General features: G+C 69.9%; 106 protein-coding genes and 2 pseudogenes. 66 read left to right on the forward strand and 42 right to left on the reverse strand.

Features of this window, described 5'->3' with window-relative positions:
* Positions 1-302: 302 nt before the first annotated feature.
* From J5V96_RS07740 to J5V96_RS07750, 3 genes and pseudogenes are all read right to left on the reverse strand, one after another.
* Positions 303-1,406: pseudogene (locus J5V96_RS07740) on the reverse strand (ATP-dependent DNA ligase); the annotation flags it as partial.
* A 64-nt stretch (positions 1,407-1,470) separates the two neighbouring features.
* On the reverse strand, positions 1,471-3,090 hold the full coding sequence (locus tag J5V96_RS07745) for an L-lactate permease (RefSeq protein ID WP_208502484.1): 1,620 nt from the start codon (positions 3,088-3,090) through the stop codon (positions 1,471-1,473).
* Positions 3,091-3,132: 42 nt separating this feature from the next.
* Complete coding sequence (locus J5V96_RS07750) at positions 3,133-4,536, reverse strand: aldehyde dehydrogenase family protein (RefSeq protein ID WP_208502487.1); 1,404 nt, start codon at positions 4,534-4,536, stop codon at positions 3,133-3,135.
* Positions 4,537-4,969: 433 nt separating this feature from the next.
* On the opposite strand from J5V96_RS07750, the gene J5V96_RS07755 reads away from it, so the two are divergent.
* Entirely contained in the window at positions 4,970-6,571 is a 1,602-nt protein-coding gene (locus J5V96_RS07755; RefSeq protein WP_208502489.1) for an SLC13 family permease, read from the forward strand.
* 366 nt (positions 6,572-6,937) lie between these two features.
* Here J5V96_RS07755 and J5V96_RS07760 read toward each other — a convergent pair whose 3' ends face one another.
* Both J5V96_RS07760 and J5V96_RS07765 read right to left on the reverse strand, forming a co-directional pair.
* Positions 6,938-7,144 (reverse strand): hypothetical protein, encoded by a 207-nt coding sequence (locus J5V96_RS07760; RefSeq protein ID WP_208502491.1) that lies wholly within the window; start codon positions 7,142-7,144, stop codon positions 6,938-6,940.
* Between the two features lie 56 nt (positions 7,145-7,200).
* Positions 7,201-8,700: a SulP family inorganic anion transporter gene (locus tag J5V96_RS07765; protein WP_208502493.1), complete on the reverse strand. Its 1,500-nt coding sequence runs from the start codon at positions 8,698-8,700 to the stop codon at positions 7,201-7,203.
* Positions 8,701-8,805: 105 nt separating this feature from the next.
* Here J5V96_RS07765 and J5V96_RS07770 point away from each other — a divergent pair, with 105 nt between their 5' ends.
* Together J5V96_RS07770 and J5V96_RS07775 are read left to right on the forward strand one after the other, a co-directional pair.
* The gene (locus J5V96_RS07770) at positions 8,806-9,012 is read left to right on the forward strand and encodes a hypothetical protein (RefSeq protein ID WP_208502494.1); all 207 of its coding nucleotides are present in this window, start codon (positions 8,806-8,808) and stop codon (positions 9,010-9,012) included.
* Positions 8,996-9,427, forward strand: a complete 432-nt coding sequence (locus tag J5V96_RS07775; RefSeq protein ID WP_208502498.1) for a DUF6098 family protein — start codon at positions 8,996-8,998, stop codon at positions 9,425-9,427. Before J5V96_RS07770 ends, J5V96_RS07775 begins: the two co-directional genes overlap by 17 nt.
* Here J5V96_RS07775 and J5V96_RS07780 read toward each other — a convergent pair.
* The 3 genes from J5V96_RS07780 to J5V96_RS07790 are packed head-to-tail and all read right to left on the reverse strand — an operon-like array spanning position 9,424 to position 12,520.
* The gene (locus tag J5V96_RS07780) at positions 9,424-10,251 is read right to left on the reverse strand and encodes a carbohydrate ABC transporter permease (protein ID WP_208502499.1); all 828 of its coding nucleotides are present in this window, start codon (positions 10,249-10,251) and stop codon (positions 9,424-9,426) included. The two genes, J5V96_RS07775 and J5V96_RS07780, sit on opposite strands and share 4 nt — an antisense overlap.
* Complete coding sequence (locus J5V96_RS07785) at positions 10,248-11,144, reverse strand: carbohydrate ABC transporter permease (protein WP_307793558.1); 897 nt, start codon at positions 11,142-11,144, stop codon at positions 10,248-10,250. The genes J5V96_RS07780 and J5V96_RS07785 overlap by 4 nt, the downstream gene beginning before the upstream one ends.
* Positions 11,141-12,520 carry an extracellular solute-binding protein gene (locus J5V96_RS07790; protein WP_208502501.1) on the reverse strand — a complete coding sequence of 460 codons (1,380 nt, stop codon included), beginning with the start codon at positions 12,518-12,520 and terminating at the stop codon, positions 11,141-11,143. The genes J5V96_RS07785 and J5V96_RS07790 overlap by 4 nt, the downstream gene beginning before the upstream one ends.
* 218 nt (positions 12,521-12,738) lie before the next feature.
* On the opposite strand from J5V96_RS07790, the gene J5V96_RS07795 reads away from it, so the two are divergent.
* Positions 12,739-13,227 (forward strand): YciE/YciF ferroxidase family protein, encoded by a 489-nt coding sequence (locus J5V96_RS07795; RefSeq protein ID WP_208502504.1) that lies wholly within the window; start codon positions 12,739-12,741, stop codon positions 13,225-13,227.
* 68 nt (positions 13,228-13,295) lie between these two features.
* On the opposite strand, the gene J5V96_RS07800 is transcribed toward J5V96_RS07795, so the two are convergent.
* Both J5V96_RS07800 and J5V96_RS17245 read right to left on the reverse strand, forming a co-directional pair.
* On the reverse strand, positions 13,296-13,970 hold the full coding sequence (locus tag J5V96_RS07800) for a DUF6766 family protein (RefSeq protein ID WP_208502505.1): 675 nt from the start codon (positions 13,968-13,970) through the stop codon (positions 13,296-13,298).
* Positions 13,970-14,092 (reverse strand): hypothetical protein, encoded by a 123-nt coding sequence (locus J5V96_RS17245; RefSeq protein ID WP_268927543.1) that lies wholly within the window; start codon positions 14,090-14,092, stop codon positions 13,970-13,972. Before J5V96_RS17245 ends, J5V96_RS07800 begins: the two co-directional genes overlap by 1 nt.
* 143 nt (positions 14,093-14,235) lie before the next feature.
* Between J5V96_RS17245 and J5V96_RS07805 the strand changes: the two genes are divergently transcribed.
* Positions 14,236-14,727 (forward strand): SRPBCC family protein, encoded by a 492-nt coding sequence (locus J5V96_RS07805; RefSeq protein WP_208502507.1) that lies wholly within the window; start codon positions 14,236-14,238, stop codon positions 14,725-14,727.
* A gap of 121 nt (positions 14,728-14,848) precedes the next feature.
* Positions 14,849-15,172 carry a DUF7882 family protein gene (locus J5V96_RS07810; protein WP_208502508.1) on the forward strand — a complete coding sequence of 108 codons (324 nt, stop codon included), beginning with the start codon at positions 14,849-14,851 and terminating at the stop codon, positions 15,170-15,172.
* Between the two features lie 88 nt (positions 15,173-15,260).
* Here J5V96_RS07810 and J5V96_RS07815 read toward each other — a convergent pair whose 3' ends face one another.
* Positions 15,261-15,578: a DUF7882 family protein gene (locus J5V96_RS07815; RefSeq protein WP_208502510.1), complete on the reverse strand. Its 318-nt coding sequence runs from the start codon at positions 15,576-15,578 to the stop codon at positions 15,261-15,263.
* A 167-nt stretch (positions 15,579-15,745) separates the two neighbouring features.
* On the opposite strand from J5V96_RS07815, the gene thrC reads away from it, so the two are divergent.
* Together thrC and J5V96_RS07825 are read left to right on the forward strand one after the other, a co-directional pair.
* Positions 15,746-17,158 carry a threonine synthase gene (thrC, locus tag J5V96_RS07820; protein ID WP_208502512.1) on the forward strand — a complete coding sequence of 471 codons (1,413 nt, stop codon included), beginning with the start codon at positions 15,746-15,748 and terminating at the stop codon, positions 17,156-17,158.
* Between the two features lie 50 nt (positions 17,159-17,208).
* Positions 17,209-18,315: a 5-methyltetrahydropteroyltriglutamate--homocysteine S-methyltransferase gene (locus J5V96_RS07825; RefSeq protein ID WP_208502514.1), complete on the forward strand. Its 1,107-nt coding sequence runs from the start codon at positions 17,209-17,211 to the stop codon at positions 18,313-18,315.
* Positions 18,316-18,435: 120 nt separating this feature from the next.
* Here J5V96_RS07825 and J5V96_RS07830 read toward each other — a convergent pair whose 3' ends face one another.
* Genes J5V96_RS07830 through J5V96_RS07845 form a run of 4 tightly spaced genes read right to left on the reverse strand, consistent with a single transcriptional unit; the run spans position 18,436 to position 20,694 of the window.
* On the reverse strand, positions 18,436-19,197 hold the full coding sequence (locus tag J5V96_RS07830) for an ABC transporter permease (RefSeq protein WP_208502516.1): 762 nt from the start codon (positions 19,195-19,197) through the stop codon (positions 18,436-18,438).
* The gene (locus tag J5V96_RS07835) at positions 19,194-19,985 is read right to left on the reverse strand and encodes an ABC transporter ATP-binding protein (protein ID WP_307793585.1); all 792 of its coding nucleotides are present in this window, start codon (positions 19,983-19,985) and stop codon (positions 19,194-19,196) included. The genes J5V96_RS07830 and J5V96_RS07835 overlap by 4 nt, the downstream gene beginning before the upstream one ends.
* Positions 19,979-20,347 (reverse strand): DUF1048 domain-containing protein, encoded by a 369-nt coding sequence (locus J5V96_RS07840; RefSeq protein ID WP_208502520.1) that lies wholly within the window; start codon positions 20,345-20,347, stop codon positions 19,979-19,981. Before J5V96_RS07840 ends, J5V96_RS07835 begins: the two co-directional genes overlap by 7 nt.
* 2 nt (positions 20,348-20,349) lie before the next feature.
* Complete coding sequence (locus tag J5V96_RS07845; protein WP_208502522.1) at positions 20,350-20,694, reverse strand: PadR family transcriptional regulator; 345 nt, start codon at positions 20,692-20,694, stop codon at positions 20,350-20,352.
* Positions 20,695-20,819: 125 nt separating this feature from the next.
* Here J5V96_RS07845 and J5V96_RS07850 point away from each other — a divergent pair, with 125 nt between their 5' ends.
* Positions 20,820-21,314, forward strand: a complete 495-nt coding sequence (locus J5V96_RS07850) for a glutaminase (RefSeq protein ID WP_307793560.1) — start codon at positions 20,820-20,822, stop codon at positions 21,312-21,314.
* Between the two features lie 520 nt (positions 21,315-21,834).
* Here J5V96_RS07850 and J5V96_RS07855 read toward each other — a convergent pair.
* Positions 21,835-22,572, reverse strand: a complete 738-nt coding sequence (locus J5V96_RS07855) for a LysR family substrate-binding domain-containing protein (protein ID WP_208502527.1) — start codon at positions 22,570-22,572, stop codon at positions 21,835-21,837.
* Positions 22,573-22,759: 187 nt separating this feature from the next.
* On the opposite strand from J5V96_RS07855, the gene J5V96_RS17395 reads away from it, so the two are divergent.
* On the forward strand, positions 22,760-24,460 hold the full coding sequence (locus J5V96_RS17395) for a MinD/ParA family ATP-binding protein (RefSeq protein ID WP_307793561.1): 1,701 nt from the start codon (positions 22,760-22,762) through the stop codon (positions 24,458-24,460).
* A 91-nt stretch (positions 24,461-24,551) separates the two neighbouring features.
* Here J5V96_RS17395 and J5V96_RS07870 read toward each other — a convergent pair whose 3' ends face one another.
* The gene (locus tag J5V96_RS07870; protein ID WP_208502532.1) at positions 24,552-24,959 is read right to left on the reverse strand and encodes a transferase; all 408 of its coding nucleotides are present in this window, start codon (positions 24,957-24,959) and stop codon (positions 24,552-24,554) included.
* 90 nt (positions 24,960-25,049) lie between these two features.
* On the opposite strand from J5V96_RS07870, the gene J5V96_RS07875 reads away from it, so the two are divergent.
* Positions 25,050-25,358 (forward strand): antibiotic biosynthesis monooxygenase family protein, encoded by a 309-nt coding sequence (locus J5V96_RS07875; protein ID WP_208502535.1) that lies wholly within the window; start codon positions 25,050-25,052, stop codon positions 25,356-25,358.
* Entirely contained in the window at positions 25,355-25,993 is a 639-nt protein-coding gene (locus J5V96_RS07880; RefSeq protein WP_307793562.1) for a YitT family protein, read from the forward strand. Before J5V96_RS07875 ends, J5V96_RS07880 begins: the two co-directional genes overlap by 4 nt.
* Positions 25,994-26,022: 29 nt before the next feature.
* On the opposite strand, the gene J5V96_RS07885 is transcribed toward J5V96_RS07880, so the two are convergent.
* The 3 genes from J5V96_RS07885 to J5V96_RS07895 form a co-directional block, all read right to left on the reverse strand.
* The gene (locus tag J5V96_RS07885) at positions 26,023-26,808 is read right to left on the reverse strand and encodes a DNA-formamidopyrimidine glycosylase family protein (RefSeq protein ID WP_208502539.1); all 786 of its coding nucleotides are present in this window, start codon (positions 26,806-26,808) and stop codon (positions 26,023-26,025) included.
* A 1-nt stretch (position 26,809) separates the two neighbouring features.
* The gene (locus J5V96_RS07890) at positions 26,810-31,426 is read right to left on the reverse strand and encodes an ATP-dependent helicase (protein ID WP_208502541.1); all 4,617 of its coding nucleotides are present in this window, start codon (positions 31,424-31,426) and stop codon (positions 26,810-26,812) included.
* 71 nt (positions 31,427-31,497) lie between these two features.
* A complete protein-coding gene (locus tag J5V96_RS07895) occupies positions 31,498-32,136 on the reverse strand; it encodes an alpha/beta hydrolase (RefSeq protein ID WP_208502544.1) in 639 nt (212 codons plus the stop codon).
* A 997-nt stretch (positions 32,137-33,133) separates the two neighbouring features.
* On the opposite strand from J5V96_RS07895, the gene J5V96_RS07900 reads away from it, so the two are divergent.
* A complete protein-coding gene (locus tag J5V96_RS07900) occupies positions 33,134-33,760 on the forward strand; it encodes an NUDIX hydrolase family protein (RefSeq protein WP_208502546.1) in 627 nt (208 codons plus the stop codon).
* Between the two features lie 48 nt (positions 33,761-33,808).
* Here J5V96_RS07900 and J5V96_RS07905 read toward each other — a convergent pair whose 3' ends face one another.
* The gene (locus J5V96_RS07905; protein WP_208502549.1) at positions 33,809-34,369 is read right to left on the reverse strand and encodes a TetR/AcrR family transcriptional regulator; all 561 of its coding nucleotides are present in this window, start codon (positions 34,367-34,369) and stop codon (positions 33,809-33,811) included.
* 73 nt (positions 34,370-34,442) lie between these two features.
* Complete coding sequence (locus J5V96_RS07910) at positions 34,443-35,285, reverse strand: alpha/beta fold hydrolase (RefSeq protein ID WP_208502551.1); 843 nt, start codon at positions 35,283-35,285, stop codon at positions 34,443-34,445.
* Between the two features lie 274 nt (positions 35,286-35,559).
* On the opposite strand from J5V96_RS07910, the gene J5V96_RS07915 reads away from it, so the two are divergent.
* From J5V96_RS07915 to J5V96_RS07925, 3 genes are read left to right on the forward strand one after another with little or no spacing between them, the layout of a single operon-like run.
* A complete protein-coding gene (locus J5V96_RS07915; RefSeq protein ID WP_208502553.1) occupies positions 35,560-36,627 on the forward strand; it encodes a threonine aldolase family protein in 1,068 nt (355 codons plus the stop codon).
* 59 nt (positions 36,628-36,686) lie between these two features.
* The gene (locus tag J5V96_RS07920) at positions 36,687-37,910 is read left to right on the forward strand and encodes a sensor histidine kinase (protein ID WP_208502555.1); all 1,224 of its coding nucleotides are present in this window, start codon (positions 36,687-36,689) and stop codon (positions 37,908-37,910) included.
* Complete coding sequence (locus J5V96_RS07925; RefSeq protein ID WP_208502557.1) at positions 37,907-38,542, forward strand: response regulator; 636 nt, start codon at positions 37,907-37,909, stop codon at positions 38,540-38,542. Before J5V96_RS07920 ends, J5V96_RS07925 begins: the two co-directional genes overlap by 4 nt.
* 333 nt (positions 38,543-38,875) lie before the next feature.
* Here the strand turns inward: J5V96_RS07925 and J5V96_RS07930 are convergent, their stop codons facing one another.
* Positions 38,876-39,769 (reverse strand): LysR substrate-binding domain-containing protein, encoded by an 894-nt coding sequence (locus tag J5V96_RS07930; protein WP_208502559.1) that lies wholly within the window; start codon positions 39,767-39,769, stop codon positions 38,876-38,878.
* Between the two features lie 72 nt (positions 39,770-39,841).
* On the opposite strand from J5V96_RS07930, the gene J5V96_RS07935 reads away from it, so the two are divergent.
* Positions 39,842-40,801, forward strand: coding sequence for an EamA family transporter (locus J5V96_RS07935; protein ID WP_208502562.1), 960 nt, complete (start codon positions 39,842-39,844; stop codon positions 40,799-40,801).
* A 46-nt stretch (positions 40,802-40,847) separates the two neighbouring features.
* Here the strand turns inward: J5V96_RS07935 and katG are convergent, their stop codons facing one another.
* Both katG and J5V96_RS07945 read right to left on the reverse strand, forming a co-directional pair.
* Positions 40,848-43,082: a catalase/peroxidase HPI gene (gene katG / locus J5V96_RS07940; RefSeq protein WP_208502564.1), complete on the reverse strand. Its 2,235-nt coding sequence runs from the start codon at positions 43,080-43,082 to the stop codon at positions 40,848-40,850.
* Between the two features lie 81 nt (positions 43,083-43,163).
* On the reverse strand, positions 43,164-43,610 hold the full coding sequence (locus J5V96_RS07945) for a Fur family transcriptional regulator (RefSeq protein ID WP_307793563.1): 447 nt from the start codon (positions 43,608-43,610) through the stop codon (positions 43,164-43,166).
* Positions 43,611-43,760: 150 nt separating this feature from the next.
* Between J5V96_RS07945 and J5V96_RS07950 the strand changes: the two genes are divergently transcribed.
* Together J5V96_RS07950 and J5V96_RS07955 are read left to right on the forward strand one after the other, a co-directional pair.
* Complete coding sequence (locus tag J5V96_RS07950; protein ID WP_208502566.1) at positions 43,761-44,534, forward strand: ABC transporter ATP-binding protein; 774 nt, start codon at positions 43,761-43,763, stop codon at positions 44,532-44,534.
* On the forward strand, positions 44,531-46,045 hold the full coding sequence (locus J5V96_RS07955; protein WP_236014666.1) for an FtsX-like permease family protein: 1,515 nt from the start codon (positions 44,531-44,533) through the stop codon (positions 46,043-46,045). Before J5V96_RS07950 ends, J5V96_RS07955 begins: the two co-directional genes overlap by 4 nt.
* An 81-nt stretch (positions 46,046-46,126) precedes the next feature.
* Here the strand turns inward: J5V96_RS07955 and J5V96_RS07960 are convergent, their stop codons facing one another.
* Together J5V96_RS07960 and J5V96_RS07965 are read right to left on the reverse strand one after the other, a co-directional pair.
* Entirely contained in the window at positions 46,127-46,621 is a 495-nt protein-coding gene (locus J5V96_RS07960; protein WP_208502568.1) for a GNAT family N-acetyltransferase, read from the reverse strand.
* Positions 46,621-47,133 (reverse strand): hypothetical protein, encoded by a 513-nt coding sequence (locus J5V96_RS07965; RefSeq protein ID WP_208502570.1) that lies wholly within the window; start codon positions 47,131-47,133, stop codon positions 46,621-46,623. Before J5V96_RS07965 ends, J5V96_RS07960 begins: the two co-directional genes overlap by 1 nt.
* 246 nt (positions 47,134-47,379) lie before the next feature.
* Here J5V96_RS07965 and J5V96_RS07970 point away from each other — a divergent pair, with 246 nt between their 5' ends.
* The gene (locus J5V96_RS07970) at positions 47,380-48,009 is read left to right on the forward strand and encodes a 2-phosphosulfolactate phosphatase (protein ID WP_208502572.1); all 630 of its coding nucleotides are present in this window, start codon (positions 47,380-47,382) and stop codon (positions 48,007-48,009) included.
* 20 nt (positions 48,010-48,029) lie between these two features.
* Here the strand turns inward: J5V96_RS07970 and J5V96_RS07975 are convergent, their stop codons facing one another.
* Together J5V96_RS07975 and J5V96_RS07980 are read right to left on the reverse strand one after the other, a co-directional pair.
* Entirely contained in the window at positions 48,030-48,674 is a 645-nt protein-coding gene (locus J5V96_RS07975; RefSeq protein WP_208502574.1) for a dihydrofolate reductase family protein, read from the reverse strand.
* A gap of 60 nt (positions 48,675-48,734) precedes the next feature.
* Complete coding sequence (locus J5V96_RS07980; protein WP_208502576.1) at positions 48,735-50,150, reverse strand: cation:dicarboxylate symporter family transporter; 1,416 nt, start codon at positions 50,148-50,150, stop codon at positions 48,735-48,737.
* A 126-nt stretch (positions 50,151-50,276) separates the two neighbouring features.
* Here J5V96_RS07980 and J5V96_RS07985 point away from each other — a divergent pair, with 126 nt between their 5' ends.
* Both J5V96_RS07985 and J5V96_RS07990 read left to right on the forward strand, forming a co-directional pair.
* Positions 50,277-51,962, forward strand: a complete 1,686-nt coding sequence (locus J5V96_RS07985; RefSeq protein WP_208502578.1) for a sensor histidine kinase — start codon at positions 50,277-50,279, stop codon at positions 51,960-51,962.
* The gene (locus J5V96_RS07990; protein WP_208502581.1) at positions 51,959-52,651 is read left to right on the forward strand and encodes a response regulator; all 693 of its coding nucleotides are present in this window, start codon (positions 51,959-51,961) and stop codon (positions 52,649-52,651) included. The genes J5V96_RS07985 and J5V96_RS07990 overlap by 4 nt, the downstream gene beginning before the upstream one ends.
* A gap of 48 nt (positions 52,652-52,699) precedes the next feature.
* Here the strand turns inward: J5V96_RS07990 and J5V96_RS07995 are convergent, their stop codons facing one another.
* From J5V96_RS07995 to J5V96_RS08020, 6 genes are all read right to left on the reverse strand, one after another.
* Positions 52,700-53,896, reverse strand: a complete 1,197-nt coding sequence (locus J5V96_RS07995) for an acyl-CoA dehydrogenase family protein (protein WP_208502583.1) — start codon at positions 53,894-53,896, stop codon at positions 52,700-52,702.
* Position 53,897: 1 nt separating this feature from the next.
* Positions 53,898-54,569 (reverse strand): methionine ABC transporter permease, encoded by a 672-nt coding sequence (locus J5V96_RS08000; protein ID WP_236014667.1) that lies wholly within the window; start codon positions 54,567-54,569, stop codon positions 53,898-53,900.
* Entirely contained in the window at positions 54,556-55,659 is a 1,104-nt protein-coding gene (locus J5V96_RS08005) for a methionine ABC transporter ATP-binding protein (RefSeq protein WP_208502585.1), read from the reverse strand. Before J5V96_RS08005 ends, J5V96_RS08000 begins: the two co-directional genes overlap by 14 nt.
* 84 nt (positions 55,660-55,743) lie before the next feature.
* Complete coding sequence (locus tag J5V96_RS08010) at positions 55,744-56,736, reverse strand: MetQ/NlpA family ABC transporter substrate-binding protein (protein WP_208502587.1); 993 nt, start codon at positions 56,734-56,736, stop codon at positions 55,744-55,746.
* 165 nt (positions 56,737-56,901) lie between these two features.
* On the reverse strand, positions 56,902-57,390 hold the full coding sequence (locus J5V96_RS08015; RefSeq protein WP_208502589.1) for a SprT-like domain-containing protein: 489 nt from the start codon (positions 57,388-57,390) through the stop codon (positions 56,902-56,904).
* Positions 57,391-57,642: 252 nt separating this feature from the next.
* Positions 57,643-58,209 carry a TetR/AcrR family transcriptional regulator gene (locus tag J5V96_RS08020; RefSeq protein ID WP_208502591.1) on the reverse strand — a complete coding sequence of 189 codons (567 nt, stop codon included), beginning with the start codon at positions 58,207-58,209 and terminating at the stop codon, positions 57,643-57,645.
* Between the two features lie 77 nt (positions 58,210-58,286).
* Between J5V96_RS08020 and J5V96_RS08025 the strand changes: the two genes are divergently transcribed.
* Positions 58,287-58,859, forward strand: coding sequence for a dihydrofolate reductase family protein (locus J5V96_RS08025; RefSeq protein WP_208502593.1), 573 nt, complete (start codon positions 58,287-58,289; stop codon positions 58,857-58,859).
* Positions 58,860-59,448: 589 nt separating this feature from the next.
* On the opposite strand, the gene J5V96_RS08030 is transcribed toward J5V96_RS08025, so the two are convergent.
* The 5 genes from J5V96_RS08030 to J5V96_RS08050 form a co-directional block, all read right to left on the reverse strand.
* Entirely contained in the window at positions 59,449-60,669 is a 1,221-nt protein-coding gene (locus J5V96_RS08030) for an MFS transporter (protein ID WP_208502595.1), read from the reverse strand.
* On the reverse strand, positions 60,666-61,250 hold the full coding sequence (locus J5V96_RS08035) for an ArsR/SmtB family transcription factor (protein WP_208502597.1): 585 nt from the start codon (positions 61,248-61,250) through the stop codon (positions 60,666-60,668). Before J5V96_RS08035 ends, J5V96_RS08030 begins: the two co-directional genes overlap by 4 nt.
* Positions 61,251-61,356: 106 nt before the next feature.
* Positions 61,357-61,887: a hypothetical protein gene (locus J5V96_RS08040; RefSeq protein WP_208502600.1), complete on the reverse strand. Its 531-nt coding sequence runs from the start codon at positions 61,885-61,887 to the stop codon at positions 61,357-61,359.
* An 87-nt stretch (positions 61,888-61,974) separates the two neighbouring features.
* On the reverse strand, positions 61,975-62,835 hold the full coding sequence (locus J5V96_RS08045) for a spermidine synthase (protein ID WP_208502602.1): 861 nt from the start codon (positions 62,833-62,835) through the stop codon (positions 61,975-61,977).
* 66 nt (positions 62,836-62,901) lie between these two features.
* Complete coding sequence (locus J5V96_RS08050; protein ID WP_208502604.1) at positions 62,902-63,372, reverse strand: YbaK/EbsC family protein; 471 nt, start codon at positions 63,370-63,372, stop codon at positions 62,902-62,904.
* Positions 63,373-63,470: 98 nt separating this feature from the next.
* Between J5V96_RS08050 and J5V96_RS08055 the strand changes: the two genes are divergently transcribed.
* Positions 63,471-64,619, forward strand: a complete 1,149-nt coding sequence (locus J5V96_RS08055) for a benzoate/H(+) symporter BenE family transporter (protein ID WP_208502607.1) — start codon at positions 63,471-63,473, stop codon at positions 64,617-64,619.
* Positions 64,620-64,625: 6 nt separating this feature from the next.
* Here the strand turns inward: J5V96_RS08055 and J5V96_RS08060 are convergent, their stop codons facing one another.
* The gene (locus tag J5V96_RS08060; protein ID WP_208502609.1) at positions 64,626-65,072 is read right to left on the reverse strand and encodes a GNAT family N-acetyltransferase; all 447 of its coding nucleotides are present in this window, start codon (positions 65,070-65,072) and stop codon (positions 64,626-64,628) included.
* Complete coding sequence (locus J5V96_RS08065) at positions 65,069-65,557, reverse strand: hypothetical protein (protein ID WP_208502611.1); 489 nt, start codon at positions 65,555-65,557, stop codon at positions 65,069-65,071. Before J5V96_RS08065 ends, J5V96_RS08060 begins: the two co-directional genes overlap by 4 nt.
* A gap of 307 nt (positions 65,558-65,864) precedes the next feature.
* Between J5V96_RS08065 and rpoB the strand changes: the two genes are divergently transcribed.
* From rpoB to rplQ, 42 genes and pseudogenes are all read left to right on the forward strand, one after another.
* A complete protein-coding gene (rpoB, locus tag J5V96_RS08070; protein WP_372439934.1) occupies positions 65,865-69,371 on the forward strand; it encodes a DNA-directed RNA polymerase subunit beta in 3,507 nt (1,168 codons plus the stop codon).
* 37 nt (positions 69,372-69,408) lie between these two features.
* Positions 69,409-73,284 (forward strand): DNA-directed RNA polymerase subunit beta', encoded by a 3,876-nt coding sequence (rpoC, locus tag J5V96_RS08075; RefSeq protein ID WP_208502614.1) that lies wholly within the window; start codon positions 69,409-69,411, stop codon positions 73,282-73,284.
* A 188-nt stretch (positions 73,285-73,472) separates the two neighbouring features.
* On the forward strand, positions 73,473-74,498 hold the full coding sequence (locus J5V96_RS08080) for a CvpA family protein (protein ID WP_208502616.1): 1,026 nt from the start codon (positions 73,473-73,475) through the stop codon (positions 74,496-74,498).
* A 36-nt stretch (positions 74,499-74,534) separates the two neighbouring features.
* Positions 74,535-74,990 carry a DUF6121 family protein gene (locus J5V96_RS08085; protein ID WP_208503387.1) on the forward strand — a complete coding sequence of 152 codons (456 nt, stop codon included), beginning with the start codon at positions 74,535-74,537 and terminating at the stop codon, positions 74,988-74,990.
* Between the two features lie 91 nt (positions 74,991-75,081).
* Entirely contained in the window at positions 75,082-75,729 is a 648-nt protein-coding gene (locus tag J5V96_RS08090; RefSeq protein ID WP_208502618.1) for a spermidine/putrescine ABC transporter substrate-binding protein, read from the forward strand.
* 314 nt (positions 75,730-76,043) lie between these two features.
* Positions 76,044-76,412, forward strand: a complete 369-nt coding sequence (rpsL, locus tag J5V96_RS08095) for a 30S ribosomal protein S12 (RefSeq protein ID WP_018171438.1) — start codon at positions 76,044-76,046, stop codon at positions 76,410-76,412.
* 5 nt (positions 76,413-76,417) lie between these two features.
* Positions 76,418-76,888, forward strand: a complete 471-nt coding sequence (gene rpsG, locus J5V96_RS08100; RefSeq protein WP_135115264.1) for a 30S ribosomal protein S7 — start codon at positions 76,418-76,420, stop codon at positions 76,886-76,888.
* An 85-nt stretch (positions 76,889-76,973) separates the two neighbouring features.
* Positions 76,974-79,088: an elongation factor G gene (gene fusA, locus J5V96_RS08105; RefSeq protein WP_208502621.1), complete on the forward strand. Its 2,115-nt coding sequence runs from the start codon at positions 76,974-76,976 to the stop codon at positions 79,086-79,088.
* Between the two features lie 159 nt (positions 79,089-79,247).
* On the forward strand, positions 79,248-80,441 hold the full coding sequence (tuf, locus tag J5V96_RS08110; protein WP_208502623.1) for an elongation factor Tu: 1,194 nt from the start codon (positions 79,248-79,250) through the stop codon (positions 80,439-80,441).
* A 215-nt stretch (positions 80,442-80,656) separates the two neighbouring features.
* A pseudogene (locus J5V96_RS08115) lies at positions 80,657-81,247 on the forward strand (sugar transferase); the annotation flags it as partial.
* Between the two features lie 109 nt (positions 81,248-81,356).
* The gene (locus J5V96_RS08120; protein WP_208502625.1) at positions 81,357-81,572 is read left to right on the forward strand and encodes an Rv0909 family putative TA system antitoxin; all 216 of its coding nucleotides are present in this window, start codon (positions 81,357-81,359) and stop codon (positions 81,570-81,572) included.
* 278 nt (positions 81,573-81,850) lie between these two features.
* Positions 81,851-82,684 (forward strand): aggregation-promoting factor C-terminal-like domain-containing protein, encoded by an 834-nt coding sequence (locus J5V96_RS08125; RefSeq protein ID WP_236014670.1) that lies wholly within the window; start codon positions 81,851-81,853, stop codon positions 82,682-82,684.
* A gap of 402 nt (positions 82,685-83,086) precedes the next feature.
* Entirely contained in the window at positions 83,087-83,395 is a 309-nt protein-coding gene (gene rpsJ / locus J5V96_RS08130; RefSeq protein ID WP_208502627.1) for a 30S ribosomal protein S10, read from the forward strand.
* Between the two features lie 13 nt (positions 83,396-83,408).
* A complete protein-coding gene (gene rplC, locus J5V96_RS08135; RefSeq protein WP_208502629.1) occupies positions 83,409-84,068 on the forward strand; it encodes a 50S ribosomal protein L3 in 660 nt (219 codons plus the stop codon).
* Positions 84,069-84,073: 5 nt separating this feature from the next.
* A complete protein-coding gene (gene rplD / locus J5V96_RS08140) occupies positions 84,074-84,733 on the forward strand; it encodes a 50S ribosomal protein L4 (protein WP_208502631.1) in 660 nt (219 codons plus the stop codon).
* Positions 84,730-85,029: a 50S ribosomal protein L23 gene (gene rplW, locus J5V96_RS08145; protein ID WP_208502633.1), complete on the forward strand. Its 300-nt coding sequence runs from the start codon at positions 84,730-84,732 to the stop codon at positions 85,027-85,029. The genes rplD and rplW overlap by 4 nt, the downstream gene beginning before the upstream one ends.
* 22 nt (positions 85,030-85,051) lie before the next feature.
* Entirely contained in the window at positions 85,052-85,891 is an 840-nt protein-coding gene (gene rplB, locus J5V96_RS08150; protein ID WP_208502635.1) for a 50S ribosomal protein L2, read from the forward strand.
* A gap of 11 nt (positions 85,892-85,902) precedes the next feature.
* Positions 85,903-86,184: a 30S ribosomal protein S19 gene (gene rpsS, locus J5V96_RS08155; protein WP_208502637.1), complete on the forward strand. Its 282-nt coding sequence runs from the start codon at positions 85,903-85,905 to the stop codon at positions 86,182-86,184.
* Between the two features lie 22 nt (positions 86,185-86,206).
* The gene (rplV, locus tag J5V96_RS08160) at positions 86,207-86,602 is read left to right on the forward strand and encodes a 50S ribosomal protein L22 (protein ID WP_208502639.1); all 396 of its coding nucleotides are present in this window, start codon (positions 86,207-86,209) and stop codon (positions 86,600-86,602) included.
* Positions 86,602-87,360 carry a 30S ribosomal protein S3 gene (gene rpsC / locus J5V96_RS08165; protein ID WP_208502641.1) on the forward strand — a complete coding sequence of 253 codons (759 nt, stop codon included), beginning with the start codon at positions 86,602-86,604 and terminating at the stop codon, positions 87,358-87,360. The genes rplV and rpsC overlap by 1 nt, the downstream gene beginning before the upstream one ends.
* On the forward strand, positions 87,360-87,779 hold the full coding sequence (gene rplP / locus J5V96_RS08170) for a 50S ribosomal protein L16 (protein ID WP_055992161.1): 420 nt from the start codon (positions 87,360-87,362) through the stop codon (positions 87,777-87,779). Before rpsC ends, rplP begins: the two co-directional genes overlap by 1 nt.
* Positions 87,779-88,087, forward strand: coding sequence for a 50S ribosomal protein L29 (gene rpmC, locus J5V96_RS17015; protein WP_208502643.1), 309 nt, complete (start codon positions 87,779-87,781; stop codon positions 88,085-88,087). The genes rplP and rpmC overlap by 1 nt, the downstream gene beginning before the upstream one ends.
* On the forward strand, positions 88,087-88,395 hold the full coding sequence (rpsQ, locus tag J5V96_RS08180; protein WP_208502645.1) for a 30S ribosomal protein S17: 309 nt from the start codon (positions 88,087-88,089) through the stop codon (positions 88,393-88,395). The genes rpmC and rpsQ overlap by 1 nt, the downstream gene beginning before the upstream one ends.
* Entirely contained in the window at positions 88,392-88,760 is a 369-nt protein-coding gene (rplN, locus tag J5V96_RS08185; protein WP_208502647.1) for a 50S ribosomal protein L14, read from the forward strand. The genes rpsQ and rplN overlap by 4 nt, the downstream gene beginning before the upstream one ends.
* A gap of 3 nt (positions 88,761-88,763) precedes the next feature.
* Entirely contained in the window at positions 88,764-89,123 is a 360-nt protein-coding gene (gene rplX / locus J5V96_RS08190; RefSeq protein WP_208502649.1) for a 50S ribosomal protein L24, read from the forward strand.
* A 2-nt stretch (positions 89,124-89,125) separates the two neighbouring features.
* Entirely contained in the window at positions 89,126-89,713 is a 588-nt protein-coding gene (rplE, locus tag J5V96_RS08195; RefSeq protein ID WP_208502651.1) for a 50S ribosomal protein L5, read from the forward strand.
* A 206-nt stretch (positions 89,714-89,919) separates the two neighbouring features.
* A complete protein-coding gene (gene rpsH, locus J5V96_RS08200) occupies positions 89,920-90,318 on the forward strand; it encodes a 30S ribosomal protein S8 (protein WP_208502653.1) in 399 nt (132 codons plus the stop codon).
* Positions 90,319-90,324: 6 nt separating this feature from the next.
* Entirely contained in the window at positions 90,325-90,861 is a 537-nt protein-coding gene (rplF, locus tag J5V96_RS08205) for a 50S ribosomal protein L6 (protein WP_208502655.1), read from the forward strand.
* Between the two features lie 2 nt (positions 90,862-90,863).
* The gene (gene rplR / locus J5V96_RS08210) at positions 90,864-91,223 is read left to right on the forward strand and encodes a 50S ribosomal protein L18 (RefSeq protein ID WP_208502657.1); all 360 of its coding nucleotides are present in this window, start codon (positions 90,864-90,866) and stop codon (positions 91,221-91,223) included.
* A gap of 20 nt (positions 91,224-91,243) precedes the next feature.
* On the forward strand, positions 91,244-91,909 hold the full coding sequence (gene rpsE / locus J5V96_RS17250; protein ID WP_307793564.1) for a 30S ribosomal protein S5: 666 nt from the start codon (positions 91,244-91,246) through the stop codon (positions 91,907-91,909).
* Positions 91,909-92,094, forward strand: coding sequence for a 50S ribosomal protein L30 (gene rpmD / locus J5V96_RS08220; protein ID WP_203136327.1), 186 nt, complete (start codon positions 91,909-91,911; stop codon positions 92,092-92,094). Before rpsE ends, rpmD begins: the two co-directional genes overlap by 1 nt.
* On the forward strand, positions 92,094-92,591 hold the full coding sequence (gene rplO, locus J5V96_RS08225) for a 50S ribosomal protein L15 (RefSeq protein ID WP_208502662.1): 498 nt from the start codon (positions 92,094-92,096) through the stop codon (positions 92,589-92,591). Before rpmD ends, rplO begins: the two co-directional genes overlap by 1 nt.
* 108 nt (positions 92,592-92,699) lie before the next feature.
* Positions 92,700-94,019: a preprotein translocase subunit SecY gene (gene secY / locus J5V96_RS08230; RefSeq protein WP_208502664.1), complete on the forward strand. Its 1,320-nt coding sequence runs from the start codon at positions 92,700-92,702 to the stop codon at positions 94,017-94,019.
* Positions 94,016-94,609 carry an adenylate kinase gene (locus J5V96_RS08235; protein WP_208502666.1) on the forward strand — a complete coding sequence of 198 codons (594 nt, stop codon included), beginning with the start codon at positions 94,016-94,018 and terminating at the stop codon, positions 94,607-94,609. Before secY ends, J5V96_RS08235 begins: the two co-directional genes overlap by 4 nt.
* A 16-nt stretch (positions 94,610-94,625) precedes the next feature.
* Positions 94,626-95,480 (forward strand): type I methionyl aminopeptidase, encoded by an 855-nt coding sequence (gene map / locus J5V96_RS08240; protein WP_208502668.1) that lies wholly within the window; start codon positions 94,626-94,628, stop codon positions 95,478-95,480.
* Positions 95,481-95,509: 29 nt separating this feature from the next.
* The gene (locus J5V96_RS08245; protein ID WP_208502670.1) at positions 95,510-96,193 is read left to right on the forward strand and encodes a DsbA family protein; all 684 of its coding nucleotides are present in this window, start codon (positions 95,510-95,512) and stop codon (positions 96,191-96,193) included.
* A gap of 184 nt (positions 96,194-96,377) precedes the next feature.
* The gene (infA, locus tag J5V96_RS08250; protein WP_055992200.1) at positions 96,378-96,599 is read left to right on the forward strand and encodes a translation initiation factor IF-1; all 222 of its coding nucleotides are present in this window, start codon (positions 96,378-96,380) and stop codon (positions 96,597-96,599) included.
* Between the two features lie 76 nt (positions 96,600-96,675).
* Positions 96,676-96,792, forward strand: coding sequence for a 50S ribosomal protein L36 (gene rpmJ, locus J5V96_RS08255; RefSeq protein WP_005050492.1), 117 nt, complete (start codon positions 96,676-96,678; stop codon positions 96,790-96,792).
* A gap of 170 nt (positions 96,793-96,962) precedes the next feature.
* Entirely contained in the window at positions 96,963-97,337 is a 375-nt protein-coding gene (gene rpsM / locus J5V96_RS08260) for a 30S ribosomal protein S13 (RefSeq protein ID WP_208502672.1), read from the forward strand.
* 22 nt (positions 97,338-97,359) lie between these two features.
* Positions 97,360-97,758 (forward strand): 30S ribosomal protein S11, encoded by a 399-nt coding sequence (rpsK, locus tag J5V96_RS08265; protein WP_208502674.1) that lies wholly within the window; start codon positions 97,360-97,362, stop codon positions 97,756-97,758.
* Positions 97,759-97,904: 146 nt separating this feature from the next.
* Positions 97,905-98,894 carry a DNA-directed RNA polymerase subunit alpha gene (locus J5V96_RS08270; protein WP_208502676.1) on the forward strand — a complete coding sequence of 330 codons (990 nt, stop codon included), beginning with the start codon at positions 97,905-97,907 and terminating at the stop codon, positions 98,892-98,894.
* Positions 98,895-98,928: 34 nt separating this feature from the next.
* Positions 98,929-99,471: a 50S ribosomal protein L17 gene (rplQ, locus tag J5V96_RS08275; protein WP_208502678.1), complete on the forward strand. Its 543-nt coding sequence runs from the start codon at positions 98,929-98,931 to the stop codon at positions 99,469-99,471.
* Positions 99,472-99,630 lie beyond the last annotated feature (159 nt).

A 99,630-nucleotide genomic window follows, 5' to 3' on the forward strand; every position in this document is an offset into this window, starting at 1 on the left:
GCCCCCCGGCGGCGGGGGGGGCGTGCCCCCCCCCCACCCCACCCCCCCCCCCCCCCCCCCCCCCCCACGACGGGGGGCGGCCACCCGCTCGTCGAGCGAGCGAGGGTGTGACCCGCGGGAGATATAGCCACCCGCTCGTCGAGCGAGCGAGGAACGAGCGAGTCGAGACGCCGCAGTGTGCGTGCGAGGTTTGGGGCGTCTCGACTCGCTTCGCTCGCTCGACGAACGAGGGGGGAGGGCGACCCGCGGGAGGTGGCCTCTCGCTCGACGAACGAGGGGGAGGGCGAAGGGCGGGCGGGTCAGCCGCGGCGGCCCGCCGCGTAGGGCGCGTCGAGAGCCTTCACCATGATGCCCTCGTGGCCGGCCGCGAGCGCCTCCCGCCCGAACTCCTCGGCGCGCTCGGGATCGGCCGTCACGACACCGGGCATCCGGAGATCGCCGACCACCTGGTCGAGGATCTCGAGGCGTGTGCTCAGCGGCTCGTCGATGAGATCGCGCCCATCGACGTGCAGCACGTCGAAGAACCAGGGGCGCAGGGCGACGGTCGCGGCGGCCTCCGAGCCGAAGCGCGACATGGTGTCCTGGAAGGCGCGAGGAGCGCCGTCGTCGTCGAGTGAGAGCGTCTCGCCGTCGAGGATCAGCCGCTGCGCCGGCAGCGCGCGCACGGCCTCGACGAGCTCGGGCACGCGGTGGGTGACCTCGGCCAGGCTGCGGGTGTAGACGTGCACGTCGTCACCGTCGCGGTGCACCTGGATGCGCGCGCCGTCGAGCTTGTACTCGACCGACGCGTCGCGCCCGAGCGCTGTGATCGCCTCCGCGGCTGAGGCTGCCGTCGAGGCGAGCATGGGCATGACCGCGCGCCCCACCCGCAGCCCCACCTCCTCGAGCTCGGCGGGCGATGCGGTCAGGGCGATCCGGGCGGTCTCACCGAGGTCACCCGACAGCATCGCGGCGCGGCGCACCAGCGCCGCCGGTCGGTCGCCGGCGGACGCGATCGCGTCGAGCAGCACCCCCTCGAGAGCGCCCGTGCGCAGCTCGCCGAGGATCACCCGCGTGATGAAATGCCATTCCGCCGCGGTCGCGGAGGCGGCGAGGGTCTCGAGCTCGCGGCGGCGCGCATCCACCGACCCCGGACCTCCGGCCGCCGCGACGCGGTCGAGCGCCGCGTCGAGGCCGCCGACCGTCAGCTGCGCGACATCGGTGTGCGCGACGTCGAGGATCGCGAGTCCGCGCCAGCCCACGCCCAGACGACCCTGCCGCGGGCTCGCGATGAGGAATCCGATGGCCGGGGCGATCTCGTCGACGTCGAGGCGACGCAGCACGTCGGCGAGCGCGGCGACCTTCTGCAGGCGCGACGAGGTGGCCGCAACGGTCTCGGTCGCCTCGGAGAGGTCACTCAGCAGCATCCAGCCATTGTGCGCCGGGCCACCGACATCCGGCAGGGGCTGGACAGGCCGAGGTGGGATCAGGTCAGGCGGGCGCCGGCACGACGAGCGAGAGCAGCATCACCCAGACGCATACCACGCCGAGCATCCCGAGGCTCCAGCCGATGACCGCTCGCAGGATCTCCCCCTCGCGTCCGGTCAGCCCCACGGCACCCGCGGCGATCGCGATCGACTGCGGAGAGACGAGCTTCGCCACCGCGCCGCCCGACGTGTTGGCGGCCACGAGCAGCGTCGGATCCACCCCGATGCCCTGCGCGGTGACCGTCTGCAGCCCCGCGAAAAGCGTGTTGTTGTTCACGACGGATCCGGTGATGAAGACCCCGAACCAGCCGATCACCGGGGCGAGCAGCGGGAAGACGAAGCCGATCTCCGAGATGGCCGTGCCGATCCCGGTCGACCCGCCGGAGTAATTCGCGACATTCGCGACGATCAGCACCAGCGCGATGAGCACGATCGGCTGCCACAGCATCTTCACCGTCTCGCGCAGCTCGCGCCACAGGTCAGCCGAGCGCAGCTGCGGCGTGGTGAAGAACGTGATGATCACCGCGACCAGGATGGCCGTGCCTGTCGCGTTCACGGGAGTCCATTCCCAGACGTTTGCGGCCGGCTCGTCCTTGCCATAGGGCACCACCACGCCCGTGATGCCGGGGATCGGCACGCGGGCCACCAGCCCCGACAGCGGGCCGTTGACCGCGAACAGCGACTTGAACCACGGCAGACTCCACACGAACACCGCGCCGGTCAGGATGTAGAACGGGCTCCAGGCGACGACCACGTCGCCGAAGCTCTGGCTCGTGCTCGTCGGCTCCGGGGCGCCCGGCTCTCGGTGGATGCGCTTGGGCGTCCACGCGCGGCTGACCGCGAACACCACGACCATGGTGAGCAGGCCCGGGATGATGTCGGCGAGGTCGGGGCCGAGGAAGATCAGGATCGCCGCCTGACTGATCGAGAAGGCGAGCGACACGCACAGCGTCATGAGGAAGGTCTCGCGGATGCCGCGGACACCGTCGAGGATCAGCACCAGCAGGAACGGGGTCGCCAGCGCCAGGATCTGGAGCACGATCACCATCTGCACCGACAGTCCGGCAAGATCCACGCCCCCGACCTGTGCGCCCACGATGACGGGGATGCCGATCGCGCCGTAGGCGCCCGCCGCGACGTTCGCAACGAGCGACAGCATGGCCGCCTTCACGGGCCCGAAGCCGAGCTGCACCAGCAGGGCCGCGCAGATCGCGATCGGCACGCCGAAGCCGGCGGCGCCCTCAAGGAAGGCGCCGAACGCGAAGCTGATGAGGAGCACCTGCACACGCTGATCCGGAGAGATGCCCGCGATCGACGCGCGGATGATGTCGAAGCGTCCGCTCGCCACCGTGAGCCGGTACAGCCACACGGCCATGACGATGATGTACGCGATCGGCCAGATCGCCGTCTCGACGCCCGCGAGCGCGGCGCCCGCGATGGATCCGGCCGGCATTCCGAACGGCCACGCCGCGATCGCGATCTGCAGCACCGCCGCGATGATTCCCGCCGTGATGCCCTTCAGCTTGAAGACGACGAGACACAGCAGGAACACCAGGATCGGAACAGCGGCGACCAGCGCCGACAGCGCGATGTTCCCGAGCGGATCGATCTGCTGGTTCCACATGGCCGTCACGGTAGCGGGGCGGCCCGGCCCCTGAACAGAGCGTCAGCGGGACTTCGCGAGCAATCGCCCGAACCACTGCTTCAGGCCCGTGAACGGCGGGCGCACGAGGAAGAGGGTGTCGAGGGCATGGATGCGGCGCACGACCGGCTTCAGATGGCTGAAGAGCTCGAACGAGGCGCGGCCGTGGTATCCGCCCATGCCGCTCGCGCCGACGCCGCCGAAGGGGATGCGCGGCGCGCTGATCTGCAGCAGCGGAGCGTCGAACCCGAGCGCCCCCGAGGAGGTGCGCTGGGCGAACGCGCGGCGCGTGGCCTTCGAGCGGGTGAACACGTAGAGGGCGAGCGGCTTGTCGTGCGCGGTGATGTGGGCGATCGCCTGCTCGACGCCGGGCATCGCCACGAGCGGCAGGATCGGACCGAAGATCTCGTCCTGCATCGCGCTCGCCGCGGTGTCGGCGCGCGTGACCGTGGGCTCGAAGTAACGGGTCGCCCGGTCGTGGCGCCCCCCGAAGACGACATCGGCCCCCTCGAGCATCGCCACGAGGCGCTGATGCTGCGCGTCGTTCACGATGCGTCCGTAGTCGGGGGAGACGGACGGATCCGCGCCCAGCATGTCGTGCACGGCGCGCTCGAGCGCCTTCGCCAGCGGATCGATGAGGTGCGGCGGCGCCATCACATAGTCGGGGCGGATGCACGTCTGGCCGGCGTTGACGAACGCTGCCCACGCGATGCGGCGCGCGGCCTGATCGAGGTGCGCGGCGTCATCGAACCAGACGGGCGACTTCCCGCCCAGCTCGAGCGTGACGGGCGTGAGGTGCTCTGCGGCGGCGCGCAGGACGATCCGGCCCACCCGTCCGCTGCCCGTGTACAGGATGTGGTCGACGCGCTCGGCGAGCAGCGCCGTGGTCTCCTCGGCCGCGCCCTCGACCACGTGAACCGCATCGAGGTACCTCGGCAGCAGCTCGGCCAGGGCCGCGCTGACCTGGGGCGCGTGCTCGCTGGGCTTGACCACCACGGCGTTGCCCGCCGCGATCGCGCCGACCAGCGGGGCGAGCGTCAGCTGCAGCGGGTAGTTCCACGGCGCGATGATCAGGATCACGCCCAGCGGCTCGGGCAGCAGGGCCGCGGTCGCCGGCAGCAGGAACCACGGCACGGTGCGCCGGCGCGGACGCATCCACGCACGCAGGCGCCGGCGGGCCTCGTCGAGCTCCGCGCGCACGATCGCGGTCTCGGTCAGTCGCGTCTCGGTCGGGCTCTTGCGCAGGTCGGCCCACAGCGCCTCCTCGAGACGCGCACCCTGCTCGTCGAGCAGGCGGGCCAGCGCGTCGAGCTGCGCGCGGCGCCACGCGACGGACCGCGTCGCGCCCGCCTCGAAACGTGCGCGCGCGGCGGCGACGGCATCGGCGGGCGTGGTGGCGGGCGAGGTCTCCACGACGTCGGGGATCATCCGGCCAGCGTAGGCCTCCCGCGGGGCGCGGTGGCCACGGGCCGTGGGGGTTTGGGGCGTTTCGACTCGCTCGTTCCTCGCTCGCTCAACGAGCGGGAGGGGGACGGAACCCACGTCGCTCGTTGAGCGACGGAGCGAGCTCTGCGAGCGGAGGAGTCGAAACGCCTCGGGCCTCCCGCGGGGGTTTGGGCGTTTCGACTCGCTCGTTCCTCGCTCGCTCAACGAGCGGGAGGGGGACGGAACCCACGTCGCTCGTTGAGCGACGGAGCGAGCTCTGCGAGCGCAGGAGTCGAAACGCCTCGGGCCTTCCGTGGGGGTTTGGGCGTTTCGACTCGCTTCGCTCGCTCAACGAGCGGGAGGGGCGGGAGCAGGAGGGGGGCGGGGCGCGGAACCCACCCCGCCTCGCTCCGGGGTGCGCGGCTAGGGTGGCGGCATGCAAGCCCAGATCGCGGTGTTCGTGATTCTCGGTGTCGCGCTGATCGCCTTCGCGAGCAACCGCGTGCCGCTGGCGATCGTGGCCTGCGGCGTCTCGCTGGCGCTGTTTCTCAGCGGCGTGCTGACCCTGCCGGAGGCGCTGGCCGGGTTCTCCGACTCCACGCCGATCCTGATCGCGTCGCTGTTCATCGTCGGCGACGCGCTCGATGCCACCGGCGTGACGGCCTGGGCCGCCCGTCAGGTCACAAACCTCGCGGGCACCCGGCGTGGCCGCATCACCGTGGTGATCTCGCTGGTGGTGGCCGTGATCACCGCGTTCATCAGCATCAACGGGGCGGTGGCCGCACTGCTCCCCCTCGTCGTCGTTGTGGCCGTCAAGTCGCGGATCGCACCATCGCGGCTGCTCATCCCGCTCGCCTTCGCGGCGCACGCCGGGTCGCTGCTGACCCTCACGGGCACGCCCGTGAACATCCTGGTCTCGGAGGCCGCGGCCGGGGCGGGAGCGCGACCGTTCCACTTCTTCGAGTTCGCGCTGGTGGGGCTTCCCCTGCTCGCGCTCACGATGGCGACCACCGCGTCGCTCGGCGGTCGGCTGCTGCCGGATCGGTCGGGCGGATCGGCCGACGTGCCATCCGACCACTCGGCCGAGACGGCGCGGTTGAAGGAGAACTACGGGCTCGCGACGGGTCCGCTGTTCACGGCCGACGAGGGCACGCTCGAGGTGATGCTGCCGCCGCGCTCGCGCTATCTCGGCCGCCACGTGCACCCGGGGATGAGCATCTTCCAGGGCGAGCTCGTTGTGCTCTCGGTGCACTCCTCGGACGGCCACGAGGGATCCGGGGCCGAGGAGTCGGAATCGCGCGACACCCGCGGCGACCGCGCCTGGAACCTCTGCGCGGGCGACTCGATGCTCGTGCAGGGGCCCTGGGACGCCCTCGAGCGGTTCGCCGCCGGGTCCGAGGTGGTCGCGGTCACCGAGCCGCAGTCGTTGCGACGCGGGGTGCCGCTCGGCCGCGGCGCCAAGCGGGCCATCGCGATCCTGGTCGGGATGATTCTGCTGCTGGTGACCGGAGTGGTGCCGGCGGTGGCGGCCGGCATGCTGGGGGCTGGTGCCGTGGTGCTGTCGCAGACGCTGTCGATGCGCGATGCCTTCCGCGCGGTGCACTGGTCGACGGTCGTGCTGATCGCCGGCATGATCCCGCTCTCGACCGCGTTCCTGCAGACGGGCGCGGCACAGCTCGTGGCCGACGGGGTGCTGTCGGTCGTCGGCACGACGAGCCCGCACCTGGTGCTGCTGGGTCTCGGCCTGATCACCCTCGCCCTCGGACAGGTGATCGCCAACGTGCCCACCGTGCTGCTGATGATCCCGATCTCGCTGTCGGCCGCCGCGACGCTCGACGCCTCGCCGCTGCCCTTCATGATGTCGCTCACCGTGATGGGCGCCGCGGCGTTCTTCACCCCGATCGCGACCCCCGCGAACACGATGATCCTCGAGCCCGGCGGGTACCGCTTCGGAGACTACTGGCGCCTGGGCCTGCCGCTCGCCGTCGTCTGGACCGCCGTCGCCGTCCTCTACGTCCCGCTCATCTGGCCGTTCTGAGCCGGGACGGATGGGGTGACGACGACGGCCGGCACCGGTGGGAGACCTGGGTGCCGACCGTCATCGCGTCGCGCGCGAGGGATCAGAAGTCCTCGCCCTCGGCCTGCGACGGGTGGCGCTCGAACCAGACCGGGACGGTGAGGAAGAGCTGCGAGTCGCTGTCGATGATGGTCATGGTGATGTCCTCCTTTGGACGTCGCTTCCCGGCGTGGATCAGGCCGGGATGAGTCCATGCTGGAGGAACTTCGCGAGGGTCTTCTCGTGTGGGCAGAGGAAAGATCCGCAGAATTTGCGATCTTGTTCAGTGTGCGGGGCGCACGTTAGCGGGCGCGCGGAATCCCGCGCGCCCGCTGTGCGCCATACGCGTCAGGCCGCGTCGGGGTCTTCGCCCTCCGCCTGCGACGGATGGCCCTCCGGGGCCTGCGTGTGCGCGTCGGCCGGGTCCTGCGGGTCCTCGCCCTCGGCCTGCGAGGGGTGTCCCGCTTCGGTGCTCATGTCGGGGTCCGTGTCGACGAGCTGGTCCTCCGGAGCCTGGCCCTGCTGATCCTGTCCCTGCTGATCCTGTTCGCTCATGACACGAGCGTCGCGCGATCCGGATCCGCGGGGCAGGGGATTGACAGGCGGGCGAACTAGTCGCCGAGGTTGCCGCTCAGACGACCGTGGAAGGCCGAGGCGGTCTCGTTGAGACCCACGATCTCGACCGTCGCACCGTGGCGCTCGTACTTCGTGACGATCGCGTCGAGCGCGGCGACGGACGAGGCGTCCCAGACGTGCGAGCGGGACATGTCGATGACCACGCGCTCGGGATCATCCGCGTACTCGAACTGGGTGGTGAGGTCGTTGGACGACGCGAAGAACAGCTCGCCGTCCACCGCGTAGCGCACCTCGGATCCGTCCTCCGAGAGCGTGCGGGTGACCGTCGTGAAATGCGCGACACGGCGAGCGAACAGCACCGCGGCGCACACCACGCCCGACAGCACGCCGATCGCGAGATTGTGGGTGACGATCGTGGCGAGGGTCGAGACGAGCATCACGGCCGTCTCGCTCGCGGGCATGCGCTTGAGCGTGGACGGGCGGAAGCTGTGCCAGTCGAACGTCAGCACCGAGACCATCAGCATGATGGCCACGAGCGATGCCATCGGGATCATCGCGACCACGTCGCCCAGGGCCACCGCGAGCACCAGCACGAAGACGCCCGCCATGAAGGTGGAGATCCGCGTGCGCGCTCCCGAGACCTTCACGTTGATCATCGTCTGGCCGATCATGGCGCAGCCGCCCATGCCGCCGAAGAAGCCCGACAGGATGTTCGCGACGCCCTGCCCCCACGACTCCCGGGTCTTCGACGAGCGGGTGTCGGTGATGTCGTCGACGAGCTTCGCCGTCATCAGCGACTCGAGCAGGCCCACCGCGGCCATGCCCAGCGAGTAGGGCGCGATGATGCCGAGCGTCTCGAGGGTCAGGGGCACCTGCGGCAGGACGAGGAACGGAAGGCTGTCGGGGAGGGCGCCGCGATCGCCCACCGTCGGCACGTCGATGCCGAACAGCGCGACGACGACCGTGAGCAGCACGACCGTCACCAGGGGCGCCGGGACGGCGCGGGTGAGCTTCGGGAACAGCCAGAGGATCACCATGCCCACCGCGGCGAGCGCGTAGGCCATCCACGGCGAGGCGAGGAGCTCATCCAGCTGCGAGATCGCGACGAGCACGGCGAGCGCGTTGACGAAGCCGATCATCACGCTGCGGGGGATGAAGCGCATGAGCTTCGCGACGCCGAGCAGGCCGACGACCACCTGGATGAGGCCGCCCAGGATCACCGTGGCGAAGAGGTAGTCGAGGCCGTGGTCCCGCATCACGGGCGCGATCACCAGCGCCACGGCGCCGGTCGCGGCCGAGATCATCGCGGGGCGGCCGCCGAGGAAGGCGATCGACACCGCCATGACGAAGGCCGAGAAGAGGCCGACCCGCGGATCCACGCCCGCGATCACGGAGAACGCGATGGCCTCGGGGATGAGAGCGAGCCCGACGACCAGGCCGGCGAGCACCTCGCGGGTGAGCAGCCGAGGCGACGTCACGGCGTCGCGCAGCGACCGTGCGTAGCGGGTGCCGGACTCGGCGAGGGCAGCGGGCACGGGGCTCCTCCGTTCGGGGCCCGACGCGCAGGGCCCTCTCAACCCTATGCGCGCTCGCTGTCAAGCCCGTTGGGTGGGAGGACCGCGGGCCGTACCGTCGGTGCCATGAACGCCGAACTGCCTGCCATCCACGAGTGGTATCCCAAGCTGTCGATGGACGCCAAGCACGCGCTCCAGGAGGAGACCGCGGCCATCCCGGACGAGGTGCGCGCCGAGATCGGCGACATCGTCGGCTTCGCCGTCCCGGAGGGCGCGACGCTGAGCGAGGAGGACCGTGACTTCATCCGGACGCAGGGTGAGCAGGTCGACTGACCAGCCGCAGATCGCCACGCTCGAGGACCTCGCCGAGCTGGTGAGGTCCCGGCCGTGCGCGTACGTGCGCTACTCGCAGGGGCCCGAGCACGATGCCTCCGAGCAGAGCCGCGACACCGAGAGCGATCTCGACCTCCCGGGGCTGTCGGTCAACCCCCTGCATCCGGAGGTGTGGTGGACACGCCCGCTCGAGGACTGGCTCGCCCGACAGGTGTGCCAGTACGCGGAGCTGGCGGAGAAGAATCCGGATCGCTTCGCCTGGGTGCTCGACGGGCGGGTCGTCGCGCGCGGGCCCGACTGCGAGCCGCTGCTCGCCGACATCGAGCCGCTGGCGACGCTGACGCCCGCGCTGCTCGATGAGGCGGCGCGGCGCTACGAGGAGGCGTTCGAGGCCGGCCGCGGCCCGGAGGACTAACCCTTCAGGCCGCCCGCGGCGACGCCCTCGATGATGTGCCGCTGGCCGACGAAGAAGAGCACGATCATCGGGATCGTCGTGATGACGCTCGCGGTGATGAGGATCTCCCAGTGCCATTCGCCGCCGAAGCCGAAGTTGTCGACGAGCGCCTTCAGGCCGCGCGGCACGGTGAACGTCGCCGAGTCGCGCAGGTAGATCAGGGCGCGCATCAGGTCGGTCCACACCGCCTGCACCTCGAACACCGCGGTCACGGCGAGCGCCGGGCGCGAGAGCGGCAGGGCGATCCGCCAGAACACCTGCCACGGGTTGGCGCCGTCGACGCGGGCGGCGTCGAACAGGTCTCGTGGCAGCGACAGCATGAACTGCCGCAGCAGGAAGATGTAGAACGCGCTGCCGAAGAGGTTGTGCGCCCACATCGGCGTGAGCGTGTTGACCGCGCCGAGCGCGTTCCAGATGAGGAACGTCGGGATCATGGTGACCGCTCCCGGCAGCATCATCGATCCGAGGACCAGGGCGAACAGCGCTCCGCGCCCGCGGAAGCGGTAGAACGCGAAGGCCCAGGCCACCATCGCGCTCGAGAGCGTGACCGCGGTGGCCGCGAGCGCCGTGACGAGCACCGTGTTGCCCAGCCAGAGCGCGAGGGGAGCCTCCTGCCAGACCTGCACGTAGTTCTCGAACGTGAAGGTCTGCGGGATCAGCCGGTTGTCGAACACCTCGCCGCGCGGCTTGAACGACGCGCTGACGAGCCAGACGAACGGGTAGACGAAGACGATCGCGAGCAGCGTCAGCGCCCCGATCGCCAGGATGCGGCCGGTGCGGCTCATCGCGATGCCCCGCCCTCGTAGTGCACGAGCCGTCGCGAGACGATCGCCTGGATCGCCGTGATGATCATGATCACCACGAACAGCACCCAGGCCATCGCCGAGGCGTAGCCCATGTTCAGGAACTGGAAGGCCTGCTGGAACAGATAGATGACGTAGAACAGCGCCGCGTCGTTGCCGTAGGTGGTGTTGCCGGCCCCGAAGAACGCCGTGTACGCCTCGTCGAACGTCTGCAGGCCGGCGATGGTGTTGACGATGACGATGAAGAACACCGCGGGGCTGATCATCGGCAGCGTGACGCTGAGGAACTGGCGCCAGTGCCCGGCGCCGTCCAGACGCGCCGCCTCATAGAGCTCCTCGGGCACACCGCGCAGCGCGGCCAGCAGGATCAGCACCGATGATCCCACCGTCCACAGGCTCATGATGATCAGTCCCGGCTTCACCCATGCCGGATCCGTCGTCCAGGAGGGGCCGTCGACGCCCACCCAGCCGAGCCCCGTGTTGATGAGGCCGCTCTGGCCGTTGAACAGCAGCAGGAACAGGATGCCGACCGCGACGGGCGGGGTCATCTTGGGCAGGAAGAACACCGTGCGGAAGAACCCGGACGCCCGCCCCGCTCGCGCCAGCAGCAGTGCCAGCGCGAGCGAGACGACGATGTAGAGCGGCACCTGCACCGCCGTGAACAAGAGCGTGTTGGTCAGGGCCAGCGCGATCTTCGGGTCGGAGAACAGCTCGACGTAGTTGTCGAAGCCGACGAACGAGGCGCTGTTGATCACGTCGTAGTCGGTCAGCGACAGGTAGCCGCTGTAGATCAGGGGCCACGCGGTGAAGACCGCGAAGCCGATGAGCCAGGGGCTGAGAAACAGGAACGCCGCGCGGTTCTCGCGACGGCTCACCTCTCCTCCATCTCGGCCCAGGCGTCATCGAGCGCCTTCTGCGCGGTCTCCTGCGCCTGCGCGAGGGCGTCGGCCGGCTCGGCCTCGCCGGAGAGCACGTCGTTGACCGCATCCTGCATCGCGTTCTCGAACTCGGCGTCGGCGGGGCTCGCCGGCAGTGCGAAGGTGTGCTCGTTGGCCTCGTACATCGCCGCGACGCCGGTGTCCCAGGGCTCGCCACTCGAGGTGACCATGCCCTTGATCAGCTCGTCCGCCTCGGTGTTGCCGGTGAGCAGGCCCGTGAACGCCTTGCCCTCCTCGGTGCGCAGGTCGAGGCGGGCCTGGGCGGCGGCCTCCCAGCTGTCGACGGCCGTCATCACGCGCGCCCAGCGGCAGGCCGCCTCGGGGTTCGCCGCGCCGGCCGGGATCGCCCACGCCTGACCCGATGCGTACGCGATCGGCTCGCCCTGCAGATCCTTGACCGTGTCGAAGATCACCGGCGCATCCGGCGACACGTCGTTGAGCACGTTGAGGTACCACTGCTCCATCGGCATGGCACCGAGCACGTCCGTGGCGAACTGGTTGCCCTCGCCGAAGAAGTCGGCCGAGTCGCGATAGGCCTTCACGTCGGCGAAGCCGCCCTGAGCGTCGTAGATCGACACGGCCCACTCGAGGGCCTCGACCGCGGCCGGATCGTCGAGCTGGGCGGTGCGCCCGTCCTCGCTGATCAGGTCGACGCCGTTCGCCTTCGCCCAAAGGGGGAAGAACTCGGGGAGCTTGCTGTCGAATCCGATCACGCGGAGCTTGCCGCCGTCGGAGGCCGTCAGCGCCTCGTTCGCGGCGCTGACCCTCTGCCAGTCGGATCCGTCGACGTCCTCGAGCGTGAGACCGGCGGCATCGAGCAGCTTCGCGTTGGCCATCGTCACCTGGACGACGTTGAACTCCGGGATGCCGTAGACGTGGTCGTCGAGCGTCACCTGTGCGAGCGCCGACTCGACGAACATCGAGGTGTCGATGCCCTCGCCCTCGATGCAGCGGTCGAGGGGCAGGATCGCTCCGCGCGCCGCGAGGGATCCGACCTGGTCGCGGTTGGCGTAGATGAGGTCGGGCGGATCTCCCGTCGCGGCGGCCGACAGGAACTGCTGCAGATCGAGCTCGCCCTCGGCCACCTTCGCATCGACGCCGTCGCCGAGCGCCTCCTTCGCGAGATCCATACGGGTGGTGGCCACCTCGTCCACGCCCCCGAAACCCATCACGCTCAACTCGCCTTCGAGCTGCGCGTCGGCGTCGTACTGCGCGTCGGCGTCGTCCGCGCCACCCGTGCCCACGGCGCAGGCGGTCAGCAGCATCGCCCCGCCTGCCAGCGTCGCCGCAGCGCCGATCCGGAACCTTCTCATCGACTCGCTCCTCATCCGCTCTCGTCCGCCCCTGGTGGCGAAAGTAGGTCCGGGGAAGCGAGGCGGTAAGCGGCTTGACAGAAGCGCTTCTCGGAGAATCCGGGTTCGTGTTAGCGACGGATCCGGTCGTGCGCAATCCCCTCCTGGCGGCCGCATCCGCGAATTACCGTCGAGAAGACCGACGGACCGTCGGGGACGACCGATGCAAGGAGCAGGACATGAGCCAGAACCATCTCGAGACCCCCCAGGATCTGCTGCGCTTCCAGCTGCGCACGGCGATGACCATGGAGCAGGACTCCCTCGCCGCCGTCACCGAGCTCGCCGAGGTGGCGCGCTCCGCCGACGTGAAGAAGCTGTTCACCCACCACGCCGATGAGACGCGCGAGCAGATCGAGAACCTGAAGAAGGTGTTCCAGCTGCTCGAGGTGCCCGAGTCGACGGCCGCGTCGCCCAGCACGAAGGGCATCAGCCGCCAGGCCGAGGGACTCATCGAGCGCAGCGACGACTCGCTGCACGACCAGATCGCCCTCTCGGCCGCGATCGGCAACGAGCACTACGAGATGGCCGCATACCAGGGCCTGATCCTCCCGGTGACGGCGCTCGGCGCGACCGACGCCCTCGCGCTGCTGCAGGCCAACTGCGACCAGGAGGTGCACACCTCCGAGGAGCTCGCCACGAAGCTCAAGGAGCTGCTCGGCGTCGCCTGACAGACGGCTCTGACCGGCGTCTGCCGGCCAGGAGCCCTCCCCTCTTCAGCGGCACGTCCCGGTGCGGATCACTCCGATTCCACCGAGGACGTGCCGTTGGGCGTTCCGACGGGCTTCGACTCCGCGGAACCACGCTGGCGGAGGTAGATCGAGAAGGCGACCATGCAGCCCACCGCGAGGAACTCGGACTGCCAGTTCTGCAGGGTGCGGTTCCAGAACTCGGGGCTCACGACGTACTGCGCCCAGGTCATCGCGAGCTCCCCGTGCTGGGCGGCCTCTTCGTTCGCGACCTGCACACCGGCGAGCGACTGGGCAAGCCAGGACAGCAGGAACACCAGGCCCATCACGATGAGCAGCGAGTTCGAGTAGAGCCAGAGGCGCAGGCCCCGCACCTTCGCCCAGGCGGGCGAGTCGGCGCGTGCGAACTCGCCGACCAGCTGCTCCTCATCCGATCCGGCGCCCTCGTCGCCCGGCTTCTTCGACTCGGGGGAGCCCCTCTGGATCAGCCAGATCGTCGCGAGGATGAAGACGAAGAACTGGAGGAACTCCGACTGCCAGTTCTCGGAGAGATCGACGAGGAACGACGACGAGGTCACGAACTCGCCGATGCCGATCGGCGCCATGCGGTGGCGCAGCAGCTCCTCGTTCTCGTTCGCGAGCCCGACGAACGCCTGGCCGATCACCGTCGCGAGGAACAGCCCCAGGAACAGCAGGGTGAGGGCGTTGTCCTTGAGCGCGCGCATCAGCGACCTGCCAGGGGGAGGACGATCATCACGGCGAGTCCGACTCCCACGATCGCGGCCCAGGCCCAGAACGCGAAGCGCATTCCGGCGGTCTCTTCGATGGGGGGATCCTGTTCGCTCATGCCGCTGAACCTATGCGTCGCCACCAGAGCCTCGCCAGCCGCTTGACACATCCGAATAACCCCGGCAGACGGCGGTGTCAACCCGGTTCACCGAAGCTTTCGGCACGCCTAACGTCGCTGGGGACACGAGGAGGAAGAACCTGATGACCACGACACTGACCGCCGAGATCGACGTCAATGCGCCTGTGAGCACGGTGTACAACCAGTGGACCCAGTTCGAGTCGTTCCCTCACTACCTCGGGGCGGTGAAATCCGTGACGCAGGTCGACGATGTGCGCACCCACTGGAAGGTCAGCATCGGAGGACGCGAAGAGGAGTTCTTCGCGGACATCGTGGACCAGGTGCCGGATGACCACATCTCCTGGCAGAGCACCGACGGCGCCTTCCACGCCGGCCGTGTGGAGTTCGTCCCGCGAGCCCACGAGGACGGGCACGCCGAGACCCTCGTCAAGCTGCGGATGGAGTGGGAGCCCCAGGGCATCCTCGAAACCATCGGCGGCGCGCTGAACATCGACAGCGCGCAGGCGAAGAAGGACCTGGAGCGCTTCAAGAAGTTCATCGAGGAGCGCGGCGCGGAGACGGGCGGCTGGCGCGGCGAGGTTCACGGTCGCGAGGAGACCTCTCCGGATCTGTGAGGCGGGTGCATCCCTGATATAGGGACATACTGGGATGCGTTTGCCGAATGGGCACCGCTCACCGGTCGCGACGCGCGACTCGCGGAGGCGGAGCGCGCCGTAACCGCGTATCGTCCGGAATATGGGCCGATTCATCTATGGCGCCGCGGCCGATTCCGTGGAGATCGACGACAGGACGCTTGCGCATCTTCGTATCGTCGTCATGAACAAGCTGCGCCGGGGCGAACCGTTTATGTTCGACACCCGTCTGGGGGAGGGAATCGGGCGGCGGAGCTTCTGGCTGAGCCCCTCCATCCCGATTCAGTTCCACTTCTCGGGAGGGCGCGCGCCGCGAATCAATCGCGCGTGGCTCGACGAGCTGATGAAGGCGGCATCCGGGCCCAACGGTCTCACCGTGATGCCCGAGCCGCCGGACCCGAGCGAGATGCCGGCCGCCGACGCCTGATCGCCCAGGCGGAAGCTGGCAGTCTCGGCCGAAAAAAGGAGAGCCCCCGGTCACCCGGGGGCTTTCCTTGTTGGCGGGCCGAGGCGGATCAGGCCTCCGCGTCGGCGCCGACGTGCTCGGAGATGAGCTGGATGCCGCCGAGGGCATTCGCCGACTGGGCGAGCTCCTCGATCCACTCTCGGTTGAGCTCGGGAGCGTTCGGCTCGTCGAACTCGAAGCGGACCGGGATCGAGGGGTGCAGCCAGATCGTGCTGCGGCCGGTACCGTCCTCTTCGGGGTGCTGCCACGACACGGTGAAGCTCTCCTGGCGTCGGAGCTTGGCGACGACGACGACCTTGAGGTGCGCCAGAGCGCGATCGGCGATATGGATCGGCTTGGAGTCGGTGCCGTAGTGAAGGATGCCCATGCTCCGCACAGTAGCTTGCGTTTCCTGTGTGCCCTAATGATCGCCAACAACGGTCCCGCCCTTCGGGACCGGACCGGCGTGTCTCGCCGCGTCATCCGGGGTCTCTCGGGCAGGATGTGCCGCCCGCCCCTGGCAGAATGGGATCACCCCACCGAAAGAGGTCTGACGTGCAGTACATCTCCACCCGTGGCGGCATGTCGCCGGTGTCTTTCAGCGAGGTCCTGCTGGAGGGCCTGGCGCCCGACGGCGGGCTCGCGGTGCCCGAGGCCCTGCCGCGGGTCAGCGGCGAGACCCTGGAGACGTGGCGCGCGCTGACCTACCCCCAGCTGGCCGCCGAGGTGATCGGTCTGTTCGCGACCGACATCCCGCGCGAGGATCTCGCCCGGATGACCGAGGCCGCGTATGTCGAGTTCCCGGATGCCGTGGTGCCGCTGCGTCCGATCGGCGACGGTGTGACGCTCGTGGGTCTCTCGGAGGGCCCGACGCTCGCGTTCAAGGACATGGCGATGCAGTTCCTCGGCCAGGTCGTCGAGTACGTGCTCGAGAAGAAGGGCACAACGCTCAACATCCTCGGCGCCACGTCGGGCGACACCGGGTCTGCGGCCGAGTATGCATTCCGGGGCAAGCACGGCGTCTCGGTCATCATGCTCTCGCCGCAGGGCCGGATGAGCGACTTCCAGCGCGCGCAGATGTACGCGCTGCAGGACGACAACATCCACAACGTCTCGGTGGAGGGTGTCTTCGACGACTGCCAGAACCTCGTCAAGGAGCTCGCCGGCGACGTGGAGTTCAAGCGCGCCCATCGCCTCGGCGCGGTGAACTCGATCAACCTCGCCCGCATCGCGGCGCAGAGCGTCTACTACTTCTGGGCCTGGCTGCGCGCCACCGACGCCGTGGCCGAGAGGGTCGGCTTCGAGGTGTCGTTCACGGTGCCCTCCGGCAACTTCGGCAACATCCTCTCGGGCTACTTCGCGAAGCAGATGGGCGTGCCGATCCGCCGCCTGGTGCTCGCCGCCAACGAGAACAACGTGCTCGACGAGTTCTTCCGCACCGGCATCTACCGACCGCGCTCGAGCGCGCAGACGCTCGCCACCTCGAGCCCCTCGATGGACATCTCGAAGGCCTCCAACCTGGAGCGCTTCATCTTCGACCTCGTCGGGCGCGACCCGCAGAAGGTGGTCGCCGCCTGGGGCGAGCTCGACGCGCAGGGCTTCTTCGACATGAGTGCGGATCAGCCGCGCTTCGAAAGCGAGTTCGGCATCGTCTCGGGCACCTCGACCCACGCCGACCGCCTCGCCACGATCCGCTCGGTGCACGAGGCGGGCTTCGGCATCATCGACCCGCACACGGCCGACGGTGTGAAGGTCGCGCGCGAGAACATCGAGGACGGCGTGCCGATGCTCGTGCTGGAGACCGCCAAGCCCGAGAAGTTCGCCGAGACCATCGATGAGGCCATCGGTGTGAAGCTCGAGTACTCCGAGGAGCTGCAGCAGCTGCTCGCCGCCCCTCAGCGCGTCACCACGCAGTCGGGCGACGCCGCCGAGCTCCGGGCGTTCATCGCGGCGAACGCCTTGCTCTGACCCGTCGCATCCGCACCTCCTGACGTCGAACCCGAAAGCAAGGTCGCTTCATGTCTGTGAACCCTCCCTACCGCGCCGACATCGTCGGATCCTTCCTGCGCCCCGAGTCCATCCACGCCGCCCGCGCCGAGTTCGCCGAGGGGTCGCTCGACGCCGAGAGCCTGCGCCAGGTCGAGGACGTCGAGATCGCCGCCCTCGTGAAGAAGCAGGTCGAGAACGGCCTGAAGCTCGTGACCGACGGCGAGTTCCGTCGCTCGTGGTGGCACTTCGACTTCTTCGACGGCCTCGATGGCATCTCGATCGTCGACACCGACCACGGCCTGCCGTTCCAGGGTGTGCAGACGCGCCACAAGGCCGTGCAGGTCAACGGCACGATCGGCTTCTCGAACCACCCGCACCTCGAGCACTACCGGGCGCTCGCCGCCCTGGCCGAGGCGGAGGGTGTGCAGCCCAAGGCGACGATCCCCTCGCCCACGGTGCTCGACTTCCGCGTCGAGCCGCAGAACATCGTGGGCGGCTACGCCAGCCGCGACGAGTACGTCGACGACCTGGTCGAGGCCTACCGCGACGCCGTGAAGGCGTACTACGCCGCCGGCTGCCGCTACCTGCAGTTCGACGACACGGCCTGGGCGTACCTGTGCAGCCCCGAAGAGCTCGAGCGCGCCCAGACCGAGCGCGGCATCGAGACCGACGGTCTCGGCGACCGCTATGCGGACATCCTGAACCGCGTGCTCGAGGTGAAGCCGGACGACATGGTCATCACCACGCACATCTGCCGCGGCAACTTCCGCTCGACGTGGATCTCGTCGGGAGGCTACGAGCCCATCGGCGAGCAGCTGTTCTCGGTGAAGTACGACGGGTTCTTCCTCGAGTTCGACGACGACCGCTCCGGCGGGTTCGAGCCCCTGCGCTTCCTGCCGAAGGGCGACCAGGTCGTTGTGCTCGGCCTCATCACCACGAAGTCGGGACTGCTCGAGGACATCGAGACGGTCAAGGCGCGCATCCGCGAGGCCGCGCAGTACGCGCCGCTCGAGCAGCTCGCGCTGAGCCCCCAGTGCGGCTTCGCCTCGACGGAGGAGGGCAACGTGCTCTCCGAGGACGAGCAGTGGGCGAAGATCCGCGAGGTCGTGGCCATCGCGGACGACGTCTGGAGCTGAGCCCGCGCCGGAACGACCACGTCGAGATGCCCCAGGTCTGCGCAAGGCCTGGGGCATCTCGACTCGCTCCGCTCGCTCGATGAGCGGGTGGGTGGGGGTGTGGGTGCCGGTGGTTGTGGGTCACCGGATCTTCGTGCGGTAGATCGCGATCGACGCGACGTAGGCCACGACAAGGATGCCGAGCATCCAGGCGAGTGCGATCCAGATGGCGGAGCCGACCGGCTCGCCCGCGAACAGCGCGCGGATCGTGTCGACGATCGACGTGACCGGCTGATTCTGCGCGAACCAGGCCACGGGGCCCGGCATCGAGTCGGTCGGTGCGAACGCCGAGCTGATGAACGGCAGGAAGATCAGCGGGTAGCTGAACGCGCTCGCGCCGTCGACGGTCTTCGCCGAGAGGCCCGCGATCACCGCGACCCAGGTCAGGGCCAGGGTGAACAGCACGATCATGCCGAGCACGCCCAGCCAGGCCACGACGCTCGCGCCGGTGCGGAAGCCCATCAGCAGGCCGACGCCGATGACGAGGGCGACCGAGATGAGGTTCGACACGAGCGAGGTGAGCACGTGGGCCCACAGCACGCTCGAGCGGGCGATCGGCATCGACTGGAACCGCTCGAACAGGCCGCCCTGCATGTCGAGGAACAGCCGGTACGCGGTGTAGGCGATGCCCGAGGCCACCGTGATCAGCAGGATGCCCGGCAGCATGAACGACACGTAGGGCTTGTCGGTGCCCGTGTCGATCGATCCGCCGAACACCCACGTGAACAGCAGCATGATCGCGATCGGGGTGACCGCGGTCGTGATGATCGTGTCGGGACTGCGCAGGATGTGCCGCAGCGAGCGTCCGGTCAGGACGGTCGTGTCGGCCAGGACGTTGCTCATGACTCCGCCTTTCCGGAGGTCGCTTCTGTGGGGGTGGGGTCGCCCACCAGGGCGAGGAAGACGTCCTCGAGGGACGGCTCCTTGGGGACCAGGATCGGCTCGCCTCCGCTGGGGAGGAGGGCCTTCAGCTCGGCGAGGGTGCCGTTCTGGATGATCCGGCCCTGGTGCAGGATCGCGATGCGGTCGGCGAGCTGCTCGGCCTCGTCGAGGTACTGCGTGGTGAGCAGCACCGTGGTGCCGCCCTCGGCGAGCTGCTTCACGGTCTGCCAGACCTCGATCCGGGCCTGGGGGTCGAGGCCCGTGGTGGGCTCGTCCAGGAAGATGATCGAGGGCTCGCCGATCAGGCTCATCGCGATGTCGAGCCGGCGGCGCATCCCGCCCGAGTAGGTGCCGGCCCGGCGGCCGCCCGCGTCGGTCAGCGAGAACCGCGCGAGCAGGTCGTCGGCGATGGCGCCCGGGTTCTTCAGGTGCCGCAGCTGTGCGATCAGGATGAGGTTCTCGCGTCCGGTGAGGATCTCATCGACCGCCGCGAACTGGCCCGTGAGGCTGATCGCCTCGCGCACCGCGTTCGCCTGCGACGCGACGTCGGCGCCCGCGACGGTCGCGGATCCGGCGTCGGCCTTCAGGAGGGTCGACAGGATGCGCACCAGCGTGGTCTTGCCGGCGCCGTTCGACCCCAGGAGGGCGAAGATGCTGCCCGGCGCGACGTCGAAGTCGACGCCGCGCAGCACCGTGAGGTCTGCGAACGACTTCTCGATGCCGCGGACGGAGATGGCGGCGGTCATGATCCTTGCTCCTTCGCTGCGTCGTCGATCGCCTTCGTGAGGCGGGCGCGCTCCTTGTCGATCCATCGCTGCCCGCCGTAGGCGAGCGTGAACTGCTCGGCGAACTCCACCGCGTCGTCGCCGACGATCTCGCGCACCGGGGTGCCGTCGATGGCGGCGCGCTCCCAGAGGTCGACGAGGTCGGTGAACATCTGCGTGAGGGTGTCGCCGTCGGTGACGCCGCCCTGGTACATGAAGTACCGGTGCATCGACTTCGCGGCGGTCTTGTACGGCTCCGGCAGCGCGTCCATGCGGGCGACGGTCTGCTTGTACTGCTTCTTCTGCTCGAGCGATCCGGTCAGGATCTCGATCCACTTCATGGCCATGATCAGTTCCGTTCTTCGTGCTGGTCGGTGTGGGGAAGGTCTTCGATGCGCTGGGCCAGGAAGGTCCAGGTGGTCCAGAACTCGGCGAGCTGATCGCGACCGGCCTGGTTGAGGGTGAACAGCTTGCGGGGCGGGCCCTTCTCGGAGGGCACCTTCTCGACCTCGACGAGGCCCTTCTGCTCGATCCGGACGAGGAGGGCGTAGATCGTGCCCTCCGTGATGTCGGCGAAGCCGCGCTCTCTCAGGTCGGCCGTGATCTCGGGCCCGAACGCGCTGCGCTCGGCCAGGATCGCCAGGACGATGCCCTCGAGCGTGCCCTTGAGCATCTCGGTCATCTGGCTTCCCATGGGGATCGCCTCCTCTCTTCTCGGTAGTCGGTGTTGCTGAGTACGGGTATTAAGTTACGCCGAGTACCGGTACTCCGCAACACTGAATACTGAGAGTTCCCTGGCGGCGTGCCTACGGTGGTCCCGTGACGGATGACCTGCACTCCCTGTTCGCGGATGCCCGCGCCCGCTTGGCGGGCGCGCCGCAGGAAGCGATCGGCGTTGTGCGCGAGCCCGGGCGCCTGCGAGCGCTGGTGGGAGGCGGGGCGCGCATCGTGCGTGTGGGTTCGGCCTGGCGCCTGGGCGTGCTGCTCGTCGCGCCCGACGAGGTGCTCTCGGTCGGAGAGGTGCTGCGCGCCGGCGATCCGGGGCGCCGTGGCTACGCGGCCGAGTCGGCGCGGCATCGCGCCGAGCTGCGCGCCATGGCGCTGCAGGGCGGCTTCGCCCCCGGCGAGACCGTGCATCTGGATGCCGCGCCCCTGGACCTCGCGGCCGTCGCCGCGGGCGGATCATCCGGTCCGCTGTCGATGGACGGCGGCCGCGCGCTCATCCGCTGGGCCCCGGGCGCCGCCCCCATGCCCCTCGACGCCTATCTCGCCGAGCGCATCGCCCTGCTGCGCGAGCCCCCCGCCGGCGCCTGACGTCACCCGCCCGGCGCAGGCGCAGGCGCAGACGCAGGCGCAGGCACACACGCAGGCGCAGGCGCAGCGGTGCCGATCTCGAAAAGAAGGGGGAGCGAAGCGACCCGGGCCCCTTCTTTTCGAGGTCGTGTGCCGCGGAGCCGGAGCCGGGGGTCGCTCCGGTGGCCGGACCGGCGCCTGAGGTGGCTAGGCGCGGACGCAGGCGCAGGTGCAGCGGTGCCGATCTCGAAAAGGAGGGGGGAGCGAAGCGACCCGGGCCCCTTCTTTTCGAGGTCGTGTGCCGCGGAGCCGAAGCCGGGGGTCGCTCCGGGGGTCGGAGCAGTCGGGCGGGGGTCAGCGCGGAGGCAGGCGCAGGTGCAGGCGCAGGCGCAGACGCAGGCGCAGGCGCAGCGGTGCCGATCTCGAAAAGGAGGGGGGAGCGAAGCGACCCGGGCCCCTTCTTTTCGAGGTCGTGTGCCGCGGAGCCGGAGCCGGAGCCGGAGCCGGGGGTCGCTCCGGGGGTCGGAGCAGGCAGGCGGGGTCAGCGCGAGGAGTGCGCCGTGCGACCGCGCACGATGCCGACGAAGGTGTCGACGTCGGCGGTTGTGCGATCCGCGTGCCAGGCGAGCGCGACGGTGGAGGTGGGCGCGCCGCGCAGGGGGATCGACTCGAGGTCCTTGCGGTGGTGCAGTCGGGCCAGCGACAGCGGAACGACGAGGAAGCCGACGCCCGCCGCGACGGTCGCGATCGCGTCGGCCGTGGTCTCGGGTGGAACGAAGCGGGGCGGCTGGGTGCCCGGGAGATCCAGCGGGTCGAGCACATGGTCGCGGGGCACGATGAGCACCTCGCCCGCCAGATCCGACGGATCCAGCTCCTCGGCGGCGGTCAGCGACGAGTCGGCGGAGGTGACGACCACGGACTCCTCGTCGTAGAGGCGGATCACGTGCAGGTCGGTCTTGTCGATCGGGAGGCGAATCAGTGCCGCATCGACCGTGCCGGACAGGATCGCCTCGCGCTGGGAGGCCACGTCGAGCGGCACGTAGACGAGCTCGACGTGGGGCAGGCGCTCGCGCCAGCGATCGATCCACTTGCCCGGTGTCGCACCGGGGATGGCGCCGAGCCGGAACGTGCGGGGCGCTTCGGGTGCCGGGGCGGGCGCGGGCGTCGGGCGTGGCCGGTGCGGCTGTCCGCTCTTCCCGGGCGCGGGCCGCTTCGCCCCGCCCTTGGCGGATCCGGGAGGGGTCCTGCGCCTGCCGCCGCCGCGTCCGGTCTGAGCCATGAGCCCAGATTATTACGCGGCTCGGGTCGGGTGATCCGGCCTCGTGGGGCGACCTCTCGCGCGTGGGCGGGCGGGGGCAGGCCCGCCCGATGCACGGAATTCCCGGTCAGCCGCGGGATAGGTTTGTCTTTATGCGCATCGGTGGCCTTTCCGCCCCCGGCGCCCCTCAGTCTCACAAGGAGTGCTCGTGATCGAAATCCCCGACCGCCCCCGCATCTCGGTGGTCACGGACGACGACGGCAGTGGCATCGTCACCGTCGACGGCGTGACCCGCTCCATCAAGGCCTCCGACGCCGCAGGTGCGCGCAAGGCCGTGCTCGCCCTGGTCGTGGAGGTCGCGCAGGAGCACCGCCGCCCCGTCCGCGTGGCGGCCAGCGGCAGCGACGGCGTGCGCATGCTCGTGGTCTCTCCGGATGGATCCGTCGAGGAGGGTCTCGAGACGCCGGCGGAGGAAGCCCCCGTCGCGGCGCCCTCCGAGCCCTCGATCGTCACCAGCGTGCCGAAGTCGACGCCCGTGGCGCCGGCGGCCGGTCGCACCCCCATCTCGTACGAGGTGATGTCGCAGGACGACCCCGAGGCCGTGTTCAAGGCTCCGGCGGCACCCGCGGCGGCACCGGCTGCGGCCTCCGCGCCCAAGGCTCCTGCTGCCGCGCCCAAGGCTCCTGCTGCCGCGCCCAAGGCGCCCGCTGCCGCCTCCGCGCCCGCGGCTTCGGCGCCCGTGGCGCCCGTGGCGCCGGTGGCGCCGGCGGCGACCACGTCGAAGCTGGCCGGTCTGGCGAACAGCAGGCTCGCCGACCCGGCGGGCGCGGTCAAGCGCGAGCCGATCGAGCCCGCTCCCACAACGCCCGCCGCCTCGGCCGCGGCTCCCGCATCCGCCCCCGCGCGTGCGTCGCGGGCGCTCGAGGAGGACGCCCCGAGCGTCCTGCCCGGCGCCGAGCCTCTCAGCCGCCGCGACGCGCGTCTGCTGACCGCGCGCGACTTCGCCGAGTCGGCCAAGCCCGCCAAGCCCGTGCCCGCGCAGGAGGGGTTCCGCGGCGGTATGAACAAGCTCGGCTTCCGGCTGAAGCCGGGCAAGGCCGAGCAGCTCACGCGTGATCGACGCGAGGCGGTGCAGCGCGCCTTCTCGGGCCGCAAGACCATCGCCGTCATCGGGGAGAAGGGCGGCGTCGGCAAGACGACCACGACCTATCTGCTCGGAGCGACGCTCGGACGCGTGCGCGGCGGCAGCGTGCTCGCCTGGGACAACAACGAGTTCAAGGGCACCCTGGGCATCCGCTCGCTGCCCGCGGCCGACCACGACCACACGGCCATCGACCTGCTCGAGCACGTGCACCTGCACGGCGCCGGCGAGCTCTCGTCGAGCGACCTCATCGACTTCGTCCGTCCTCAGGGCGAGAACAAGTTCGACGTGCTCGCCTCGCAGAGCCTCGACGGCGACAGCGACGTGATCGACGAGGAGGCCTTCGGCCTCCTGCACGACACGCTCAGCCGCTCCTACCGCGTCATCATCATCGACACCGGCAACAACTCGAAGGCCGGAACGTGGCAGTCGGCCGTCGCCGAGGCCGACGTGCTCGTGCTGACGACGATCGTCAAGGAGGACAGCGCACGCACGCTGGCCTCCATGGCCGACACGCTCGTCTCGCACGGCTTCGAGGAGAAGCTGCGCAACGCGGTCACGGTCATGAGCCACCCGTCGCCGACCAGCTACCCCGACCTCGAGAAGCGCCTGACGAACCACATGGGTCAGCTCACGCGCCAGGTCGTCTCGGTGCCGTTCGACCCTGCGCTCGACCGCGGTGACGTCATCGACTACGACGCCCTGTCCGAAGAGTCGCGGGAGGCCTGGCTCGAGGTCACCGCCTGCGTGGCGGCCGGCCTGCGCTGACCGGATGCCGCGCGGCGGCACTCACTCGTGCGCCGAGCGAGTGCTCGCCGAGCGGCTGACCGCCGGCCGAGCGGCCGTCAGGCGGGAGGGATCAGGCGGCGAGGTGAAGGCCGCGGGCGTCGGTGATGACGGTGCCGCCGGCCGGGATCGCCTCGTCGTCGCCGATCTTCGCGTTCTTCGCCACGCGCGCGCCCTCGCCGACGCGGGTGCGGACCCCCACATGCGCGCGAGCCCCGACCTGAGCCTTGGGCCCGATGTGCGCGTTGGCGTCCACATAGGCCTCGGGGCCGATGACGGCCTCCGACTCGACCCACGCGCCGCGCGCGATCGTCGCGCCGGCGGCGACCTGCGCCCTCGGCTCGACGTATGCTCCGAGTTCGACGCGCGCATCCGGGTGCACCTTGGCTCCGTGCGCGACGAGGCCGCGCCCGTTCACGTGCTTGCGGTAACGCAGCGTCTCGCCGTGATCGTTCTCGATATCGACGTAGTTCTTGCCCACGATGACGACAACGATGAGGGCGCGAAAGGTATTCCCTCTCAGCAGAGGTGCGGCGTGTCGGATCCGGGGATTCGCCGGGAAGATGGAGACATGATCATCGAACACGCGATTCTGCCGGTGCGCCCGGGCCACGAGGCGGAGTTCGAGGCCGCGATCCGCCGGGCCCGCAGGCTGATCGCCGTGCAACCGGGGTTCCGACGCATGATGGTGTCGCGATCCGCCGAGACGCCCAACGAGTATCTGCTGCTCGTGGAATGGGCCACCATCGACGCGCACACCAAGGGTTTCCGCCTGTCGCCGGAGTACAACGAATGGAAGGCCCTGCTGCACCACTTCTACGAGCCGTTCCCCGTCGTGGAGCATTTCGTTCCGATCGAGCTCGAGGAGAGCGGACAGTGACGAACCAGACCGCGAGCCGTTCGCTCGTCTTCGACTGGGAGCAGACCCGGCACACCGTCGCCGAGGACGTGCTCGGCATCATCACCGGCACGTTCGTGGCGGCTCTGGGCCTCTCGCTGCTCAAGGCCGTGAACGCCGTGACCGGTGGCACGGCCGGGCTCGCGCTGCTTCTCGTGCAGGCCACGGGCTGGCCGCTCTGGCTGCTCTTCCTGGTGGTGAACCTGCCGTTCGCGGTGCTCGCGCTGTGGAAGAAGGGTGTGCGCTTCACGGTGCTGACCATCGTGTGCATCTGCGCCGTGTCGGGCTTGTCGGTCGTCAATGCGCAGCTGCTGCCGCTCGAGGGTGCCGATCCGATCTACGCCGTTGTGGGAGGCAACCTGCTCGCGGGAGTGGGGCTGCTGATCCTGTTCCGTCACGGCGCGAGCGTCGGCGGCGTGAACATCGTCGCGCTGCTGCTGCAGGAGCGCACGCGCTTCCCGGCCGGATGGACGCAGCTGTCGGTCGACGTGATCGTGATCCTGGCGTCGCTGGTCGTGCTGCCGTGGCCCATCGTGCTGCTGAGCGCCGCGGGCGCCGTGGTGATGGGCTTCGTGCTCGCGCTGCACCATCGTGAGGGCCGCTACATCGGGCACTGACCGGGATCGATCCGGATGTCGCGGATCGATCAGGCCGGCTGGCAGTGCGGGCACCAGTAGACGACGCGTTCGGTGGTGACGCTCGACCCGAGGGCGGAGCGCCGGATGGGCGTGCCGCAGCGCCGGCACGGGCGGCGCTCGCGGCCGTACACCCAGCGCTCGAACCCACGACGGCTGTCGCCCGTGAACACCCGCACGGGCAGCTCGACGTTGCGGCGGATCGTGCGCACACCGAGGTCGAGGAGGGCGACGGCATCCACCTCGGTGCCGGGCCGCTCGGGGTGCACTCCCCGCAGGAAGAGCAGCTCGCTCGCGTACTCGTTGCCGAATCCCGCCACATTCCGCTGATCCTGCAGGGCGACATGGATCGGCCGCGGGTCGGAGGCGATGGCGGCAGCCGCCCGGGCGGCGGCCTCGGGAGTCCAATCGTCGGCGAGCGGATCGGGGCCGAGATGGCCGACCACACGCTGCTCGTCGCGAGTGGGCAGCACCTCGACCATCGCGAGCTCGAAGCCGACGGTTTCGTGGGCCGTGGTGCTGACGATGGCCCGGGCTTTGAACGCGGGTTTGCGCCACTTCTCGCCCGCTCGGTACACGTGCCACTCGCCCTCCATCTTGAGGTGCGAGTGCAGGGTGCTCTCCCCGATCCGGTGCAGCAGGTGCTTGCCGTGCGCTGCGACCTCGTGCACGATCTGCCCCCGCAGGTCGGCGTTCGCGCTGCCGGGCACGCGGATGTCGAAGCGCGCGACCTCACGGCCCGCCAGCACGGCGTTCAGCCGCCGCGCGGTGCGGTGCACGGTGTCGCCCTCGGGCATCTCAGCCTCGCGATCCAGGGGTGGGCTTGCGCAGGGTGAGACCCTTGGTCGACTCGACGAAGCCCGCCTCGCGCAGGGCCCGGCCGACCGCCGTGCCGTAGACGAACTCGCCGTTGACCTGCTCGATCGTCAGCGTCTCGAGGCGCCGGTCGCGCGCGGTGCGGGCGAGGTCGGTCGCGGCGGCCGACAGCACGGCCTCGTCGTCGGTGAAGGCGAGCGCCGTGCGCCCGCCGCGCTCGAGGTAGAGCACCAGCGATCCGTCGACGAGCACCACGAGGCCGCCGGCCTTGCGCCCCGGGCGGTGCTTGACCGCGTCGAGCGCGGGCCACGCGAGGGCGGCGCCGTACGGGTTGGCCGGGTCGGTGGCCGCGAGCGTGACCGCTCGCGGCGCGGCGCCATCGGGCGTGGTGGCGAACTGGCGCAGCCGATCGATCGTGGGCGAGGTGGCGAACTGCGCGGCGCCGAGCTTCTCGATCAGGTAGCCGCGGCGGCAGTGTCCGGCCTGCTCGAGCCCCGCGAGCACGCGGTACGCCTGCGCGAAGCCGCCGGGCAGGCCCTCGTTCTGCACGGCGCCGCGTGTCACCACGCCGTAGCGGTCGAGCAGCAGCGACGCCGTCGCCGTCGCGCGCACCGTGGGCTCCGGCTCGAGCAGCGGCAGCAGCGACCAACGCCCTCCCGAGGCCTGCGGACGCGGAGCGTTGGGGCTCGTCGTCGTGCCGAAGGTGGGGCGAGCGCCCCGGTAGAGGCGGGCGCGCGGGGTGCGGCGGGCTGCGCGGTGCGCCTGCGATCCGGCACCGATGAGCGACCGGATCGGCGCGAACGTGTCGTTCGTCACGCGGCCGGCCCACACGAGGTTCCACAGCGCCTCCACCGTGGCGATCTCGGTCTCGCCCTGCGCCAGCTCCTTCAGCTGGGGTGCGAAATAGGCGCCCCCGCCGGCGAGGGCGTGCAGCAGCCGCTGCTCGAGCGATTCGGGGTCGATCTCGATGTCGGAGGGCGGGATCGTGACGGGGGCGGCGTCGGCCGGGTGCAGGGCGATCCAGCCGTCCCGGCCCGGCAGCGATCCATGACCCGACCAGAGCACTTCACCCGTGGCCGTCAGCTCGTCGAGCATGGCGGGGGTGTAGTCCTTGACCCTCGAGGGCAGCACGAGCGACTCCCACGCGCTCGCCGGGATCGGCACGCCGGCGAGCTGGTCGATCGCGGCCAGCACGCCGTCGATGCCCTCGAGGGGGCGTGTGACGTGCTGCCAGTCGGGCAGGAACCGGGCGAACGCCTCAGGCGAGACGGGCTCGACACTGCCGCGCAAGGCGGCGAGCGAACGCATCCGGATGCGACGCAGCGCTTCGGCATCGCACCACTCCGGCTCGTCGGAGACGCCCGAGTCGGCGAGGTAGAAACCGGAGACCAGGCGGCCCTGACCCTCGAGCCGCTGCAGCGCGTGGCGCGCGACCGCGGGGCCGATGCCCAGGCGCTCGGCCACGGCGGCGGTCGTGAAGGGGCCGTGCGTGCGTGCGTAGCGGCTCACCACATCGCCGAGCGGGTCGGGCAGCGGTTCGAGGAACGCCACGGGGATGCCGACGGGAAGGGCGACGCCGAGCGCATCGCGCAGGCGGCCCGCGTCCTCGATCACGGCGTAGCGCTCGTGGCCCGCGATGGCGATGCGGATCGCGCGGCGCGCCTCGACGAGGGAGTCGAGGTGGGCGAGCGCCTCGGTGGGCTCCTCAAGGCGGGCGGCCACCTCGTCGACCGAGAGCGGACCGAGCACGCGCAGCAGATCGGCGGCGCCCTCGATGCCGCGGGCCTTGCGGTCGGGTGCCAGGCGCTGGGCCTCGGCCTCGAACTGCGCGATGACGTCGGGATCGAGCAGCTCGCGCATCTCGATCTTGCCGAGCAGCTCGGACAGCAGCGAGGGATCGACCGAGAGCGCGGCGGCGCGGCGCTCCGCGAGGGGGGAGTCGCCTTCGTACATAAACGCGCCGACGTACCCGAACAGCAGGTCGCGGGCGTAGGGGGAGGGCTGCGAGGGCTCGGTCTCGACCAGCCGGATGCGCCGCTCTCCGATCGAGCGGGTGATCCGCAGGAGGGCGGGCAGGTCGTAGACGTCCTGCAGCACCTCTCGCAGGGTCTCGAGGATGATCGGGAACGTCGGATGCCGGCGCGCCACCTCGAGCAGCTGCGCGGAGCGCTGCCGCTGCTGCCACAGGGGACTGCGCTTGCCGGGGTTCTGGCGCGGCATCAGGAGGGCGCGCGCAGCGCACTCGCGGAAGCGCGACGCGAACAGCGCCGATCCGCCGACCTCATCGGTGACGATGCGCTCGAGCTCGTCGGGGTCGAAGACGAACAGCTCGGCGCCGGGCGGCTCGGACTCGGCATCCGGGACGCGCGCGATGATGCCGTCGTCGCTCGCCACGGCAGACCCCTCGACGCCGAGGCGCTCGCGGATGCGGGCGTTGACCGCCAGCGCCCACGGCGCGTGCACGTGCATGCCGTAGGGGGAATGGAGGATGATGCGCCAGTCGCCGACCTCGTCTCGGCCGCGCTCGACCGTGAGTGTGCGGTCGGTCGGGAGGGATCCGGTGGCCTCCTTCTGCTCCGCCAGATAGCCGAGGAGGTTCTGCCGGGCGAACTCGTCGAGCCCCGCGTCGATGAGGCGCTGCTCGGCCTTGGCGGCGGTCGTCGAGGTGAGCTCGCGCGCGAAGGCACCCAGCGCCTCTCCGAGTTCGGCGGGCCGGCCGAGGCCGTCGCCGTGCCAGAAGGGCACCTTGCCCGGCTGGCCGAAAGCGGGCAGCACGTTGACGCGGTCGTGGGTGATCTCGACGATCTTCCAGCTGGTGGTGCCGAGGGTGAACACGTCGTTGACCCGCGACTCGTAGACCATCTCCTCGTCGAGCTCGCCGACGCGCGCGTTGCGCGTCTCGCCCGCGATGAAGACGCCGAACAGCCCGCGATCGGGGATCGTGCCGCCGCTCGTGACGGCCAGTCGTTGCGCCCCGGGGCGGCCCTCGATGGTGCCGGCGTCGCGATCCCACACCAGGCGAGGCCGCAGCTCGGCGAACTCGTCGGAGGGATAGCGGCCCGCCAGCAGGTCGAGCGTCGCCTCGAAGGCGCTGCGCGGCAGCGAGCGGAAGGGCGCGCTACGGCGCACCGTCTCGAACCAGCGCTCGACCTCGATCGATCCGAGCGCCGTGGCGGCCACGGTCTGCTGGGCGAGGATGTCGAGCGGATTCTGCGGCACCGCGATGGCCTCGATCTGCCCCGCCAGCATGCGCTCGGTGACGATCGCCGTGTGCAGCACGTCGCTGCGGTGCTTGGGGAACAGAGCCGCGCGCGAGATCTCGCCGACCTGGTGGCCCGCGCGACCCACGCGCTGCAGGCCGCTCGCCGCGCTCGGCGGCGCCTCGACCTGGATCACCAGATCGACCGCGCCCATGTCGATGCCGAGCTCGAGGCTGCTCGTGGCGACCACGCACCGCAGCTCGCCGGACTTCAGCTGCTCCTCGACGATCGCCCGCTGCTCCTTCGAGACGGATCCGTGGTGCGCCTTCGCGAGCACCGGATCCGCGCCTGGCGCCGGCTCGTCGGTCGTGCGGTCGCCGGTCGTGCGGTCGTTGCGCCCACCTGGCGAGCCGAGCCCCACGGGGCCGCCCTCGAGACGCTCGCCGTAGATCTCGTTCAGCCGCGCGGTCAGGCGCTCGGCCAGGCGACGCGAGTTCGCGAACACGATCGTCGACTTCGCGGCCAGGATGCGGTCGACGATCGCCTCCTCGACATGGGGCCAGATCGATCCGGTGATCTCAGTGGTCTCGGGGAGGAACCACTCCCCGTCGTCGCCCTTCTCGGCAGCGGGTGCCGCTCCCGCCGCAGGCGGCGGGTTCTGCATGTCGGCGATCGGCACCGTCACGCGCAGTTCGAAGGTCTTCGAGGCCTTCGGCGCGACGATGTCGACCGGCGCCGAGCCGCCGAGGAACCGCGCCACCTCGTCGATGGGGCGCACCGTGGCCGAGAGCCCGATGCGCTGCGCCGGCGTGTCGAGCAGCTCGTCGAGACGCTCGAGGCTCACCGCGAGGTGCGCACCGCGCTTGGTGGCCGCGACCGCGTGCACCTCATCGACGATGACCGTGTGCACCTCGCGCAGCGTCTCTCGCGCCTGGCTCGTGAGCATCAGGTACAGCGACTCGGGGGTCGTGATCAGGATGTCCGGAGGCTGACGCACCATGCGCTGGCGTTCGTTGGACGGGGTGTCTCCGGATCGCACGCCCACGCTCACCGTCGGCGCCTCGATCCCGAGGCGCCTCGCAGCGTGCGAGATGCCGACGAGCGGCGAGCGCAGGTTGCGCTCGACATCGACGCCCAGCGCCTTCAGCGGCGAGACGTACAGCACCTTCGTGCGCGGGGTGGACCCGTTCTCGGGCGCCTGCTTCTCGCGGATCGCCCTGTCGATCCCCCAGAGGAACGCCGAGAGCGTCTTGCCCGATCCGGTCGGCGCCACCACGAGCGCGTGCCGCCCCTGCGAGATGGCATCCCAAGCGCCGGCTTGCGCGGCGGTCGGCTCGGCGAACGCACCACGGAACCAGTCCCGCGTCGCGGGGGCGAATCGGTCCAGCACATCCACCACACCATCCTTGCGCGGGCCACCGACATTCGCGGGGGGCTTGCGCGCCGGCGACGGATTCGGGAGCGGCGGGATCAGCCCAGCTGCTCGCGCTGCTTCTCGAGGAAGACGCGCACGTCCTGCAGCTCGAGCTCGGAGACGGCGTGGCCCAGTGCGGGGTAGATACGGCCGACCAGGTCGGCGTGTGCGGGAAGCCACTCGGTGGTGTGCAGCACGAGAGCCGCCGGGATCACCTCGTCGAGCGTGCCTCGGCCCCAGAAGACCGGCGGCCGGTTCTCGGCGAGCTCGGCGTCGCGCGGCAGCTCGCCCGGTGTCGCGTACCCCGAGAGATTGACCACGAACGAGATGCGCTCCGGGGCGAGGCGCAGCGTCTGCAGCGCCACGGCTCCTCCCTGCGAGAACCCGAGCAGACCGACGGGGGCGTCGCCCGCGACCTCGCTGATCCACGCGACCACCGCCTCGGCGGCAAGGGTGGTGGGTCCGGCGTCGCGGGCATCGAGGCCCTCGATCGGGTACCACGACCGCCCCGGGGTGGGGAAAGGCGGGGCCAGCGGCGCGCGGAGCGCCGCGATCGCGAACCCGTCGGGCAGAAGGCTGCGCAGGGCGAAGAGGTCACGCTCGTCGGCGCCGTAGCCGTGCAGCAGCACCAGCAGGGGGCGCCCGTCGCGCTCGCCGGACCAGAGCACCGCATCGGAGTCGAGGGAGAGAGTCACCCGGCCAGTCTCCCCCGACCCGCCGACATCCGCACTCGAACGGAGGGGATCTCGGGTGCGGAGGGTGGGGTGGGCGGATCTGGTCCTCCCGCTGTGGGATGCCCTCCGGTCGCGTGCTCCCGCCGGGGTGGCACACGGGGAGGGGATCCCGCGTTCGGAGGGTGGTGTGAGCGGATCCGGTCTTCCCGTTGCGGGATCTCCTCCGGTCGCGTGCTCCCGCCGGGGTGCGCGTGGGGAGGGGGACTCGGATCTGGAGGGTGGTGTGGGCGGATCCGGTCCTCCCGTTGTGGGATGCCCTCTGGTCGCGGTGCGGGGCGGGGTGCGTGCGGGGAGGGGATCTCGGGGGGCGGGGTGGGGTGCGCGCGGAGAGGGGATCGCGGGCGGGGATCCCGGGTGCGGAGGGTTGAGCGGGCGGATCCGGTCCTCCCGTTGCGGGATCCCCTCCGGTCGCGTTGCCGGCCGGGGTTGCGCGCGGGGAGGGGACTCGGATCTGGAGGGTGGTGTGGGCGGATCTGGTCATCTCGTTGCGGGATCCCCTTCGGTCGCGGTGCGGCCCGGGGCGCGCGCGGGGAGGGGATCTCCGGTGCGGAGGCTCGTGCGGGCGGATCTGGTCCTCCCGTCGCGGGATGTCCTCCGGTCGCGGGGCGCACGGGGAGGGGATCTCGGGTGCGGAGGGTGGTGTGGGCGGATCCGGTCCTCCCGTCGCGGGATCCCCTCCGGTCGCGGTGCGGCCCGGGATGCCCTCCCGTCGCGGTGCGGCCCGGGGTGCACACGGGGAGGGGATCTCGGGTGCGGAGGGTGATGCGGGCGGATCTAGTCCTCCCGCTGTGGGATGCCCTCCCGTCGCGGGGCGGGCGGGGCGCGCGCGGGGAGGGGATCTCGGGTGCGGAGGGTGGGGTGGGCGGATCCGGTCCTCCCAGTGCGGGATGTCCTCCCGCCGCGCGGGCGCGGGCGAGCTCGGCGGGCGGATGTCCTGCCCAGCGGGTATACAAGACCTATGGCCGTGCGCACTCCCGATCCGGATCCCCAGGACCAGCCTGACGACTCCGACGCCGATTTCTCGGCTGTCGGTGCGGCGGGGTTCGGCGGCGTGCCGGGAGGCGGTGCCAACCCCGCCTGGTTGACCGACATCGAGCTCGCCGAGGTGCGACGGCGTATGCCGATCCTGTACGTCGAGGCCGTTCCGGTGCGCACCGACGGCACCGGCGCGGTGACGCAGGTCGGCATCCTGCTGCGCGCGACGCCGCTGGGCGAGATCACCCGCACTATCGTGTCGGGTCGGGTGCGATACGGCGAGACGGTGCGCGACGCGCTGTTCCGTCACCTCGAGAACGACCTCGGGCCCATGGCGTTCCCGCTGCTTCCGCCGTCTCCCGTGCCGTTCACGGTGGCGGAGTACTTCCCGATCCCCGGCGTCAGCGCCTATCACGACGACCGGCAGCACGCGGTGTCTCTCGCGTTCGTGGTGCCGGTGACGGGCACGATCGATCCGCGTCAGGACGCACTGGAGGTCACCTGGCTGACGCCCGCGGAGGCGTCGTCTCCGGCGCTCGCCGCAGAGATGGAGGGCGGTCGGTCGACGCTCATCCGCACGGCCCTGGCGAGCGTGGGCGCGCTGCGCTGAGCCGGATCCGCCGACGCGGGAGACGGATCCGCCCCCTCGCGGGACGGATCAGGCGAACGCGGCGTCGATGAGCGTCTCGGCGGCGCGGCGGGCGACGTGGGCCATCTTCGCGTCGCCCAGGATCGCAGCCGTGGTCTGCGCGCCCTCCGCGAGGATGGCGAGCTGCGGGCCGAGCTCCGCGGGTCCGCCGGCCTCGGCGACGAGCGCGTCCACCGTCGCGAGGAAGGACAGCTTGTGCTCGCGCACGGCGGTGGCCACGGCGGGGCTGCCGGCGCCGAGCTCGCCGAACGCGTTGATGAAGCCGCAGCCGCGGAAGTCGGATCGGTCGAACCACGCGGCGAGGTAGTCGTAGACCGCGAGCAGACGATCGCGCGGGCTCGGCACCTCGGCGAGGGCGCCGTCGATGCCGGTGTTCCAGCTCTGGTGCAGATTCTCGAGCACGCCGAGGATGAGGTCCTCCTTCGACGGGAACTGCTTGTAGATCGCCTTCAGCGAGACGCCGGCCGCGTCGCGCACGGCGTCCATCCCCACACGCCCGATGCCCTGCGTGTAGAAGAGGCGGCTCGCGGCCCGGATGATCTGCGTGCGGGCGTCTGCGTCGGTGGTCATGGTGTTCCTTTCTGGAGACAAGCGTAACCGGATCCGAGAACTATCGTTCTCGGATCCGGTTGCGAATCGGGGTTCAGGCCTGCACGAAGGAGATCAGCGCGGCGTTGACCTCCTCGGCGTGCGTCCAGAGCAGGCCGTGCGGGGCGTCCTCGATCTCGACGTAGGTGGCGGCCGGCACGGCCTCGTGGAAACGGCGGGCCGTGGCGTCGATCGGCAGCGTGCGGTCCTTCGTGCCGTGCAGGATCAGCGTGGGAACGGCCGCCTCGCGCACCGCCACGACGTCCTCGCGGAAGTCCTCGATCCACGAGTCGACCACGGCGTAGGCGGCGACCGGGGCGCTGCCGATCGCGGTGATCCAGCTGGCGCGCACGGTCTCCTCGCTGATGCGGGTGCCGAGGTTCTCGTCGAGGTTGTAGAAGTCGCTGTAGAAGTTGGTGAACCAGGCGAAGCGATCCGCCTTGGCTGCGGCCTTGATGCCCTCGAACACGCTGGCCGGCACGCCCTCCGGGTTGTCGTCGGTCTCGACGAGGAACGGCTCGAGCGAGGCGAGGAAGGCGAGCTTGGCGATGCGGTCGGATCCGAAGTTCTTCACGTAGCGGGCGAGTTCGCCGGTGCCCATCGAGAAGCCCACCAGGATCACGTCGCGCAGGTCGAGCGTCTCGAGCACCGTGTTGAGGTCGGCGGCGAAGGTGTCGTAGTCGTAGCCGGCCGCGACCTTCGAGGATCCGCCGAACCCGCGGCGGTCATAGGTGATCACGCGGTAACCCGCGTCGAGCAGCGCGACGGTCTGCTTCTCCCAGCTGTTCCCGTCGAGCGGGTAGCCGTGGATCAGCACAACCGGCTGGCCCTCGCCCTGATCGGTGTAGTGGAGCTCGATGGCGGTGGAGTTCTGCTGTCCGACGGTGATGTTGCCCATGATGTCCTTCTTTCGGCCTGGTGGAGAACGTTCGTTCTCGCTTGCTTGAAACCATATGAGAACGTACGTTCTCTGCGCAACCGTCCGTGCATCCCGGGCGTGTCGCGCGACTGGAGGGGGCGTCCGCGGAGGCGGAGCGGTGCCGATTCCGAAAAGTAGGGGGGAGCGAAGCGACCCGGGCCCCTGCTTTTCGGAATCGTGTGCCGCGCAGCCGCAGCGAACGCCCCCGCCTGTGGCCGCGCCCGGCCGGGGCGGCGGTGCGTAGGCTCGATCCGTGGAACCCCTGCACGACGTCGCCGTTCGCCATTTCGCCTCCGACAACTACGCCGGCGCTCATCCGGAGGTGATCGCGGCGATCGCCGCGGCGAACGGCGGGCACGCGGTGTCGTACGGCGAGGACCCCTACACCGCGCGGCTGCAGGAGCAGTTCGCCGCCCTGCTCGGCGAGGGCGTCGAGGCGTTCCCCGTGTTCAACGGCACGGGCGCGAACGTCACCGCGCTGCAGTCGATGGTGACGCGCTGGGGCGCCGTGATCACGCCGACGCTCGCGCACATCAACACCGACGAGGGGGCGGCGCCCGAGAAGATCGGCGGGTTCAAGCTGATCCCCGTATCGACGCCCGATGCCAAGCTCACCCCGGATCTGATCGCCGCCGTCGCCGGGTCGCGGGGGGTGCATCAGGCCGTGCCGCAGGTGGTGTCGATCACGCAGTCGACCGAGCTCGGCACGCTGTACTCGGTCTCCGAGATCGCCGCGATCGCCGACCGCGCCCACGAGTTGGGGCTCGCGCTGCACGTCGACGGTGCGCGCATCGCCAACGCGGCCGCCGCGCTCGGGGTGCCGCTGCGCGCGTTCACGCGCGACATCGGCGTCGACGTGCTGAGCTTCGGCGGCACGAAGAACGGCGCGATCGGGGCCGAGGCGGTCGTGGTGCTCAACCCCGACGCCGTGACGGGCATCGAGTTCCTGCGCAAGAGCGCCATGCAGCTCGCCTCGAAGATGCGATTCGTCTCGGCGCAGCTCGTGGCCCTGCTCACCGACGACCTCTGGCTCCGCAGCGGCGCGCACGCCAACGCGATGGCCGCGCGCCTGCGATCCGGGATCGAGGCGGGCCTGGCCGACGGATCCATCCGGGGCGTCTCGTTCACGCAGCCCACGCAGGTCAACGGCGTGTTCGCGGCGCTGCCCGCGGGCGCCGCGGACCGGATCCGTGACCGAGGGTTCCGCTTCTACGACTGGAACGAGGCGACGGGCGAGGTGCGGTGGCTGACGAGCTTCGACACCACGGAGGCTGACGTCGACGCGTTCGTCGCGGCGGTGGCCGACGCGACCCGCGGCTGACGCCGGATACATCGTGCGGCGGATGCGTGGTGTCGGAGGCGGCGCATACGGTGAGACGGATGGATGAGAGCACGCCCCGCCGCTGGATCGACCAGCTCCAGCCCCTGATCCGGCCCGTCAGCCAGACGCAGTGGGCGATCGACAGCGTGGCCGGGCTGCTGTTCCTGGCCGGATCGGGCCTGTTCCTCTTCCGCACGCTCGACGGCCCGGCAGACGTCATCCTCACGGGCATCACGATCCTGCTGATGGCGGCGGCGCTGATGACGAGCCGCGTGAGCCCGCCCATCGCCTTGACGACGGCCTGGGTCGGCGCGCTGTTCCAGATGGCCACGGGCCAGTCGCCCATGTTCGCGAACACGGCGATCTTCGTGGTGCTGTTCGCGACGGCGGCCTATGGCTCGCGTCTCGTGTACTGGGCGGGCTTCGTCTCGACGGCGCTGGGCGCCGTCGCGATCACGCTGTATCTCGCGGCGCCGTATTACGGCGTCACGCTGCGCGACGGCGTGCTCAACGCGCTGCTGTCGTTCTTCGCGGCGCTGTTCGCTCTCGCGCTGTCGTGGACGGCCGGCGCGCTGTTCCGCTCGGTCGTGCGGGGGCGGCAGGTGCGCATCGCGCAGCGCGCCGCCGAGGCACGCGCCGCCACCGAGGAGGAGCGCGGCCGCATCGCGCGCGACATGCACGACGTGGTGGCGCACTCGCTCGCGGTGGTGATCGCGCAGGCGGATGGCGCCCGCTACGCCGCCGCGGCCGATCCGGAGGCCGCGACGCGAGCCCTCACCACCATCAGTCAGACCTCGCGCGCGGCCCTGTCCGACGTGCGCCTGCTGCTGACGCAGCTGCGCCACAGCCAGTTCGGTGAGAGCCAGCAGGTCGGTCCCCAGCCGAGCCTCGCCGACCTCGAGCAGCTGTACGCGCAGGTGCGCGCGGCGGGAGTCGACCTGCGCGTCGACGTCGACCCCGCGCCCGTGGGCACGCCGCCGACGACCGTGCAGCTTGCGGTCTACCGCATCCTGCAGGAGGGCCTCACCAACACGCTGCGCCACGGAGACGGCGGCCCCGTCGATGTCGGCCTGTCCTGGCTGCCGGATCGGGTGGGCCTCGAGATCCGCAACGGCATCCGCGCCGACGGGCGCCCCTCGGACGGGGGCGGGCACGGGCTCATCGGCATGCGCGAGCGCGCGCAGCTGGTGGGCGGTCAGCTGCTCGCGGCCCCCGAGGGCGGCACGTTCGTGGTGCGGGCGACCCTGCCCATCCAGGCTGGGGATGACAGGATCGACGGATGATCCGCGTCGCGCTGGTGGACGACCAGGCCCTCTTCCGAGCGGGCATCCGCATGCTGGTGGCATCCCAGCCCGACCTCGAGGTCGTGGGGGAGGCGGGCGACGGGCGGGAGGCTCTCGCGCTCGTTGCACAGGCCCGACCGGACGTGGTGCTGATGGACATCCGGATGCCCGTGATGGACGGCCTCGCGGCGACCGCCGAGATCCTGCAGCAGCCGGATCCGCCGAAGATCGTGATGCTCACCACCTTCGACCTCGACGAGGCGGCCGCGCGGGCGATCCGGCAGGGCGCATCCGGGTTCCTGCTGAAGGACGCGGATCCGGAGTTCCTGCTCGCCGCGATCCGCACCGTGCACGCGGGCTCGTCGGTCATCGCGGCGGCGGCGACGCGCGACCTGTTCGCGCACTTCGCCGAGGCCCCGCAGCCCGTGCCGGCGTCGTACGGCGACCTCACCGAGCGCGAGCGCGAGATCTTCGCCCTCGCCGCTCGCGGCCTCAGCAATGCCGAGATCGCCGCGCGGGAGTTCCTCTCCGAGGCGACGGTGAAGACCCACATCAGCCGGATCCTGACGAAGCTCGCGCTGCGCGACCGCGTGCAGCTGGTCGTCTTCGCCTTCGAGCACGGACTGGCCTAGGCCTCACGCGCGCTCGGGGCGTCTCGACTCGCTTCGCTCGCTCGACGAACGGGGGGTGAGGGCACATGGCGCGCGCTGGGGGCGTCTGGACGCGCTTCGCTCGCTCGACGAGCGAGGGGTGAGGGCAGCATCGCGCGCGGCGGGGGCACATGGCGCGCGCGGGGGCGTCTCGACTCGCTTCGCTCGCTCGACGAACGAGGGGCGGGGGCACATCGCGCGCCGCGGGGGCACATCGCGCGCGCCGGGGCACATCCTGTGGGGTACGCCCCCGCGGCGAGGATGTGCCCTCGCGGCCCCGCGGCCTCCGCCCGCCGCCTCAACCCGCGCGGCGGCTCAGGATGCCGCGCGCAGGGCCTCCACCAGGGCCGCCACCGCGGGTGACGCCGCCATCGTGCGGCGGTGCAGCGCGAGCACCTCGCGGGTGGGCTCGGGGTCGTGGGTGGGCACGGCGATCAGGTCGTCGCCCAGCGGCGCTCGCCCGAGGCGGGGCACGAGCGCGATGCCGAGGCCCGCGCGCACGAGCGCGAGGTGGCTGTCGAACTCGGTCGAGACGTGCGCGATGCGCGGACGACGCCCGGTTCCGTCGTGCATTCGGCCGAGCCACTGGCGGCAGATGGTGCCCTCGGGCGTGGCGATCCAGCCCTCGTCGAGCAGGTCGCGAGGTGTCACGGCCTCCCGGCCGGCCAGGGGGTGCGAGCGGTGCACGATCACGTCGGCGACGTCGCGCGCGATCGGCACGGCCACCACGTGATCCGGGATCTCCAGGGGCACGTCGCCCCAGGAGTGCGCGATGCCCACGTCGATGTGCCCCGCGGCGACGAGGTCGATCGAGTCCCAGGGCTCCTTCTCCGTCAGCACGATCTCCAGGTGGGGGTGCGCATCGTGGAGCGCCCGGATCACGGGTGCCACGAGTCCGCGCGTGGCCGTCGAGAACGCCGAGAGCCGGATGCGCCCCGCCACTGCATCGGCCTGCCGCCGCACGCTCGCCTCGATCTGCTCGAGGTCGGCGAGCAGGCGCGCGCCCTCGTCGACGAGGTGGCGGCCGTGGCCGGTGAGCATCACACCGCGCCCGATGCGCTCGAGCAGCGGCACACCCGTCTGTCGCTCGAGGCGCTTGATCTGCTGCGACACCGCGCTCGGGGTGAAGCCGAGCTCGGCGGCTGCGGCCCCGACGCCGCCGTGCGCGTCGATCGCCCGCAGAGCGACGAGGGCATCAAGATCGATCATGCAGCGATGCTACGCGGTCATGTAAACGAACGTTCGCTAGTGCTTCACGAACGGGCCGCGCAGGCTGGAGCCATGAACCGCCGTGACGCCCTCCTCGCCGCCCTGGTTGCCCTCCTCTGGGGGGTGAACTTCGTCGCGATCGACCTCGGGATGGGCGACATGCCGCCGCTGCTCTTCCTGGCCGTGCGATTCGCGGCGGTGGTGCTGATCGCGATCTGGTTCGTCCCGCGCCCGCGGGTGTCGTGGACGAAGCTCGTGGGCGTCGGCGCGTTTATGTCGCTCGGCCAGTTCGGCTTCCTCTACGCCTCGATGGCGCTGGGCATGCCGCCCGGTCTCGCGTCGCTCGTCCTGCAGGCGCAGGTCGTGCTGACGATCCTCATCGCCGCGGGGGTGCTGCGCGAGCGTCCGACCCCGGCGCAGATCGCGGGGGTGGTGCTCGGCTCGGTCGGCCTGGCGGTCGTCGGCGTCGGACGCGGCGGGCACGTGCCCCTCATCGCGCTGCTGCTGTGCCTCGCGGGCGCCCTGTCGTGGGCGATCGGAAACGTCATCGCGCGCGCCGCCAAGGCGCCCGGCGGCCTCGGCATGACCGTGTGGTCGGGGCTGGTGGTGCCCGTGCCGGCGCTCGCTCTCGCGCTGCTCATCGATGGTCCGGATCGGGTGTGGCTCGGCATCGCGCACTTCGGCTGGGCAGCCGCCCTGTCGACCGTGTACACCGTGATCGGTGCGACGCTCGTCGGCTACGGCATCTACAACGGGCTGCTCGCCCGCAACCCGGCCTCGGCGGTCGCACCGTGGATCCTGCTGGTTCCCGTGGTGGGGATCGCGAGCGCGTGGCTCGTGCGCGGTGAGGTGCCCACCCCGGGCGAGCTCGCCGGCGGCGCGCTGCTGGTGGCGGGGGTGATCGTGGCGACCGGGGTCATCCGCGTGCGCAGGCCCGGCACGTTCCGGATCGCGCGCGCCCGCTCGGCGAGCGAGGGCGGTGAACCCGGCGTGACGCCCGACGAGCCCGTGCGCCGAGACGCCCGCGCATAGCGAAGGGGCCGGGCTCCGTACGGAACCCGGCCCCTTCAGATGAGGCTTACTTCTTGATGTCGAAGCGGTCGTTGTCCATGACCTGAGCCCACGCGGCGGCGAAGTCCTTCACGAACTTCTCCTTGGCGTCGTCCGAGGCGTAGACCTCGGCCAGCGCGCGCAGCTCGGAGTTGGCGCCGAACACCAGGTCGACACGCGAGCCGGTGAAGCCCGTGTTCGAGGTGTAGAGCGTCTCATCCTCGTTCGGCGTCCACTCGGTGCCGAGCTCGAGCAGGTTCACGAAGAAGTCGTTGGTGAGCACGCCCGGGGTGGCCGTGAAGACACCCGTGTCGGAGCCGTCCCAGTTGGCGCCGAGCACTCGCAGGCCGCCGACGAGCGCGGTCGCCTGCGGAGCCGAGACGCCGAGGTGGTTCGCGCGGTCGAGGAACAGGTACTCGCTGGGGAGCTTCAGGAAGCCGCTGTCGTAGTTGCGGAATCCGTCGGCCACGGGCTCGAGCCAGGCGAACTGCTCGAGGTCGGTCTGCTCCTGCGTCGCGTCGACGCGGCCCGGGGTGAACGGCACCTGGATCTCGTAGCCGGCCGCGGCAGCGGCCTGCTCGACGCCCACGCCACCGGCGAGCACGACGACGTCGGCGAACGACAGGCCCGACTCGGCCGCGACCTCCTCGAGCTTCGCGATGACGGGCTTGAGGGCCTCGGGGCGGTTCACCTTCCACGACACCTGGGGCTCGAGGCGGATGCGTCCGCCGTTGGCACCGCCGCGCTTGTCCGACGAGCGGAACGTGGCGGCCGCCTTCCAGGCGGTCGAGACGAGCTCCGAGATCGACAGGCCGGCGGCGGCGATGAGCTCCTTGGCGCGGGCGATCGAGGCCTCATCCGTCGCGCCGCCCTCGGCGGGCAGCGGGTCCTGCCAGAGGAGGTCCTCGGCGGGCACCTCCGGGCCGAGGTAGCGGGCCTTGGGGCCCATGTCGCGGTGGGTCAGCTTGAACCAGGCGCGGGCGAAGGCGTCCGTGAACGCCTGCTGGTCGTCCTTGAAGCGACGCGAGATCTTGTCGTACTCAGGGTCGAAGCGCAGCGCGAGGTCGGAGGTGAGCATGCGCGGCTCGCGCTTGCCGTCGGAGTGCGACATCGGCACGAGGTCGGCGCCGCCGTTGTCCTTCGGCTTCCACTGGTTGGCGCCGGCGGGCGACTGGAACAGCTCCCACTCGTACGCGTACAGGATGTGGAAGAACTCGTTGTCCCAGCGCGTCGGGTGGTAGGTCCAGGTGACCTCCAGGCCCGACGTGACGGTGTCCTCGCCGTGGCCGGTGCCGTAGCCGTTCTTCCAGCCGAGGCCCTGATTCTCGAGGGGAGCCGCCTCGGGGTCGGCGCCGAGCTTGTCGTCCTTGTGGGCGCCGTGCGTCTTGCCGAAGGTGTGGCCGCCGGCGATGAGGGCGACGGTCTCCTCGTCGTTCATGCCCATCCGGCGGAAGGTCTCGCGGATGTCGCGGGCCGACTGCACCGGGTCGGGGTTGCCGTTCGGGCCCTCCGGGTTGACGTAGATGAGGCCCATCTGCACGGCCGCGAGGGGTGCCTCGAGGTCGCGCTCGCCCGTGTAGCGCTCGTCGTCGAGCCAGACCTGCTCGGGACCCCAGTAGATGTCGTCGTCGGCCTCCCAGACGTCGGGACGGCCGCCGGCGAATCCGAAGGTCGGGAAGCCCATCGTCTCGAGCGCGACGTTGCCGGCGAGGATGAACAGGTCGGCCCACGAGATGGACTGGCCGTACTTCTTCTTGACCGGCCACAGCAGGCGGCGAGCCTTGTCGAGGTTGACGTTGTCGGGCCACGAGTTGAGCGGGGCGAAGCGCTGCATGCCCGCGCCGCCGCCGCCGCGACCGTCGTGCGAGCGGTAGGTGCCGGCCGAGTGCCAGGCCATGCGGATCATGAAGGGGCCGTAGTGACCGAAGTCGGCGGGCCACCAGTCCTTGGACTCGGTCATGGCGGCGGCGAGGTCGGCCTTCACGGCCGCCAGGTCGAGCGCCTGGAACGCCTCGGTGTAGTCGAAGTCCTCGCCCAGGGGGTTCGCGACCGCGGGGTTCTTGGCAAGGATCTTGAGGTTGAGCTTGTTCGGCCACCACTCGGTGTTGGCCGAACCCATGGTCGGGTGGACGCGCTTCGCGGGCGAGGCGCCGACGTGGGCCTCGGTGCCGGGCAGAGCGGGCTCGCTGTCGACGGACGCGGGCTGGACGGAGCCGGCCGGGGCGTCGTATCCGAGCGGGCAGGAACCGGTGTTCTCGGTCATGGTCGCCTTTCTAGGGGAACGGGATGGGAGCGGGGGGAGCGGAAGGGCCGGATCGGCGCTGCGGGACGGCAGGCGCGGCGATCAGGCGGCGGCGGGCTGGCAGTCGGCGCACAGCCCCCAGTAGACGACCTCGGCCTCGTCGATCGTGAAGCCGTGGCCGTCGGTCGGCGTCATGCAGGGCGGCGGTGCGCCGTGCTCGCAGGCCACGTCGACGACGCGGCCGCACGAGCGGCAGACGAGGTGGTGATGGTTGTCGCCCACGCGGGACTCGTAGAGGGCGACGGATCCGCTCGGCTGGATGCGGCGGATGATGCCCGCCTGCGTGAGCGCCGAGAGCGAGTCGTAGACGGCCTGGTGCGACACCGACGGCAGCGTCTCGCGCACGGCGCGGATCACCGTCTCGGTGTCGGCATGGGCGTTGCCGCGCACGGCCGCGAGGGTGGCGATCCGGGGGCCCGTGACACGCAGGTCAGCGGAGCGCAGCACCTGCTCGGCACCGGCGCGGTGCTCGTCGTGTTCGTGGCTCACAGGGGGATCCGATCCGAGAAGAACTGAATGATTCAAAACTAGCCGAGACGCCTGACAACCGCCAGTGGACGCGCGGATCATTCTTGCGATGTACACGGATGAGCCGTCCGGGCGATCCGGTGGACGGGTGCCGATCCGTACGTTCGAAGCATGGAGATCACGACCACCGACATGGGGCTCGCCGCCCGCGTGCAGAGCCTGACCAAGACCTACGGATCGGGCGACGGATCCGTCCGGGCGCTCGACGACGTCACCGTCGGCATCCGACGTGGCCAGTTCACCGCGATCATGGGCCCGAGCGGATCGGGCAAGTCGACGCTGATGCACATCATGGCGGGCCTCGACGCCCCCACCAGCGGTCGCGCCTGGATCGGCGACACCGACATCACGGGCCTCGGCGACACCGAGCTGACCCTGCTGCGCCGCCGCCGCGTGGGCTTCGTCTTCCAGGCGTTCAACCTGGTGCCCACACTCGACGTGCGCGGCAACATCCTGCTGCCGTTCGACCTCGACGGTCGCACCCCCAACGCGCAGGAGCGCGCCCGCATCGACGGGCTCATCGACTCGCTGGGCCTCGGCCCGCGCCTCGGCCACCGCCCGCACCAGCTGTCGGGCGGACAGCAGCAGCGCGTCGCGATCGCCCGCGCGCTCGCCACGGCCCCCGACCTCGTCTTCGCCGATGAGCCCACCGGCAACCTCGACTCCCGCACGGGCCGCGAGGTGCTCGCGCTGCTCGCGACCGCGAGCCAGGAGCACGGGCAGTCGATCGCCATGGTCACCCACGACCCCATCGCCGCCAGCCACGCCGACCGTGTGCTGTTCCTCGCCGACGGCCGCATCGCGGCCGACAAGCCGCGTCAGACCGCCGAGCAGATCTCGGCGCACATGCTGGCCGGCGAGCAGGCCGAGGCGGTGTCGGCATGATGAGTCGCGAAGCCACCGACGTGAGCGAGGAGGCACCGGCGACCCCGTCGGCATCCGCGCTCGCCGCCGTGGTGCCCGAGACCTCCGGCACCGCTCCCTGGATCCACCGCCTCGCCTTCCTGCGTGAGCGCGGCATGGGCGCCTCGATCCTCGTCGCCGCGCTCTCGAGCGCGTTCGGCGTGCTGCTGCTCAGCGCGACCGGCTTCATCGGCGCGATGATCGCGGCCGATCCGTACATCGGCGACTCGGGACTCGCGCTCGCAGTCATCGCGATCCTCGGTGTGATCCTGCTCGCCCTCGCCCTGTACGTGGCCGCGATCGTGACGGCGAACACGTTCTCCACGATCGTCGCCGGCCGCACCCGCCGCATCGCCCTCATGCGCCTCATCGGCGCGACTGCGCGCTCGCAGCGCAGCGAGGTGGCGTCGCAGGGACTGGTGGTCGGCACGATCGGCGCCGTGCTGGGCCTCGGCTTCGGCATGCTGGTCGCGGCGATCGGCATCGCGGTCGCGGCGCGTTTCGTCGGCGACGTGCCCTACGACGTCGCGCAGGCGCAGCTGCTCATCCCGGCGGCGGTCGTTGTGCTCACCACGTGGGGCGCGGCCTGGGCGGGATCCCGCCGGGTGCTGTCGGTCACGCCCCTCCAGGCTCTGGGCGGATCCGTCGAGCGCGCGCACGACGAGTTCGCGCGCCCCCGTCGCAGCGTCACCGCGCTCGTCCTCATCGGCATCGGAGCGGCCCTGCTGGGTCTCGGCGCGTTCGTCGGCATGCTCTCGCCGATGGGTGTGGCCCCCGCGTTCCTCGGCGGCCTCGTCTCGTTCACGGGTCTGGTGCTCGGGGCGACCGCGATCATGCCGCCGCTGCTGCGGCTGACGGGCCGGATGTTCGGGCGCAGCGCGGTCGCGCGGCTCGCCGCCGAGAACGCCCTGCGCTATCCCGAGCGGTCGAGCCGTATGGCGATCGGCGTCGTCATCGGCGTCACCCTCGTGACGATGTTCGCGGTCGCCGCCGAGACGGCTCAGGTCGTGATGATCCGCAGCGCCGAGCTGTCCGGATACCCGCAGGACCGCCTGGAGGTGCTCGACCAGTTCGCCGCCGTGATGATGGTGCTCGTCGGCGTCTCCGCGGTGATCGCCGCCGTCGGCCTCATCAACCTGCTCACGATCGGTGTGGTGCAGCGTCGCCGCGAGCTCGGCCTGCTGCGCTCGCTGGGGCTGTCGAACCAGCAGATCCGCCGCATGGTGCTGCTCGAGGCGGTGCACATCACGCTGACCGCGCTGGTGTTCGGACTGATCCTGGGCGTCGCCTACGGCTGGGCCGGCGCGCAGTCGGTGCTCGGCTCGGTGCCGACGAACCTCGGCATCTCGTCGTTCATCGTGGTGCCGGCGGTGCCGTGGCTCACCGTCGCGGGCATCGTCGTGGCCGCCACGGTGCTCACCCTCGCGGCCGCGGTCACGCCCACGCGTCTGGCGACGCGCGTGGCGCCCGTCGAGGCGCTCGCCGGGGAGTGACACCGACCCTGGTGGTCAGGAAGCGCCGTGCGGCTGTCGGGGCCCACGGCGTTTCCTGACCACCAGGGTCTTTCGCTGGGCCTAGCCCCGCACCATCCGGCGCTCGTGAAGGTAGACGCCGCCGTGACGCTCCTCCTTGATGGTTCCGTCGAAGGCGAAGCCGATCTTCTCGTAGAAGCGGATCGCGCGGGCGTTTCCGTCGAGCACCCACAGGAAGGCCGGCTCGTCGCTCAGCGCGGCGTCCGCGAGAAGCGCGCCCGCGCCGGATCCGTGGCGGTTCGGATGCACGTACAGCGCCCAGAGCTCGAGCGGATGCGGCGCGTCGTCGCCGCGAGCGGGGCCGGAGGAGGCGAAGCCGATGAGCTTCTTCCCCTCGAGCGCGACCCAGGTGCGTCCGGGATTGCGGGGATCCTCCAGCGTTGTGCGCCAGCGCGCCGCGCGGGCCACGATGTCGAGCGAGTCGAGCACGGCCTGAGGGATCAGCTTCTCGTACGCGATCTGCCACGTTCGCACGTGCACCTCGCCCAGCCCGGGAGCGTCATCCGGCTCCGCTCGCCGGATCAGGATGCCCGCCATCAGGCGCCCACCGCGTCGGCGTGCAGCGGCTGCGGGTCGAACGCCCAGGTGGGCGCGAGGCTCTTGAGGCGGGCGGCGCGCCACTGCCACATGGCCCACAGCGGCGCCCACAGCGCCGGCGCCCAGCCGCCGCCGATCACCAGCCGCTCGCGCCACAGCGTGCGCGACGGATCGCCGGGCAGCGGGCAGACGGCCATCTGGTGGTCCCAGACGTCGAGGCTCGCGAGCGGGCCCGTGAGGGGGATGCCCGAGTCGCGCAGGATCCGCACATCGCCGTTGGTGTCGGTCTTGCGTCGGTCGTGCACGGAGATCAGATGCGAGCCCACCCCCACGCCGAGCGTGCTGTAGCGCACGGGCACGTCGTCTCCGTCGGCCACCGTGGGCACGGGCGCCGCCAGCGCCTCGACGCGCAGCAGCGGCCCGTACAGCTCGGCGAGCGCGGCCTGCGAGTGCAGGGCGCGCCACGCGGCGTCGGCGTCGATGTCGAGCACGAGCTTCAGCAGGATGCGCATGGCTCCGACTCTGCCAGCGCCCGCCCGCGATGTCAGCCCCGGGTGGCCACCTGCCTGGCCGTTGACTAGTCCCGCGCGGGACTACTAGTCCAGGCGGGACTAGTAATGCCGCGGAGGACTAGTCAACGCCCGGCGGCGACCCCGCGCGACCTGGCACCGCCCTCGGCGGCGACCCCGCGTGGCCTTGCGTGACGCCGAACGTCTCGCGGGGCCGGGCGCCGCGCCGTGCCGAATTACGCTGAGCACATGAGCACGCCGTTCTCGCAGAGCACATATCAGGTCCGCCTCGAGTGGGGTGTCGAGGGGCTGCGGCGGCTCGAGCCGGCCGACGTGTACGTGATCGCGGATCCGATCCGGTACTCCTCGGGCGTGCTGAAGGTGCTCGCGAAGGGCCACGACTTCGACATCGCGCGCTCGACGTGCCCCAACGGCGGCGCGATCGCCAAGGAGCTCGCGGCCCGCACCGACGTGCCGGTGGTGTTCGCCGGCACGCTGGGCAACGCCACCGCCGTCGCCCGCGCCGTCAAGGCCGAGCAGGAGCGTCGCCAGGCCCGCACCTCGGTGGCCGTGATCGCGGGAGGCGAGCGCACGCCGGAGGGCGACATCCGCTTCGCCGTCGAGGACCTGCTCGCGGCCGGCGCGATCATCGACGCCCTCGTGCCGCTCGGCATCGATCACTCGTCGCCGGAGGCCGTCGCGGCCGCCGAGGCCTTCGTCGCCCTGCGCCGCGGCATCACCCACCTCGTGACCGGGTCCGGATCGGGTCGCGAGCTCGAGGACGACCCGGACGGTCGCGACGACGTGCGCGCGGCGGCGAAGCTCGACACCACCGATGTGGTTCCGGTGCTGCGCGAGGGCTTCTTCGTCGCGCGCTGAGACGGGCGCGCCGCGGCGCGTCAGCCGCGGCGGAAGGTGAGGTGCGTGACGCCCGACTCCGCGCCCTCCGACTCGACGTCGTAGCCGGCCTCCAGGCCGCGCAGGTCTTCCCAGAGCGAGACGCCGCGCCCGAGCAGGATCGGCGCGATCGCCACGTGCAGGCGGTCGACCAGTCCCGCACGCAGGAATGAGCGCACCGTCTCGACACCGCCGCCGACGCGCACGTCGGCGCCACCGGCATCCGCCGTCGCCCGGGCGAGGGCCTGCTCGGGCGTCGCGGCGAGGAAGTGGAAGACCGTGCCGTTCGCGAACTCGATCGACGGTCGCTCGCGGTGCGTCAGCACGTGCACCGGATAGTGGAACGGAGGCTCCTCGCCCCACCAGCCCCGCCAGTCGGGGTCATCCGGGAAGTTGTGCAGGCCGAACATGCCGGCGCCCATGACCTCGGCGCCGATGTTGTCGAAGTACTCGGAGGCGTACTTCTCATCGACCCCCGTGGTGCCGGCGCCGCTGGTGTCGCCCAGCACCCGCTGCTGGAACGTGCGGGTCGCCACGTACGCCGCGGTGAGACGCCCCCAGTCGTCGCCGAAGGGGTTCTCCGGTGTCTGGTCGGTCGTCGCGGCGAAGCCGTCGAGTGAGATGTTCAGGTCGACGCGCACGCTCATGGAAGTGAGCGTAGGCCCTGCCTCGGACATCGAGACAGGGCCCACGGGATGCGATCCGGATCAGCGGCGCGAGACGGGCTGGGGGATCGTCGCGGACAGGGGCGAGGGGCCCTGGCCGTCGTGCGGCAGCTCGGGCAGGTTCTCGAACTCGGGCTCCTCGACCGCGTCGTGGCCGTCCGCCAGCATCGTGCGCTCGTCGAACGGGCGCTCGCCCCGCAGCACCTGCAGGGCGCGGTCGCGGTCGAACTCGCGGGTCCACTGCCCGATGACGATCGCCGCCACCGCGTTGCCGGTGAAGTTGGTCAGCGCGCGCGCCTCCGACATAAAGCGGTCGATGCCGACGATGAGGCCGACGCCGTCGACGAGATCGGGGCGGAACGTCTGCAGACCGCCCGCGAGCGTGGCCAGGCCCGCGCCGGTGACGCCCGCGGCGCCCTTCGAGGCGATGATCATGAACGCCAGCAGGCCGACCTGCTCCGAGAGGGGCATGGCGTCGCCCATCACCGTCGCGATGAACAGCGAGGCCATGGTGAGGTAGATCGCCGTGCCGTCGAGGTTGAACGAGTACCCGGTCGGCACGGTGATGCCGGCCACCGGCTTCGAGACGCCGACGTGCTCCATCTTGGCGATCAGTCGCGGCAACGCCGACTCGCTCGACGACGTCGAGACGATGAGCAGGTACTCGCGGCCGAGGTAGCGCATGAGCGAGAAGATGTTGATCCGCGCCACGAACCACAGCACCGCGGCCAGCACGATGCCGATGAACAGGATGCAGGTGACGTAGAAGCCGACCATCAGCGTCGCGAGCGAGACGACCGCGCCCCATCCGGTCTCCCCGACGACACCCGCGATCGCGCCGAACGCTCCGATCGGTGCGACCCACAGCACCATCGTCAGGATCCGGAACACCAGCGTCTGCAGCTGGCGCACGGCGCCGAGGATCGGCTCGCCCCTCTTGCCCATGCCCTGCAGCGCGAAGCCCGTGAGCAGAGCGACGAAGAGCACCTGCAGCACCGAGTCGCCCACGAGCGGCGAGAACAGCGTGGTCGGGATGATGCCCAGCACGAAGTCGGTCGTCGACTCGGCCTCTCCCTCGACCTGGTAGCCGCTGTCGGGCACGGTGAGGCCTTCGCCCGGGTGGATGATGTTGCCGACCACGAGGCCGATGAACAGCGCGAACGTCGACATCGCCAGGAAGTAGAGCAGCGCGAGACCGCCGACCTTGCCGACGGTCGCGGCCTTGGCGATGGATCCGATCCCGAGCACGATCGTGCAGAAGATCACCGGGGCGATCATCATCTTGATGAGCGCGACGAAGCCCTTGCCGATCCAGGCGAGCGAGGCGCCGAAGTCCGGGGCCACGAGGCCCACGATCACGCCTGCGATCACCGCGACGACGACCGCGATGTACAGCCAGTGCTGCTTGTCGATGCCGCGCTTCTTGGTCGCGCGGGCCGTGGGGGATGAGGTTGCCATGGGGGACTCCTTTGTCCGGCTGAGTGACCCGATCCTGTCCCGGCGCCATGCGCCTCCGACATTTGCGTGCATAGTGTTCGCGCGGATGAGGTCCGGATCCGATTCACGGGCCGACAAGATGGACGCATGCGACGCGACGAGGCGGACCAGGATGCGGCCGAGGCCGCGCCCATCCGCGAGCGCCGCCGCAGCATCGCGCGCCGCTTCCTCATCGAGCTCGGGCTCGTGCTGCTCGCGGGGGTGGCGGTCGTGTTCGTCGGCCTCGCGTGGGACGCGCACCAGACGGCCAATGCGCGCGCAGCCGACACCTCGACTGAGCTCGCCACCACGCTCGCGATCGATCCGTCGGTGATCGAGGTGGTCGCGGCCGCGCACGCGGATCCGGATCGCGACGGGTCGGTCGCTCGCGCGTCCGCCGTGCTGCAGCCCTACGTCGAGGGCATCCTGCGCGCGACCGACGTCGACTACGTGACGATCATGGACACGGATCGCACGCGCTACACGCACGCGGATCCATCGCGGATCGGCGGGCGCTTCCTCGGCACGATCGATCCGGCACTCGACGGCGAGACGTTCACGGAGGTGTACGAGGGCACGCTCGGCCCGTCGGTGCGGGCGGTGACGCCCGTGCGCGCGGACGGCGAGATCGTGGGACTCGTGTCGGCGGGGGTGACCCTGCAGAGCGTGACCGCGTCGATCCTGACCCGCCTGCAGCTCGTGGGGCTGTTCACGGTCGTGGTGATCGGCCTCGGAGCGGCCGCCGCATGGATGCTGTTCCGGCGTCTCGAGCGGGTGACCGACGGGCGCGACGCCGACGAGCTCGCCCGGCTGTTCGCCGCGCACGAGGTGGTGCTCCACTCGCTCGAGGAGGGGCTGATGCTGATCGAGCGCCGCGCAGGGGCCTCCGCGCGGGTGGTGCTCGCGAATGACCAGGCTGGGCGGCTGCTCGGCATCGACCGCTCGCCGCCGTTTGCCGTCGACGATCCGGCGCTGCCCGCGGAGGTGCGCGAGCTGCTGGCGGCATCCGACGACGAGGCCGTGGAGCGGATCGGCGGGCGCGACCTCCTCGTGGCGCGCTCGGTCGCGGAGGCGGCGGGGCGGGAGGCGCAGATCCTGACCCTGCGCGACCGCACCGAGCTGCGACGCGTCACGGGTGAGCTGTCGTCCGTGACGACGATCTCCGACGCCCTGCGCGCGCAGGCGCACGAGTTCGACAACCGCCTGCACACGATCGCGACGCTGATCGAGCTGGGGCAGTCCGACGAGGCGCTGAAGTTCGCGGCGTCGGAGCGCGCGCTCGGGCAGCGTCTCGCCGACCGCGTGCTGCACGCGGTCGATGAGCCCGTCATCGCGGCGCTGATGCTCGGCAAGGCCGCGCAGGCGCACGAGCGCGCCGTCGAGATGCACTTCGAGACGCACCTGGCGCCGGGCACGCAGGGCCTGCCGCCGGCCGACGTCGTGACGATCCTCGGCAACCTCATCGACAACGCCATCGACGCCGCATCGGCGCGGGCGGCCCGCACGGGCGACCTCGACGCCTGGATCGAGGTGTACCTCTCGTCCTCCGACGACGGATCCCTCGTCTTCCAGGTCTCGGATTCGGGTGACGGCATCGCTCCCGGGGATCGCGAGCGGGTGTTCGAGCGCGGTGTCACGTCGAAGAGCGGCGCGGCGCACGGCCACGGCCTGACGCTCGTGAGGCAGGTGGTGACCGGGCTCGGCGGCACGGTCGAGGTGACCGAGGCACCCGGCGGCGGCGCGGTGTTCACGGTGCTGCTGCCCGAGTCGGCAGCCGAGGGGAGCGACGCATGATCCGCGTGCTCGTGGTGGAGGACGACGCTCGCACCGCCCAGGCGCACGCCGCGTTCGTGCGCCGCGTCGAGGGCTTCGATGTCGCCGGGGTCGTGGGCACGGCCTCGGCCGCGCGGCGGGCGCTGCGCGATGCGGCCGCGGGGGACGCCCCGGTGCAGCTGATGCTGCTCGACCTGAACCTGCCCGACGGGCACGGGCTCGACCTGTGCCGCGAGCTGCGTGCGTCGGGTCTCGCGGTCGATGTGATCGCGGTCACCGCGGTGCGGGAGCTCGAAGCCGTGCGCCGTGCGGTCGCCGTGGGCGTGGTGCAGTACCTGATCAAGCCCTTCGTGTTCGAGGTGTTCGCCGAGAAGCTCGGCGCCTACCGCACCTTCCACGAGGCGATGCAGGCGCCCGTCTCGACCCTCAGCCAGCACGAGGTCGACGGGGCGTTCGCCGCCCTGCGCACCTCCAACGCCCCCGGCCTGCCGAAGGGGCTCTCGGAGGAGACGCTCGAGGCCGTGTCGGCGCTGCTGGCGGCATCGCCCGATCCGCGCTCGGCCTCCGAGGTCGCCGAGGCGCTCGGCCTCTCACGGGTCACCGCCCGGCGCTACCTCGAGCACCTCGCCGACCACGGCGTCGCCACACGGGCGCCGCGCCACGGCGCCCGCGGCCGCCCGGAGCTCGAATACTCGCGCCCGCGCGGGTAGCGCGGCGCGCCGTGCCGCCGCGGGTAGGCGCGTCGCGCGCATCGCGCGCTACGCCTCGCCGGTGCTCCACCAGCCGGCGACGGGGGTGTCGTTCAGCAGCAGGTCGCCGAGGGCGCGCGCCTTGTAGCGGGCGGGGTTGTGTGAGGCGACGGTGCGGGCGTTGCGCCAGTGGCGGTCGAACCCGAGCGAGAGGTCGGTCGCGCTCGCGCCGCCCACCTCGAACAGGCGCGTCGCGGCATCCAGCACGGCGGGAAGCACCACGAGCTGCGCGCGGGCGGCGTCGGCGTCGAGCCCCGCGACGATGTCGCCGATCCGGTCCTCCCGCTCTCCGTTCCGGATCGCCGCCGTCGAGCGGTCCAGCCCTCGCGCGACGGACGCGACTGCGGCGTCGGCGGCGAATCGTGCCGCCTCCAGCTCGCCGATCGTCTCCTGCACGATCGGATCCTGCTGCGCGGTCGCGCCGCTGCCGTGGCTGTACGTGCGGGTGCGGGCGCGCACGAACCGCACCGCGTCGTCGACGATCGCGCGGCCGATGCCGGCGACCACGGCCAGCAGCACCAGCTGCACGAAGGCGCCTGCGTGCGACGGGCGCTCGCCGCGCCGGAACGGGGCGACGTCGTCGTCGTGCACGGCCACCCCGTCGAACACGGTCGTGCCGCTGCCCGTCAGGCGCTGGCCGAAGCCGTTCCAGTCGTCCACACGATCGACGCCGGGCGCATCGGTCGCCACGAGCACGCTCGCGAGGCCGCCGTCCTCGGTCGTGGCCGCGACGCCGGTGTAATCGGCGAACAGGGTGCCGGTCGAGTAGAACTTCGTGCCGTTCAGCACCAGGGCGCCGCCGGCGTCGCGCGACAGCGCGGTGCTGTACGCGCCCACCTTGGCGGCCGAGCGCTCGTGCGAGGCGTTGCCGATGATCCGGCCCTCCGCCACCAGCGCAAGGCGCGCGTCTCTCTGCGCCGACGGCGGCGCCAGCACGGTGCGGTCGACGAAGCTGAAGTGCGAGCGGAACAGCTGGGCGAGATTCGGATCGCGACGCGCCAGCTCGGCGAGCAGGTCGAAGAACTCGGCGTGACCGGCTCCGTCTCCGCCGTGCTCGACGGGCAGCGTCACGCGCGTGAACCCCGCCTCGCGCAGGCGCTCGACCTCGGCATAGGGCAGCGTGCGCAGCCTGTCGCGCTCGGCCGCCCCCGCGCCGACCTCGTCGAAGACCGCGGCGAAGCGCGCGATCAGGTCGGATCCGGGCATCTCAGGCGTCCTCGTGCATCACGCGGCGCGCGATGAGGTTGCCGATCAGCTGCGCCACCTGCACCAGCAGGATGATCACGATGATGACCACGATCATCACGAACCAGTCGAAGCGCTGGTAGCCGTAGGTCATGGCGAGGTTGCCGAGACCGCCGCCGCCGATCACGCCCGCCACCGCGGTGGCCTCGATGAGCGCGACGAAGATGTAGGTCAGGCCGAGCGTGAGCGGGCCGAGCGCCTCGGGCACCACGATGCCGAACAGCACGCGCGCCGGGCGGGCGCCCATGGCGCTGCCGGCCTCGATCACGCCCGGATCGACCGCGACGAGGTTCGACTCGACGATGCGTGCGATGGCGACGCCCGCGGCGATCGTCAGCGGGAACACCGCGGCGACAGGCCCATAGCCCTGGCCCATCACGACGCGCGTCAGGGGGATCAGCGCGACCGCCAGGATGATGAACGGAATCGGCCGCAGCACGTTCACGATGGCGTTCAGCACAACGAAGACGGCGCGGTTCTCGAGCAGATTGCCCGAGCGCGTCGCGTACAGCGCGAGGCCGAGCAGCAGCCCGATGATCGAGGCGAAGAAGAACGACCCGCCGACCATGATCAGGGTCTCGCCGAGGGCGGCCCAGATCTTCGGAAGCAGCGTGGCGTAGTCAATGGCGGGCAAGAGCGGCCTCCTCGTTCGGGGCGTCAGCGGCGGGGGCGGGGGCGGCGGCGGGATCGGCCTCGCCTGCGGCGGAGAGCTCGACGACCTCGGCCAGCTCGCGCAGCTCGGTCACGGCGGCGTCGACCCGTTCGCCCGCGCCCAGCAGCTCGACGGTCAGCGTGCCGAACAGGCGCGACTGCAGCTCGCTCACACCGCCGTAGACGACGTTGAAGTCGACCTCGTGGCGTCGCGCGATCCGGGAGAGGAACGGATCGTTCGTCTCGCGGTTGCCGACATGGATCCGCACCAGGCGCCCGGTGTGCACCTCGCGGATGCGGCCGAGGGTGGTGTCGGCGGCCTCGTGATCCAGCACCGATCCGACGAAGCGGCGGGTGGTGTCGTTCTGCGGGTTCGAGAACACGTCATAGACCGATCCGTGCTCGACGACCCGGCCATCCTCCATGACCGCGACCTTGTCGGCGATCCGGCGGATGACATCCATCTCGTGCGTGACGAGCAGGATCGTCACCCCGTACTCGCGGTTGACACGCTGCAGCAGGTCGAGCACCTCGCCCGTGGTCTGCGGATCGAGCGCGCTGGTCGCCTCGTCGCTGATCAGGATGTCGGGACGGTTGGCCAGCGCCCGTGCGATGCCCACGCGCTGCTTCTGGCCGCCCGAGAGACGGTTCGGGTACTGCAGCGCCTTGTCGGTGAGGCCGACGAAGTCGAGCAGCTCCTCGACGCGGTCGACGATCTCGGCAGGCGGCAGGCCAGCGAGCTTCAGGGGGTACGCGATGTTCTTGTAGACGTTGCGCGAGCCCAGCAGGTTGAACTGCTGGAAGATCATGCCGATCCGCTGTCGCTGTCGGCTCAGCTCGCGATCGTTCAGGGCCGTGACGTCGCGGCCGTCGATGAGCACGCGCCCGCTCGTGGGCCGCTCGAGCGCGTTGACGGTGCGCAGCAGGGTGGATTTGCCGGCGCCGGAGTAGCCGACGATGCCGTAGATGTCGCCCCTGTCGATGGCGAGGCTGACGTCATCCAGGGCCGCGAAGGCGCGGCCGTTGACGGTGAAGGTCTTCGAGACGTTCTCGAACGCGATGGCGGTGCTCATGGTTCTCCTCGGTGGGGCGGAGACGGATCGGAGGCGGACGCCCGAACGCCCGGATCGCCGTGGCGGCGATCCGGGCGGTACGGCTCACTTGCTGTCGCGGGCGAAGTCCTCGAGCTCGCGCAGCTTGTCCTGCAGCTTCTCGGCGTCGATGTCGACGATCACCGAGGTGCCGTGGGTGTCCTCGTCGAGGGCGGCCTGGACGCGCTCGTCGGAGTAGACGTCCGCGATGATGTCCCAGGCCGGCGAGTCGACCTCGTCGGCGCGGGTGGCGATGAAGTTCACGTAGGGCAGCGAGTGGTCGGCGAGGGCGTCGTCGAGGAACAGCGCGTCCTCGGGGGTGATCTCCTGGCTCGGGTCGAAGTAGCTCGTGCCCACGACGACCGCGGCGATGGAGGGATCGGCGTACTGCTGCGGGATGGTGAGCGCCTTGATCGGCACGAACTCGAGGTTCTTCGGGTTCGAGGTGACGTCGTCGACGGTGGGGAAGATGCCCTTCGCGTCGTCGACCTCGATGAGGCCCGCGGCCTCGAGGATGTTCAGGGCGCGGCCGCCGTTGGACGGGTCATCGGGGATGACGATCTTCGCGCCGTCGGCGAGGTCGTCGAGGCTCGTCAGCGTGTTCGAGAAGATGCCCCACTGCACGATCACGGTGGAGACCACGGGCACGAGGTCGGCGTCGTTCTCGACGTTGAACGCGCTGAGGAACGCGCTGTGCTGGAAGGCGTTGGCGTCGACCTCGCCCGCGACGAGGGAGGTGTTCGGCAGCACCCAGTCGTCGGTGAAGTTGACCCACTCGATCTCGAGGCCCTTCTCCTCGGCGACGAGCTTGACCGCATCCTGCAGCGCGCTCTCACCGGATCCCGCGACCTTGATCGAGAGCGGCTCGGCGGCGGCCGCGGCGTCGGGCTTGGTGGAGCCCTGGCCGGCGGCGTTCACGCCGACGATCGCGGCGGCGGCGATCGCGGCCACGGCGAGCACGCCGCCTCCGACGATCAGGCCGGTGCGGCGCTTCTTGCGGCCCGCGTCGAGGGCGGCGCGCAGCTCGCTCTGGGGTTCGGGGGTGCTGTTCTCGGTCATGGTCGCTCCTGGGTGCTGTGCGGTGGAGCGGCAGCGGAGCCGCTCGATGCCCCCATGGTTCGCGACGCGGGTGGCGGCGGACAAACGCCCCGTCGCGCACTGAAACGCAGCGTGACACAGCGTCACAGAGCTTGCCCTACCGGACTTGTAGGAGTTAGGCGGCGATCAGCGCGGAGTGACCGCCGCGCGGCGCGCGGCCTGAGTGATCTCGCGTCGCGTCCAGGCGAAGAGGAACCGCTCGTCAAATCGCGGCGAGCACTTCGCGCACGACATCGCCCGCGCGGGCTTGCGGTGCCGGTACGCCAGGTGTCCGTTCGGGCACTGCCCCACCCACGGCGCCAGCTCGGTCGCGGTCTCGCCGTGGTGGGTCGTGCCGCCGACATAGCCGAGGTCGCGCGCCACGCGCTTCCACGCCGCGCCATGGCCGGCCCCCGGCCCGGCGATGGCGTGCGCCACCTCGTGCAGCAGCGTCTGGTGGTTGGTGTCGTCGTCGTAGCGCGCGGTCAGGTAGCGCGACACCGAGATGCGCTTGCGCGTGTAGTCGCACAGCCCCGCGCGGCGCTTGGCGTTGTCGAAGGCGAACGTCCACGATGCGTCGAGGTGCAGGTCGATGAGGGCCTGGGCCCACACCCGCACGCGATTGAGATCCGACACCCTCAGAACGCTAGCCGCCGCATCCGACATTCGCGCTCCGCGCCGCCCCCGCCGGCCCGGGTCCGGCCCTCCTGGTCACGACGCGCCGCTCACCCGCCCCCCGCGCGGCGTGTGCTGACCACGACCCACCCCTCGCTCGTCGAGCGAGCGAAGCGAGTCGAGACGCGGTGGCCTCCGCCCACCCCCTTGTTCGTCGAGCGAGCGAAGCGAGTCGAGACGCGGTGACCTTCGCGCAGCGCCGGCCCCCGCCCGTCAGCCGAGCAGGCGCGCGACGAGCAGGTCGACGATCTCCTCCGTCGAGGTGCCCGGATCGACCGGCACCGTGAGGCGGTCGAGCATCAGTCCGTCGATCGCGTAGTGCAACAGGGCGATCTCGGTGCGTCCGCCGGGCAGCCCAGCCTCGGCGTTGAAGGCGATGTCTCCCTCGAAGGCGGCGCGTCGCCACGTGCCCAGGGCCCCGGCCACCGCCGGACGGCGCGCGGCCTCCAGTCGCAGCTCGAACAGCGCGAGCGAGACGTCGGGGTCGGCGCTGAGTCGGGCCACGACGTCGCGGACGTACGCCGCAAACAGCTCGCGGCTCGGCGGTTCGGCCGCCCGCGAGGCGAGCACAGCCGGATCCGGCGTGAGGCGCTCGCCGATCCGATTCACCAGCTCGGCGATGAGGGCGTCGCGCGTGGGGAAGTAGTTCGAGGCGGTGCCGCGCGGCGTGCCGGCCTCGGCATCGACGGCGCGATGGGTGAGGCCGCGCGCGCCGGCCTGCGCGAGCACGCGGATGCCGGCGTCGGCGAGGGCGGCGCGGCGGTCGTCGTTTCGGGCCATGGATCGAGGGTAGCGCGAACCACGACATCTGTCGTACTCTGCACATGACCACAACATCTGTCGTGATTGGAGACCGGATGCGTGAACTCACCTACTACGTCGCCGTCAGCCTCGACGGGCTGATCGCCGGGCCATCCGGCGAGTACGACGCCTTCCTCGTCGAGGGCGATCATGCCGAGGTCGTCCTCGGCGAGTACGCCGATGCGCTGCCTGCCCCGGCGTTCGCCGCGTTCGGCATCACGCCCCCGCGCACGAGGTTCGACACCGTGGTCATGGGGTGGAACACCCTGCTGCCGGGCCTCTCCATCGGCCTCGACAGCCCGTACCCGCACCTGCGTCAGTACGTCGCGAGCCGCGGCGGGCGCGAGGTCGCGTCCGACATCACGCTGACGACGGATCCGGTCGCGACCGTCCGCGAGCTCAAGGCGGAGGACGGAAATCTCGGCATCTGGCTCTGCGGCGGCGGCGAGCTGGCCGGCGCCCTGGTCGACGAGATCGACCGTCTGGTGCTCAAGCGCAATCCGTTCGTCTTCGGATCCGGCGTGCCGCTGTTCGGCGCGGCCCCGTACGCCGCCCGGTCCTTCGAGCTCGTCTCGGCCCGCGCCTTCGGCTCCGGCGTGGTCGTCGAGGAGTACGCGCGCCGCCCCTGATCCGGCTCGCCCACGCTGCGTGCGGCGACCACCACTGCGCCACGAGCCCGCGCCGCCGCCTTCTGGCCACAACGCGCCGCCCCCGGCGGGCGCATGCGGCGTGTGGTGACTACGAGTCGGTGCCGCCCGAGCCCGCGCCCCCCGCGCCCGCGCCCGCGCCCCCGAGCCCGCGCCACGACCCCGCGCCGTCCCAACCTTGTGGTCGCAACGCGCCGCCCACTCGCGAGCGCACGCGGCGTGTGGTGACTACGACCCCGACCGGCCGCCCGCGCCGCCCCCGGCGCCGCCACCTCTCCCGGCCACAACGCGCCGCCCGCCGGCGGGCGCATGCGGCGTGTGGTGACTACGATCCCGACCCGGCGCCGCGCCACCTCCGATCCGCCTCCTGGCCACAACGCGCCGCCCACCGGCGAGCGCATGCGGCGTGTGGTGACTACGACCCGGCGCCGCCCTGATCCGCCTCCTGGCCACAACGCGCCGCCCACCGGCGAGCGCATGCGGCGTGTGGTGACTACGACCCCGCGCCACCCCCGATCCCCTCCTGGCCACAACACGCCGCCCGCAGGCGGACGCGCGCGGCGTGTGGTGACTACGAGCCGGCGCCGCCCGGATCCGCGCCGGCCGGGTCCGCGTCGCGCGTGCGCCACGCGACGACCGCGGCGCTCGCGCACAGGATGAGTCCGCAGGCGACGATCCAGCGCGCGTCGACGAGGCCGAGCGCCGCCGCCCCCGCCGCCGTGATGAGCACGGAGGGCAGCTGCATCAGCATGTTCACCGAGGTGCCGACGCGGCCCTGCAGGCGCGACGGCGTCGCCACGTGCGACTCCGTGACGTACGCGATCACCGCGGCCGTGACGCCGAAACCCACCACCGCGAGGCCCGCGGCGAGCAGCCAGACGCTGTCGCCGAGCATGGGCGCCACGCCGAGCGCGAGCAGCACCGTGCCGATCGTGAGCACGCGCGGGCGCCCGACGCGCTTCATGGCCCAGGCTGCCACCGAGCCCGCGACCAGCCCGCCGATGCCGGAGAGCGCCTCGATCGGGCCCATCCACGCGGGTTCGACGCCCATGCGCTCCAGCACCGCGAAGCCCACCGCGCTGGTGAATGCGGCGACGCTCGACAGCATGATCAGCACGACCGTCATCCGGTTCAGGGGTCGGGTGACGCGCAGGTGCCGGAAGCCCGCGGTGAGCGAGGCCCAGAACGGATCCGCGTCGTCCTCGATCGGCGACTCGGTGAACCGCAGCGAGGCGATGACCGCGGCGGCGGCGATGAAGGCGCCGATGGCGGCGAGCACAACCGGCATCGGCCCCGTCCAGATGTAGACGCCCGCCGCGACGAACGGCAGGGCGAGGCGCAGCACCTGGTCGATCGTCTGCAGGATCGCGTTGGCCGGGCCGAGGTCGTCGTCGTCGAGCAGGTCGCGCAGGATCCCGCCGCGACAGCCCGCCGTGCCGTAGCCGACCGCGCCGTAGAGGATGGTCGCCGCGAAGATCCACCAGACCTGCGACGCGCTGTGCACGAACAGCAGCGGCGTGAGCGCCGCGGCCCCGATCACGTAGGTGATCCACATCATCCGGCGGCGCGAGACCCGGTCGGCCAGGCGTCCGAGGAACGGCGCGAACAGCGCGGGGATGCCGAACACCGCGAACAGCAGGCCGCCGAGCGCCGCGTCGCCGGTCAGGTCGACCACCCACACCGCCAGCAGCACGCCCAGCAGCGAGTCGGCGACGTTGGCGAGGGTCCATCCGGCTACGAGCCAGGCGAACAGGCCGCTGCGCCGGCCGACGCGCGTCGTCGTGTCGCTCACGACGGATCCGTCCAGGTGGCGGCGATCATGCGCACGTGACGCGCGCCCTCGGGGCGATCGGACGGATCCTCGTACCGGTCCTGCAGGGGCCGGATCAGCGCGTCGATCCGCTCGCCCAGCTCGCGCACCTCGTCGGGGGTGGCCCAGAAGCTCGTGAAGCGCTGCGCCGACACCGTCGTCCACTCCGGATCGTCGTCGGCCGCCCGCCGATACCAGGCCTGCAGGCGGTCGACGGCATCGGCGAGGAAGGCGGATCCGGCCGCGGTCACCGCCGCGAACGCCTCGCGATCCGACGGCTCGGCCGTGAGCGTCAGGCCGCGCTCGCGCATCGCGCGCCACGGACGCTCGCGCCCGCGGGGCTCGCCCCGCTCGATGAAGCCGTACTTCTCGAGCTGGCGCAGGTGGAAGGAGCAGCTCGCGACCGACTCGCCGGTCGCTTCCGCGCACTGCGTTGCGGTCAGCTCGTCGCCGCCGCGGAACAGGTCGATGAGGCGGATGCGGAAGGGATGCGTGAGCGCCTTGAGCTGGTCGGTCTGCGAGACGATCCGCGTGTCTTCCCGGTCGGGCTGCGGCTGATCCATGGAGACAGCGTGCACCCTAAAGAAAGGTTTAGCAAGAGTTCTTTAGGATCGGATCTGCGAAGCCATGCCGGGCGCGCGGCAGCGCGCCCGCCGGGCCCCGCCGGGCTCAGCCCGCGACGACGGCGCCGCGATGGCGCTTGCGGTCGGCGGCCTCGACGCAGAGCATCGTCGGCTCGAGATCCGCGTCGGAGGCGCCGGCCTCCTGACGCAGGAACAGCACCTGCTTGAAGTCGGCGCGTGCGCCGTTGATGTCGCCCGCGTCGTAGCGGGTCTTGCCGCGGTGCTGCAGCGCGAACGCCGTGATGGAGCCCCAGCCCTGACCCTCGGCCTCGTCGGCGCAGGTCGACAGCTCGAACTCCGCGGCGCCGTAAGCGCCGCGCCAGTGCTGCACGGAGGCATGCAGGATGCGCGCGCGCAGCAGGTCCTTGCGTGTGCCCGACATGCGCGCCAGTCGCACCGTCTGCTCCGACACCTCGAGGGCCTCATCGAGCTCGCCGAGCACCTTCAGCAGCCACACCTTCTCGAGCAGCGACGGCAGGCTGCGCTGCGCGCCGATCTCGGCCAGGCGTCGGCGGCACTCGTCGGGGTCGACGATCTCACGCAGCGTCTCGGGGTCGTATCCCTGGATGTAGCTCACCGACGTCCCTTCCCTTCGCGCGATCCGCCCTGACAGTCTCACCGAGGGTCCTGAGAACGTCGAGAGGGCACGCCCAGCCCTGCCCGATCAGCGCTCGAACAGGATCTGACTGGGCTTGGGCGAGTCGGTCGCGTCGCCGTCGACGGCCGGGCGCGATCCCTGGATGAACGCGTCGATCTCGGCGCCCTCGGCCACCTTCGCGGGGTGCGGGCCCGCCGCCATCAGCCGCGGCAGCCACTCGGTCGGCAGGGGCGCGGACGACGCAGCGACCACGAGGTTGCCGAACCGGCGGCCCTTGAGCACCTGCACCTCGGCGAGCACGATCACCTCGGGCAGCACCTCGCGGATCGTCGCGACCTGGCGCCGCGCGAACGCCAGCCCCGATCCGTCGGCCACGTTCACCAGCAGCACCCCGGCGGGGCCGAGCAGTGCGGCGCACGCGCGGTAGAACTCCACGGTGGTCAGGTGCGCCGGCGTCTGGGCGCCGCTGTAGACGTCCGACACCAGCAGATCGACCGATCCGGCCATCGCGGCGGGCATACGGCCGAGCCCCTCACGGGCGTCGCCGATCCGGACGCGGATGCTCGCGCCGCGCGGCAGCGGCAGGTGCTCGCGCACGAGATCGACGAGCGGCTGCTCGATCTCGACCACCTGCTGGCGGGATCCGGGTCGTGTCGCGTCGATGTAGCGGGGGATCGTCAGCCCGCCCGCGCCCAGGTGCACGGCGGTGATCGGCCCGTCGGGCAGCTGGTCGATCACCGCGCCCATCCGCGCCACGTACTCGAAGTGCAGGTGGGTGGGGTCGTCGAGGTCGACGTGCGACTGCGGCGTGCCGTCGACGTCGACCTCGAAGCCGCTCACGAAGCTGCTCGGGATGATCCGCGCCGTGCGACCGCCCGACAGCCGCGCCTCCGGCACCTCCGCCTCACGCTGCCGCTGTCGTCCCATGCCCTCGATTCTCGCAGGGGCGGCTCCTCGCCGGCGGCGGCTGTGGAGAACCGGATCGCGCGAGAGCTATCGGGTCGTGACGTCGACCCACCCCGCTGCGCCCGCGACCTCGGCGAGATCGGACACGTCGATGCCGACGGCGGCGTCGATCGCGCCGGCCGCGGGGTAGACGCGGTCGAACCGGCGCAGCGACTCGTCGAGCCACACCTCCGCACCGGGCGGGTTGGCGAACGGGCACACGCCGCCGATGGGGTGGCCGGTGAGGCGCTCGACGTCGTCGGCGGCGAGGAAGGTGGGCTTGTGCCCGAACGCGCGCTTGAAGGCGCCGCTGGACAGGCGGGCGTCGCCCGCGGCCACGAGCAGGATCGCCCGCTGCCGGTCGGCGGCGTAGATCGAGAGGGTCTTCGCGATGCGCTCCGGGGGCACGCCGATCGCGGCGGCGGCGAGCTCGACGGTGGCGCTGGACTCGGCGAGCACGACCACGTCGCCGTCGCGCCCGAAGCGGGCCAGGTGGGTGCGGACATCCTGCAGGCTCATGCCTCGATCACAGCAGAGCGCGCCGGGGAACGCGCAATCGCCGCCTCGCGCGCCCCGCAGGGGACCGGGCCCGTGCGCGGTCGCCCTACGCTGGCCGGATGGAACGGGGACGCATCGCGCTGGCGGGCATCACCACGGCGCTGGTCGGGTTCGCCAGCTCGTCGGCGGTGGTTCTCGCGGGTCTCAAGGCCGCGGGCGCCACGCCCGCGCAGGCGGCCTCGGGGCTCGTCGTCCTGTGCCTGACACAGGCGCTGGGCATGCTGTGGCTCGCGCAGCGCACGAAGCTGCCCGTCGTGCTGGCGTGGTCGACGCCCGGAGCGGCACTGCTCGCGGCGGGCTCCGTGCCCGAGGGCGGATGGCCCGCCGCCATCGGGGCGTTCCTCGTGACGGGTGCGCTGATCGCGCTGACCGGGCTCTGGCCCGCCCTCGCCCGCCTCGTCGGCGCGATCCCGGCCCCCATCGCGCAGGCCATGCTCGCGGGAGTGCTGGTGGGCCTGTGCCTGGCACCCGTCCGCGCCGCGATCGACCTGCCGGCGGCGATCCTGCCGATCGTGCTGGTGTGGCTGGTGCTCATCCGGTTCGCGCCGACCTGGGCGTCGCCTGCGGCGTTCGCCGCGGGCCTCGTTGTGCTCAGCGTGGAGGCCGCGGCGGCCGGCGGCGTCGAGGGACCGCTGCTGCCCGTGCTCGAGCCGGTGGCGCCCGCGTTCACGCTGCCCGCGCTCGTCGGGCTGGCGCTGCCCCTCTACGTCGTGACGATGGCGTCGCAGAACGTGCCCGGATCCGCGGTGCTCTCCTCGTACGGATACCGCGTGCCCTGGCGCGAGAGCATGGTCGTCACCGGCGTCGGCACCATGGCCGGCGCCCCGTTCGGCGGGCACGCGATCAACCTCGCGGCGATCACGGCTGCGCTCGCCGCCGCGCCCGACGCGCACCCGGATCCGGCGCAGCGCTGGCGCACCGTGCGGGTCTCGGCGGTGATCTACCTGGTGCTCGCCGCGCTGTCCACGGCGCTCACCACGCTTGTGGGCGTGGAGCCGGCGGTGCTCGGCGCCGTGGCCGGCCTCGCCCTGCTGCCCACCCTCGCCTCGTCGCTGCGCGCCGCGATGTCGGATGAGCACGCGCGCATCCCGGCCGTGCTCACGTTCGTGATCGGTGCCAGCGGCGTCACGGTCGCGGGCATCGGCGCCGCCTTCTGGGCCCTCCTCGCGGGCCTGCTCGCCTACGGCCTCCTGCGACGCCGGGCCTGAGGCGCGTCAGAGGTCGGCGACGAGCAGCGTCTCGATCTCGCGGTAGCCGAGACCCCGGTACAGCCCGCGCGCGGCGGCGTTCGAGCCGAAGACGTGCAGCCCGATCGAGCCGGCCCCGACGCTGCGCGCGACGTCCTCGGCCGCGCGCATCATCTCGGCGCCGTAGCCGCGCCGCCGGTGGCCCGGCTCCACGTGCAGCTCCATCACGAAGACGTGCGGCCCCGTCGAGCGCCTGCGCACCTCGAGCCACAGCGCGCCCACCCGCTCGCCGGCGGCCGTGGCCGCGAACACCAGCTCGTCCTCGGTGTCGAGGCCGTCGGGCATCTCCTCGGCCTGCGCGCGCGCCGACTCCGCCCGGGCCGACTCCGGCGTGTGCAGGCCCTCGTTGACGAGGTCCTCCGCGAACTCCCGGATCACCCGCTCCTCGAACTCCGCGTACTGCTCTGCGGTCATCGGCGTGAGCCGCACAGCCCGGGATGCCCGTGGTCCCGGCAGCGGATCGAGCACCATCTGCACGTTCGTCGGCCGGTACCCGCGCCCGTGCACGGCGGCCCGCCGATCCGATCCTGCGCGAACAGGTCGACATTCAGACGCTGCGCGCTGAGTGCGCGTGCCCGCTCCTCGACGAGCGCGAGAGCACGCGATCCCGTCAGCGCGTCGTCCGGGTCGAAGGCGAGGAGCATCGCGCTCGCCGCAGCGTCGTCCACCTCGAGCCAGGCGGATCCCGCCACGCGTCCGTCGTCGCGGATCTCGAAGACGTGCTGGCCCGATCCGGATCCCTCGGCGAAGCGCCGCGCCACGATGCCCTCGGCCTGCTCCGCGGCCTCGGCCGGCGGTCGCAGCCCCGACGCGGCCCGCAGATCGGCCAGCCGGGCCACGGTCGCCGCCCGCCACGCCTCGAACCGCTCGGCCGGCATCTCCTCGAGGGTCACGCTCACCCCGCGACCCTATCGCCGCCCCACCCACGCGCTCCCGCGGGCCGTGCGCATCGCGGCGACCGGATCCGGCATCCGAGAAAGCTGGGTTTATACCCGAGGGTGGGGCCTTCGTCAAGGAACCGCTTGCCAAAGCGTGTCGGGGGTTATAGAGTAGGTCTTTGCGCCTCTTGGATTCCCCTATGCCTTCATATGGTGGTCGGCAGGTGCTCAAGACCCCCGCAGATGGCGGCGCGGGTCGGGGCATTTCAGGGCTGGATCCGGGCGCACCTCACCTGTCGACAAGGAACTTATGGCCCCGCCCGGGCTCATGGAGGTTATCCCCTTGGCTGCTGCGAACTCCGCATCCACCACCCCCACCAAGAACGGACGCGGTGCTTCCCGCCTCTCGTTCGCCAAGATCTCCGACACGCTGACGGTCCCCGACCTTCTGGCGCTGCAGACCGAGTCGTTCGACTGGCTCGTCGGCAACGACGCCTGGAAGGCGCGTGTCGCGGAGGCTCAGGCCGCCGGTCGCACCGACGTCCCCGAGCGCAGCGGTCTGGAGGAGATCTTCGAGGAGATCTCCCCGATCGAGGACCTGAGCGAGACGATGCAGCTCTCGTTCACGAACCCCTATCTCGAGCCCGAGAAGTACTCGATCGAGGAGTGCAAGGACCGCGGCAAGACGTACGCGGCCCCGCTCTACGTCGAGGCCGAGTTCATGAACCACCAGACCGGTGAGATCAAGACGCAGACGGTCTTCATGGGCGACTTCCCGCTCCAGACCGACAAGGGCACGTTCATCATCAACGGCACCGAGCGCGTCGTCGTGTCGCAGCTCGTGCGCTCGCCCGGTGTCTACTTCGACAAGACGCCCGACAAGACGTCCGACAAGGACATCGTCTCGGCCCGCGTCATCCCCTCGCGCGGTGCGTGGCTCGAGTTCGAGATCGACAAGCGCGACCAGGTCGGCGTCCGCATCGACCGCAAGCGCAAGCAGTCGGTCACGGTCTTCCTGAAGGCGCTCGGCCTCACGAGCGAGGACATCCTCGCCGAGTTCGCCGGCATCGAGTCGATCGAGGAGACCCTCGCGAAGGACACGATCCTCACCAAGGAGGACGCGCTCCGCGACATCTACCGCAAGCTGCGTCCGGGCGAGCAGGTCGCCGCCGAGGCCGCGCGTGCGCTGCTCGACAACTTCTACTTCAACCCGAAGCGCTACGACCTGGCCAAGGTGGGTCGCTACAAGATCAACCAGAAGCTCGGCATCGACCGCCCGCTCTCGGACTCGGTCCTGACCGTCGACGACATCGTCGCGACGATCAAGTACCTCGTCCGCCTGCACCGCGGCGACGAGACCTTCACGGGTCTGCGCGGCGGCCAGGAGGCCGAGCTGCGTCTGTCGGTCGACGACATCGACAACTTCGGCAACCGTCGCATCCGCGCGGTCGGCGAGCTCATCCAGAACCAGGTCCGCACCGGTCTGTCGCGCATGGAGCGCGTTGTGCGCGAGCGCATGACCACGCAGGACATCGAGGCGATCACGCCGCAGACCCTGATCAACGTGCGCCCCGTCGTGGCCGCGATCAAGGAGTTCTTCGGCACCTCGCAGCTGTCGCAGTTCATGGACCAGAACAACCCGCTCGCGGGTCTGACCCACAAGCGCCGCCTGTCGGCGCTGGGCCCCGGCGGTCTGTCGCGTGAGCGCGCGGGCGTCGAGGTGCGCGACGTCCACCCGTCGCACTACGGCCGCATGTGCCCCATCGAGACCCCTGAAGGCCCGAACATCGGTCTGATCGGCTCGCTGGCCTCGTTCGCCCGGATCAACTCCTTCGGCTTCATCGAGACCCCCTACCGTCGCGTCGTCGACGGCAAGGTCACGAACGAGATCGACTACCTGACCGCCGCCGAGGAGGAGGCCTTCGTCGTCGCCCAGGCGAACGCGAAGCTCAAGGCCGACGGCCACTTCGCCGACGAGCGCGTCCTCGCGCGTCAGGTCGGCGGCGAGGTCGACCTCGTGCCCGCCGACGAGATCGGCTACATGGACGTCTCGCCGCGCCAGATGGTGTCGGTCGGAACGTCGCTCATCCCGTTCCTCGAGCACGACGACGCGAACCGCGCCCTCATGGGTGCGAACATGCAGCGTCAGGCTGTGCCGCTGCTCCGTTCGGACTCGCCGTTCGTCGGCACCGGCATGGAGAACTACGCGGCCATCGACGCCGGCGACACGATCGTCGCCGAGAAGGCCGGTGTGGTCGCCGAGGTCTCGGCCGACTTCGTCCGCCTCCAGCTCGACGAGGGCGGCACGCGCGACTACTTCCTGCGCAAGTTCGACCGCTCGAACCAGGGCAACAACTACAACCAGCGCGTCATCGTCAACGCCGGCGACCGCGTGGAGGTCGGCGAGGTCCTCGCTGACGGCCCCGCGACGCAGAACGGCGAGCTCGCGCTCGGCAAGAACCTCCTCGTGGCCTTCATGAACTGGGAGGGCTACAACTATGAGGACGCCATCATCCTCAGCCAGAACCTGGTGAAGGACGACACCCTCACCTCGATCCACATCGAGGAGTACGAGGTCGACGCGCGCGACACCAAGCTGGGCAAGGAGGAGATCACTCGTGACCTCCCCAACGTCAGCCCGGAGCTGCTGAAGGACCTGGACGAGCGCGGCATCATCCGCATCGGCGCCGAGGTCCGCCCCGGCGACATCCTCGTCGGCAAGGTCACGCCGAAGGGCGAGACCGAGCTGTCGGCCGAGGAGCGCCTGCTCCGCGCGATCTTCAACGAGAAGAGCCGCGAGGTCCGCGACACGTCGCTGAAGGTGCCCCACGGTGAGCAGGGCACGATCATCGCGGTCAAGGAGTTCAACGCCGAGGACGGCGACGACGAGCTCGGCTCGGGCGTCAACCGCCGCGTGGTGGTCTACATCGCCCAGAAGCGCAAGATCACCGAGGGCGACAAGCTCGCCGGCCGCCACGGAAACAAGGGCGTCATCTCGAAGATCCTGCCGGTCGAGGACATGCCGTTCCTCGCCGACGGAACTCCGGTCGACATCATCCTGAACCCGCTCGGCGTCCCCGGTCGAATGAACTTCGGCCAGGTGCTCGAGCTGCACCTCGGATGGATCGCGGCGCAGGGCTGGAAGATCGAGGGCGCCCCGGAGTGGGCCGCTCAGCTGCCCGAGGCCGCCCGCGAGGCAGCCCCCGGCACGAAGGTCGCCACGCCGGTGTTCGACGGCGCGCACGAGGCCGAGCTCGCTGGTCTGCTCGACTCGACGCTGCCGAACCGCGACGGCGAGCGCCTCATCGACAGCTCGGGCAAGACCCGCCTGTTCGACGGTCGCTCGGGTGAGCCGTACCCGTTCCCGATCTCGGTCGGCTACATGTACATCCTGAAGCTGCACCACCTCGTGGACGACAAGATCCACGCGCGCTCGACGGGTCCCTACTCGATGATCACGCAGCAGCCGCTGGGTGGTAAGGCGCAGTTCGGTGGCCAGCGCTTCGGCGAGATGGAGGTGTGGGCCCTCGAGGCCTACGGTGCCGCGTACGCGCTGCAGGAGCTCCTGACCGTGAAGTCGGACGACATCCTCGGACGCGTCAAGGTGTACGAGGCCATCGTCAAGGGCGAGAACATCCCCGAGCCCGGCATCCCCGAGTCGTTCAAGGTGCTCATGAAGGAGATGCAGTCGCTCTGCCTGAACGTCGAGGTGCTCTCGGCGGATGGCACGGCGGTCAACCTCCGCGACACCGACGACGAGGCCTTCCGCGCAGCGGAGGAGCTCGGCATCAACATCTCGTCCCGCTTCGAGTCCGCCTCGATCGACGAGATCTAAGCCCGGCCGATACAGAATTCCCCAGTAGGAGAGTCAATTGCTCGACGCAACCACTTTCGATGAGCTTCGCATCGGCCTGGCCACCGCCGACGACATCCGTCGTTGGTCCTTCGGTGAGGTCAAGAAGCCCGAGACCATCAACTACCGCACCCTGAAGCCCGAGAAGGACGGTCTGTTCGGTGAGCAGATCTTCGGCCCCTCGCGCGACTGGGAGTGCGCGTGCGGCAAGTACAAGCGCGTGCGCTTCAAGGGCATCGTCTGCGAGCGCTGCGGTGTCGAGGTCACCAAGTCCTCGGTCCGTCGCGAGCGCATGGGCCACATCGAGCTCGCCGCGCCCGTCACGCACATCTGGTACTTCAAGGGCGTGCCCTCGCGCCTGGGCTACCTGCTCGACATGGCGCCGAAGGACCTTGAGAAGGTCATCTACTTCGCCGCCTACATGGTGATCTCGGTCGACAAGGACGGCATCCACCGCGACCTGCCGACCCACGAGAACAACCTCCGTCTCGAGATCAAGAACATCGGCGACCGTCGCGACACGCGCATCGCCGCCCGCCTCCAGTCGCTGGAGGAGGAGCTCGCAGCTCTCGAGGCCGAGGACGCCAAGGCCGACCAGAAGAAGAAGGTCAAGGACGCCGCCGAGAAGGAGATGGCGACGATCCGCAAGCGCGCTGACGAGCAGGTCGCCAAGCTCGAGCGCATGTGGGACGAGTTCCGCGGCCTCGAGGTCGGCCAGCTCAAGGCGGAGGACGACGTCTTCCAGGAGCTGCAGGACCGCTTCGGTCAGTACTTCGAGGCCCTCATGGGTGCGGAGTCGATCCAGCGTCGCCTGGCCGAGTTCGACCTGGCCGCCGAGGCCGAGTCGCTGCGCCTGCAGATCACCGAGGGCAAGGGTCAGCGCAAGATCCGCGCGATCAAGCGCCTGAAGGTCGTCTCGTCGTTCCTCTCGACCGGCATGTCGCCGGCCGCGATGGTGCTCGACGTCGTCCCGGTCATCCCGCCGGAGCTGCGTCCGATGGTCCAGCTCGACGGTGGCCGCTTCGCCACGTCGGACCTGAACGACCTGTACCGCCGCGTGATCAACCGCAACAACCGCCTCCGTCGCCTGATCGACCTCGGTGCCCCCGAGATCATCGTCAACAACGAGAAGCGCATGCTGCAGGAGGCCGTCGACGCCCTGTTCGACAACGGCCGCCGTGGTCGCCCCGTCACCGGAACCGGCAACCGCGCCCTGAAGTCCCTGAGCGACATGCTCAAGGGAAAGCAGGGTCGCTTCCGCCAGAACCTGCTCGGAAAGCGCGTCGACTACTCGGGCCGTTCGGTCATCGTCGTCGGCCCGACGCTGAAGCTGCACCAGTGCGGTCTGCCCAAGCAGATGGCGCTCGAGCTCTTCAAGCCGTTCGTGATCAAGCGCCTGATCGACCTCGGTCACTCGCAGAACATCAAGGCCGCCAAGCGCTCGGTCGAGCGCACGCGTCCTGAGGTCTGGGACGTGCTCGAGGAGATCATCCGCGAGCGCCCGGTTCTGCTGAACCGCGCCCCCACGCTGCACCGCCTGGGCATCCAGGCGTTCGAGCCGCAGCTCGTGGAGGGCAAGGCCATCCAGCTGCACCCGCTCGTCTGCGCGGCGTTCAACGCCGACTTCGACGGTGACCAGATGGCCGTGCACCTGCCGCTGTCGGTCGAGGCTCAGGCCGAGGCCCGCGTGCTGATGCTCGCGTCGAACAACATCCTGAAGCCGTCGGACGGCCGTCCGGTGACCCTGCCCGCGCAGGACATGATCATCGGTCTGCACCACCTGACCACGCTCAAGGACGGCGCGATCGGCGAGGGCCGTGTGTTCGGCTCGGTGGCCGAGGCGCTGCTCGCGAAGGACGAGGGCACCCTCGACCTGCAGGCGAAGATCCGCATCCGCATCCCGGGTCTGACCTTCCTCGAGGGTCAGGCGCCCGAGGACTACGAGAAGCACGGTCTCGTGGACACCTCGCTCGGACAGGCGATCTTCAACGACCAGATGCCCAAGGGCTACCCGTTCGTGCGCGAGCAGGCCGACAAGGGCAAGCTGTCGCAGATCGTCAACAAGCTGGCCGAGGAGTACCCGAAGACCGAGGTCGCCGCGACCCTCGACCGCGTCAAGGACGCCGGTTACTACTGGGCCACGCGCTCGGGCATCACGGTGGCGCTCAGCGACATCCTGACCCCCTCGAACAAGGGCGAGATCATCGCCCGCTACGAGGCCCAGGCCGCCAAGGTCACCTCGCAGTACGAGAAGGGTCTGACGACCGACCACGAGCGTCGCCAGGAGCTCATCAAGATCTGGACCGAGGCGACCGACGAGGTCCAGAAGGAGATGCGCGCCGCGTTCCCCGAGGACAACACCATCAACCGCATGGTGTCGTCGGGTGCCCGTGGTAACTGGCTGCAGATCCGCAACATCGCGGGTATGCGCGGTCTCGTGAACAACCCCAAGGGTGAGATCATCCCCCGTCCGATCATCTCCTCGTACCGCGAGGGTCTGTCGGTGGCGGAGTACTTCATCGCGACGCACGGTGCCCGAAAGGGTCTGGCCGACACGGCCCTCCGTACCGCCGACTCGGGTTACCTCACGCGTCGTCTCGTCGACGTCTCGCAGGATGTCATCATCCGCGAGGAGGACTGCGGCACGTCCAAGGGCCTCGAGTACACGATCGCCGCGAAGGACTCGACGGGCACGCTCGTCAAGGACGCCAACGTCGAGAACGCGGTGTTCGCCCGCACGCTCGCCGTGGACGCGGTCGACGCCTCGGGCGCCGTCATCGCGGCGGCCGGATCGGACGTGGGCGACGTGCTCATCGACAAGCTGGTCGAGGCGGGTGTCGAGCAGATCAAGGTCCGCTCGGTGCTGACCTGCGACTCGGCCGTCGGCGTCTGCGCGAACTGCTACGGCCGTTCGCTCGCCACCGGCAAGCTCGTCGACATCGGCGAGGCCGTCGGCATCATCGCGGCCCAGTCGATCGGTGAGCCCGGCACGCAGCTGACGATGCGCACCTTCCACACCGGTGGTTCGGCGTCGGCCGATGACATCACGCAGGGTCTTCCCCGCGTGCAGGAGCTCTTCGAGGCCCGCACCCCCAAGGGTGCCTCGCCGATCGCCGAGGCCGCCGGCCGCGTCACGATCGACGAGACCGAGAAGGCCAAGAAGGTCATCATCACGCCCGACAACGGCGACGAGCCGGTCGTCTACCCGGTCCTCAAGCGCGCGACCCTCCTCGTCGAGGACGGTCAGCACGTCGAGGTCGGCGAGCCCCTCCAGGTCGGCACGCTCGACCCGAAGGAGATCATGCGCGTGCAGGGTGCCCGCGAGGTGCAGAAGTACCTCGTCAACGGCGTCCAGGGCGTGTACCGCTCGCAGGGTGTGCCGATTCACGACAAGCACATCGAGGTCATCGTCCGCCAGATGCTGCGCAAGGTCACCGTGGTCGACCACGGTGAGACCGACCTGCTTCCGGGTGAGATGGTCGACCTGCGCCGCTACCAGGACATCAACCGTGCGGCCGTCGGCGAGGGCAAGCGCCCCGCCTCGGGTCGTCCGGAGCTGATGGGTATCACGAAGGCGTCGCTCGCGACGGAGTCGTGGCTGTCGGCCGCCTCGTTCCAGGAGACCACGCGCGTCCTCACCGAGGCCGCGATGCAGGGCAAGCGCGACCCGCTTGTCGGCCTCAAGGAGAACGTGATCATCGGAAAGCTGATCCCCGCCGGCACGGGCCTTGCGAAGTACCGCAACGTCACGGTCGAGGCGACGGAGGAGGCGAAGTCGGAGCGCTACCCGAACCGCATCTTCGCTTCGGACGGCGCGTTCGCGGAGGGCGACTACAGCTACGTCGACTTCGACGCGTTCTCGACGGACGACTTCACGCCCGGCACCTACAACTGAGCGTGACAGCTGAGTGAGAGAGGGCCCCGACTTCGGTCGGGGCCCTCTTTCGTGTGCGCCTGGCACCTCTCGTGGGCGAACCGTGAACCAGAGGGTGAGCCTTCGCGGCGAGGCTCCGCGGCGAGGCCGGATCGCGGGGGTATTCTCCGGAGGTCAGGGGAGAGTCCCCGACGTGAGGAGTGCTTCAGATGAGTGACGCGAAGGGACCGCGCGACGAGCCCCAGAACGGCGAGCTCACCTCGGACGCGGAGAACGCCGAGGTGTCGGCTGCCGACACCGGCGACGTCCCCACCTCGCGGCGCGAGGCGCGCACCGACTCCACCGAGGTGATCTCCACCCCGGCCGACGACTCGCCGGTCGAGACCCCCGCGGCCCCGGCTGCCGAGGCCCCCGACTACGACAAGCTGGCCGCGGAGCTCGACGCGCTCGAGCAGCGCGGAGCCAGCACGACCGTGAACACCCGTTCCGCCTCCGGCGACGCCTCCGCGGCGGGGGCATCGGCCCCGAAGAAGAACCCGTGGTTCGAAGAGGCCGACCGCACTCAGACGTTCACCGCGAGCGACGCCTACGACGCGCCGGCCGCGCCGGTCATCACGGCGAGCGAGCCGGTCGTTCCCGAGTCGCACGTGGCCCCCGCGCCGGCCCCGGCCCAGCTTCCGGTCTTCGTCCAGGCTCCCGAGCCGCCCCGCCTCAAGGGCAACCGCGGCGCATCCGGCCTGATCGGCCTCGTCGCGGCGATCGTCTTCGCCGTGCTGTACTTCGGCGCGAAGCTCGGCATCGCGGCGCTCGCGGGCGAGGTCTCGCTCGAGAACATCGCCGACTGGTCGATCGATACCGCCACGTCGCTCGGCTTCTGGACCACGGTGGTCGTGTTCTTCCTCGGCTTCTGGCTGCTCGGCTCGCTCGTCAACCGCGCGCGCTGGGCGGCCTGGGTCCTGCTCGGCGTGTTCGTCGCGCTGATCGCGTGGGCCGGCCACATCGCCGGCGCCCTGGTCGACGCCCCGTTCTGGGAGCTGACCACCTCGGAGACGCTCGAGGAGATCGGCCGCCAGCTGCTCTCGCCGCTCGCGATCGCCGCGTTCGTCTTCGCCCGCGAGATCACGATCTGGTTCGGCGCGTGGGTCTCCCGGCGCGGCGCCAAGGTGACGGCGCGCAACGCCGAGGCGCAGGCCGAGTACGAGCGCACGCTCGCGGACGGTCCGAAGCTGGGCTGAGCCACGAACGCCGCAACGCCAGGAGCGCCCGGGAGGATCTCTCCCGCGGCGCTCCTCGCGTTCGCGACGATGGGCTTCGTGGCGCTGGTGGTGTTCGGCGCCGGCATGCTCTCGCTCGCCACGGATCGCGACGTGATCGCCACACCCGGCATGAACCCGGTGCCCGGCCCGCTCGCGTTCGGTGTCGCGGCGCTCGCGTTCGCGGCCACGCTGTGGCCGGTGCTGCGTGCCGAGCGTCCTCGCTACACGTCGCTCTTCGCCGTCGTCCTCATCACGGCGCTGGCGCAGCTGGCCGGGCTCTGGATCCTGGCACTCGCCTTCGGCACCGACATCGCGACCGCCACCGCGGCCGTGGGGGGAGTGGCCACCAGCTGGACGCTGGCGGCGGTGGCCGGATCGGCGGCGGTGGCCGCGTGGGCGGCGGTCGCCGTGCGACGCACCGCGGCGCGCCCTCCGCACTGGCCGTGGGAGGACCGCGAGGACGGCGACTGACAGGCCGGGCGGGCGGTTCGTCGGGTGGACCTCAGCGCGTCGGGACGCCCAAACCCGGCGCGAGCGCCGTCCCCGGCCTACGCTGGTGCCCGTGGAGCGCTCGCTCGAGACGCAGGTCAGCCAGGCGGTGGACGCCTGGCTTCGCTGGGTGCCGCGCTGGGAGCCGGCGACGCACCGCGGCCGCATCGCTCCCTGCCGCCGCTGCCTCGGCTCGCCGATCCTGTCCGCCGCGGGCCTCGGATCGGATGTGCCGCACGGCGTGCAGCACGGCCTCTCCACGCGGGTGAAGACGATCGTCGACCACGCCGTCGCCGACTACACCTCGCGGAACCTGCCGATGCTGCAGGACGAGCTGGATCAGCAGGCCGCCCGCAATCGTTCGCGGGGATACCGCCCCACCGAGGGTCTCGATCCGGAGTTCGACGGCCTGCCGCTCGATCCGGATCCGGTGCCCGGTCAGCCGTTCCTGTTCACGATCGCCGGGATGGCCAGCGAGGACGAGACGCAGGTGCCGAGCCTGCCGCCCCTCTCGGAGGACGCGAAGATCGCGCTGCGACGCGAGGTGGCCCTCGCCGACGAGTACGCGAACCTCATCGGACGCGAGGTGTGCGCGATCCTGCTTCATCACCGTCTGCGCATCCACGCGGCGATCGTGGAGTACGTCGAGCCGCAGGTGGCCGCGATGCTCGCAGAGCTCTCCCAGGCACTGGACGACCCGTTCGAGGGTCTCGGCCTCTGAGGCCCGGGATCACGCGGTTCTGCGGGGCTTGCACCAGTCGCCGCGGAACCTGCGCACGACACGCCGGATGCGCCCCATGCGCTATCATTATTCGGTGTGCGTCTCCGCGCGCTCGCTTGCGTGCGCGTGAACTCTCACACAAGGGATCGTCCTGAGAACAGGTCGCCCCCACGGCATACCCATCACATCAAACGTTCGGCACATTCTGCCGAACGGGTGGGTCATCGTGAAACCCCCTCCGCAACACCGAGCAACACGGTCGAGCGTCGGGGATCCACCGCTGTCACCGTGCAGCACAAGACAGAAGGAAACCAGTGCCTACTATTCAGCAGCTGGTTCGCAAGGGCCGGTCGCCCAAGGTCTCGAAGACCAAGGCGCCCGCCCTTAAGGCGAACCCGCAGCAGGCGGGTGTCTGCACCCGCGTGTACACGACCACGCCCAAGAAGCCGAACTCGGCCATGCGCAAGGTCGCTCGTGTCAAGCTCCGCAACGGCACCGAGGTCACGGCCTACATCCCCGGTGAGGGCCACAACCTGCAGGAGCACTCGCTCGTCCTCGTTCGCGGTGGACGTGTGAAGGACCTCCCCGGTGTCCGTTACAAGATCGTCCGTGGTGCGCTCGACACCCAGGCTGTCAAGAACCGTAAGCAGGCTCGCAGCCGCTACGGCGCGAAGAAGGGCTGAGTCAGATGCCTCGTAAGGGACCCGCCCCGAAGCGCCCCGTCGTCAACGACCCGGTCTACGGCGCGCCGATCGTCACGCAGCTCGTCAACAAGATCCTTGTCGACGGCAAGAAGTCGATCGCCGAGTCGATCGTCTACACCGCCCTCCAGGGCGTTGAGGCGAAGAACGGCCAGGACGCCGTCGCCACGCTCAAGAAGGCGCTCGACAACGTCCGCCCCACCCTCGAGGTCCGCAGCCGCCGCGTCGGCGGCTCGACCTACCAGGTGCCGGTCGAGGTCAAGCCGCACCGTGCGAACACGCTGGCGCTGCGCTGGCTCGTGTCGTACGCCAAGGGCCGTCGTGAGAAGACGATGACCGAGCGTCTGATGAACGAGATCCTCGACGCCTCCAACGGCCTGGGTGCCGCTGTGAAGCGCCGCGAGGACACGCACAAGATGGCCGAGTCGAACAAGGCCTTCGCGCACTACCGCTGGTAATCAGCATCGCCGGATCCGGGGAGCGCCACCCGCTCGCCGGATCCGGCCCCCACGCTCTACTCCAACCACACGTTAGGAACCTCAAGTGGCACAGGAAGTGCTCACGGACCTCAAGAAGGTCCGCAACATCGGCATCATGGCGCACATCGATGCCGGTAAGACCACGACGACCGAGCGCATCCTGTTCTACACGGGTGTGAACCACAAGATCGGCGAGACGCACGACGGTGGCGCCACGACCGACTGGATGGAGCAGGAGCAGGAGCGTGGCATCACGATCACGTCCGCTGCTGTGACGTGCTTCTGGGACAAGAACCAGATCAACATCATCGACACCCCCGGTCACGTGGACTTCACCGTCGAGGTCGAGCGCTCGCTGCGCGTCCTCGACGGCGCCGTCGCCGTGTTCGACGGCAAGGAGGGCGTCGAGCCCCAGTCCGAGACCGTGTGGCGTCAGGCCGACAAGTACGACGTCCCCCGCATCTGCTTCGTCAACAAGATGGACAAGCTGGGCGCCGACTTCTACTTCACGGTCGACACCATCGTCAACCGCCTCAAGGCCAAGCCGCTCGTGATCCAGCTGCCCATCGGCGCGGAGAACGACTTCGTGGGCGTCATCGACCTCGTCGAGATGCGCGCGCTCGTGTGGCCCGGCGACGCCAAGGGCGACGTGACCATGGGTGCCAAGTACGAGATCACCGAGATCCCGGCCGACCTCAAGGACAAGGCCGACGAGTACCGTCAGCAGCTCCTCGAGACCGTCGCCGAGTCGGACGACGCGCTGCTCGAGAAGTTCTTCGGCGGCGAGGAGCTCACGGTCGCCGAGATCAAGGCCGGCATCCGCAAGCTCACGATCGCGTCCGAGGTCTACCCGGTCCTCTGCGGCTCGGCGTTCAAGAACCGCGGTGTCCAGCCCATGCTCGACGCCGTCGTCGACTACCTCCCGTCGCCCCTCGACGTGCCCGCCATCGAGGCGCACGACCCGAAGGACGAGGAAGTCATCATCGAGCGTCACGCCGACGCGGCGGAGCCCTTCGCGGCCCTCGCGTTCAAGGTCGTCTCGCACCCCTTCTTCGGTCGCCTCACCTACATCCGCGTGTACTCGGGATCGCTCAGCTCGGGTGAGCAGGTCGTCAACTCGACCAAGGGCAAGAAGGAGCGCATCGGAAAGATCTTCCAGATGCACGCCAACAAGGAGAACCCGGTCGACTCGGTCACCGCGGGTCACATCTACGCGGTCATCGGTCTGAAGGACACGACCACGGGTGACACCCTCTCCGACTCGGCCAACCAGGTCGTCCTCGAGTCGATGACCTTCCCGGAGCCCGTCATCGAGGTCGCCATCGAGCCCAAGACGAAGGCCGACCAGGAGAAGCTGGGTCTCGCGATCCAGAAGCTCGCGGAAGAGGACCCGACGTTCCGCGTCGAGAACAACGCCGAGACCGGTCAGACCGTCATCAAGGGCATGGGCGAGCTGCACCTCGACATCCTGGTCGACCGCATGAAGCGCGAGTTCAAGGTCGAGGCCAACGTCGGCAAGCCGCAGGTGGCCTACCGCGAGACGATCCGCAAGGCCGTCGAGCGTCACGACTACACGCACAAGAAGCAGACCGGTGGTTCGGGTCAGTTCGCGAAGATCCAGTTCGCGATCGAGCCGCTCGAGGTCACGGCCGACAAGACCTACGAGTTCTCCAACGAGGTCACGGGTGGTCGCATCCCGCGCGAGTACATCGAGCCGACCAACCAGGGCTTCCAGGACGCGATGAACACGGGTGTCCTCGCCGGCTACCCGATGGTGGGCATCAAGGCCCGCCTCATCGATGGCGCATCGCACGACGTCGACTCCTCGGAGATGGCGTTCAAGATCGCCGGCTCGATGGGCTTCAAGGAGGCCGTCCGCAAGGCGAACCCGGTCATCCTCGAGCCGCTGATGGCCGTCGAGGTCCGTACTCCCGAGGAGTACATGGGCGACGTCATCGGCGACATCAACTCGCGTCGTGGCCAGATGCAGTCCATGGAGGACGCGCAGGGTGTGAAGGTCATCAAGGCCCTCGTCCCGCTGTCCAGCATGTTCGGCTACATCGGCGACCTGCGCTCGAAGACCTCGGGCCGCGCTGTCTACTCGATGGAGTTCGACAGCTACTCCGAGGTTCCGAAGGCCGTCGCCGACGAGATCATCCAGAAGGGCAAGGGCGAGTAATCGTCCGACCCTGACGGTCTGCCGGGGCCGCAGCGATGCGGCCCCGGCCCCCAGAAAACTTCATATTGAGTCTCCAGTAGACTGAACAACATCCCCGGACAGATCCGGTCGCAATCCAGCGACCGGTGATGATCCATCTACCGTCCTGAGGAGGACCCAGTGGCTAAGGCCAAGTTCGAGCGCACCAAGCCGCACGTGAACATCGGAACGATCGGTCACGTCGACCACGGCAAGACGACGCTCACCGCGGCGATCTCGAAGGTGCTCGCCGACAAGTACCCGTCGGCCACCAACGTTCAGCGCGACTTCGCGTCGATCGACTCGGCTCCCGAGGAGCGTCAGCGCGGTATCACGATCAACATCTCGCACGTCGAGTACGAGACGCCCAAGCGTCACTACGCTCACGTCGACGCCCCGGGTCACGCTGACTACATCAAGAACATGATCACGGGTGCGGCCCAGATGGATGGCGCCATCCTCGTGGTCGCCGCCACCGATGGTCCGATGGCCCAGACCCGCGAGCACGTCCTGCTCGCCAAGCAGGTCGGCGTGCCCTACCTGCTCGTCGCCCTGAACAAGTGCGACATGGTCGACGACGAGGAGATCCTGGAGCTCGTCGAGCTCGAGGTCCGCGAGCTGCTCTCGTCGCAGGGCTTCCCGGGCGACGACGCTCCCGTCGTGCGCGTCTCGGGCTTCCAGGCGCTCCAGGGCGACGAGAAGTGGGTCCAGTCGGTCCTCGACCTCATGGAGGCCGTCGACGAGTCCGTTCCGGACCCGGTGCGTGACCGCGACAAGCCCTTCCTGATGCCGATCGAGGACGTCTTCACGATCACCGGTCGTGGCACCGTCGTCACGGGCCGCGCCGAGCGTGGCACGCTCGCCATCAACTCCGAGGTCGAGATCGTCGGCATCCGCCCGACGCAGAAGACCACGGTCACGGGTATCGAGATGTTCCACAAGCAGCTCGACGAGGCGTGGGCCGGCGAGAACTGCGGTCTCCTGCTTCGTGGTCTGAAGCGTGAGGACGTCGAGCGCGGCCAGGTCATCGTGAAGCCGGGTTCGGTCACCCCGCACACCAACTTCACGGGCACCGCGTACATCCTGTCGAAGGACGAGGGTGGTCGTCACAACCCCTTCTACACGAACTACCGCCCGCAGTTCTACTTCCGCACCACGGACGTCACCGGCGTCATCTCGCTGCCCGAGGGCACCGAGATGGTCATGCCCGGCGACACCACGGACATGACGGTGGAGCTCATCCAGCCCATCGCCATGGAAGAGGGCCTCGGCTTCGCGATCCGTGAGGGTGGCCGCACCGTCGGCGCCGGCACGGTGACCAGCATCATCAAGTAATCATCTGATTACCGCGGAAGCGGGGTCGGGCCTTCGGGTCCGGCCCCGCTTTCGTTTTGCCCGGGAGGTATCAGCCGGATCGCTTCGCGCTCCTGTCGTGCATGTCGGTGATGGAGTGGGGGGAGCCGGGATTCGGGCTCCACGCGCCGGTGCCGCTCACCCGTGTGGGGCGAGCGCCGGTTCAGGGCCCCGCGGTCGCTCTGCGGCTCGCGGGCAAGCGGGTCGTCGATGTGGCAGGCAGCGCGTGCCTGCTGCTGGTGCTGGCGCCGCTGATGCTGGTGCTCGCGCTGATGGTGCACGCGTCGTCGCCGGGGCCGGTGCTCTTCCGTCAGGTGAGGGTGGGGTTCCACGGCCGCGAGTTCGAGATGCTCAAGTTCCGCTCCATGGCGCAGGACGCCGAGGCGCGGCTCGCCGAGCTCCGGACGGCGCGGGACATGGGCAACGAGGTGCTGTTCAAGATGCGCGACGATCCCCGGGTGACGCCGCTGGGTCGCATCCTGCGCCGCTACAGCCTGGACGAGCTGCCGCAGCTGCTGAACGTGCTCGCCGGCAGCATGTCGCTCGTGGGTCCGCGTCCGCCGCTTCCCGGCGAGGTCGACCGCTACGAGGACCACGTGCACCGTCGCTTCCTGGTGAAGCCGGGCATCACGGGGCTCTGGCAGGTGTCGGGGCGCTCGGCGCTGTCCTGGGACGACACGGTGCGCCTCGACCTCACCTACGCGGAGGGATGGACGCTCACGGGCGACGTGTCGATCCTGCTCCGCACCTTCCGTGCGGCCTTCCTGCCCGGAGACACGGTGGCCTGAACGGGCACATCTCTCCCACTCCGTGGGGTTCCCCCGCGTCGGCGCCGGTGCCACAATGACCGGGATGCGTCCCGCCGTGGGGCGCGCTCATCCACCTGAGGGGGCAATCATGGGGCTCGACGATCTCGTCAACCAGGGCAAGGAAGTCTTCGACCAGAACAAGGACAAGCTGCAGGACGCGCTGCAGTCGGCCGAGGCCGAGGGGGTCAGCGACGCCGTCCTCGACAAGGTGGCCGACTTCGCCAAGGGTGTGCTGCCGGACAACCTCGAGGGCAAGGTCGACGAGATCCGCGACAACGTCGACGGCGCCGTCGGCAACGAGTAGATCTCACCCCAGGGCCCTCGCCACGCGGCGGGGGCCCTTTCGCATGCGGCGACGGTCTAAAACGGAACGATTCAGGATCCGGCCAGGTAACAAACAGGTAACGCCCACGCCCTGCCTATGGGATACCCACGGGATCGGCCGGTTCCGCCCAGGAGAGCGGTCCACGGTGGAGAGTCCGCTTTTCGCGGCGGGGGTCACCCGAGGGCCCCCGCGCGAGCGATCGCCACCCGAGGTGCACGCGCGAGCGATGGCGGACATACCCGAACGAAACAACAGGTATGTCGCAGAACCCCGAACTCCGGGGAGCCGGCGAGCAGCCCCTGCTCACGCCGTTCCCCCGTGCCAATCACATCAATCTCCTCCGTCGCGAGCGCTCCAAGCGCCGTGGCCGCGTGCTGACCGGCGCCGCCGTCGCACTCGGTCTTGTGCTGTCGGGCGGTGCGGCGGTCGCCGCCGCCGTGCCCCACCAGGGCCGGGCGGTCACGGTCGCGGCCGAAGACCCCGCCACGCTGGCGCTCGCCAAGAGCGCCCTGGCCGATGCCCAGGCCGCCCTCGACTCCGCTCACGCGAAGGCCGACACCGCGGCCCTGCAGGAGAGCGTCGAGGATCTCGCGGGCGCCGAGCGCATGCCCGCCGTCGTCGTGCAGGGCGAGGTGCGCGAGACCGAGGCCAAGGCCGACGAGGTCGTGGCGCAGACCGCTGCCCTCGTGAAGGCCGACGAGGAGGCTGCCGCGGCCGCCGCCGAGGCGGCGCGCGTCGCCGAGGAGCAGCGCAAGGCGGCCGAGGCCCTCGCCGCCGCGAACACCCCGGGCGGAGCCAAGGCCACCGCGCAGGCCATGGCCGCCGAGCGCTACGGATGGGGTGGCGACCAGTTCGGCTGCCTCGAGAGCCTGTGGACCAAGGAGTCGGGCTGGAACTATCAGGCCTCCAACCCGTCGTCCGGCGCCTACGGCATCCCGCAGTCGCTGCCGGGCAGCAAGATGGCGACGGTCGGCGCCGACTGGCAGACCAACGCCACCACCCAGATCGCCTGGGGACTCGACTACATCCAGCGCGCATACGGCACGCCGTGCGCCGCCTGGGGTCACTCGCAGGCGACCAACTGGTACTGATCCGCGAGCGCGTGACGAGGGCCGGATCCGATCGGATCCGGCCCTCGTCACGCTCTCTGAGAACATGCCCAACGCCCCCTCGAGAACCGCGTGATTCCGCGGGTCTCGGCGCGACACGCCCGGGTTGCCTCATGGCGCTCGGGTAGGGCAGAATAGACAGGTTCCACATTTCCGCGTGCGCTCCGTCAGGAGGACTGCGCGGAATCACTGCGCCGGCAGTGCACAGACCGAGTCTGGGCCGCGGGCAGAAGAACAACAACACACTCCCACCTCGCAGAGGCTTCTCTGCGCGCGTGGGCTGACATGTGAACACGGGTCGATGAGATCCAGCCCGAAGGGTTTCCGGAGGGTCAGTGCGTCCAATGCCCCAGAGGTAAGACGCCTTAAGAGAGTGAGCAGCAAATGGCGGGACAGAAGATCCGCATTCGCCTGAAGTCGTATGACCACGAGGTCATCGACTCGTCGGCGCGCAAGATCGTCGAGACGGTCACCCGTGCCGGCGCCTCGGTTGTCGGCCCCGTGCCGCTTCCGACCGAGAAGAACGTGGTCGCCGTGATCCGTTCGCCCCACAAGTACAAGGACAGCCGCGAGCACTTCGAGATGCGCACCCACAAGCGCCTCATCGACATCGTGGACCCGACGCCGAAGGCCGTCGACTCGCTTATGCGTCTCGACCTCCCGGCGGACGTCAACATCGAGATCAAGCTCTGAGGCGGGGATCGACATGGTTGACATCAACTCCAAGGTCTCCAAGGGCCTCCTGGGCACCAAGCTCGGCATGACGCAGGTCTGGAACGAGTCCGGCAAGCTGATCCCCGTCACGGTGATCGAGCTGGCGCCGAACGTCGTCACGCAGATCCGCACCGCCGAGGTCGATGGCTACGCCGCCATCCAGATCGCCGCTGGTGCGATCGACCCGCGCAAGGTCAACAAGCCCCTCTCGGGCCACTTCGAGGCTGCGGGCGTCACGCCCCGTCGTCACCTCGCTGAGATCCGCACCGCCGACGCGTCCTCGTACGCGCTCGGTCAGGAGCTCACGGTGGACGGCACCTTCGAGGCCGGCCAGCTCGTCGACGTCGTCGGCACGAGCAAGGGTAAGGGCACCGCGGGTGTCATGAAGCGTCACAACTTCAAGGGCGTCTCGGCTTCGCACGGTGCGCACCGCAACCACCGCAAGCCCGGTTCGATCGGCGCCTCGTCGACCCCGAGCCGCGTCTTCAAGGGCATGCGCATGGCCGGCCGTATGGGCGCCGAGCGCGTGACCGTCCTCAACCTCACGGTTCACGCCGTCGACGCCGAGAAGGGTCTGCTGCTCGTCAAGGGCGCCGTCCCCGGCGCGCGCGGTCGCACCGTGTACGTCCGCAACGCAGTGAAGGGGGCCTGAGTTAGATGGCTGACTCGACTCTCGCTCTGGACGTCCTCGGCATCGATGGCAAGAAGGCCGGCTCTGTCGAGCTGCCCGCCTCGGTGTTCGACGTCAAGACGAACATCCCGCTGATCCACCAGGTCGTCGTCGCGCAGCTCGCTGCCGCGCGCCAGGGCACGCACTCGACCAAGCGTCGTGGCGAGGTCTCCGGTGCAGGTCGCAAGCCCTTCAAGCAGAAGGGCACGGGTAACGCCCGTCAGGGTTCGATCCGTGCGCCGCACATGACCGGCGGTGGCATCGTCCACGGCCCGAAGCCGCGCGACTACTCGCAGCGCACCCCCAAGAAGATGATCGCCGCCGCCCTCGCGGGTGCGCTGAGCGACCGCTTCCGCGGTGACCGCCTGCACGTCGTCGAGTCCTTCGGTGTCGCCGAGCCCTCGACCAAGGCCGCTGCGTCGTTCCTCGCGACCGTCGCTCCGACCAAGAACGTGCTCGTCGTGCTCGACCGCGAGGACGACTTCGGCTACCTGAGCGTCCGCAACCTCGGTTACGTGCACGTCCTCATGGCCGACCAGCTGAACGCCTACGACGTGCTCGTCTCGGACGACATCGTCTTCACCAAGGCCGCCATCGACGCGTTCATCGCGACGAAGGCCGGCGCCACTGAGGAGGTCTCCGCATGACCGCCGTCCAGAAGGACCCGCGCGACGTCATCCTGAAGCCGGTCGTCTCGGAGAAGAGCTACGGACTGATCGACGAGGGCAAGTACACGTTCATCGTGGACCCCCGCTCGAACAAGACCGAGATCAAGCTCGCGATCGAGAAGATCTTCAACGTCCAGGTGGCTTCGGTCAACACGATCAACCGCGTCGGCAAGGCCCGTCGCACCCGCTTCGGCATCGGCAAGCGCAAGGACACCAAGCGCGCCATCGTGACGCTCAAGTCGGGCACCATCGACATCTTCACGGCAGTCGGCTGACGGTCGGGAAGGAAGAGAGAACATGGCTATTCGCAACTACAAGCCCACGACCCCCGGTCGCCGCGGCTCGTCGGTGTCTGACTTCGCCGAGATCACCCGATCGACGCCCGAGAAGTCGCTGCTCCGTCCGCTGTCCAAGACCGGTGGCCGCAACAACCAGGGCCGCATCACGACGCGTCACATCGGTGGTGGCCACAAGCGCCAGTACCGCGTGATCGACTTCCGTCGCAACGACAAGGACGGCGTCGACGCCAAGGTCGCTCACATCGAGTACGACCCCAACCGCACCGCGCGCATCGCGCTGCTCCACTACGTGGACGGCACGAAGCGCTACATCCTCGCGCCGAACAAGCTCCAGCAGGGCGATGTCGTCGAGTCGGGTGCCGGCGCGGACATCAAGCCGGGCAACAACCTGCCGCTGAAGAACATCCCCACGGGTACCGTCATCCACGCGATCGAGCTCCGTCCCGGTGGCGGCGCGAAGATGGCTCGTTCGGCGGGCGCCTCGGTGCGTCTCGTCGCGAAGGACGGCCCCTACGCCCAGCTGCGTCTCCCCTCGGGTGAGGTCCGCAACGTGGACGCGCGCTGCCGCGCGACGATCGGCGAGGTCGGCAACGCCGAGCAGTCGAACATCAACTGGGGCAAGGCCGGCCGTAACCGCTGGAAGGGCATCCGCCCGACCGTCCGCGGTGTCGCCATGAACCCGGTCGACCACCCGCACGGTGGTGGTGAGGGCAAGACCTCCGGTGGACGTCACCCCGTGACGCCGTGGGGTCAGGCTGAGGGCCGCACCCGTCACGCCAACAAGGAAAGCGACAAGCTCATCGTGCGTCGCCGTAACGCCGGCAAGAAGCGCAAGTAGGAGTAAAGAAGATGCCCCGCAGTCTGAAGAAGGGCCCCTTCGTCGACGAGCACCTGCTTCGCAAGGTCGTCTCGCAGAACGAAGCCGGCACCAAGAACGTCATCAAGACGTGGTCGCGCCGCTCGATGATCATCCCCGCCATGCTGGGTCACACCATCGCCGTGCACGACGGTCGCAAGCACATCCCCGTGTTCGTCACGGAGACGCTTGTCGGTCACAAGCTGGGCGAGTTCGCGCCCACCCGCACCTTCCGCGGTCACGTGAAGGACGACAAGAAGGGCCGTCGCCGCTAAGGCGACTGAGGAGGAGAGAGAAATGGTGGAGTCCATCGCACGTGTGCGACACATCCGCGTGACCCCTCAGAAGGCTCGTCGCGTCGTCGCCCTCATCAAGGGCAAGCAGGCTCAGGAGGCCCTGGCCATCCTGAAGTTCGCGCCGCAGTCGGCTTCCGAGCCGATCTACAAGCTGGTCGCTTCGGCGATCGCCAACGCGTCGGTCAAGGCCGACAAGGACGGCGAGTCGTTCGATGAGACGGACCTGTTCGTCAAGAACGCGTTCGTCGACGAGGGCACGACGCTGAAGCGTTTCCAGCCCCGCGCCCAGGGCCGCGCGTTCCAGATCAAGAAGCGCACGAGCCACATCACGGTCGTGCTCTCGACGCCGGAGGTCGCGCAGACCGCCGGTGCCGACAAGAAGAAGGCGAGCAACTAATGGGTCAGAAGGTCAACCCGTACGGCTTCCGCCTCGGCATCACCACGGACCACGTCTCGCGTTGGTTCGCCGACTCGACGAAGCCGGGTCAGCGTTACGCCGACTACGTGGCCGAGGACATCAAGATCCGCAAGCTGCTGCAGACGAACCTCGACCGTGCCGGCGTCAGCCGCATCGAGATCGAGCGCACTCGCGACCGCGTCCGCGTCGACATTCACACCGCCCGTCCGGGCATCGTGATCGGTCGTCGTGGTGCGGAGGCCGAGCGCATCCGCGGCGAGCTCGAGAAGCTCACCGGCAAGCAGATCCAGCTGAACATCCTCGAGGTCAAGAACCCCGAGGCCGACGCTCAGCTCGTCGCCCAGGGCGTCGCCGAGCAGCTCTCCGCCCGCGTGGCCTTCCGCCGCGCGATGCGCAAGGGTCTGCAGGGCGCCCAGCGCGCCGGCGCCAAGGGCATCCGCATCCAGGTCTCGGGCCGCCTCGGCGGCGCGGAGATGTCGCGTTCGGAGTTCTACCGCGAGGGTCGTGTGCCGCTGCACACGCTGCGCGCGAACATCGACTACGGCTTCTACGAGGCCAAGACCACCTTCGGCCGCATCGGCGTGAAGGTCTGGATCTACAAGGGTGACCTCACCAACAAGGAACTCGCGCGCGAGCAGGCCAACATGAAGCCCGCCCGTGACCGCGACCGTGGCGGCCGTCGTGGCCCGCGTCGTGACGACGCGGCGACCCCGGTGGCGGAAGGAGCTTCGGCGTAATGCTCATCCCCCGCAAGGTCAAGTACCGCAAGCAGCACCACCCCAAGCGCGATGGTGCCGCGACCGGTGGCACGAAGGTGTCGTTCGGTGAGTTCGGCATCCAGGCCCTGACGCCCGCTTACGTGACCAACCGTCAGATCGAGTCCGCTCGTATCGCCATGACGCGTCACATCAAGCGTGGTGGAAAGGTGTGGATCAACATCTACCCGGACCGCCCCCTCACGAAGAAGCCCGCCGAAACCCGCATGGGTTCGGGTAAGGGTTCGCCCGAGTGGTGGGTCGCCAACGTCAAGCCGGGTCGCGTCCTCTTCGAGGTCGCGGGCGTGAACGAGCAGCTCGCTCGTGAGGCCCTCACCCGAGCAATCCACAAGCTGCCCCTGAAGGCACGCATCATCAAGCGCGAGGAGGGCGACGCGTAATGGCGATCGGCACCAAGGAGCTCGCTCCGAGCGAGCTCGACACGTTCGAGGACACCCGCCTCGTCGAGGAGCTGCGTAAGGCGAAGGAAGAGCTGTTCAACCTGCGCTTCCAGTCGGCCACCGGTCAGCTCGAGAGCCACGGCCGCATCCGCGCCGTGAAGCGCGACATCGCGCGGCTCTACACCGTGATCCGTGAGCGCGAGCTCGGCATCCGTGCCACGCCCGCTCCGGTCGAGGCCAAGGCCAAGAAGGCCAAGGCGAAGAAGGCTGCCGAGGAGACTCCGGCTGCTGAGGGAGAGGCTGAGTAATGGCCGCTGACAAGAAGGCTGTGGAGCACGCCGAGCACGACGTGCGCGATGCCGAGGCCCGTGGTTACCGCAAGTCGGCCCGCGGCTACGTCGTGAGCGACAAGATGGACAAGACGATCGTCGTCGAGGTCGAGGACCGCGTTAAGCACCCCCTCTACGGCAAGGTCATCCGTCGCACGAGCAAGCTCAAGGCGCACGACGAGAACAACGCCGCCGGCATCGGCGACCTCGTTCTCATCAACGAGACCCGTCCGCTGAGCGCCACGAAGCGCTGGCGCCTGGTTGAGATCCTGGAGAAGGCCAAGTGATCCAGACTGAGTCCCGCCTCAAGGTCGCCGACAACACCGGCGCCAAGGAGCTGCTCACGATCCGTGTCCTCGGTGGTTCGAACCGCCGTTACGCCGGTATCGGCGACACGATCGTCGCGACCGTCAAGGACGCGATCCCGGGCGGCAACGTCAAGAAGGGCGACGTGGTCAAGGCCGTCGTCGTCCGCACCGTCAAGCAGGTTCGCCGCGCCGACGGTTCGTACATCAAGTTCGACGAGAACGCCGCCGTGATCCTGAAGAACGACGGGGAGCCCCGTGGCACCCGTATCTTCGGCCCGGTCGGCCGCGAGCTTCGTGACCGCAAGTTCATGAAGATCGTCTCGCTCGCCCCGGAGGTGCTGTAACTCATGGCCGCGAAGATCAAGAAGGGTGACCTGGTCCAGGTCATCACCGGTGCCAAGGCCGACCGTGGTGGAGACCGCGGCAAGCAGGGCAAGGTCCTCGAGGTCATCGAGGGTCAGCGCGTGATCGTCGAGGGCGTGAACTTCGTCAAGAAGCACACCCGCGTCGGTCAGTCGCAGCGCGGCACCAAGACCGGTGGCATCGAGACCGTCGAGGCCCCCATCCACATTTCCAACGTCGCGCTCGTCGACCCCTCGACCAAGAAGCCCACTCGCGTCGGCTTCCGCGTCGAGGAGCAGGTCAAGGACGGCGTCAAGAAGACTGTGCGCGTTCGCTACGCGAAGCAGTCGGGTAAGGACATCTGACCGTGAGCACGATTGACGCGCAGGCTGGCAAAATCCAGCCGCGCCTGAAGCAGGTCTACCTCAACGAGATCCGCAAGGGTCTGCAGGACGAGTTCTCGTACGCGAACGTCATGCAGATCCCCGGCATCGTCAAGGTCGTCGTCAACACGGGTGTCGGCGAGGCTGCTCGCGACTCCAAGGTGATCGACGGTGCGGTCGCCGACCTCATCGCGATCACGGGTCAGAAGCCCGTCGTCACCAAGGCGAAGAAGTCGATCGCGCAGTTCAAGCTGCGCGAGGGCCAGGCCATCGGCGCGCACGTCACCCTCCGCGGTGACCGCGCGTGGGAGTTCCTGGACCGCCTGATCTCGCTCGCCCTGCCCCGAATCCGCGACTTCCGCGGTCTCTCGGACAAGCAGTTCGACGGCAACGGCAACTACACCTTCGGTCTCCAGGAGCAGTCCGTGTTCCACGAGATCAACCAGGACAAGATCGACCGCGTCCGCGGTTTCGACATCACCGTCGTCACCACGGCCAAGACGGACGCGGAGGGTCGCGCGCTGCTGAAGGCGCTCGGCTTCCCGTTCCGCGGGGCCGACGACCAGGCCTGATCCGGGTCCGGCCCTGCGGCTTCGGGCGCAGGGCTGGTTCTCAGGTCGGTCTGCGGTAAGATCGAGCGTTTGTGTTCGCCGCCGGTCGGGGGATTCGTCCTCCGGCCGGCGGCGCCACGAACGGCCCACAACTGAATATGGATCATTCAGGAAGGTCGTCTGTCGTGTAACGGCAGCCGAAACCTCATGAAAAAAGGACTAGTCATATGACGATGACAGACCCGGTCGCAGACATGCTGACCCGTCTGCGCAACGCGAACTCGGCGCACCACGACACTGTGTCGCTGCCGTCGAGCAAGCTGAAGACGCACATCGCGGAGATCCTCAAGCTCGAGGGTTACATCGCGGCGTGGGAGGAGACCGACGCTCGTGTCGGCAAGACCCTCACCCTGACGCTCAAGTACGGCCCGAACCGTGAGCGCTCCATCGCCGGCATCAAGCGCGTGTCGAAGCCCGGTCTCCGCGTGTACGCGAAGTCGACCGAGCTGCCCAAGGTCCTCGGTGGCCTCGGTGTCGCGATCCTGTCCACCTCCTCCGGTCTCCTCACGGACCGTCAGGCCGAGCAGAAGGGCGTGGGCGGAGAAGTTCTCGCCTACGTTTGGTGATCCTTCATGTCGCGTATTGGACGTCTTCCCATTGACATCCCCGCCGGCGTCACTGTGACGGTCGACGGGCAGCAGGTCACCGTGAAGGGCGCGAAGGGCGAGCTCTCGCTCACCGTCGCCAGCCCCATCGAGGTCAAGGTCGAGGAGAACCAGGTTCTCGTCACCCGTCCGGACGACGAGCGCGCTTCGCGTTCGCTGCACGGTCTGACCCGCACGCTGATCAACAACAACATCATCGGCGTGACCGCCGGCTACACCAAGGGCCTCGAGGTCGTGGGTACCGGTTACCGCGTGCAGCAGAAGGGCACGGGCGTGGAGTTCGCGCTCGGCTTCTCGCACCCCGTCGTGGTCGAGGCTCCGGCCGGCATCACGTTCACGGTCGAGGGCAACAACAAGCTGACGGTGTCGGGTATCGACAAGCAGGCCGTCGGCGAGGTCGCCGCCAACATCCGCAAGATCCGCAAGCCTGAGCCGTACAAGGGCAAGGGTGTCCGCTACGCGGGCGAGGTCGTGCGTCGCAAGGCCGGAAAGGCTGGTAAGTAATCATGGCTGTGAAGTCGAAGTCCGCGCAGCGTTCGCGCCGCCACGCTCGCCTTCGCAAGAAGGTCGTCGGCACCGAGGTCCGTCCTCGTCTCGTCGTGACCCGTTCGGCCCGCCACGTCTTCGTGCAGCTGGTCGACGACTCGAAGGGCCACACCGTGGCCTCCGCCTCGACGCTCGAGACCGAGCTGCGCTCGCTCGAGGGTGACAAGACGGCCAAGGCCCGCAAGGTCGGCGAGCTCCTCGCCGAGCGCGCGAAGGCCGCCGGCTTCGTCGACGTCGTGTTCGACCGCGGCGGCAACCGCTACGCCGGTCGCGTCGCGGCGATCGCCGAGGGCGCCCGTGAGGGAGGCCTGAACCTGTGAGTGACATCAAGGAGACCGAAGTGACCACCGAGGCCCCCGAGGCCGGCGCCGAGCAGGCGCAGACCGAGCAGCGCAACGAGCGCGGCGGCCGTGGTGGCCGTGGCGACCGCAACCAGGGTCGCGGCGGTCGTGACCGCAACGACCGCGGTGCGGACAACCAGTTCCTCGAGCGCGTCGTCACGATCAACCGCGTGTCGAAGGTCGTGAAGGGTGGTCGTCGCTTCAGCTTCACCGCTCTCGTGGTCGTCGGCGACGGCAACGGCGTGGTCGGTGTCGGCTACGGCAAGGCCCGCGAGGTCCCGCTGGCGATCTCGAAGGGCGTCGAGGACGCGAAGCGCAACTTCTTCCGCGTTCCCCGTTCCGCCTCGACCATCCCGCACCCGGTTCAGGGCGAGGCCGCTGCCGGCGTCGTGCTGCTCCGTCCGGCTGCTGCCGGTACCGGTGTTATCGCCGGTGGTCCCGTCCGCGCGGTCCTCGAGTGCGCGGGCATCCACGACGTGCTGTCGAAGTCGCTCGGCTCGTCGAACACGATCAACATCGTGCACGCGACCGTCGAGGCGCTGAAGTCGCTTGAGGAGCCCCGTGCGGTCGCCGCGCGTCGTGGCCTCGAGTTCGACCAGGTCGCCCCGGCTCGTCTCGTGCGTGCGGAGGCCGAGGCCGCCGCTGCTGCGAAGGCTGGTGCGTAATGGCTGCTCGTCTGAAGGTGACGCAGGTCAAGTCCAAGGTGAGCGAGAAGCAGAACCAGCGCGACACGCTGCGTTCGCTGGGCCTCAAGCGGATCGGCGACTCGGTCGTCCGTCCCGATGACGCTCAGACCCGCGGCTACGTCCGCACGGTCGCTCACCTCGTGAATGTTGAGGAGATCGACTGATGGCTGAGAAGAAGGCCGCGGCCGCCAAGGCCGAGAAGACCGCCGTCGAGGCCAAGCGTCCCGGCGTGCTGAAGGTTCACCACCTGCGTCCGACCCCGGGCGCCAACACCGCGAAGACCCGTGTGGGTCGCGGTGAGGGCTCCAAGGGAAAGACCGCTGGTCGAGGCACCAAGGGCACGAAGGCGCGTTACAGCGTCCGCCCCGGCTTCGAGGGTGGCCAGATGCCGCTGCACATGCGCACGCCGAAGCTGCGCGGCTTCAAGAACCCGTTCCGCGTCGAGTACCAGGTCGTGAACCTGGACAAGCTCGCGGAGCTGTACCCCCAGGGTGGCGACGTGACCGTCGCCGACCTCGTCGCCAAGGGCGCCGTCCGCAAGAACGAGAAGGTCAAGGTGCTCGGCAACGGCGAGATCTCCGTGGCCCTGACCGTCTCGGTGGACAAGGTCTCGAGCTCGGCTGAGCAGAAGATCACGGCCGCCGGCGGCAGCATCAAGTAATCCGCTGACGCGGAGCACAGGCCCGGGAGCAACCGCTCCCGGGCCTTTGCGTTAGCCTTGAGGTCTGCCTGCCATCGGCAGTCAGCTCAATATCCAGGAGGCACGTCCTTGTTCAGCGCCATCGCGCGGATCTTCCGCACGCCTGACCTGCGTCGGAAGATCGGCTTCACGCTCGCCATCATCGCGATCTATCGCTTCGGTGCGCACGTGCCGGCTCCGTTCGTGAACTTCCCGAACGTGCAGGACTGCATCAGCGCCACCTCCGGCACCGACGGTCTGCTCTCGCTCGTGAACCTGTTCTCGGGTGGTGCGCTCCTGCAGCTCTCGATCTTCGCCCTGGGTGTGATGCCCTACATCACGGCGACGATCATCACCCAGCTTCTGCGCGTGGTCATCCCGCACTTCGAGACCCTCTACAAGGAGGGCCAGGCGGGCCAGGCCAAGCTCACGCAGTACACGCGCTACCTGACGATCGCGCTGGCGCTGCTCCAGTCGACGACGCTCGTCACGGTGGCCCGCACGGGTCAGCTCTTCGGCACCACCGGTGTCGCCTCCTGCAACCAGCTGCTCGTCAACGACGCGTGGTGGGCGCAGCTGCTGATGATCATCACGATGACCGCCGGCACCGGCCTCATCATGTGGTTCGCCGAGCTGGTCACCGAGCGCGGCATCGGCAACGGCATGTCGCTGCTCATCTTCACCTCGATCGCGGCGACCTTCCCCGCGGCGATGGGCGCCATCCTCGCCGCCCGCGGTGTCGAGATCTTCCTGCTCGTGCTCGCCGTCGGCATCGTCGTCGTGGCGCTCGTGGTGTACGTCGAGCAGTCGCAGCGGCGCATCCCCGTGCAGTACGCCAAGCGCATGGTCGGCCGCCGCACCTACGGCGGCACCAACACCTACATCCCGATCAAGGTGAACACCGCGGGTGTGGTGCCCGTCATCTTCGCCTCGTCGCTGCTGTACATCCCGGCCCTGGTTGCGCAGTTCAACACTCCGCAGGACTCGGCCCCGCCCGCCTGGGTGCAGTGGATCTCGCAGTACCTCACGACGGGCGACCACCCGCTCTACATGGCGCTGTACTTCCTCCTCATCATCGGCTTCACGTACTTCTACGTCGCGATCACGTTCAACCCCGTCGAGGTCGCCGACAACATGAAGAAGTACGGCGGATTCATCCCGGGCATCCGCGCGGGTCGTCCGACGGCCGAGTACCTCGACTACGTCCTGACGCGCATCACGCTTCCGGGCTCGGTCTACCTGGGTCTCATCGCCCTCATCCCGCTCATCGCCCTGGCGACGGTGGGCGCCAACCAGAACTTCCCGTTCGGCGGCGCCTCGATCCTGATCATCGTCGGCGTCGGCCTCGAGACGGTCAAGCAGATCGACGCGCAGCTGCAGCAGCGCCACTACGAAGGACTCCTCCGATGACCGCACGTCTTCTCATCGTCGGCCCCCAGGGCTCGGGCAAGGGCACGCAGGGCGTGCGCATCGCGGAGGCCTTCGGCATCCCCGCCATCTCGACCGGCGACATCTTCCGCGCCAACATCTCCGAGGGCACCGAGCTCGGCGTCAAGGTCAAGGCCATCATCGACTCGGGTGACCTCGTCTCCGACGAGGTCACCAGCGAGCTCGTGCGCGACCGCCTCGCGCAGGACGACGCCGCGCAGGGCTTCCTGCTCGACGGCTACCCCCGCAACGTGGCGCAGGTCGGCCACCTCGACGAGTTCCTCGCCGGTCGCGGCGAGGCCCTCGACGTCGTGATCGAGCTCGACGTGCCGCGCGAGGAGTCGATCTCGCGCATCGCCCAGCGCGCCGCCGAGCAGGGCCGCGACGACGACAACGAGGAGGCTATCGCGCGCCGCCTCGACATCTACGAGCGCGAGACCGCCCCGATCCTCGATGTGTTCCGCGAGCGCGGCATCGTCGCTCCGGTCGACGGCGTGGGCTCGCTCGACGAGATCACGGAGCGCATCATCGCCGCCCTCGAGGCGCGCGGCATCGAGCGCGTCGCAGTCTGATCCGCGACACCGGCAAATGGCGATCTTCCGCAAGTCGATCTACAAGACCCCCGCGCAGCTGCGCGCGATGGTCGAGCCCGGCCTCATCACGGCGGCGGCCCTCGAGGCCGTGCGTCCGCTGATCAAGCCCGGCGTGACGCCGCTGCAGCTCGACGCCGAAGCCAACCGTGTCATCACCGAGCGGGGCGCGCACTCGAACTTCCAGCTGGTGCGCGGCTACCGCCACACCATCTGCGCCTCCGTCAACGAGGCCGTGGTCCACGGCATCCCGTCGGATGTGCCGCTGCAGCCCGGCGACATCATCTCGATCGACTGCGGCGCCGAGACGGCCGATGGCTGGAACGGCGACTCGGCAATCACCGTGGTCGTGCCCGATCCGGATCGTCCCGACATCGTCGCGCAGCGCGAGGAGCTCTCGCGCGTGACCGAGGGATCGATGTGGGCGGGCATCGCCGCGCTCGCGTCCTCGAAGCGCCTCGGCGAGGTGGGCGACGCGATCCAGTCGTACATCGAGGCCAATCCGCTCTCGTACACGGGCGAGCCGGCCGGCATCCTGCGTGAGTACGTCGGGCACGGCATCGGCCGTAAGATGCACGAGGCGCCGTCGATCTTCAACTACCGCACGGCCGATCAGGGCGCCGAGATCAAGCCGGGCCTTGCGGTCTGCATCGAGCCGATGATGACGAGCGGATCCGACGAGACCTTCGTCGAGGACGACGACTGGACCGTCTCCACGGTCGACGGATCGATGGGCTCTCACTGGGAGCACAGCATCGCCGTGCACGCTGATGGCATCTGGGTGCTCACCGCACCCGACGGCGGTGCGGCCGGCCTCGCGCCGTTCGGCGTGGTGCCGGTGCCGATCGCCTGACCTCACACGCACGAAATGGGAGCGCACGCATGAACGGCACGGGCAAGACCAACTGGGTGGCTATCTGGATCTCGGTGGCCGTTGTCGTCGTGCTGGTCGCGATCGGCGGCGTGGTCGTCTGGATGAACAACCAGGCGACCGGCCCCGGCACTGCTCCCCAGGCCGACATCGTCAACGAGAAGACGGGCGCGATCGCGATCGGCGACGACGACGCCGACAACGTGCTCGACGAGTACGTCGACTTCATGTGCCCGATCTGCGGGCAGTACTTCGACATGTACGGCGAGACCGTGCAGGGTCTGGTGGACTCGGGCGATCTGAAGCTCAACCTGCACCCGATCTCGATCCTGGATCGCTACTCGCAGGGCACGAAGTACTCCACGCGCGCCGCCAACGCGATGTACTGCGTCGCCGACGACTCCGAGGATGCGGTGCTGCCCTTCCTCGAGCTTCTCTTCGCGAACCAGCCGGAGGAGCAGAGCGAGGGCCTCACCGACGCGAAGCTCGCCGAGCTGGCCAGCCAGGCCGGCGCCGATGGCGCGGCCTCCTGCATCGAGGACGGCACCTACAAGCGCTTCGTCACCGCGATCACCGAGAAGACCCCGGTGCAGCCCGGTCAGGCGGGCATCGGCACGCCGACCGTGCTGCTGAACGACGAGTTCGTCACGCTGAGCGGCGACCCCCAGAAGGACATCGTCGACCAGCTGCGCTGAGGTCGCGCGTCGCGCGCTGACAGCTCGCCGAGAGCGACACGCCGAGCTTGCCGACACGCCCGAAGACGCATAACATAGACCTTTGGTGCATTGCGCCTGATTTCGGCGTGTCGCCTGATCAGGCCGTCCGCACCGAAACCCCACTCACCGCAGACCTTCCGGCCTGCCTAAGCAAAGCGAGTCTATGGCGAAGAAAGACGGTGTCATCGAGATCGAGGGTGTGATCACCGAGGCGCTGCCCAACGCGATGTTCCGCGTTGAGCTCACCAACGGTCACAAGGTCCTCGCAACGATCTCGGGCAAGATGCGCCAGAACTACATCCGCATCATCCCCGAGGACCGCGTGGTCGTCGAGCTCAGCCCGTACGACCTCACCCGCGGCCGCATCGTCTACCGCTACCGCTGACCCGCCTAGCCGGCACCCGCCGGTGGGAAAGTAACGGCCGCGCCCTGCGCGGTACGAAGACAGCGAAAGAAGCACCATGAAGGTCAACCCCTCCGTCAAGCCGATCTGCGACCACTGCAAGGTGATCCGCCGCCACGGCCGCGTGATGGTCATCTGCAAGAGCAACCCGCGCCACAAGCAGCGCCAGGGCTGATCCTGCATCGACTCGCTTCGCTCGGTCGCCGAGCGGAGAAGGTCGGGACGCACAACTCAACAGATAACGGCAGGATCAGATCCCGCTTCCGTGAGGAGGCGGGGGACACCTCGGGGTGAGGCCCGGGCACCGATCCTGCTCCATACCTCAACAACACTCAGGAGAACCGCATGGCACGTCTTGCCGGCGTCGACATCCCGCGCGACAAGCGCGTGGTGATCGCACTCACGTACATCTACGGCATCGGCCGCACCCGCTCGGTCGAGGTGCTCGCTGCCACGGGCATCAGCCACGACATCCGCGTCAAGGACCTCACCGACGACCAGCTCGTCGCGCTCCGCGACCACATCGAGGGCACCTACAAGGTCGAGGGTGACCTGCGTCGCGAGGTCGCCGCAGACATCCGCCGCAAGGTCGAGATCGGCTCCTACGAGGGCCTCCGCCACCGCAAGGGCCTCCCGGTCCGCGGTCAGCGCACCAAGACCAACGCCCGTACCCGCAAGGGCCCGAAGCGCACGGTCGCCGGTAAGAAGAAGGCGCGCTAAGCGCGGGGTTTAGGAGAACACCATGGCTGCACCCAAGTCCGCCGCGCGCAAGCCGCGCCGCAAGGAGAAGAAGAACATCGCTGTGGGCCAGGCCCACATCAAGTCGACGTTCAACAACACCATCGTCTCGATCACGGACCCCTCGGGCGCCGTCATCAGCTGGACCTCGGCTGGTGGCGTGGGCTTCAAGGGCTCGCGCAAGTCGACGCCGTACGCCGCCGGCATGGCCGCCGAGTCGGCCGCCCGCCAGGCGCAGGAGCACGGCGTCAAGAAGGTCGACGTCTTCGTGAAGGGTCCGGGCTCGGGCCGCGAGACCGCGATCCGCTCGCTGCAGGCCGCCGGCCTCGAGGTCGGCTCGATCCAGGACGTGACGCCGCAGGCCCACAACGGCTGCCGTCCGCCGAAGCGCCGCCGCGTCTGACGTGATTCCGCTGGGGTGCAGGTCCGAGAGGATCCTGCGCCCCGGCGTCTCGTCGTCTCTCGGCCGCCTCGTCGGTCAGCCTGACAACTGAAGACCTATCAACAGCACGTGTCATATAGCGGGCACGTGATCGAAAGGAACAACCAGTGCTCATTGCACAGCGTCCCACCCTCACCGAGGAGAAGATCTCGGAGTTCCGCAGCCGTTTCGTGGTCGAGCCCCTCGAGCCCGGCTTCGGCTACACCATCGGCAACGCGCTGCGCCGCAGCCTGCTCTCGTCGATCCCCGGTGCTGCGGTCACGAGCATCCGCATCGACGGCGTCCTGCACGAGTTCAGCACGATCCCCGGTGTCAAGGAGGATGTCACCGAGATCATCCTGAACATCAAGCAGCTCGTGGTCTCGAGCGAGCGCGACGAGCCCATCACCGCGTACCTGCGCAAGACGGGCGCCGGCGAGGTCACGGCCGCTGACATCTCGGCTCCGGCCGGTGTCGAGGTCCACAACCCCGAGCTGGTCATCGCGACGCTGAACGACACGGCGAAGTTCGAGCTGGAGCTCACGATCGAGCGCGGTCGCGGCTACGTCTCGGCCGTGCAGAACCGCAACGAGTACGCCGAGGCCGGTCAGATTCCGATCGACTCGATCTACTCGCCCGTTCTCAAGGTCAGCTACCGCGTCGAGGCGACTCGTGCCGGTGAGCGCACCGACTTCGACAAGCTCGTCCTCGACGTCGAGTCGAAGCCGTCGATCGCCCCGCGCGACGCCGTCGCGTCGGCCGGTCGCACGCTGGTCGAGCTGTTCGGTCTCGCGCGCGAGCTGAACGTCGAGGCCGAGGGCATCGAGATCGGCCCGGCGCCGGTCGAGACCGTCCTTTCGAACGAGCTGTCGATGCCGATCGAGGACCTCGACCTGTCGGTCCGCTCGTACAACTGCCTCAAGCGCGAGGGGATCAACACGGTCTCCGAGCTGGTCGCCCTTTCGGAGACGCAGCTCATGAACATCCGCAACTTCGGTCAGAAGTCGGTCGACGAGGTGCGCGACAAGCTCGTGTCCCTCGGTCTGTCGCTCAAGGACTCGGTGCCCGGTTTCGACGGCACCGGCTTCTACGGCGGCTACGACGACGAGTCGCTCTGATCAACTTCTGAACCAACTCCTGGAGTAACTAGAAATGCCTAAGCCCACGAAGGGTGCCCGCCTCGGCGGCGGCCCCGCCCACGAGCGTCTGCTTCTCGCGAACCTCGCCGCCTCGGTGATCGAGCACAAGTCGATCCGCACGACCGAGACGAAGGCCAAGCGCGTCCGTCCGCTCGTCGAGCGTCTCATCACGAAGGCCAAGCGCGGCGACCTGCACGCCCGCCGCCAGGTTCTCTCGACGCTCGGCGGCAGCGCCAAGTCGAAGGAGATCGCCTACATCCTCTTCGAGCAGGTCGCTCCGCTCGTCGCCGAGCGCGAGGGTGGCTACACGCGCATCACCAAGGTCGGCAACCGCAAGGGCGACAACGCCCCCATGGCCGTGATCGAGCTCGTTCTCGAGCCCGTGCAGCCGAAGGCCAAGAAGGCCGCCCCGGCCAAGGCCGAGGCCCCCAAGGCCGAGGAGCCCGCCGAGGTCGTCGAGGAGGCTCCGGTCGAGGAGACCGCCGAGACCCCCGCCGCGGAGACCGAGGTCGTCGAGGAGGCCGCTGAGGCCCCCGCCGAGGACGAGGCCAAGTAAGCCTCTCTCTTCCACGCAGAAGGCCCCCTGCTTCGGCAGGGGGCCTTCTCGCGTCTCGGGCGGGCGCACCGCAGCCCCCCCCCCCCCCCCCCCCCCCCCCCCCCCCCCGGGGCCCCCCCCCCCCCCCCCGCCGGGGGGGGGTGTCAGAACAACCCCCCC

This window comes from Microbacterium stercoris (assembly GCF_017592545.1).
Classification (GTDB): domain Bacteria; phylum Actinomycetota; class Actinomycetes; order Actinomycetales; family Microbacteriaceae; genus Microbacterium; species Microbacterium stercoris.

Excerpts from the sequence above, each read along its gene's own strand:
- J5V96_RS07745 (WP_208502484.1), bottom strand. The coding sequence starts at position 3,090 with ATGTGGAACCAGCAGATCGATCCGCTCGGGAACATCGCGCTGTCGGCG.
- J5V96_RS07750 (WP_208502487.1), bottom strand. The coding sequence starts at position 4,536 with ATGATCCCCGACGTCGTGGAGACCTCGCCCGCCACCACGCCCGCCGAT.
- J5V96_RS07755 (WP_208502489.1), top strand. The coding sequence starts at position 4,970 with ATGCAAGCCCAGATCGCGGTGTTCGTGATTCTCGGTGTCGCGCTGATC.
- J5V96_RS07760 (WP_208502491.1), bottom strand. The coding sequence starts at position 7,144 with ATGAGCGAACAGGATCAGCAGGGACAGGATCAGCAGGGCCAGGCTCCG.
- J5V96_RS07770 (WP_208502494.1), top strand. The coding sequence starts at position 8,806 with ATGAACGCCGAACTGCCTGCCATCCACGAGTGGTATCCCAAGCTGTCG.
- J5V96_RS07780 (WP_208502499.1), bottom strand. The coding sequence starts at position 10,251 with ATGAGCCGCACCGGCCGCATCCTGGCGATCGGGGCGCTGACGCTGCTC.
- J5V96_RS07790 (WP_208502501.1), bottom strand. The coding sequence starts at position 12,520 with ATGAGAAGGTTCCGGATCGGCGCTGCGGCGACGCTGGCAGGCGGGGCG.
- J5V96_RS07795 (WP_208502504.1), top strand. The coding sequence starts at position 12,739 with ATGAGCCAGAACCATCTCGAGACCCCCCAGGATCTGCTGCGCTTCCAG.
- J5V96_RS07800 (WP_208502505.1), bottom strand. The coding sequence starts at position 13,970 with ATGCGCGCGCTCAAGGACAACGCCCTCACCCTGCTGTTCCTGGGGCTG.
- J5V96_RS17245 (WP_268927543.1), bottom strand. The coding sequence starts at position 14,092 with ATGAGCGAACAGGATCCCCCCATCGAAGAGACCGCCGGAATGCGCTTC.
- J5V96_RS07805 (WP_208502507.1), top strand. The coding sequence starts at position 14,236 with ATGACCACGACACTGACCGCCGAGATCGACGTCAATGCGCCTGTGAGC.
- J5V96_RS07810 (WP_208502508.1), top strand. The coding sequence starts at position 14,849 with ATGGGCCGATTCATCTATGGCGCCGCGGCCGATTCCGTGGAGATCGAC.
- J5V96_RS07815 (WP_208502510.1), bottom strand. The coding sequence starts at position 15,578 with ATGGGCATCCTTCACTACGGCACCGACTCCAAGCCGATCCATATCGCC.
- J5V96_RS07825 (WP_208502514.1), top strand. The coding sequence starts at position 17,209 with ATGTCTGTGAACCCTCCCTACCGCGCCGACATCGTCGGATCCTTCCTG.
- J5V96_RS07830 (WP_208502516.1), bottom strand. The coding sequence starts at position 19,197 with ATGAGCAACGTCCTGGCCGACACGACCGTCCTGACCGGACGCTCGCTG.
- J5V96_RS07840 (WP_208502520.1), bottom strand. The coding sequence starts at position 20,347 with ATGGCCATGAAGTGGATCGAGATCCTGACCGGATCGCTCGAGCAGAAG.
- J5V96_RS07845 (WP_208502522.1), bottom strand. The coding sequence starts at position 20,694 with ATGGGAAGCCAGATGACCGAGATGCTCAAGGGCACGCTCGAGGGCATC.
- J5V96_RS07855 (WP_208502527.1), bottom strand. The coding sequence starts at position 22,572 with ATGGCTCAGACCGGACGCGGCGGCGGCAGGCGCAGGACCCCTCCCGGA.
- J5V96_RS07875 (WP_208502535.1), top strand. The coding sequence starts at position 25,050 with ATGATCATCGAACACGCGATTCTGCCGGTGCGCCCGGGCCACGAGGCG.
- J5V96_RS07885 (WP_208502539.1), bottom strand. The coding sequence starts at position 26,808 with ATGCCCGAGGGCGACACCGTGCACCGCACCGCGCGGCGGCTGAACGCC.
- J5V96_RS07900 (WP_208502546.1), top strand. The coding sequence starts at position 33,134 with ATGGCCGTGCGCACTCCCGATCCGGATCCCCAGGACCAGCCTGACGAC.
- J5V96_RS07905 (WP_208502549.1), bottom strand. The coding sequence starts at position 34,369 with ATGACCACCGACGCAGACGCCCGCACGCAGATCATCCGGGCCGCGAGC.
- J5V96_RS07910 (WP_208502551.1), bottom strand. The coding sequence starts at position 35,285 with ATGGGCAACATCACCGTCGGACAGCAGAACTCCACCGCCATCGAGCTC.
- J5V96_RS07920 (WP_208502555.1), top strand. The coding sequence starts at position 36,687 with ATGGATGAGAGCACGCCCCGCCGCTGGATCGACCAGCTCCAGCCCCTG.
- J5V96_RS07925 (WP_208502557.1), top strand. The coding sequence starts at position 37,907 with ATGATCCGCGTCGCGCTGGTGGACGACCAGGCCCTCTTCCGAGCGGGC.
- J5V96_RS07930 (WP_208502559.1), bottom strand. The coding sequence starts at position 39,769 with ATGATCGATCTTGATGCCCTCGTCGCTCTGCGGGCGATCGACGCGCAC.
- J5V96_RS07935 (WP_208502562.1), top strand. The coding sequence starts at position 39,842 with ATGAACCGCCGTGACGCCCTCCTCGCCGCCCTGGTTGCCCTCCTCTGG.
- katG (WP_208502564.1), bottom strand. The coding sequence starts at position 43,082 with ATGACCGAGAACACCGGTTCCTGCCCGCTCGGATACGACGCCCCGGCC.
- J5V96_RS07950 (WP_208502566.1), top strand. The coding sequence starts at position 43,761 with ATGGAGATCACGACCACCGACATGGGGCTCGCCGCCCGCGTGCAGAGC.
- J5V96_RS07955 (WP_236014666.1), top strand. The coding sequence starts at position 44,531 with ATGATGAGTCGCGAAGCCACCGACGTGAGCGAGGAGGCACCGGCGACC.
- J5V96_RS07960 (WP_208502568.1), bottom strand. The coding sequence starts at position 46,621 with ATGGCGGGCATCCTGATCCGGCGAGCGGAGCCGGATGACGCTCCCGGG.
- J5V96_RS07965 (WP_208502570.1), bottom strand. The coding sequence starts at position 47,133 with ATGCGCATCCTGCTGAAGCTCGTGCTCGACATCGACGCCGACGCCGCG.
- J5V96_RS07970 (WP_208502572.1), top strand. The coding sequence starts at position 47,380 with ATGAGCACGCCGTTCTCGCAGAGCACATATCAGGTCCGCCTCGAGTGG.
- J5V96_RS07975 (WP_208502574.1), bottom strand. The coding sequence starts at position 48,674 with ATGAGCGTGCGCGTCGACCTGAACATCTCACTCGACGGCTTCGCCGCG.
- J5V96_RS07980 (WP_208502576.1), bottom strand. The coding sequence starts at position 50,150 with ATGGCAACCTCATCCCCCACGGCCCGCGCGACCAAGAAGCGCGGCATC.
- J5V96_RS07985 (WP_208502578.1), top strand. The coding sequence starts at position 50,277 with ATGCGACGCGACGAGGCGGACCAGGATGCGGCCGAGGCCGCGCCCATC.
- J5V96_RS07990 (WP_208502581.1), top strand. The coding sequence starts at position 51,959 with ATGATCCGCGTGCTCGTGGTGGAGGACGACGCTCGCACCGCCCAGGCG.
- J5V96_RS07995 (WP_208502583.1), bottom strand. The coding sequence starts at position 53,896 with ATGCCCGGATCCGACCTGATCGCGCGCTTCGCCGCGGTCTTCGACGAG.
- J5V96_RS08005 (WP_208502585.1), bottom strand. The coding sequence starts at position 55,659 with ATGAGCACCGCCATCGCGTTCGAGAACGTCTCGAAGACCTTCACCGTC.
- J5V96_RS08010 (WP_208502587.1), bottom strand. The coding sequence starts at position 56,736 with ATGACCGAGAACAGCACCCCCGAACCCCAGAGCGAGCTGCGCGCCGCC.
- J5V96_RS08020 (WP_208502591.1), bottom strand. The coding sequence starts at position 58,209 with ATGGCCCGAAACGACGACCGCCGCGCCGCCCTCGCCGACGCCGGCATC.
- J5V96_RS08025 (WP_208502593.1), top strand. The coding sequence starts at position 58,287 with ATGCGTGAACTCACCTACTACGTCGCCGTCAGCCTCGACGGGCTGATC.
- J5V96_RS08035 (WP_208502597.1), bottom strand. The coding sequence starts at position 61,250 with ATGGATCAGCCGCAGCCCGACCGGGAAGACACGCGGATCGTCTCGCAG.
- J5V96_RS08045 (WP_208502602.1), bottom strand. The coding sequence starts at position 62,835 with ATGGGACGACAGCGGCAGCGTGAGGCGGAGGTGCCGGAGGCGCGGCTG.
- J5V96_RS08050 (WP_208502604.1), bottom strand. The coding sequence starts at position 63,372 with ATGAGCCTGCAGGATGTCCGCACCCACCTGGCCCGCTTCGGGCGCGAC.
- J5V96_RS08055 (WP_208502607.1), top strand. The coding sequence starts at position 63,471 with ATGGAACGGGGACGCATCGCGCTGGCGGGCATCACCACGGCGCTGGTC.
- J5V96_RS08060 (WP_208502609.1), bottom strand. The coding sequence starts at position 65,072 with ATGACCGCAGAGCAGTACGCGGAGTTCGAGGAGCGGGTGATCCGGGAG.
- rpoB (WP_372439934.1), top strand. The coding sequence starts at position 65,865 with ATGGAGGTTATCCCCTTGGCTGCTGCGAACTCCGCATCCACCACCCCC.
- J5V96_RS08080 (WP_208502616.1), top strand. The coding sequence starts at position 73,473 with ATGAGTGACGCGAAGGGACCGCGCGACGAGCCCCAGAACGGCGAGCTC.
- rpsG (WP_135115264.1), top strand. The coding sequence starts at position 76,418 with ATGCCTCGTAAGGGACCCGCCCCGAAGCGCCCCGTCGTCAACGACCCG.
- J5V96_RS08120 (WP_208502625.1), top strand. The coding sequence starts at position 81,357 with ATGGGGCTCGACGATCTCGTCAACCAGGGCAAGGAAGTCTTCGACCAG.
- J5V96_RS08125 (WP_236014670.1), top strand. The coding sequence starts at position 81,851 with ATGTCGCAGAACCCCGAACTCCGGGGAGCCGGCGAGCAGCCCCTGCTC.
- rpsJ (WP_208502627.1), top strand. The coding sequence starts at position 83,087 with ATGGCGGGACAGAAGATCCGCATTCGCCTGAAGTCGTATGACCACGAG.
- rplC (WP_208502629.1), top strand. The coding sequence starts at position 83,409 with ATGGTTGACATCAACTCCAAGGTCTCCAAGGGCCTCCTGGGCACCAAG.
- rplD (WP_208502631.1), top strand. The coding sequence starts at position 84,074 with ATGGCTGACTCGACTCTCGCTCTGGACGTCCTCGGCATCGATGGCAAG.
- rplW (WP_208502633.1), top strand. The coding sequence starts at position 84,730 with ATGACCGCCGTCCAGAAGGACCCGCGCGACGTCATCCTGAAGCCGGTC.
- rplB (WP_208502635.1), top strand. The coding sequence starts at position 85,052 with ATGGCTATTCGCAACTACAAGCCCACGACCCCCGGTCGCCGCGGCTCG.
- rpsS (WP_208502637.1), top strand. The coding sequence starts at position 85,903 with ATGCCCCGCAGTCTGAAGAAGGGCCCCTTCGTCGACGAGCACCTGCTT.
- rplV (WP_208502639.1), top strand. The coding sequence starts at position 86,207 with ATGGTGGAGTCCATCGCACGTGTGCGACACATCCGCGTGACCCCTCAG.
- rpsC (WP_208502641.1), top strand. The coding sequence starts at position 86,602 with ATGGGTCAGAAGGTCAACCCGTACGGCTTCCGCCTCGGCATCACCACG.
- rplP (WP_055992161.1), top strand. The coding sequence starts at position 87,360 with ATGCTCATCCCCCGCAAGGTCAAGTACCGCAAGCAGCACCACCCCAAG.
- rpmC (WP_208502643.1), top strand. The coding sequence starts at position 87,779 with ATGGCGATCGGCACCAAGGAGCTCGCTCCGAGCGAGCTCGACACGTTC.
- rpsQ (WP_208502645.1), top strand. The coding sequence starts at position 88,087 with ATGGCCGCTGACAAGAAGGCTGTGGAGCACGCCGAGCACGACGTGCGC.
- rplX (WP_208502649.1), top strand. The coding sequence starts at position 88,764 with ATGGCCGCGAAGATCAAGAAGGGTGACCTGGTCCAGGTCATCACCGGT.
- rpsH (WP_208502653.1), top strand. The coding sequence starts at position 89,920 with ATGACGATGACAGACCCGGTCGCAGACATGCTGACCCGTCTGCGCAAC.
- rplF (WP_208502655.1), top strand. The coding sequence starts at position 90,325 with ATGTCGCGTATTGGACGTCTTCCCATTGACATCCCCGCCGGCGTCACT.
- rplR (WP_208502657.1), top strand. The coding sequence starts at position 90,864 with ATGGCTGTGAAGTCGAAGTCCGCGCAGCGTTCGCGCCGCCACGCTCGC.
- rpmD (WP_203136327.1), top strand. The coding sequence starts at position 91,909 with ATGGCTGCTCGTCTGAAGGTGACGCAGGTCAAGTCCAAGGTGAGCGAG.
- rplO (WP_208502662.1), top strand. The coding sequence starts at position 92,094 with ATGGCTGAGAAGAAGGCCGCGGCCGCCAAGGCCGAGAAGACCGCCGTC.
- J5V96_RS08235 (WP_208502666.1), top strand. The coding sequence starts at position 94,016 with ATGACCGCACGTCTTCTCATCGTCGGCCCCCAGGGCTCGGGCAAGGGC.
- map (WP_208502668.1), top strand. The coding sequence starts at position 94,626 with ATGGCGATCTTCCGCAAGTCGATCTACAAGACCCCCGCGCAGCTGCGC.
- J5V96_RS08245 (WP_208502670.1), top strand. The coding sequence starts at position 95,510 with ATGAACGGCACGGGCAAGACCAACTGGGTGGCTATCTGGATCTCGGTG.
- infA (WP_055992200.1), top strand. The coding sequence starts at position 96,378 with ATGGCGAAGAAAGACGGTGTCATCGAGATCGAGGGTGTGATCACCGAG.
- rpmJ (WP_005050492.1), top strand. The coding sequence starts at position 96,676 with ATGAAGGTCAACCCCTCCGTCAAGCCGATCTGCGACCACTGCAAGGTG.
- rpsM (WP_208502672.1), top strand. The coding sequence starts at position 96,963 with ATGGCACGTCTTGCCGGCGTCGACATCCCGCGCGACAAGCGCGTGGTG.
- rpsK (WP_208502674.1), top strand. The coding sequence starts at position 97,360 with ATGGCTGCACCCAAGTCCGCCGCGCGCAAGCCGCGCCGCAAGGAGAAG.
- rplQ (WP_208502678.1), top strand. The coding sequence starts at position 98,929 with ATGCCTAAGCCCACGAAGGGTGCCCGCCTCGGCGGCGGCCCCGCCCAC.